This is a genomic window from Methylobacterium radiodurans (assembly GCF_003173735.1).
Taxonomy (GTDB): domain Bacteria; phylum Pseudomonadota; class Alphaproteobacteria; order Rhizobiales; family Beijerinckiaceae; genus Methylobacterium; species Methylobacterium radiodurans.
In genome coordinates this window covers 229,195-342,085 of sequence record NZ_CP029551.1, presented here as the reverse complement: position 1 = coordinate 342,085, position 112,891 = coordinate 229,195, and the positions used below count along the sequence as shown (strand labels likewise).

At 72.0% G+C, this 112,891-nt stretch carries 103 protein-coding genes, 1 other RNA gene and 1 riboswitch (2 of these 105 running past the window's edge); of the genes, 41 read left to right on the top strand and 63 right to left on the bottom strand.

Annotation, left to right across the window (positions count from 1 at the left end; genetic code table 11):
• From DK427_RS01475 to DK427_RS01440, 8 genes are all read right to left on the bottom strand, one after another.
• Positions 1-308 carry the 5' end (the start) of an ABC transporter permease gene (locus DK427_RS01475; protein ID WP_109949713.1) on the bottom strand. Its footprint begins 823 nt before the window's first position, so only the first 308 of its 1,131 coding nucleotides appear in the window; the start codon lies at positions 306-308; the stop codon falls past the left edge of the window.
• The gene (locus DK427_RS01470) at positions 308-1,324 is read right to left on the bottom strand and encodes an ABC transporter permease (protein WP_109949712.1); all 1,017 of its coding nucleotides are present in this window, start codon (positions 1,322-1,324) and stop codon (positions 308-310) included. Before DK427_RS01470 ends, DK427_RS01475 begins: the two co-directional genes overlap by 1 nt.
• 277 nt (positions 1,325-1,601) lie before the next feature.
• Complete coding sequence (locus DK427_RS01465) at positions 1,602-3,518, bottom strand: ABC transporter substrate-binding protein (protein WP_425452588.1); 1,917 nt, start codon at positions 3,516-3,518, stop codon at positions 1,602-1,604.
• Between the two features lie 191 nt (positions 3,519-3,709).
• Positions 3,710-4,579, bottom strand: coding sequence for a hypothetical protein (locus DK427_RS01460; protein WP_109949710.1), 870 nt, complete (start codon positions 4,577-4,579; stop codon positions 3,710-3,712).
• Positions 4,579-6,408 (bottom strand): ABC transporter ATP-binding protein, encoded by a 1,830-nt coding sequence (locus DK427_RS01455; RefSeq protein WP_204165247.1) that lies wholly within the window; start codon positions 6,406-6,408, stop codon positions 4,579-4,581. Before DK427_RS01455 ends, DK427_RS01460 begins: the two co-directional genes overlap by 1 nt.
• Entirely contained in the window at positions 6,405-8,519 is a 2,115-nt protein-coding gene (locus DK427_RS01450) for a glycosyltransferase (RefSeq protein WP_109949709.1), read from the bottom strand. Before DK427_RS01450 ends, DK427_RS01455 begins: the two co-directional genes overlap by 4 nt.
• Positions 8,507-9,844, bottom strand: coding sequence for a glycosyltransferase family 4 protein (locus tag DK427_RS01445; RefSeq protein ID WP_109949708.1), 1,338 nt, complete (start codon positions 9,842-9,844; stop codon positions 8,507-8,509). Before DK427_RS01445 ends, DK427_RS01450 begins: the two co-directional genes overlap by 13 nt.
• Positions 9,841-11,079, bottom strand: coding sequence for a glycosyltransferase family protein (locus tag DK427_RS01440; RefSeq protein ID WP_245930754.1), 1,239 nt, complete (start codon positions 11,077-11,079; stop codon positions 9,841-9,843). Before DK427_RS01440 ends, DK427_RS01445 begins: the two co-directional genes overlap by 4 nt.
• Positions 11,080-11,199: 120 nt before the next feature.
• On the opposite strand from DK427_RS01440, the gene DK427_RS01435 reads away from it, so the two are divergent.
• From DK427_RS01435 to ruvB, 3 genes are all read left to right on the top strand, one after another.
• A complete protein-coding gene (locus DK427_RS01435; protein ID WP_109949707.1) occupies positions 11,200-13,863 on the top strand; it encodes an ABC transporter ATP-binding protein in 2,664 nt (887 codons plus the stop codon).
• 162 nt (positions 13,864-14,025) lie between these two features.
• Positions 14,026-14,268, top strand: a complete 243-nt coding sequence (locus DK427_RS01430; RefSeq protein WP_109949706.1) for a DUF6894 family protein — start codon at positions 14,026-14,028, stop codon at positions 14,266-14,268.
• Positions 14,258-15,313, top strand: coding sequence for a Holliday junction branch migration DNA helicase RuvB (ruvB, locus tag DK427_RS01425; RefSeq protein WP_425452523.1), 1,056 nt, complete (start codon positions 14,258-14,260; stop codon positions 15,311-15,313). Before DK427_RS01430 ends, ruvB begins: the two co-directional genes overlap by 11 nt.
• A 15-nt stretch (positions 15,314-15,328) precedes the next feature.
• Here the strand turns inward: ruvB and DK427_RS01420 are convergent, their stop codons facing one another.
• The 4 genes from DK427_RS01420 to DK427_RS01405 form a co-directional block, all read right to left on the bottom strand.
• Positions 15,329-15,583 carry a hypothetical protein gene (locus DK427_RS01420; protein WP_109949705.1) on the bottom strand — a complete coding sequence of 85 codons (255 nt, stop codon included), beginning with the start codon at positions 15,581-15,583 and terminating at the stop codon, positions 15,329-15,331.
• Between the two features lie 65 nt (positions 15,584-15,648).
• The gene (locus DK427_RS01415; protein WP_204165246.1) at positions 15,649-15,882 is read right to left on the bottom strand and encodes a hypothetical protein; all 234 of its coding nucleotides are present in this window, start codon (positions 15,880-15,882) and stop codon (positions 15,649-15,651) included.
• 70 nt (positions 15,883-15,952) lie between these two features.
• Positions 15,953-16,402 (bottom strand): GNAT family N-acetyltransferase, encoded by a 450-nt coding sequence (locus DK427_RS01410; protein WP_109949704.1) that lies wholly within the window; start codon positions 16,400-16,402, stop codon positions 15,953-15,955.
• Between the two features lie 111 nt (positions 16,403-16,513).
• Positions 16,514-18,136 carry an ABC transporter substrate-binding protein gene (locus tag DK427_RS01405; protein WP_425452522.1) on the bottom strand — a complete coding sequence of 541 codons (1,623 nt, stop codon included), beginning with the start codon at positions 18,134-18,136 and terminating at the stop codon, positions 16,514-16,516.
• Positions 18,137-18,567: 431 nt separating this feature from the next.
• Between DK427_RS01405 and DK427_RS01400 the strand changes: the two genes are divergently transcribed.
• Positions 18,568-18,876, top strand: coding sequence for a DUF6894 family protein (locus DK427_RS01400; protein ID WP_109949702.1), 309 nt, complete (start codon positions 18,568-18,570; stop codon positions 18,874-18,876).
• A 143-nt stretch (positions 18,877-19,019) separates the two neighbouring features.
• Positions 19,020-21,017, top strand: a complete 1,998-nt coding sequence (locus DK427_RS01395; RefSeq protein ID WP_109949701.1) for a putative bifunctional diguanylate cyclase/phosphodiesterase — start codon at positions 19,020-19,022, stop codon at positions 21,015-21,017.
• A gap of 23 nt (positions 21,018-21,040) precedes the next feature.
• On the opposite strand, the gene DK427_RS01390 is transcribed toward DK427_RS01395, so the two are convergent.
• Positions 21,041-21,988 carry a class I SAM-dependent methyltransferase gene (locus DK427_RS01390; RefSeq protein ID WP_109949700.1) on the bottom strand — a complete coding sequence of 316 codons (948 nt, stop codon included), beginning with the start codon at positions 21,986-21,988 and terminating at the stop codon, positions 21,041-21,043.
• Positions 21,989-22,505: 517 nt separating this feature from the next.
• On the opposite strand from DK427_RS01390, the gene DK427_RS01385 reads away from it, so the two are divergent.
• The gene (locus DK427_RS01385; RefSeq protein WP_109949699.1) at positions 22,506-23,816 is read left to right on the top strand and encodes a sensor domain-containing phosphodiesterase; all 1,311 of its coding nucleotides are present in this window, start codon (positions 22,506-22,508) and stop codon (positions 23,814-23,816) included.
• A gap of 153 nt (positions 23,817-23,969) precedes the next feature.
• Here the strand turns inward: DK427_RS01385 and DK427_RS01380 are convergent, their stop codons facing one another.
• Positions 23,970-26,141 carry a malate synthase G gene (locus tag DK427_RS01380; RefSeq protein WP_109949698.1) on the bottom strand — a complete coding sequence of 724 codons (2,172 nt, stop codon included), beginning with the start codon at positions 26,139-26,141 and terminating at the stop codon, positions 23,970-23,972.
• Between the two features lie 259 nt (positions 26,142-26,400).
• Between DK427_RS01380 and DK427_RS01375 the strand changes: the two genes are divergently transcribed.
• From DK427_RS01375 to DK427_RS01355, 5 genes are all read left to right on the top strand, one after another.
• Positions 26,401-27,387, top strand: coding sequence for a Bug family tripartite tricarboxylate transporter substrate binding protein (locus tag DK427_RS01375; protein WP_109949697.1), 987 nt, complete (start codon positions 26,401-26,403; stop codon positions 27,385-27,387).
• A 119-nt stretch (positions 27,388-27,506) separates the two neighbouring features.
• Positions 27,507-28,169, top strand: coding sequence for a tripartite tricarboxylate transporter TctB family protein (locus DK427_RS01370; RefSeq protein ID WP_109949696.1), 663 nt, complete (start codon positions 27,507-27,509; stop codon positions 28,167-28,169).
• A gap of 13 nt (positions 28,170-28,182) precedes the next feature.
• Positions 28,183-29,688: a tripartite tricarboxylate transporter permease gene (locus DK427_RS01365; RefSeq protein WP_109949695.1), complete on the top strand. Its 1,506-nt coding sequence runs from the start codon at positions 28,183-28,185 to the stop codon at positions 29,686-29,688.
• Positions 29,689-29,729: 41 nt separating this feature from the next.
• Complete coding sequence (locus DK427_RS01360) at positions 29,730-30,701, top strand: tripartite tricarboxylate transporter substrate-binding protein (RefSeq protein ID WP_109949694.1); 972 nt, start codon at positions 29,730-29,732, stop codon at positions 30,699-30,701.
• 151 nt (positions 30,702-30,852) lie between these two features.
• Positions 30,853-31,605 carry a TerC family protein gene (locus tag DK427_RS01355; protein WP_109949693.1) on the top strand — a complete coding sequence of 251 codons (753 nt, stop codon included), beginning with the start codon at positions 30,853-30,855 and terminating at the stop codon, positions 31,603-31,605.
• Between the two features lie 83 nt (positions 31,606-31,688).
• Here DK427_RS01355 and DK427_RS01350 read toward each other — a convergent pair whose 3' ends face one another.
• The 4 genes from DK427_RS01350 to DK427_RS01335 all read right to left on the bottom strand — a co-directional run bounded on the left by DK427_RS01350 (position 31,689) and on the right by DK427_RS01335 (position 35,221).
• A complete protein-coding gene (locus DK427_RS01350) occupies positions 31,689-32,939 on the bottom strand; it encodes an oxalate decarboxylase family bicupin (RefSeq protein ID WP_109949692.1) in 1,251 nt (416 codons plus the stop codon).
• A gap of 147 nt (positions 32,940-33,086) precedes the next feature.
• On the bottom strand, positions 33,087-34,349 hold the full coding sequence (locus DK427_RS01345; RefSeq protein WP_109949691.1) for an L-dopachrome tautomerase-related protein: 1,263 nt from the start codon (positions 34,347-34,349) through the stop codon (positions 33,087-33,089).
• A 192-nt stretch (positions 34,350-34,541) separates the two neighbouring features.
• Positions 34,542-34,883 (bottom strand): cell division protein ZapA, encoded by a 342-nt coding sequence (locus DK427_RS01340; protein WP_109949690.1) that lies wholly within the window; start codon positions 34,881-34,883, stop codon positions 34,542-34,544.
• The gene (locus DK427_RS01335; protein WP_109949689.1) at positions 34,883-35,221 is read right to left on the bottom strand and encodes a DUF4164 family protein; all 339 of its coding nucleotides are present in this window, start codon (positions 35,219-35,221) and stop codon (positions 34,883-34,885) included. The genes DK427_RS01340 and DK427_RS01335 overlap by 1 nt, the downstream gene beginning before the upstream one ends.
• A 503-nt stretch (positions 35,222-35,724) precedes the next feature.
• On the opposite strand from DK427_RS01335, the gene gap reads away from it, so the two are divergent.
• The 6 genes from gap to DK427_RS01305 all read left to right on the top strand — a co-directional run bounded on the left by gap (position 35,725) and on the right by DK427_RS01305 (position 41,508).
• Positions 35,725-36,732 (top strand): type I glyceraldehyde-3-phosphate dehydrogenase, encoded by a 1,008-nt coding sequence (gap, locus tag DK427_RS01330; protein ID WP_109949688.1) that lies wholly within the window; start codon positions 35,725-35,727, stop codon positions 36,730-36,732.
• Positions 36,733-36,849: 117 nt separating this feature from the next.
• On the top strand, positions 36,850-37,341 hold the full coding sequence (locus DK427_RS01325) for a hypothetical protein (protein ID WP_109949687.1): 492 nt from the start codon (positions 36,850-36,852) through the stop codon (positions 37,339-37,341).
• Between the two features lie 23 nt (positions 37,342-37,364).
• Positions 37,365-38,567 (top strand): phosphoglycerate kinase, encoded by a 1,203-nt coding sequence (locus tag DK427_RS01320; RefSeq protein WP_109949686.1) that lies wholly within the window; start codon positions 37,365-37,367, stop codon positions 38,565-38,567.
• Between the two features lie 165 nt (positions 38,568-38,732).
• Complete coding sequence (gene fba / locus DK427_RS01315; RefSeq protein ID WP_109949685.1) at positions 38,733-39,806, top strand: class II fructose-bisphosphate aldolase; 1,074 nt, start codon at positions 38,733-38,735, stop codon at positions 39,804-39,806.
• 5 nt (positions 39,807-39,811) lie between these two features.
• On the top strand, positions 39,812-40,468 hold the full coding sequence (locus DK427_RS01310; RefSeq protein ID WP_109949684.1) for a thiamine phosphate synthase: 657 nt from the start codon (positions 39,812-39,814) through the stop codon (positions 40,466-40,468).
• Positions 40,465-41,508 (top strand): tetratricopeptide repeat protein, encoded by a 1,044-nt coding sequence (locus DK427_RS01305; RefSeq protein WP_109949683.1) that lies wholly within the window; start codon positions 40,465-40,467, stop codon positions 41,506-41,508. Before DK427_RS01310 ends, DK427_RS01305 begins: the two co-directional genes overlap by 4 nt.
• 138 nt (positions 41,509-41,646) lie before the next feature.
• Here the strand turns inward: DK427_RS01305 and DK427_RS01300 are convergent, their stop codons facing one another.
• The 4 genes from DK427_RS01300 to DK427_RS01285 form a co-directional block, all read right to left on the bottom strand.
• Positions 41,647-42,072 (bottom strand): DUF779 domain-containing protein, encoded by a 426-nt coding sequence (locus tag DK427_RS01300; protein ID WP_109949682.1) that lies wholly within the window; start codon positions 42,070-42,072, stop codon positions 41,647-41,649.
• Between the two features lie 86 nt (positions 42,073-42,158).
• Complete coding sequence (adh, locus tag DK427_RS01295; protein ID WP_109949681.1) at positions 42,159-43,682, bottom strand: aldehyde dehydrogenase; 1,524 nt, start codon at positions 43,680-43,682, stop codon at positions 42,159-42,161.
• A 234-nt stretch (positions 43,683-43,916) separates the two neighbouring features.
• Entirely contained in the window at positions 43,917-44,756 is an 840-nt protein-coding gene (locus DK427_RS01290; RefSeq protein ID WP_109949680.1) for a class I SAM-dependent methyltransferase, read from the bottom strand.
• A 192-nt stretch (positions 44,757-44,948) separates the two neighbouring features.
• Positions 44,949-46,547 carry a gamma-glutamyltransferase family protein gene (locus DK427_RS01285; RefSeq protein ID WP_109949679.1) on the bottom strand — a complete coding sequence of 533 codons (1,599 nt, stop codon included), beginning with the start codon at positions 46,545-46,547 and terminating at the stop codon, positions 44,949-44,951.
• 149 nt (positions 46,548-46,696) lie between these two features.
• Between DK427_RS01285 and DK427_RS01280 the strand changes: the two genes are divergently transcribed.
• Positions 46,697-48,229, top strand: a complete 1,533-nt coding sequence (locus DK427_RS01280; RefSeq protein WP_109949678.1) for a Na+/H+ antiporter — start codon at positions 46,697-46,699, stop codon at positions 48,227-48,229.
• Here the strand turns inward: DK427_RS01280 and DK427_RS01275 are convergent.
• A complete protein-coding gene (locus DK427_RS01275; protein WP_342772540.1) occupies positions 48,201-48,848 on the bottom strand; it encodes a Crp/Fnr family transcriptional regulator in 648 nt (215 codons plus the stop codon). The genes DK427_RS01280 and DK427_RS01275 overlap by 29 nt on opposite strands.
• A gap of 539 nt (positions 48,849-49,387) precedes the next feature.
• Between DK427_RS01275 and DK427_RS01270 the strand changes: the two genes are divergently transcribed.
• Both DK427_RS01270 and DK427_RS01265 read left to right on the top strand, forming a co-directional pair.
• Positions 49,388-50,182: a Crp/Fnr family transcriptional regulator gene (locus tag DK427_RS01270; RefSeq protein WP_245930753.1), complete on the top strand. Its 795-nt coding sequence runs from the start codon at positions 49,388-49,390 to the stop codon at positions 50,180-50,182.
• Positions 50,182-50,436, top strand: a complete 255-nt coding sequence (locus DK427_RS01265; protein WP_109949677.1) for a DUF6894 family protein — start codon at positions 50,182-50,184, stop codon at positions 50,434-50,436. The genes DK427_RS01270 and DK427_RS01265 overlap by 1 nt, the downstream gene beginning before the upstream one ends.
• A gap of 10 nt (positions 50,437-50,446) precedes the next feature.
• On the opposite strand, the gene gshB is transcribed toward DK427_RS01265, so the two are convergent.
• Together gshB and DK427_RS01255 are read right to left on the bottom strand one after the other, a co-directional pair.
• Positions 50,447-51,397: a glutathione synthase gene (gshB, locus tag DK427_RS01260; protein ID WP_109949676.1), complete on the bottom strand. Its 951-nt coding sequence runs from the start codon at positions 51,395-51,397 to the stop codon at positions 50,447-50,449.
• A 109-nt stretch (positions 51,398-51,506) separates the two neighbouring features.
• Positions 51,507-51,812, bottom strand: a complete 306-nt coding sequence (locus DK427_RS01255) for a hypothetical protein (protein WP_204165245.1) — start codon at positions 51,810-51,812, stop codon at positions 51,507-51,509.
• A 506-nt stretch (positions 51,813-52,318) separates the two neighbouring features.
• Between DK427_RS01255 and DK427_RS01250 the strand changes: the two genes are divergently transcribed.
• Together DK427_RS01250 and DK427_RS01245 are read left to right on the top strand one after the other, a co-directional pair.
• Positions 52,319-52,528 carry a hypothetical protein gene (locus DK427_RS01250; protein ID WP_109949675.1) on the top strand — a complete coding sequence of 70 codons (210 nt, stop codon included), beginning with the start codon at positions 52,319-52,321 and terminating at the stop codon, positions 52,526-52,528.
• Between the two features lie 22 nt (positions 52,529-52,550).
• Complete coding sequence (locus DK427_RS01245) at positions 52,551-53,363, top strand: hypothetical protein (protein ID WP_245930752.1); 813 nt, start codon at positions 52,551-52,553, stop codon at positions 53,361-53,363.
• A 46-nt stretch (positions 53,364-53,409) separates the two neighbouring features.
• Here DK427_RS01245 and DK427_RS01240 read toward each other — a convergent pair whose 3' ends face one another.
• The 3 genes from DK427_RS01240 to DK427_RS01230 all read right to left on the bottom strand — a co-directional run bounded on the left by DK427_RS01240 (position 53,410) and on the right by DK427_RS01230 (position 55,281).
• Complete coding sequence (locus tag DK427_RS01240; protein ID WP_109949673.1) at positions 53,410-53,688, bottom strand: 3',5'-cyclic-nucleotide phosphodiesterase; 279 nt, start codon at positions 53,686-53,688, stop codon at positions 53,410-53,412.
• Positions 53,689-53,833: 145 nt separating this feature from the next.
• Positions 53,834-54,529, bottom strand: a complete 696-nt coding sequence (locus tag DK427_RS01235) for a hypothetical protein (RefSeq protein ID WP_109949672.1) — start codon at positions 54,527-54,529, stop codon at positions 53,834-53,836.
• Between the two features lie 122 nt (positions 54,530-54,651).
• The gene (locus DK427_RS01230) at positions 54,652-55,281 is read right to left on the bottom strand and encodes a DUF1134 domain-containing protein (protein ID WP_425452521.1); all 630 of its coding nucleotides are present in this window, start codon (positions 55,279-55,281) and stop codon (positions 54,652-54,654) included.
• A gap of 116 nt (positions 55,282-55,397) precedes the next feature.
• Between DK427_RS01230 and DK427_RS01225 the strand changes: the two genes are divergently transcribed.
• Entirely contained in the window at positions 55,398-55,904 is a 507-nt protein-coding gene (locus DK427_RS01225; RefSeq protein WP_245930751.1) for a YHS domain-containing (seleno)protein, read from the top strand.
• Here DK427_RS01225 and DK427_RS01220 read toward each other — a convergent pair.
• Positions 55,885-56,715, bottom strand: coding sequence for a 3'(2'),5'-bisphosphate nucleotidase CysQ family protein (locus DK427_RS01220; RefSeq protein WP_109949671.1), 831 nt, complete (start codon positions 56,713-56,715; stop codon positions 55,885-55,887). The two genes, DK427_RS01225 and DK427_RS01220, sit on opposite strands and share 20 nt — an antisense overlap.
• 201 nt (positions 56,716-56,916) lie before the next feature.
• Here DK427_RS01220 and chpT point away from each other — a divergent pair, with 201 nt between their 5' ends.
• From chpT to DK427_RS01185, 7 genes are all read left to right on the top strand, one after another.
• A complete protein-coding gene (chpT, locus tag DK427_RS01215; protein WP_109949670.1) occupies positions 56,917-57,639 on the top strand; it encodes a histidine phosphotransferase ChpT in 723 nt (240 codons plus the stop codon).
• A 547-nt stretch (positions 57,640-58,186) separates the two neighbouring features.
• On the top strand, positions 58,187-60,898 hold the full coding sequence (locus tag DK427_RS01210; protein ID WP_109949669.1) for a hybrid sensor histidine kinase/response regulator: 2,712 nt from the start codon (positions 58,187-58,189) through the stop codon (positions 60,896-60,898).
• A gap of 94 nt (positions 60,899-60,992) precedes the next feature.
• Positions 60,993-61,493 carry a chemotaxis protein CheW gene (locus DK427_RS01205; RefSeq protein ID WP_204165310.1) on the top strand — a complete coding sequence of 167 codons (501 nt, stop codon included), beginning with the start codon at positions 60,993-60,995 and terminating at the stop codon, positions 61,491-61,493.
• A gap of 76 nt (positions 61,494-61,569) precedes the next feature.
• Positions 61,570-61,950, top strand: a complete 381-nt coding sequence (locus tag DK427_RS01200; protein WP_109953920.1) for a response regulator — start codon at positions 61,570-61,572, stop codon at positions 61,948-61,950.
• 149 nt (positions 61,951-62,099) lie between these two features.
• Positions 62,100-63,332, top strand: coding sequence for a protein-glutamate methylesterase/protein-glutamine glutaminase (locus tag DK427_RS01195; protein ID WP_109949667.1), 1,233 nt, complete (start codon positions 62,100-62,102; stop codon positions 63,330-63,332).
• Complete coding sequence (locus DK427_RS01190; RefSeq protein WP_109949666.1) at positions 63,329-64,276, top strand: CheR family methyltransferase; 948 nt, start codon at positions 63,329-63,331, stop codon at positions 64,274-64,276. The genes DK427_RS01195 and DK427_RS01190 overlap by 4 nt, the downstream gene beginning before the upstream one ends.
• A gap of 62 nt (positions 64,277-64,338) precedes the next feature.
• Entirely contained in the window at positions 64,339-65,628 is a 1,290-nt protein-coding gene (locus tag DK427_RS01185) for a hypothetical protein (RefSeq protein ID WP_109949665.1), read from the top strand.
• 155 nt (positions 65,629-65,783) lie between these two features.
• Here the strand turns inward: DK427_RS01185 and DK427_RS25945 are convergent, their stop codons facing one another.
• The 8 genes from DK427_RS25945 to DK427_RS01145 form a co-directional block, all read right to left on the bottom strand.
• Positions 65,784-66,011 (bottom strand): hypothetical protein, encoded by a 228-nt coding sequence (locus tag DK427_RS25945; protein ID WP_162559635.1) that lies wholly within the window; start codon positions 66,009-66,011, stop codon positions 65,784-65,786.
• A gap of 87 nt (positions 66,012-66,098) precedes the next feature.
• A complete protein-coding gene (gene deoA / locus DK427_RS01175; protein ID WP_109949664.1) occupies positions 66,099-67,391 on the bottom strand; it encodes a thymidine phosphorylase in 1,293 nt (430 codons plus the stop codon).
• Positions 67,388-68,125, bottom strand: coding sequence for a deoxyribose-phosphate aldolase (gene deoC / locus DK427_RS01170; protein WP_109949663.1), 738 nt, complete (start codon positions 68,123-68,125; stop codon positions 67,388-67,390). The genes deoA and deoC overlap by 4 nt, the downstream gene beginning before the upstream one ends.
• The gene (locus tag DK427_RS01165) at positions 68,122-68,943 is read right to left on the bottom strand and encodes a purine-nucleoside phosphorylase (RefSeq protein WP_109949662.1); all 822 of its coding nucleotides are present in this window, start codon (positions 68,941-68,943) and stop codon (positions 68,122-68,124) included. The genes deoC and DK427_RS01165 overlap by 4 nt, the downstream gene beginning before the upstream one ends.
• Entirely contained in the window at positions 68,936-69,373 is a 438-nt protein-coding gene (locus tag DK427_RS01160; RefSeq protein ID WP_109949661.1) for a cytidine deaminase, read from the bottom strand. Before DK427_RS01160 ends, DK427_RS01165 begins: the two co-directional genes overlap by 8 nt.
• A gap of 126 nt (positions 69,374-69,499) precedes the next feature.
• The gene (locus DK427_RS01155; RefSeq protein WP_109949660.1) at positions 69,500-70,261 is read right to left on the bottom strand and encodes an anti-sigma factor family protein; all 762 of its coding nucleotides are present in this window, start codon (positions 70,259-70,261) and stop codon (positions 69,500-69,502) included.
• An 81-nt stretch (positions 70,262-70,342) separates the two neighbouring features.
• Complete coding sequence (locus tag DK427_RS01150) at positions 70,343-70,996, bottom strand: sigma-70 family RNA polymerase sigma factor (RefSeq protein WP_109949659.1); 654 nt, start codon at positions 70,994-70,996, stop codon at positions 70,343-70,345.
• A gap of 85 nt (positions 70,997-71,081) precedes the next feature.
• Positions 71,082-72,215: a patatin-like phospholipase family protein gene (locus DK427_RS01145; protein WP_109953918.1), complete on the bottom strand. Its 1,134-nt coding sequence runs from the start codon at positions 72,213-72,215 to the stop codon at positions 71,082-71,084.
• A gap of 430 nt (positions 72,216-72,645) precedes the next feature.
• Here DK427_RS01145 and ispG point away from each other — a divergent pair, with 430 nt between their 5' ends.
• A complete protein-coding gene (gene ispG, locus DK427_RS01140; protein ID WP_109949658.1) occupies positions 72,646-73,959 on the top strand; it encodes a flavodoxin-dependent (E)-4-hydroxy-3-methylbut-2-enyl-diphosphate synthase in 1,314 nt (437 codons plus the stop codon).
• 72 nt (positions 73,960-74,031) lie between these two features.
• On the opposite strand, the gene DK427_RS01135 is transcribed toward ispG, so the two are convergent.
• Positions 74,032-75,039, bottom strand: a complete 1,008-nt coding sequence (locus DK427_RS01135) for a tyrosine recombinase XerC (protein ID WP_109949657.1) — start codon at positions 75,037-75,039, stop codon at positions 74,032-74,034.
• 173 nt (positions 75,040-75,212) lie between these two features.
• On the opposite strand from DK427_RS01135, the gene DK427_RS01130 reads away from it, so the two are divergent.
• Complete coding sequence (locus DK427_RS01130; RefSeq protein ID WP_109949656.1) at positions 75,213-75,395, top strand: hypothetical protein; 183 nt, start codon at positions 75,213-75,215, stop codon at positions 75,393-75,395.
• A gap of 68 nt (positions 75,396-75,463) precedes the next feature.
• On the opposite strand, the gene DK427_RS01125 is transcribed toward DK427_RS01130, so the two are convergent.
• The 9 genes from DK427_RS01125 to DK427_RS01080 all read right to left on the bottom strand — a co-directional run bounded on the left by DK427_RS01125 (position 75,464) and on the right by DK427_RS01080 (position 85,409).
• Entirely contained in the window at positions 75,464-76,525 is a 1,062-nt protein-coding gene (locus DK427_RS01125; protein WP_109949655.1) for a glycosyltransferase, read from the bottom strand.
• A gap of 117 nt (positions 76,526-76,642) precedes the next feature.
• On the bottom strand, positions 76,643-77,797 hold the full coding sequence (locus DK427_RS01120) for a glycosyltransferase family 2 protein (RefSeq protein ID WP_109949654.1): 1,155 nt from the start codon (positions 77,795-77,797) through the stop codon (positions 76,643-76,645).
• Positions 77,727-78,818, bottom strand: a complete 1,092-nt coding sequence (locus DK427_RS01115) for a glycosyltransferase family 4 protein (protein ID WP_109949653.1) — start codon at positions 78,816-78,818, stop codon at positions 77,727-77,729. The genes DK427_RS01120 and DK427_RS01115 overlap by 71 nt, the downstream gene beginning before the upstream one ends.
• 221 nt (positions 78,819-79,039) lie before the next feature.
• A complete protein-coding gene (locus DK427_RS01110; protein WP_109949652.1) occupies positions 79,040-80,554 on the bottom strand; it encodes a DegQ family serine endoprotease in 1,515 nt (504 codons plus the stop codon).
• A 180-nt stretch (positions 80,555-80,734) separates the two neighbouring features.
• Positions 80,735-81,697 (bottom strand): protease modulator HflC, encoded by a 963-nt coding sequence (gene hflC, locus DK427_RS01100; protein WP_109949650.1) that lies wholly within the window; start codon positions 81,695-81,697, stop codon positions 80,735-80,737.
• A complete protein-coding gene (gene hflK, locus DK427_RS01095; protein ID WP_109949649.1) occupies positions 81,694-82,881 on the bottom strand; it encodes an FtsH protease activity modulator HflK in 1,188 nt (395 codons plus the stop codon). Before hflK ends, hflC begins: the two co-directional genes overlap by 4 nt.
• A gap of 281 nt (positions 82,882-83,162) precedes the next feature.
• Positions 83,163-83,660 (bottom strand): dihydrofolate reductase, encoded by a 498-nt coding sequence (locus tag DK427_RS01090; protein WP_109949648.1) that lies wholly within the window; start codon positions 83,658-83,660, stop codon positions 83,163-83,165.
• A gap of 9 nt (positions 83,661-83,669) precedes the next feature.
• On the bottom strand, positions 83,670-84,464 hold the full coding sequence (locus DK427_RS01085; RefSeq protein WP_109949647.1) for a thymidylate synthase: 795 nt from the start codon (positions 84,462-84,464) through the stop codon (positions 83,670-83,672).
• A 96-nt stretch (positions 84,465-84,560) separates the two neighbouring features.
• Entirely contained in the window at positions 84,561-85,409 is an 849-nt protein-coding gene (locus tag DK427_RS01080; protein WP_109953917.1) for a CPBP family intramembrane glutamic endopeptidase, read from the bottom strand.
• A gap of 15 nt (positions 85,410-85,424) precedes the next feature.
• Between DK427_RS01080 and ssrA the strand changes: the two genes are divergently transcribed.
• From ssrA to DK427_RS01065, 3 genes are all read left to right on the top strand, one after another.
• Positions 85,425-85,807: a transfer-messenger RNA gene (gene ssrA, locus DK427_RS01075) on the top strand.
• Between the two features lie 79 nt (positions 85,808-85,886).
• Positions 85,887-86,513 carry an SspB family protein gene (locus tag DK427_RS01070; RefSeq protein WP_109949646.1) on the top strand — a complete coding sequence of 209 codons (627 nt, stop codon included), beginning with the start codon at positions 85,887-85,889 and terminating at the stop codon, positions 86,511-86,513.
• A 128-nt stretch (positions 86,514-86,641) separates the two neighbouring features.
• Entirely contained in the window at positions 86,642-87,151 is a 510-nt protein-coding gene (locus DK427_RS01065) for an OsmC family protein (RefSeq protein ID WP_109949645.1), read from the top strand.
• 22 nt (positions 87,152-87,173) lie between these two features.
• Here DK427_RS01065 and DK427_RS01060 read toward each other — a convergent pair whose 3' ends face one another.
• The 4 genes from DK427_RS01060 to gcvT all read right to left on the bottom strand — a co-directional run bounded on the left by DK427_RS01060 (position 87,174) and on the right by gcvT (position 92,614).
• Entirely contained in the window at positions 87,174-88,103 is a 930-nt protein-coding gene (locus DK427_RS01060; RefSeq protein ID WP_109949644.1) for a dihydrodipicolinate synthase family protein, read from the bottom strand.
• A gap of 102 nt (positions 88,104-88,205) precedes the next feature.
• A complete protein-coding gene (gcvP, locus tag DK427_RS01055) occupies positions 88,206-91,046 on the bottom strand; it encodes an aminomethyl-transferring glycine dehydrogenase (RefSeq protein WP_109949643.1) in 2,841 nt (946 codons plus the stop codon).
• Positions 91,047-91,069: 23 nt separating this feature from the next.
• A complete protein-coding gene (gene gcvH / locus DK427_RS01050; protein WP_109949642.1) occupies positions 91,070-91,432 on the bottom strand; it encodes a glycine cleavage system protein GcvH in 363 nt (120 codons plus the stop codon).
• Between the two features lie 39 nt (positions 91,433-91,471).
• Entirely contained in the window at positions 91,472-92,614 is a 1,143-nt protein-coding gene (gcvT, locus tag DK427_RS01045; protein ID WP_109949641.1) for a glycine cleavage system aminomethyltransferase GcvT, read from the bottom strand.
• 54 nt (positions 92,615-92,668) lie between these two features.
• Positions 92,669-92,772, bottom strand: a riboswitch (glycine riboswitch).
• Between the two features lie 304 nt (positions 92,773-93,076).
• Between gcvT and DK427_RS01040 the strand changes: the two genes are divergently transcribed.
• The gene (locus tag DK427_RS01040) at positions 93,077-93,478 is read left to right on the top strand and encodes a hypothetical protein (RefSeq protein WP_109949640.1); all 402 of its coding nucleotides are present in this window, start codon (positions 93,077-93,079) and stop codon (positions 93,476-93,478) included.
• 143 nt (positions 93,479-93,621) lie between these two features.
• On the opposite strand, the gene DK427_RS01035 is transcribed toward DK427_RS01040, so the two are convergent.
• The gene (locus DK427_RS01035; protein ID WP_109949639.1) at positions 93,622-94,791 is read right to left on the bottom strand and encodes a PepSY-associated TM helix domain-containing protein; all 1,170 of its coding nucleotides are present in this window, start codon (positions 94,789-94,791) and stop codon (positions 93,622-93,624) included.
• A 286-nt stretch (positions 94,792-95,077) separates the two neighbouring features.
• Positions 95,078-96,265 (bottom strand): YihY/virulence factor BrkB family protein, encoded by a 1,188-nt coding sequence (locus DK427_RS01030; RefSeq protein ID WP_109949638.1) that lies wholly within the window; start codon positions 96,263-96,265, stop codon positions 95,078-95,080.
• 283 nt (positions 96,266-96,548) lie between these two features.
• On the opposite strand from DK427_RS01030, the gene DK427_RS01025 reads away from it, so the two are divergent.
• Complete coding sequence (locus tag DK427_RS01025) at positions 96,549-98,417, top strand: cation:proton antiporter domain-containing protein (RefSeq protein ID WP_109949637.1); 1,869 nt, start codon at positions 96,549-96,551, stop codon at positions 98,415-98,417.
• Between the two features lie 128 nt (positions 98,418-98,545).
• On the opposite strand, the gene DK427_RS01020 is transcribed toward DK427_RS01025, so the two are convergent.
• The 6 genes from DK427_RS01020 to DK427_RS00995 form a co-directional block, all read right to left on the bottom strand.
• Positions 98,546-98,782, bottom strand: coding sequence for a HepT-like ribonuclease domain-containing protein (locus DK427_RS01020; protein ID WP_109949636.1), 237 nt, complete (start codon positions 98,780-98,782; stop codon positions 98,546-98,548).
• 39 nt (positions 98,783-98,821) lie between these two features.
• On the bottom strand, positions 98,822-99,067 hold the full coding sequence (locus tag DK427_RS01015) for a nucleotidyltransferase family protein (protein WP_245930747.1): 246 nt from the start codon (positions 99,065-99,067) through the stop codon (positions 98,822-98,824).
• Positions 99,068-99,109: 42 nt separating this feature from the next.
• Positions 99,110-100,540 (bottom strand): UdgX family uracil-DNA binding protein, encoded by a 1,431-nt coding sequence (locus tag DK427_RS01010; RefSeq protein ID WP_109949635.1) that lies wholly within the window; start codon positions 100,538-100,540, stop codon positions 99,110-99,112.
• A gap of 1 nt (position 100,541) precedes the next feature.
• Entirely contained in the window at positions 100,542-101,753 is a 1,212-nt protein-coding gene (locus DK427_RS01005; RefSeq protein WP_109949634.1) for a putative DNA modification/repair radical SAM protein, read from the bottom strand.
• 95 nt (positions 101,754-101,848) lie between these two features.
• The gene (locus tag DK427_RS01000; protein WP_109949633.1) at positions 101,849-102,280 is read right to left on the bottom strand and encodes an OsmC family protein; all 432 of its coding nucleotides are present in this window, start codon (positions 102,278-102,280) and stop codon (positions 101,849-101,851) included.
• Between the two features lie 96 nt (positions 102,281-102,376).
• Entirely contained in the window at positions 102,377-102,961 is a 585-nt protein-coding gene (locus DK427_RS00995) for a RecX family transcriptional regulator (protein ID WP_342772554.1), read from the bottom strand.
• Positions 102,962-103,110: 149 nt separating this feature from the next.
• Between DK427_RS00995 and DK427_RS00990 the strand changes: the two genes are divergently transcribed.
• Positions 103,111-104,517, top strand: a complete 1,407-nt coding sequence (locus DK427_RS00990; protein ID WP_204165309.1) for a TAXI family TRAP transporter solute-binding subunit — start codon at positions 103,111-103,113, stop codon at positions 104,515-104,517.
• A 12-nt stretch (positions 104,518-104,529) separates the two neighbouring features.
• Here the strand turns inward: DK427_RS00990 and DK427_RS00985 are convergent, their stop codons facing one another.
• Positions 104,530-107,388 (bottom strand): PAS domain-containing protein, encoded by a 2,859-nt coding sequence (locus tag DK427_RS00985; protein WP_245930745.1) that lies wholly within the window; start codon positions 107,386-107,388, stop codon positions 104,530-104,532.
• Between the two features lie 138 nt (positions 107,389-107,526).
• Positions 107,527-108,960, bottom strand: a complete 1,434-nt coding sequence (locus DK427_RS00980; RefSeq protein WP_109949631.1) for an FAD-linked oxidase C-terminal domain-containing protein — start codon at positions 108,958-108,960, stop codon at positions 107,527-107,529.
• A gap of 257 nt (positions 108,961-109,217) precedes the next feature.
• Between DK427_RS00980 and DK427_RS00975 the strand changes: the two genes are divergently transcribed.
• A complete protein-coding gene (locus tag DK427_RS00975) occupies positions 109,218-109,577 on the top strand; it encodes a c-type cytochrome (RefSeq protein ID WP_109949630.1) in 360 nt (119 codons plus the stop codon).
• A gap of 98 nt (positions 109,578-109,675) precedes the next feature.
• On the opposite strand, the gene DK427_RS00970 is transcribed toward DK427_RS00975, so the two are convergent.
• Positions 109,676-110,197: a MarR family winged helix-turn-helix transcriptional regulator gene (locus DK427_RS00970; protein ID WP_109949629.1), complete on the bottom strand. Its 522-nt coding sequence runs from the start codon at positions 110,195-110,197 to the stop codon at positions 109,676-109,678.
• Positions 110,198-110,432: 235 nt separating this feature from the next.
• Here DK427_RS00970 and DK427_RS00965 point away from each other — a divergent pair, with 235 nt between their 5' ends.
• Positions 110,433-110,855, top strand: coding sequence for an organic hydroperoxide resistance protein (locus DK427_RS00965; RefSeq protein ID WP_109949628.1), 423 nt, complete (start codon positions 110,433-110,435; stop codon positions 110,853-110,855).
• A 312-nt stretch (positions 110,856-111,167) separates the two neighbouring features.
• Here the strand turns inward: DK427_RS00965 and ctrA are convergent, their stop codons facing one another.
• Positions 111,168-111,869: a response regulator transcription factor CtrA gene (ctrA, locus tag DK427_RS00960; RefSeq protein ID WP_066927780.1), complete on the bottom strand. Its 702-nt coding sequence runs from the start codon at positions 111,867-111,869 to the stop codon at positions 111,168-111,170.
• A 421-nt stretch (positions 111,870-112,290) separates the two neighbouring features.
• Between ctrA and fliI the strand changes: the two genes are divergently transcribed.
• A protein-coding gene (gene fliI, locus DK427_RS00955) for a flagellar protein export ATPase FliI (protein ID WP_109953914.1) crosses the window boundary here: on the top strand, positions 112,291-112,891 show its start. Its footprint extends 752 nt past the window's final position; only the first 601 of its 1,353 coding nucleotides appear in the window; the start codon lies at positions 112,291-112,293; its stop codon lies off the right edge, out of view.

Sequence of the window (112,891 nt, the reverse complement as noted above, 5' to 3'; positions counted from 1 at the left end):
TCGAGGTCGAGCTCGGCCCGGTACGGGTAGGTGAAGGGCCCGACGAACCGGCCCTCGTGGAACAGGTGCAGCCCCTGCGGCGGCGCGTGCAGGAAGTCGCCGTTGCGCGTGGCCTGCCCGTAGGGGGCGAGCCACTCGACGAAGGGCACGCTGGCGTAGAGGGCGAGCAGGATCAGCCCGGAGACCACGGCGAGCCGGTGGCGCAGGAACTTGCGCACGAACAGGCGGCGCGCCGAGGGCGCGTCGCGGTCGCCCTCGCGGCCGGCATCCGGGTCGAACGGGGCCGGATCGACGTAGTGGGCCGCCATCAGCGCGCGCCGAGGCGGATGCGCGGGTCGAGCCAGACCAGCACGAGGTCGGAGATCAGCATGCCGACCAGCGTCAGCGCCGCCACGAACATCAGGATGAAGCCCGCCATGAACTGGTCCTGGGTGCGCAGCGCGTCCAGCAGCAGCGGGCCGACCGTCGGCAGGCTCATCACCAGCGAGACCAGCACCGAGCCCGAGACGAGGTGGGGCAGCAGGTTGCCGATATCGGCCACGAACGGGTTCAGCGACATCCGGAACGGGTACTTGAGGAGCGCCCGCATCGGCGGCAGGCCCTTGGCCCGCGCCGTGACCGTGTAGGGCTTGGCGAGCTCGTCCAAGAGGTTGGCGCGCATCCGCCGGATCATCGCGGCGGTGCCGCCGAGGCCGATGACCAGCGTCGGCACCACGAGATGGGCCAGCAGCGAGCGGATCTTGGCCCCCTCCCAGGGCCTGCCGGTGAAGCCCGCGTCGTAGAGCCCGCCGATCGACAGGCCGAACCAGCGGTTGGCGTAGAACAAGAGGATCAGCGCGAGCAGGAAGCCCGGTACGGCGAGACCGACATAGCCAAGCACGGTCACCACCGCGTCGCCCAGCGAGTGCCGGTGCGTCGCCGAGTAGATCGCGATCGGGATCGAGACCGCGTGGACGAAGACGAGGGCGGCGAGGTTCACGACGAGCGTGAGCCAGAGCGCGTCCCCGACGACCTGGGCCACCGGCCGATCGTACTCGAAGGACCAGCCCCAGTCGCCCTGGAGCAGGCCCGAGAACCCGGCGGGCCCGGGCATCAGCCCGACCCACATCAGGTATTGCTGCCAGACCGGCTTATCGAGCCCGTACTGGCGGATCAGCAGCTCGGCCTTGGCGATCGAGGCTGCCTCGCCGCCCGCGCGGAGTTCCGCGATGCGGTTCGAGAGGTAGTCGCCTGGCGGCAGCTTGATCACGAAGAAGACGAGCGCCGAGATCAGCAGGAGCGTCAGCGCCATCGTGACGAGGCGGCGGAGGACGAGGCCGGTCACGGGGTGCTCCGGGGGGCACTGTGATCGGTGCAGATCCCCTCTCTCCGCGCGCGGGGAGAGGGCTCAGCCGACCCTGTCGTCGGCTGAGCGAGCCGGCAGGCGGTGGTGAGGGGGCTTGTCCGAAGAAGCCTCGTCCGGAAAAGCCCCCTCATCCCCGCGTCGATCCCTGCGGGATCGATCGCTCGGCTCACCCCCGACAGGGGGGGCTCGCCCCTCTCCCCACGCGCGGGGAGAGGGGATGCGGACCGGCAGCGTCGGAGAACATGGCTCACCGCCATCATCCCCGCCCCCCGCCGACCGCCGCGTTCCGCTCCGCCGCCTTGTCCCAAAAAACCTCGTCCAGCCGCTGCACGCCGATCAGCGCGGTCGGCTCCCAGGAATACAGCGCCCGGTCCGGCAGGTTGGCGAGGCGGGTGGACGCCACCACCGGCTGGAGCGCCCCCGCCACTGTGCCGATCACCCACTGGTTCTCCGCGTGGTTCATCAGCATCTCGCGCCAGATCGTGCCCTGCCGCGCGGGGTCGGTGGTCATCCGCCAGTCCCGATCCAGCGCGATCAGGCGCTCGACCTCGGGGACGTCGCAGGGCTCGCCGCTGGCGCCCCGGCTCTCCAGGTTCAGGCTCCAGCGCGGCCAGGCATAGTGGTCGGGTTGCGCGGGGCTCAGGCCCGTCGGCGGCATGATCGCGGTCGGCACCGCGAGGTCGAGCCCTTGGGCCGCCACCATCACGGTCATTCCCGCCATGGAGCGACGGCGCAGGTTCGTCCGCTCCTGCGGCTTCACCACGAGCCGGATGCCCACTTCTCGCCAGAACTCGCCGATCAGCATCAGCCCGTCGAGGATCAGGCCGGCCTCGCCGTCGCTCTCGACCACGATCTCGAGCGGGCGCCCGTCCGGCATCAGGCGGATGCCGGAGCCGTCCCGCCCCGTCAGCCCGATCGCGTCGAGGAGGCGCGTGGCCTCCGCCGGGTCGTAGGCCGCGTTGAGGGTCCGCATCTCGGGCCGGAACAGCGGGCTCTCCGGCACCACCGTGTCGTTGCCCTCGGTGCCCAGCCCGAACAGCAGGGTGTTGTTGAGCGTGCGCCGGTCGATCGCGTGCGACAGGGCGCGGCGGTAGCGCAGGTCGCGGTTGAGCCGGCGCCAGACCGGATCGAGGGTGGTGAGGTTCGGGTAGAGCGCGATCTCGGAGCCGCGCGCCACCGGCCAGAGATGGGTGCGGTAGCCGTGCGCCCGCTCGCCCTCGCGCAGGCTCGGGATGTCGTTCATCGCGAGCCCGCGGAACATCAGGTCCGCCTCGCCCGCGTTGGTCTTGGCGACGAGCAGCCCGGTCGAGGCCACGTCCATCAGGATCGTGTCGAGGTAGGGCAGCCGCGTGCCGGCCGTGTCCACCCGGTGGTAGTGCGGGTTGCGCTCGAACACGAAGCGGGTGGCCGGCGCCCGGGTGCGGGGCCGCCAGCCCTGCAGCGTCGGGCAGTCCGGGTTGTTCAGCTCGAAATTGTCGTCGAGCCGGTTGTGGAGCGCCGCCCAGCCGCGCAGCTTCTCGGCCTTCGCGGCGGCCTCCGCCGCCTCGCGGCCGGCGTAGCGCGGGTGGAACGGCTTCAGGTAGTGGGCCGGCCGGTAGATCAGCGGGTCGCGCGGGGCGGCGAGCGCGGGCAGGAAGCGCGGGTTCGGCCGCTCCCAGGCGTAGACCACCGTGCGGTCGTCGGGGAAGCTCACCGCGGGGGGCTTGCCCTCGACGATCAGGAAGTCGGGCGGCCCGCCGGGGCTGAGATCGCGGTTGTTGGCCACATCCTCCCAGTAGTAGCGGAAGTCCTCGGCGGTGAAGGGATGGCCGTCCGACCAGCGGTGGCCCGCGCGCAACCGCAGGGTGAAGCGGCCCTCCTCGACGGTGACGCTCTCCAGCACGTCGGGTTGCAGGTTCAGGTCGGAATCGTAGCCGACGAGGCGGGTGTAGCCGTAGACCGAGAGGTAGCGCACGTCGCGCGCCTTCGCGATCAGCGTGCGGATCGCGCCGCCGGCCTGGCCGACGCGCCGGCCGCGGGCGGCGAGGTCCACGACGAGGGGGGCTTCGAGTGGCTCCTCGGCGCGGGCGGGGCGCGGGGCGAGGAACAGCGCGCCGAGACCCACCAGGAGGGCGCGGCGAGAGACGCCTGATCTCCCTCCCCCCTCTGCGGGGGAGGGTACCCTGCGAAGCAGGGGGGACCGGGACGAAGTCCCGCAAGAGGGGAGCGACGGTGCAGAAGAGGGCCGTGCCCTGCATGAAGGCCGCGCCTTCTCCAGGAGCTGGGTTCCCCTCTCTGCGGGACTTCGTCCCGACCGACCCCTGGTCACGCAGGGGCCACCCTCCCCGGCAGAGGCGGGTGGGAGAGCGCCCGTGGTCGATTCGCTCATCCGCCCACCTCCGGATGCAGCTGCACGTAGGTCAGCCGCGCGGGCGAGTACCCCGTCGCCGCGTGCAAGTCGTCGAAGGCGTGGGCGCGGGCGATCAGGCGGGCGGCCTTGCGCACCAAGGGATCGTCGGCCGGCTGCTCGAAGACGCGGCCGTTGCGCTGCCAGCGGATCGGCTCGGAGCGGCTCTCGGTCTCGTGCAGTGCCCGCACCATCGCGATGGTCGGGTGCGCGGGTCCGCCATGGGTGTGGATCCGGTGGCCGGCCGCGTCGTCGTCGAAGACGAGGCGGGTGAGGCCGCGCCCGCGCGCCTCGACCACCCGGCGCGCCTGGGCGACGTGGTCGTCGAAGAACGCCACCGTGCGGGCTGGGTCGAGCGCCGACCAATCGGCCGTCGACCAGTCCTGCGTGCAGTAGGTCGCCCCCGGGTCGCGGTACTGCAGACCGGAGAGATCGGGGTCGCGGCAGAAGATCCGCGCCTCGGGCCGCGCCTGCCGGATCACCCAGGTGGTCAGCCCGCGGAACACGCCCGATTCGATCACGCAATCGGGCTCCAGCGCCCGCATCAGCACGAAGAGCTGGAGCGCCCCGTTGAAGCCGGAGCCGCCCCGCCGCTGCCGCACGGGCGCGCGCGGGATCAGGTCCCAGAACTCTTGGACGAGCGCCCGCACGTCGTGCCGGCAGGGAATGCCGGCCGCCGCCAGATCCTGGACGAGCTGCGCGGCGGCGTTGTCGAGGAGCTGCGCGACCTCGTGGGGCGAGACCGGGCGGTGGGTCCAGTCGGGCGTCGCCGGCACGAGGTCGTAGCCGAGCCGGTCGAAGAGCGGGCCGATCCAGCGCCGGCGCAGGCGTTCCATAAGGCGCGCCATCACGCGGCCCGCCTTGCGGATGCGGCGCTGCGGCGAACGCGGTGGCCGGGCTCGACCTCGACCATCGCGCCGGCCTCGTCGGGGCCGAGGCGGTAGGGCTCGGGCCAGCGGGCGGGGTCGGAATGGTCGCCCGTCACCGCCGCGAAATCAAGCGGGTGATCGAGGCTCGGGTCCGGCACCGCGGCGAGCAGCGCCCGGGTGTAGGGATGGGCAGGGTTGCGGAACAGGACGGCGCGCGGCGCCTCCTCGACGATGCGCCCGCGGGCCATCACGCTGATCGTGTCGGCCATGTAGTCGATCACCGCGAGATTGTGGGAGACGATGAGGTAGCTCAGGCCCAGCGCCCCTTGGAGGTCCTTCAGGAGGTTGAGCACCTGCGCCTGGACCGAGACGTCGAGGGCCGAGACCGGCTCGTCGAGGACGAGGAGCCGCGGCTCCAGCGCCAGCGCCCGGGCGATGCCGATGCGCTGGCGCTGGCCGCCCGAGAAGGCGTGCGGGAAGCGCGAGAGCGCATCAGCCTCCAGCCCGACCATCGCCAGGAGCTCGCGGGCGCGCGCCCGGCGCCGTGGGGCCGGCACGCCGTGGATCTCCATCGGCTCGGAGAGGATCTGGCGCACGCTGAGCCGCGGGTCGAGCGAGGCATAGGGGTCCTGGAACACGAACTGCACCTGCCGCCGGTAGGCGAAGAGCGCCGCGTCCCGGAGCGCCTGCACGTCCCGGGGGCCGGTGCCGTCGTCGAACAGGACGCGGCCGGCATCTGGCTTCAGCGCCCGCATGATCATCTTCGAGACGGTGGTCTTGCCGGAGCCCGACTCGCCCACGAGCCCGAGCGTCCGGCCCGGCTCCAGGGCGAGCGACACGTCCGCGACGGCGCGCACCTGCCGGGGCTTGTCCCAGAACCGGCCGGCCCGAAGAGTGAAGGTCTTCGAGACGCCCTCGACCCGCAGGATCGGGCCGGCGGCGCGCGCCGGCGGGCGGGCCGGGGGAATCGCCGCGCGAGCCGGGCGTATCGGCGTGAGGCGCTCGCCCGGGGCCATGTCGAAGCGCGGCACCGCGTGGAGGAGCGCCCGCAGGTAGGCGTGGCCGGGCGCCCGCATCACCGCCTCGCGCGGGCCGGATTCGACCAGACGCCCGCGATAGAGCACCGCCACGTCGTGGGCCATGTTGGCGACCACGCCGAGATCGTGGGTGATCAGCAGGATCCCCATGCCGTCCTCCTCCTGGAGGCGGGCGAGCAGCGCCAGGATCTGGGCCTGGGTGGTGACGTCGAGCGCGGTGGTCGGCTCGTCGGCGATGAGGAGCGCCGGCTTCAGGATGATCGCCATCGCGATCATCGCGCGCTGGCGCAGGCCCCCCGACAATTCGAACGGGTAGGTGCGAAGCGCCCGTTCGGGATCGGGGAAGCCCACATGGGCCAGCGCCTCCCGGGTGCGGGCGGCGGCCTCGCGGGCGGAGGCGCCGGTATGGACGCGCAGGGCCTCGCCGATCTGGTCGCCGACCGTGTGGAGCGGCGACAGGCAGGTCATCGGCTCCTGGAAGATCATGGCGATGCGCTTGCCCCGCACCGCCCGCATCTGCGGCCCGTCGGGCGGGAGCGCCGCGAGGTCCTGCCCCTCGAACAGGATCCGGCCGCCCGCGATCGCGGCGGCGCGGGGGAGAATGCGCAAGACAGCCTGCGCCGTCACCGACTTGCCGGAGCCCGACTCCCCCACGAGGGCGAGGGTGCGCCCGCGCATCACGTCCAGCGAGAGGCCGTGCAGCGCCTCGAACGGCCCGGATTCGGTGCGGAAGGCGACCTTCAGGTCGCGGATCGAGAGAAGCGGCGTCACGATGCCCTCGCGCCCCGACGAGACCACGGCGCGGCGCCCGCGTCCACGGGCGCGCGGGCGAACAGGTGTCGTGGATCCAGAACCGTCACGGCCGGGTGGCGGACGAGGAGCGGCAGCAGCGCTTCGAGGAAGGCCCAGAGCGACCCGTCGTGGGCGAGGTGGTGGGTGAGGATGCCGACCGGGCCGCCGGTATCGAGCCGGGCGACGAGGTCGTCCACGAGGCGCTCCGGGTCGGTGAGCGAGCGGGTGCCGCGCCAGTCGATCGGGTCGATGTGGATGTCGGCGCGGACGAGATCGGCCTGTTCGGGCGGTGCCTGCCGCGGCGTGGCGGCGGAGAGGCCGGCGTAGCCGAGATCCGGCAGCGCGGCGGCGAGGTCGGGCGCGATCCGGTTCCAGGGTGGCACGAAGACCGGCAGCAGGGCGGTCGCCGGGAGATGCTCCCCGGCGCGGCGCAGGCCCTCGCGGGCATCGGAGATCAGCGCGGCCAGCGGGCGGTGCGGGCCGAACTCGGCGGGCTTCTCGCCGGCCGGCGCGTGGTTCGCGTGGGCGAGGCCGTGGACGGCGAGGCGCACCCCCGGCACGCCGTCGAGGCGGCGACCGAGCGAGGGCGCGAGGTGCGCCGGGATCGCCGCCAGGAGGATCGGGGCGGCGCAGGCTTGACCCAGAGCGAGCAGCCGGTCGAGCGCGGGCGTGGCCGCGACCGCGTCGTCGTCCCGCCACCAGACGGGCACGGGCGGGTGGGTCTCTGCGTGACGGTCGAGGGCGGCGCGCAGACGGTCGAGCGCGGCTCTCCCTCCCCCCTCTGCGGGGGAGGGTACCCTGCGAAGCAGGGGGGGAGAGGGGAACCCAGCCTCAGGTTCAGGCTGTGCCCTGTATGAAGGCCGCGCCTTCTCCGGGAGCCGGGGTTCCCACTCCCGACCCCTGCTGACGCAGGGGCCACCCTCCCCCGCCGAGGGGGGAGGGAGGATCTGGGAAGGCGCCGCGCTCGCTCGATCCCGCACCATCGCCTCTACCAGCGCGACCGTCCGCCCCGCCCCGTCGAGCGCCAGTCCGTGCGGCGGCAGAGGTGCGCGGGGTGCCTCCGCGATCGTCCGCAGCAGCGCGTCGGCGTCGAGACCGGCCTCGGCCAGCACCCGGGCCAGCCCGCGCTCCGCGAAGCGCTCCGCGCGCAGGCGCTGCTCGGTCTCGCGGCCGGCCTCGAAGGGGACGAGCACCGCGGGCGTGCCCGTGGCCAGGAGATCGACCGCGGTGTTGTAGCCGCACTGGCTCACCGCCAGCGCCGCCCTGGCCAGCAGCGCCCGGTAATCGGGCCGCGCCCGCTCCACAGTGCCGGGAGGAAGCCCGGCCCCGAGCGCGGAGAAATCCGCCTCCGGCACACCGTGCCCGACGAGGATGCGCCAGCCGAGATCCGGCCGGCGCCGGGCCGCTTCGGCCGCGGCGGCGAGCATCCCGAGCCCCGCCGCGCTCGACCCGGCTGAGACCAGGATGCCGGCGCGCTCGGCAGCCTCGGGGACCGCGCCGCCCTCGTCCACGTAGCCGGTGTAGCGCAGGCGCGGCGCCAGCCCGGTATCGACCGGCCAGGAGGCGTCGAGGGGCGCGAGAGCCGGGTCGGCATGGACCAGCACCGCGTCGTAGAGGGCAGCGACCCGGGCATGCGTCTCGGCGACCCGCCCGGGCTTCTCCGGCGCCACCAGGATGTCGCGGATCGAGGCGAGGACCAGCGGGCGCGCGGCCCTGGCGCGGGCCGCCTCGACCAGCGCCAGGAACTCGCCCGCCAGCGCCCGCCGGCCGAAGGGGAACAGCTCGGTGATCAGCACGTCGGGCGCGCTCTCCGCCAGCGCGCCCAGGAGCATCGACCGGCGCCGGTCGAGGAGCGCGGCGTCGGCCGGCTGCCCGTCCGCGTCGCGCAGGTCTGAGAAGGCGGTTCCGCGCACGTGGAGCGGCGGCAACTGGACGAGGCGCACGCCCGCGAGCCGCACCAGCGGCGCGGGCGCGCCCCCGCTCGCCAGGACCACGTCGTGCCCGGCCGCCGCGAAGGCGCGGGCGAGCGCCGCCGCCCGGGTGAGATGCCCGGCGCCGAGAAGGTGCGTGACGGCGATCAGGACGCGCATGCGCAGGCCCCGGCGGGGTGGGGAGCGGCCGCCGGCAGGGCTCCGAGTCCCGCGCTGGCGGCGAGCCGCGCCGCGATCAGGTCGATGCCGGGGTCGAGGGCGAAGTCGGCGACAAGGCGCGTCCGCGCGGCCCCGGCGAGGCGGCGGCGCAGCGCCGGGTCGCGGGCGAGCCGCGCCAGCGCCTCGGCCAGAGCCGCTGGGTCGCCGGGGGGGACGAGGAGCCCGTGCGTGCCGGAGGCGATGAATTCCGGCGTGCCGGCAAACGCCGTCGCGAGGATCGGCAGGTCCTGGCTCGCCGCCTCCATCAGCACGTTCGGCAGCCCGTCCCGGTCGCCGCCGGGAGCGGGCTTGGTCGGCAGTACGAAGAGATCGGCCTCGCGCATCGCCGCGATCACCGCGGGCTGGGCCCGCGCCCCTCGGAACGCGACCCGCTGGCCGAGGCCGAGTGCCGCCGCCCGCGCCTCGGTCGCGGCCCGCATCTCGCCGCCGCCGATCAAGGTCAGATGCCAGTGCAGGCCGGCGGGCAGCGCCGCCAGGGCATCGAGGAGGTCGTCGTGGCCCTTCTTGGCGACCAGGCGGCCGACGCATAGCAGGCGCAGCGGATCGGCCGGATCGGAGCCGTCGCGCGGCGGGCGGGCGGGGGGCGGGCCGGGGAAGCGGCCGAGGTCGAGGCCGTGATAGGCGAGCGCGAGGCGCGACGCTCTCCCTTCATCTTCTCCCGCAGCGAGGGGAGGCAGAGCGCGGGAGGAGGATGCCAGTTCCTCCAGCCGCCGCAGCCCGTCCCGCGTGCAGGTCACCCCCCAGGCGGCATCGCCGAGCTTCTCCCGCAACTCCCAGTCCGGCGTGGTCCAGATGTCCTTGGCATGCGCCGAGAAGCTCCAGCCCCGGCCGGTCAGCCGGGCGGCGTAGCGGGCGACGCTGGCCGGCGTGTGCAGGAAGTGGACGTGGATATGCGTCACGCTCTCCGGCAGCTCGCGGGCCAGCACCAGGGCCTGCCCCAGCCGGCGCAGGCGCGAGGCGCTGGGATCGCGCGCGAGGTCGCGCAGGAACAGGGCGAGCAGGGCGGGAAAGCGCGGCCGGCGGAGCGCCCGGCCAAGGCCGGCGAGCACCCGGAGCGGCGCGTCGCGCAGGTACTCGGGCAGGTAGGCGACCGGCGCGGCGATGCGTGCGTGCATCGGGTGGCGGTCCCGGTCGGTCGGGCGGCGCAGCGACCAGATCGCGAGCGGCAGGCCGCGCGCCTCCAGCGCCAGCAATTCCTGCGCGATGAAGGTCTCCGACAGGCGCGGGTAGCCCTTCACCACCACGGCGATGCGCGGCGCGCTCACAGGGCCTCCGCGACGGAGAGCGGCCGGCCGGCGGAGAGCGCCCGCACCCGGTCTGCCACGACGCCGAGCCCGTCGAGCAGACCCGGGAGCACGACCCGCGAGGGGGGCGGCTGGTCCGGCAGGGTGCGGAGCGCCGCGGCCATCCGCTCCGGCGTCCGGCCCCCGGCCTGCGCGAGCACCCGCACCAGCCCGAGCGTCTCGGCCGAGCGCGCCCGGATCTCCTGCTCGCGCCGGGGCTCGGTGCGCGGCACCAGAAGCGCCGGCCGGTCGAAGGAGAGGATCTCGCAGAACGTGTTGTAGCCGCCCATCGCCACCACGCCCGCGGCCTTGCCGATCAGGAACTCGATCTGCGCGTCGAAGGTGATCGCCGCGAGCCGCCCGGGCAGCCGGCCGATCCGCGCCAGGAAGTCCGCCCGCACGGACGCGTCGAGGAAGGGGCCGAAGGCGACGAGCGCCGGCAGCGGGATGCCGGGATCGGTTTCGTAGGCGGCGATCACCCAGTCGATCAGAGCCGCGCCGTCGCCGCCCCCGCCCGGGGTGACGAGCAGGAACGGTCCGTCCGCGAGCGCCGGCTCGCGCCGGGCGGGGTCCGGCCGCGGCAGGGCGCGGCGCAGGTAGCCGGTATAGATCAGGCGTTCCTCGACCTCGGGCACGAGGCCGAGCCCCGCCAGCGGCCGGTGCAGGCGCGGCACCCCGTAGACCCAGACCTCGTCGTAGAAGCGCTCCAAGACCGCGCCCGCGCCCTTGCGCGCCCATTCGGCCGCGAGCCACGCGGGATCGTCGAGCACGTCGCGCAGGCCGAGCACCGGACGGCAGCCGCGCTCCGCGGCGCGCTCCAGCACCGGCAGCATCTCGCCGTGGAAGCCGGCCGGCTCCTTGTCTACGAGGACGAGGTGCGGCCGGAACGCGTCGAAGGTCCGGAGGATGATCGCCCGGCGCGCCGCGACCGTCTCCTCCAGCGGGATCGCCGGGTCGAGGCTGGCATAGGCGCCGTCCGGCCGTTTCGTCACCGGTGGCACTGCCACCGTCGAGACGCCCGGCGTCGGGGCGAAGCGGTCGAGAACGGGCGAGCCCGAGACGATGACGGCCTGCGCTACGCCGCCCTGCACGATCGCCGCCGCGATGGTGCGCGCGCGGCGCAGGTGGCCGAGGCCGAAGGTGTCGTGGCTGTAGATCAGCACCCGGCACGGGCGCTCGGGGGTGAGTCCTACCGGTGATGGACGCGACGCGATCAACGGGTGTCTCCCCAGCCGGAGCGCGCGAGCCTGTTCGCACACCCTGTGCCGATGTGCCAAATGCAACCGCGTCGGTGCGTCCGCGCCGCGCGAGATGGGACCCGGTCCGGACAGGTGGCGATGCGCGCGTTGGAGCCGAAGCTGTTCGGGTACATCTGGCGCTACTCGCGGCGCGACCAGCTCGCGATCTGCATCGTCGTCCTCGCCTCGCTGCCGTTCTACTTCGCCTCGCTCGATCTGCCCCGGCGCATCGTCAACGACGCCATCACGGGCAAGGCGTTCGAGCGGGGCAACAGCACCGCCCCCTTCCTCGACCTCACCGTGCACTGGCCGCGCTGGCTCGGCGGCGGGGAGAGCCAGCTCTTCTCCGGCTTCGCGCTCGGGCGGACCGAGCTGCTGCTGGGCCTCTCCGGCCTGTTCCTCACTCTCGTGCTGATCAACGGCGCGTTCAAGTTCTGGATCAATCTGCAGAAGGGCGTGCTCGGCGAGCGCATGCTGCGGCGGCTGCGCTTCCAGCTCTTCTCGCTGATGCTGCGCTTCAACCCCGAGGCGCAAGGGGAGGTGAAGGCCTCCGAGACCGCGACCATCATCCGCGACGAGGTCGAACCGATCGGCTCCTTCATCGGCGACGCGATCGTGGTGCCGGTCTTCCTCGGCACCCAGGCCGCGACCGCGCTGGCCTTCATCCTGATGCAGAACGTCTGGCTCGGGCTGGTCGCGGGCGGGATGGTGGGCGTGCAGATGGTGGTGATCCCGCGGCTGCGGCGCGAGATCATCCGGTTGAGCCGGCGCCGCCAGCTCGCCTCGCGCAACTTCGCGGGCCGGGTCGGCGAGGTGCTGGAGGGTCTGGAGACGGTGACCGCCAACGGCGCCGGCCGCTGGGAGCGGGCCGAGATCGGCGGCCGGCTCCACGGCCTCTACGACCTGCGCCTGCGGATCTACCGGCGGAAATTCGCGGTCAAGTACCTGAACAACCTGCTGGCCCAGGTCACGCCGTTCCTGTTCTACGCGATCGGCGGCCTGTTCGCGCTCAAGGGCGAGCTCGACATCGGGCAGCTCGTCGCGGTGCTCGCGGCCTACCGCGACCTGCCGCCGCCCTTGAAGGAGCTGATCGACTGGGACCAGCAGCGCCTCGACGTCGAGGTGAAGTACGAGACCGTGGCGGCCCATTTCGCGCCCCACCGCCTGCGCCCGGCCGAGCCGTCGATGGAGGGGGAGCCGCCCCGCCTCGCCGGCCCGCTCACCGTCGAAGGTCTGTCCCTGCGCGATCCCCAGGGAGGGCGGGGCATCGAGGTGGCGGATCTCACGCTGCCCCTGCCGGCGCGGGTCGCGCTGGTCTCGCCCGGCAGCGGGCTCGCGCGCCAGCTCGCCCAGGCGATCGCCGGCCTCGTCCCGCCCCAGTCGGGCATCCTGCGGGTGGGTGGCCAGGATCTCCTGGCGCTGCCGGCCGAGGCGCGCGCCCGGCGGATCGCCTATTGCGGCCCGGTGCCGGTGCTGTTCCCGGGCTCGCTGCGCGACAACCTGCTCTACGGTCTGCGCTGGCGGGCGCGGCCGGGCGTGCTCCAGCGGCGGCTCGGCCGCCGGGACCGCTCCCTCGCCGAGGCCCTGCGCACCGGCAACCCGGTCGAGACGGTGGACGATCCCTGGATCGACTGCGCGGCGCTCGGCTTGGCCGACGCCGCCGCCCTCGACGCGCGCCTGCTCGACCTGCTCGGGCGGCTCGGCATGGAGGACGACCTCTACCGCTTCGGCCTGCAGGCGCTGAGTTCCGTCACCCACGAGACCCCGGCGGGCGAGCGTCTGATCCAGGCCCGCGCCTATCTGCGCCGGCACTTCGCGGAGGCGGGCATGGCCGGGCTCGTGATCCCGTTCTCCCGGGGCAGCTACAACCCGCAGGCGACGGTGGCCGAGAACCTGCTGTTCGGCGTGCCGCGCGACCCCCGCCTGAAGGGCCCGGCGCTCGCCGCCGATCCGCGCTTCCGCGCCGCGCTCGCCCGCGCCGGGCTCCTCGACGACCTCGCGGCGGCCGGCGTGCGCCTCGCCCGCAACCTGATCGAGATCTTCCGCGACCTTCCGCCCGGCCACTCCCTATTCCGGCGCTTCTCGCTGATCGACCCCGACGAGCTGCCCGATCTCACGCGCCGGCTCGCCGGCATCCGGAGCGACGGGCGCCTCACCCAGGCGGACAACGAGACCTTCCTGGCGCTCACGCTTCCCTATATCGAGCCGCGCCAGCGCCTTGGCCTGCTCACGTCGGCGCTGCAGACCCGCATCGTCGCGGCCCGCGTCTTCGTGCAGGACGCCCTGCAGGGGCCCGACGGGCACGGGATCGAGCCCTACGACCCCGCCCGGATCAACCCGCTCGCCTCCGTGCTCGACAACCTGCTGTTCGGCCGCATCGACGTGGCGCGCATGCACGGCGAGGTCGAGATCCAGCAGCAGGTGCGCGCTGCCGTCCAGGCCTTCGACCTGGAGGCCGGCATCCGCCGCCGCGGCCTTGAATTCGCTGTGGGCAACCGCGGCCGCCACCTCACGGCCCGGCAGCAGGCCGCGGTCGACCTCGTGCGCGCCCTGCTGCGCCGGCCCGACATCCTGCTGGTGGACGGCGCGGCCGCCCCGCTCGACGGCGGGCTGGGGCGGCTCGTCGCGGCGCTCGAGCCCGATTTCGCGGAGACGAGTCTCCTGGCCGTCGCGGGGCCCGGCGAGGCGGCGTGCCTGCCCGAAAGCGTCACCGTCGCCCGCGCCGGGGAGGCCCGGCAGGCGCGTCCTGCGACCGTGACGTGAAAGGAGGCCGGCTCCGCGTCCGCGCCGACCGAGCGCGACCCCGATGAGCCCCGGACAACGCGCCGCGCCGCACGCCCCTGGCCCTGGACAGGGGTAAGAACATATGGTGAACATACATCCGGAGGCTGCTCCGGAACGGCACGGATCGAGAGAGGATGCGCGATGGCCCGCTACCGCTTTCACTGCACCAACGGCTACGAGTGCGTGTTCGACGCCAAGGGCGCGGAGGTCCGGGCGCCGGGCCGCCTGGTCGACCGGGCGCGGCGCGTGGCCCGGGACGTGATGCGCGATCTCGACGCCCGCACCGACTGGTCGGAGTGGCGGGTCACGGTGCACGACCTCAAGGGCCGCCGCGTCCTGCTCCAGCCCTTCCCGGGCGGCGAGGAGCGGGCGCTTGCAGCCTGACCACGCCGTGACGCCGAAGCATCTGACGCGGTCGCTGCTGACGCCGGAGGCGCGGGCGGGCGACCCGGAGCAGAGCATCCGTCCTCTGTCGCTGGCGGAGTTCGTCGGCCAGCGGGCGGCGCGGGCCAACATGCAGATCTTCATCGAGGCCGCCCGCAAGACCGGCCAGGCCCTCGACCACGTGCTCTTCGTCGGGCCCCCCGGCCTCGGCAAGACAACCCTCGCCCAGATCGTCGCCCGCGAGCTCGGCGTGAACTTCCGCTCCACCTCCGGCCCCGTCATCGCCAAGGCCGGCGATCTGGCCGCACAGCTCACCAACCTCGACGAGCGCGACGTCCTGTTCATCGACGAGATCCACCGCCTCAACCCGGCGGTGGAGGAGATCCTCTACCCGGCCATGGAGGACTACCAGCTCGACCTGATCATCGGCGAGGGGCCGGCCGCCCGCTCGGTCAAGATCGACCTGCCGAAGTTCACGCTTGTCGGCGCCACCACCCGGGCGGGCCTGCTCACCACGCCGTTGCGCGACCGCTTCGGCATCCCGATCCGGCTGGCCTTCTACGATGTGGACGAGCTGCAGCTGATCGTGGAGCGGGGCGCGCGGGTCCTGGGGCTCGGCATGTCGGCGGAGGGCGCCAACGAGATCGCCCGGCGGGCACGCGGCACGCCGCGGATCGCGGGCCGGCTGCTGCGGCGGGTGCGCGACTTCGCGGTGGTGGCCGAGGAGCCGGTGGTGACGCGCGCCCTCGCCGACCGGGCGCTGCAACTCCTCGACGTGGACGCGATCGGCCTCGACGTGATGGACCGCAAGTACCTGAGCCTGATCGCGGGCTCGTTCGGGGGCGGGCCGGTGGGCATCGAGACGATCGCCGCCGCGCTCTCCGAGCCGCGCGACGCGATCGAGGACATCATCGAGCCCTACCTGATCCAGCAGGGCTTCGTGCAGCGCACCCCTCGCGGCCGCGTCCTCACCGCCCGGGCCTTCCAGCACATGGGGCTGCCGGTGCCGCGCGCCGAGATGGATCTGGAGCCGGCGGAGGCCTGATCCGGCGCGAGGCGCCTACCCGCCCACGAGGCTGTCGGCGAAATCGTCGGGCACCGCGCCGAAGCTCTCCAGGATCGCGATGCTCTCGACCTCGCCGGTCTCGTCGTCGGCGACCACCCGCAGGGCCGCGGTGCCGGGCAGACGCCCGGCCATGGCCTGCGCTTTCTTGAGCGCTCCGCTCTCCGTGCCCGTGACCTCGCGATCGCCCGGGCTCAGGCGATTGCGCTTCATCACGAAGGTCTGCACGACGAAGGTCGTCTTGAGGGCCATGGGGGCGATCCATGAGGGAGATCCCGGACGCGAGTGCCCGCTCTACGCGATCGAGCCTACCCGCCTCAACGCTCGCGCCGCAGGCTGCGGATGAAGCGTTGGGCGACCCCGCGCACCGCCGCGTCGTCGCGGCTCGCGTCGTCGGCCTTGTCCCAGAGGTGGTCGAGGCTGCCCTCCAGCGCGTCGAGGAGGGCGGGATCGCGCTCGGCGAGGTGGCGGATCGTGCCGAAGAGCAGGTGCTCGACGGCCAACTCGCGGTGGCGGGCCTCGACGATCGGATCGGGATTGGGCTCGGACATGGTGCGAGAACGGCCGGGCGGCCCGCCGGTTCGGCCCCGGGCCGCGATGCCGCAGCCTGACAGCAACCCGTCAGTTCCGCTTGCGCAGCGGGCGCTCGTAGCGGGCGGCCGTCTCCGCGAAGCCCGTCGCCGCGCAGAAGCCGCGCAGACTCGCGGCCTCCGGCCCGGCATCGAGATGCAGCACGCCGCAGCCGGCGGCGCGCGCCGCCTGCGCGCCGGCCTTGAGCAGCAGGCGCCCGATGCCCTGGCGGCGTTCCTCGGGCGCGACCGCCAGGGTGCTGACCGCCGCGACCGGGTGCGCGTCCACCAGCGTCGCGTGCCAGTGCAGAACGATGAGCCCGCTCGGAGGCCCCCAGGCGAGGGCCAGGAGCGCGCTGCCACGGTCCTGCCGCAGCGCCTCGATCCGCTCGGCGAGCGCGCGCGGCGCGATCGCGAGGCCGCAGGCGCCCAGCAGATCGGATAGCCCGGCCGCGTCGGCCGGGCCGGCCGAGCGGATCTCCAGGCCGTAGCGGTTGCTCACATCGGCGCTCCGGGGGCGGGGCGCCCTCGTTGGGCGGAAAGGCCCGGCCGGGTCAAGCGGCGGGGCTCCCGAGGCTCCCCCGAAGGCCGCGCGGCCTTCGGGGACGCACCGTCAGGCCAGCGTCGTGAGGTCCTGGAACCAGTGCTGGGCCTGGGTGTAGCCCTTCACCCGCGGCGAGAGGGCGTGCGGGTTGGTGTCGTGCACCACCCAGACCTGCACCGCGTCGTCCACCACGCGCTCGTGCATCCGGGCGAGCAGCCGGTCCTGCTCGGCGGTGTCGAGGCTGTTGCGGACCTGATCGCAGAGCGCATCAACCTCGGCGTTGCGGTAGTGGCTCCAGTTCACCCCGTTCGGCGCGATCTGGCGGGAATCGTAGAAGCGCAGCATCGCGTAGAACGGGTCGGAGGTGACGTAGGCGATGTTGCTCGCGCTGACGTCCTTGAGGCTCGGGTCGGCCGCGCCCTGGCGCCAGCCCGTATAGGCCACCTCCAGCTCGACGGTGCGGAACGCCACCTGGATGCCGACCTCCGCCCAGCTCTGCTGGATGAACTCGTTGATGGGCAGGCTCAGCATCTGGCCGGTGCCGCCGGTCGGGATCACGAGGGTGGTCTTGAGCGGGTTCGAGACCGAGTAGCCGGCCTCCTTCACGAGCTTGCGGGCCTCGTCCATGTCGGTCCGGATCTTGAAGCCCGGGTTCCCGAACCACGGGCTCGACGGCTGCACCTGGCCGACCGCCGGGGTGGCGAGGCCGCCCATCAGCTGCACCACGCCCTCGCGGTCCACCGCGAGGTTGGCGGCGCGCCGCAGGCGCAGGTCCCGCCAGGGCGAGCCCTCGACCATCGAGAGGTGGTAGTTCCAGACATGGGGCGTGTCGTTGCCCACCACCCGCATGCCGGCGGCCTTGAGGCGCGGCACCGCGTCGGGTGCCGGCAGCTCGATCAGGTCGACGTTGCCGGAGAGCAGCGCGTTCACCCGGGCGAGATCCTCCGGCACGCAGGCGAGCGTGAGCTTGGCGAGCTTCGGCGCGCGCTTCGGATTCCAGTAGCGCTCGTTCGGCACGAACTCGGCCCGGACCCGGGGCGTGAGGTTTGCCAGCTTGTAGGGACCGGTGCCGGAGGGCTGGAAGGCGAACTTGGCCCAGTCGCGCCCGACCCGCTCGTACTGCGCGGGCGAGGAGATCAGGAACCAGAGCATCTGGTAGGGGAACAGGCTGTCGACGCTCTTCGTCGTCACCTGCACGGTCATCGGGTCGAGCTTGCGGTAGCTCGCCACGCCCGGCAGGCGGGGGCGCACCTGGGCGGCCTGGCGCTGGTCGAAATGCGGTGCCTCCTTGTTGAGCACCTTGTCGAAGTTCCAGATCACCGCGTCGGCGTCGAAGGCCGAGCCGTCGTGGAAGACGACCCCGTCGCGCAGGCGGAAGATCCAGTTCTTGCGATCGGCCGGATCGCTCTCCCAGGACGTCGCCAGCCCCGGCACCATCTTGCCCGGCCGGTCGGCGACGTCGAGTTCCCAGGCGACCAGCGGGTCGTAGAGGGTGAGCCCCGTGAACTGGTAGCCGCCCGCGCCCCGGTCCGGCTGGCCGGTGGTGAGCGGCAGGTCGGTCATCGAGATGCCGTAGGTCAGGCTGCCCGAGGGCCCGCCGGAGGGACCATTCTGCGCCAGGGCCCGGCCGGTCGGCCCCAGGGCGGCGAGGGCGGCGCCCCCGGCCAGGACCGATCGGCGTGTCAGCGGCATGCGGTGCATCGGGATCTCTCGTTCGGGGACTGTACGGGACGGGCCGGCGGCCGGGAGCGGCCGGGGCAAGCCCGTCGCGCATCAACAGAAAACGGGAGCAAGAAACAGGCCATTACGGCCCAGCTCTCGCGGCTCGCCGGGCCGGGGGCGCAGGCAGAGCCGCAGATCAGCGCGTGGGCGCACGTGCATTCGCGCCGCGGCGCCGGCCGGCAAGGCTGACGAGAACGGGCGGCCGCAGCGGCGGGACGGGCGAGAGCCGACAAAGATCTGCGGCGTTGCTTGGTCTCCACCTCGGCGAACCGCGGGGTGTCGCTCGCCCGGGGGCCCGCCGCGCTGCGGCGTGACAGACGTCCGGGATCCGGGCACAGTGTCGGTCCGCGAGAGCCGGCAGCAGAATCCGGACCGCCCCGGGGGCCAGGAGGGAGAGCGCCATGCCACGGTACTTCTTCGACGTCCGGTCCGGATCCGGCCTCGTCTGCCTCGATTACCAGGGCCTCGACTGCGCCGACGACGCGGCGGCCCTCGACGCCGCCCGCCACGGCGCCGGCTTCACCTCGCACGCGGACTGCGCCCGCAACCCGCAGCTCACCCGTTACCGCTTCAGCGTGCAGGACGCCGAGCACCGGCCGCTTTTCACCGTCCCGTTCACCGAGCTGGAGCCCGACGCGCCGCCCGCCCGCAAACGGCCCCGCGGAACCGGGCGCGGCCGGGCCGCCCGGAGCCGGCAGGCCGTGCACTGAGGCCCTGCGGCGGCACGCCGCATCTCCGTCGCGCCGCCGCATCATCTGGGGGCAGGTCCGGAGTCGTCTGCAACTTTCGGTATCGGTTTCACCCTTCCGAAAGCAGCGCCCTCTTCAATCAGGGCGTGCAGACGGACCCCAGTATGCAGCCAAGCCTCGCAGCCCAGATCGACGGCGAGCTCACGAAGAGCTGGCACGAACCGCGTTCGGCCACCCTGCGCGCGCTCTACGTCGCGCGCCAGGACGCGACGCAGCGCCAGGACGTGCGGGGCGCCGTCTGGATCGTCGGCATCCTCTACATGCTGTTCACAGTCACCGACGCGGTGCTGATCGGCGACGTCCTGCCCTACACGGCGGCCGCGCGCCTCGCGATCGGCCTCGGCTTCATCCTCAGCATCGAGATCCAGATCCGGCGCAAGGTCTCGCTGCCTTTGATCGACCGGCAATGCGCGGCGGGCGTGGTCGTCGGCTACGGAGCGTGGCTCTGGCTCTCCAGCTACAGCCACCATCACGTGAGCGCGTCGTACTACATGACCTTCGGGATCATCTTCATGATGGTCTCGAACCTGTTCTGCAATTTCGGCTTCCGGTTGGCGCTGATCGCCTCCGGCGTGATCGCGGGCAGCTTCCTCGTCGCCCTCGCGACCATCTTCTCGGTCAGCTACGAGTACGCGGTGGCGGTCGGCACGCTCTATCTCTCGACCTTCGTGCTGACGCTCTACGTCAACTGGAAGCTCAACCGGGAGCGCTATCGCGTCTTCCTGAACGCGGTGAGGGCCGAGCAGCAGCAGGCGGAGGTGGTGCAGCGCGGCGCCGCGCTGCTGCGCCTCTCCACCACCGACGCGATGACGGGGCTGGCCAACCGCCGGGCCATAGACGATGCCCTGCGCACCCACTGGGAGGCGTGGCAGGGGCGGGGCGAGGGCTTCGGCGTCGTCCTGATCGACATCGACTACTTCAAACTCTTCAACGACCATTACGGCCACCAGGAGGGCGACCGCTGCCTCGTCGAGGTCGCCGCCGCGCTACAGCGCGTCGCCGCGGCGCGGGGCTGCACCGTCGGCCGCTTCGGGGGCGAGGAGTTCATCCTGCTGGCCCGCTCCGAGAGCCGCCGGCAGATGACCCGGATCGCCGAGGAGGTCCGCTGCGCGATCGAGGCGCTGGCCCTCCCGCACTGCCAGCGGCCGGACCGGTCCGAGACCATCACGGTCAGCGTCGGCGCCGCCTTCAGCGCGGATGTCGGCGGCAACAAGGTCGAGCGCCTCGTGACGGAGGCCGACCGCGCCCTCTACGCCGCCAAGGCGAGCGACCGGAACTGCGTGCGGGTGTTCGACCGGGACGATCCGGAGCAACTCGGCCTCTACGAGAGCGTGGCCGACCTCGTCCGCACCGCGCTGGCGCAGGACAGGGTCTCGCTCGTCTACCAGCCGATCCTCGACGCGCGCACCGGCGCCGTGGTGGCGGCCGAGGCGCTGATGCGGCTGACCGCCCCTGGCGGCGAGCCGGTCTCGCCCGCCGTCTTCATCCCGGTGGCCGAGCGGACCGGCGCGATCGTCGAGCTCGGCAAGTGGGCGGTCCGCACCGCCTGCCGCGAGGCCCTGATCGGCGCCGGCCTGCCGCGGGTCAGCGTCAACGTCTCGGCGGCGCAGTTCCGCGTGCCGGGCTTCGCACTCGCGGTGGCCGGCATCCTCGCCGAGACCGGCATCCCCGCGAGCCGCCTCGCCGTGGAGGTGACCGAGGGCCACGAGATCGAGACGCAGGCCGCGGTGATGCAGGGGCTCGCCGAGATGCGCGAGCTCGGCGTGAAGCTCTGGCTCGACGATTTCGGCACGGGCTTCGCCGGACTCTCCTGCCTGCGCAGCCTGCCCTTCGACCTCGTCAAGATCGACCGCTCCTTTCTGGAGGCGGCCGCGGCACCGCAGGGCCTGCGGATGCTGGAGGACATCATCGGCCTCGTGCGCAACGCCGGCCCCGCCACCCTGGTGGAGGGCGTCGAGACCGAGGAGCAGCGCGCGATGCTGGCGGCCCGGCGGGTCGACAAGCTTCAGGGCTTCCGCCTCGGCCGGCCGATGCCGATCGCGGCGCTCAAGGGCTTCCTGCGCGGGCGGGAGGTGGCGCCCGCCCGCTCGCGCTCGGCTTGAGGCGGCGCGCCGTCGTCTCCGGGTCAGGCGTGCTCCAACTCCAGGTAGCCGACGCAGGCCGCCGAATCCGCCCAGTAGTTGGCGCCTGCGAGATCCACTTCAGAGATCTCCGCCGCGAAGGCCCGGATCTGCGCCTGCGTGCGATAGATGAGCTGCCAGTCCATCACCGCGTCCATATAGGCTTCCTCACGCAGCCCGGTGAGGAAGTTGCCGACGAGGAGCCGCCCGCCCGGCCGCAGCAGCCCGAACAGCTTGCGGGTCAGCCGCGCCGCGATCCGGTCGTCGAGATAGTCGTAGAGGCCGGCCGCGTAGACGAGGTCGAAGCGCCCGATCTCCGCCTCCGCCGTGGCCTTCGCGGCGATGAAGTCGCGCACGCTGAGCCGGCGCGTCGCGACCGCCGGCGCGTCGGCCCGGTCCGCCACCCGCGCGAGGCTCTCCCGATCCTGGTCGGTCGCGAGCAGGCGCCCGACACGGCCATCCCGCAACCCTGCGCTGATCTCGGCCTCGCGCAGGTGCCCGCAGGCGACCGCCAGCACCGCGGCGCCCGGCCGCTCCGCCGCGGCCCGATCAATCGCGCCGGCCAGGATCCGGCGGCGCTCACGCACAGCCGCGCAGGGCGCCGTCCCGGAGGTGACCGCGTAGGCGGCCCGGCCGGCCGCGCTCGCCTCCGCCAGCGCTCCGTCCGCGTCGGGATGCCGGTAGATCAGGTCGAGGAGGCCGGCATCGCCCGGATATCCGCGCGGGCGGGCGAAGGCGTAGCGGGTCAGCGGGCAGACCTGCATCAGTGCCCCGACCGCGTGGGCGCGCACGGCGGGCACGGCGGCGGCCGTCCAGTCCGCCGCCCCCGCCTCGTCGCGCAGCGCCCGCAGGGCCTCGATCGTCCGGTCCGCCAGGGCCGCATGAGCCTCGGGCCCCTCCTGCTCCGCGAGGCCTGCCGCGACCGCGTCGAGCCGCTCCGCGACACGGACCATGAGTTGTCGATGGGCCTCGGACAGGGGCGGCGGAGACGTATCGGCTTGGTCGGGTTTCGTAATGTGCCGGCCGACATCGATCGTTCCGGAATGTTTCGGCCATATCCGCGAGGATGTGGCCGCACGCGCTTGCCTGGAGCGCAGAAGTCTTGCCTGTTCGCTACGCATTACATCGCATCCAAGCGGCGATCCGGCTGCATCGAGGCGATCGGATACGCTGGTTCCTGGCCCCCCGGAGCGAGATAATCTGAGCTTTGATCCGAAGCGTAGCGTTGCGGCGGTTTCGGAAAGGTGTTGTCCACCAAAACCTATAGTTGTGCACATCATCAATGCGCGGCCTGCGCGAGACGGGCTCCCGGCGGTCGTGGCGGCTGTGCCGCCAGGTGGGCCGGCAGGTGGATCGACGATCCGCATAGGCCAATTTGTCGCAGGTTCAGGATGAGCGAGGTCGCGTCCGACCGGCGGGGGGTTGATTCCTTGCAGAGGATACGTTCTGTCGCAGACGAGATGGTTTGGGATGCCGGGACTGATTTGGGGTCTTCCTGCATTCCATTTGTCGATCTCGTATCAGGTCGCAAGGCGCGCGATGCCGGCCAGTGCAATATTTGATGCCGGACCGAACGGAGTCGGTGAGCAGGTTCAGGCTGTCCTTCGTTCAGTTCGCCGACATCTTTCGATGGATGTTGGGTTTATTTCCGAGTTTATCGAGAACGAGCGAGTTTTTCGCTTCACCGACGGCGAGATCTCGCGCGGGCCCATCATGGTCGGCGGCTCCGATCCACTCCGGCAGAGCTTCTGCCATTACGTGGCGAGCGGGTTGATGCCGGGCCTCCTGCACGATGCCCGGGAGGACCCCATCGCCCAAGGCCTTCCGGTGACGAACGAACTGCCGGTGGGAGCCCATCTCAGCGTGCCGCTCCGCCACGCCGACGGGACCGCCTACGGCACCCTGTGCTGCTTCAGCTTCACGCCCGACCGCACGCTCACCGGGCGCGACCTCAACGTGCTGCGTCTCTGCGCCGACGTCGTCTCGGCCGTCCTGCAGAAGGACCGCCGCGCGATCCTCGACATGGAGGCGCGGCGCGCCCGCATCGCCGACATCGTGGAGAACCAGGCCATCGATGTGGTCTACCAGCCTGTCTACGCCACGAGCGACGGGCGGCTCACGGCCTTCGAGGCCCTGTCGCGCTTCCGCGCGCGGCCGGAGCGCGGGCCGGACCACTGGTTCGCCGAGGCTGCCGAGGTCGGGCTGCTCGAGGAGCTGGAATTTCTGGCCGTCGCGGTGGCGCTGCGGGGGTTCGAGCGGATCGACCCCTCGGTCAGGCTCACCCTCAACCTCTCGCCGTCGAGCGTGCTGAGCCCGGCCTTCCCGCACGTCCTGGAGGGTGCGCCGCTGGATCGCGTCGTGGTCGAGTTGACGGAGCACGTCGAGGTGCCCTGCTACGCGGCCTTGCGTGCGGCCCTGGCTCCTCTGCGGGCTCGGGGCCTGCGGCTCGCCATCGACGATGTCGGGGCGGGCCACGCCACCTTCCGCCACGTGCTCGACCTCTCGCCGGAGCTGATCAAGCTCGACCGCAGCCTCATCGCGGGGATCGACGGCGATTCCGCCCGCCGGGCTCTCGCCGACGCGCTGACGATCTACGGCCGGCGCATCGGGTCCGAGGTCGTGGCCGAGGGCGTGGAGACGTGGGCCGAGTACGCGGTGCTGAAGGAGATCGGCGTCACCCGCGCGCAGGGCTATCTCCTGGGGCGGCCCCAGCCGCTCGACGAGGCCTGCCGCCTACCTCTGACGATGGCCGCGCTGGGCGGGGCCGGATCGGCAGCCTGACTCGGAGCGCGCGGCATGCCGGGGTCTGCGCCGCTGTGGCCGCGGTTTCCCGCCAACCGGGTCGCGACGCTGGCTAGCCACGCGGGGGGCGCTCCGTCGGCGCCCGTGGGGACGGGGCGGCGCCGCAACCGTAGCGGCGTCGCCCGCCTCGGTTCAGGCCGGCGCACCCGCGGCCTTCGCCTCGCGGCGGCGGGCGGTGAGGATCCACTCGGTGTAGCCGTTGGGCTGCGCGCGGCCCTTGAGGACGAGGTCGCAGGCGGCGCGGAAGGCCGGCCCGTCGAAATCCGGCGCCATCGGGCGGTAGAGCGGGTCGCCCGCGTTCTGGCGGTCGACCACCTTGGCCATTCGCCGCAGCGTCTCCATCACCTGCGCCTCGTCCACCACGCCGTGGTGCAGCCAGTTGGCGATGTGCTGGGACGAGATGCGGAGCGTCGCCCGGTCCTCCATCAGGCCGACATCGTGGATGTCCGGCACCTTGGAGCAGCCGACCCCCTGGTCGATCCAGCGCACCACGTAGCCGAGGATGCCCTGCGCGTTGTTGTCGAGCTCCTGCTGCACGTCGTCGGGCGCGAAGTTCGAGCGGGCGAGTGGGATCTCCAGGATCTCGGCCAGCGCCGAGCGCGGCCGGCGCGCGAGTTCGAGCTGGCGGGCCCGCACGTCGGTCTCGTGGTAGTGCAGCGCGTGCAGCGTCGCGGCGGTGGGGGAGGGGACCCAGGCGGTCGACGCGCCGGCCTTCGGGTGCGCGCCCTTCTGCATCAGCATGTCGGCCATGGCGTCGGGCGCGGCCCACATGCCCTTGCCGATCTGCGCCCGGCCGAGCAGGCCGCAGGCGAGGCCGACATCGACGTTGTTCTCCTCGTAGCCTTTGATCCAGGCAGTCGCCTTCATGTCGTTCTTGCGGATGACGGGTCCCGCCTCCATCGACGTGTGGATCTCGTCGCCGGTGCGGTCGAGGAAGCCGGTGTTGATGAAGACCACGCGGGTCGCCGCCGCCTTGATGCAGGCGGCGAGGTTCACCGTGGTGCGGCGCTCCTCGTCCATGATCCCCATCTTCAGCGTGTCGGGCTCCAGGCCCAGCATGGCCTCCACCCGGCCGAACAGCTCGACCGCGAAGGCGACCTCCTCGGGGCCGTGCATCTTCGGCTTCACGATGTAGACCGAGCCGGCGCGGCTGTTGGGATAACCGGAATCGCCCTTGAGGTCGTGGATCGCGATCATCGCGGTGACGGCCGCGTCGAGCATGCCCTCGGGGATCTCGTTGCCGTCCGCGTCCAGCACCGCGTCGGTGTCCATGTGGTGGCCGACGTTGCGCACCAGCATCAGGGAGCGGCCGGGCACAACCACCTCGCCGCCGCCGGGCGCGATGTAGTGCCGGTCGGGGTTGAGGCGGCGCTCCTGGGTGCGGCCGTCCTTCTGGAAGGCCGCCGCGAGCGTGCCCTTCATCAGGCCGAGCCAGTTGCGGTAGACCACGACCTTGTCGTCGGCATCCACCGTCGCGACCGAGTCCTCCAGATCCATGATCGTGGAGATCGCGGATTCGAGCAGGATGTCGGCGACCCCCGAGGCGTCGAACCGACCGATCCGGTGGGTGCGGTCGAGTACGACCTCGATGTGCAGGTTGTTGTGGCTCAGGAGCAGGGCCGAGGGCATGCTGGCCCGGCCGCGATAGCCCGCGAAGGTCTCGGGGCGCGCCAGCGGCACGGTCTCGCCGGTGTTCAGGTTGCCGACGAGCGCCCCGTTCTCCACCGCGTAGGTGACGACGTCGGCGTGGCGGCCGCCGGCCAGCGGCACGAGGCGGTCGAGATAGGCGCGGGCGCGGGTGACGACACGCGCGCCGCGGGTGCGATTGTAGCCGCCGCTCCGGACGGCGCCGCCCTCCTCGGAGACCGCATCCGTGCCGTAGAGCGCGTCGTAGAGCGAGCCCCAGCGGGCGTTGGCGGCGTTGAGCGCGTAGCGGGCGTTCGAGACCGGCACGACGAGCTGCGGCCCGGCAATCTCTGCGATCTCGGCATCGACGTTGCGGGTATCGACCTGCACCGGGCCGGGATCGGGCAGCAGGTAGCCGATCTCGCGCAGGAAGGCCTCGTAGGCGGCGGGATCCGCGGGCTGTCCGACGCGCGCGCGATGCCAGTCGTCGATGCGCGCCTGGAGCGCGTCGCGCCGGGCCAGCAGGGCGCGGTTCTTCGGCGTCAGGTCGCGCACGATGGCGCCGAGGCCGCCCCAGAACACCTCGGGCGAGATCCCGGTCCCGGGCAGCGCCTCCGCCACCACGAAATCGTGGAGAACCCGCGCCACGGCGAGACCGCCGACATTCACTCGATCCATACCCGTCCTCACAGCGGCCTCGTCCGAGACCATGTCCGCAACGGGAGCCGTGGATAGCAGGCGAGTCGGCGGCGAGGTAGGCGCTGCTCTCGCGAAGGAGCGACAGAATACGGAATACCTCACGCCACCGACCAGGGCGGAGCGTGACAAGATTCCTCGGCCGTAAATCGCCGCCCACATGCAAGGACGGTCGCGCCGCTTGCCGAGATTCTACCGCTTCGATACCAGCTTCGCCACCAACGATTTCGGGAGGTCTCGAATGCCCCACCTGCAACCCTCGCGCCGCGTGATCCTGGCCGGGGGACTTGCCGCCGCCGCGCTTCCCTTCTCCGCGCGGGCGCAGGGCGCCTATCCGACCCGGCCGATCACCCTGATCGTGCCCTTCGCGGCAGGCGGCTCGACCGACGTGGTCGGGCGCCTCGTCGCGCAGAAGCTGTCGGAGGTGCTGGGCCAGCAGGTCGTCGTCGAGAACGTGGTCGGCGCGGGCGGCAATGTCGGGGCCGCGCGCGTCGCCAAGGCGGAGCCGGACGGCTACACCATCCTGATGGGCACGGTCGCGACGCACGCGCTGAACCCGCTCATCCTCAAGCGCAAGCCCTACGACCCGGTCACCGACTTCGCCCCCGTGGCGCTGCTCGCGGTCGTACCGAACGTGCTGATCGTCAACCCGAACCTGCCGGCCAAGAACGTGCAGGAGCTGATCGCCCTGCTGAAGGCCGACCCCAAGAAGTACAACTACGCCTCCTCGGGCATCGGCACGCCGCTGCACCTCTCGGGCGAGCTGTTCAAGAGCATGGCGGGCGTGCAGATGCAGCACATCCCCTACCGAGGCTCGGGCCCGGCCCTCAACGACGTCGTGGCCGGTCAGGTGCCGATCCAGTTCGACAACCTGCCCTCGGCCTCGGAATTCATCCGCTCCGGCACCCTCCGCGCGCTCGCGGTGACGACGAAGGAGCGGGCGCCCTCCTTCCCCGACGTCCCGACCATGGCCGAGGCGGGTCTGCCGAACTACGAGACCTACACCTGGAATGCTCTGTTCGCGCCGCCCGGCACGCCGAAGCCGATCGTGGACGCCCTCAACGCGGCCGCCCGCAAGGCGCTCGCCGATCCGGCCCTGGTCGAGCGCCTGAAGACCTTCAGCGCCAAGGTCCAGCTCTCCACCCCCGAGGAACTGGGCCAGCACGTGAAGACCGAGACCGCGAAGTGGACCCCGGTCGTGCGCGAGGCCGGCATTCAGGCCGACTGATCCATGACCCTGTCCGCGGCGCCGTCATCGGATGCGCCGCGGACGGACGAGCAACCGACACGATCAACCAACAACAAGAAGCGCCGGTCAAGGCGAGGACTGGATTCCGGGAGAGATGCATGAGTGACCCAGTGGGTGGCTCGGGAGGGCGCGGGCTGGTGCGCGGACCCCAGAGCTTCGTGGCCGGACTTGGCCTGATCGGCCTCGGGCTGTTCGCGATCTGGGCGGGCAGCGACCTGTCGCGCGGCACGCTCGGCGCGATCGGTCCCGGTCTGATGCCCTACTGGCTGGCCATCGGGGTCATGGCCTGCGGGGCAGCGCTCTGCGCGGCGGGCTTCCTGCAGGACGGCGCGCCGCTCCAATCCATGCCGCTGCGCGGACCGGTGGTCATCATCCTGGCGATCCTGATCTTCGCGGTGACGATCCGGCCGTTCGCCTTCGGCAGCGTCACGACGCCGGGCCTCGGCCTCGCCGTAGCCGGCCCGCTCGCCGTGCTCGTCGCGGGCTACGCCAGCCACGAGGCTCGCTTCACCGAACTCCTCATCCTCGGGCTGCTTCTGACCGCCGGCTGCATGCTGCTCTTCGGCGACCTCCTCAACCTGCCGATCCCGATGCTGCCGACCGCCCTGATCCAGGCGCTCGCCGGCACGCTCCCGTCGCGCACGCTGCTGCGGATCGCGGCTGGCTTCCTGGCGCTCGTGGGCCTCGTCCTGCTCCTCCTGAACCGACGCTCGGCCAAGCGGGAGCCGATCGACGTCGCACAGCACTCCCTGACGACCTGAGCGAGCCCCAGCCATGACGGACCTCCTGTCCAATCTGGGCCTCGGCTTCGCCGTCGCGCTCAGCCTCCAGAACGTCGCGCTCTGCTTCCTCGGCTGCCTCGTCGGCACGCTGATCGGCGTCCTCCCGGGCGTCGGGCCGATCGCCACCATCGCGATGCTCCTGCCGATCACCTTCGGGCTCGACCCAGTGGGCGCGCTCATCATGCTCGCCGGCATCTATTACGGCGCGCAGTACGGCGGCTCCACCACCGCGATCCTGGTCAACATCCCGGGCGAGGCGACCTCCGTCGTCACCACGCTCGACGGCCATCAGATGGCCCGCCAGGGACGGGGCGGCATCGCGCTCGGCACCGCGGCCATCGCCTCGTTCTTCGCCGGTACGGTGGCGACCATCCTCATCGCCGCACTCGGCGCGCCGCTGACCAAGCTCGCGCTGATCTTCGGGCCGGCCGAGTACTTCGCCCTGATGGTTATGGGTCTGGCCTTCGCGGTCGTGCTGGCGCACGGCTCGGTGCTCAAGGCCGTGGCGATGATCCTCGTCGGCATCCTGCTCTCGACGGTCGGCACCGATCTCGAGACGGGCCAGGAGCGCATGACCTTCGGCTTCGCCTTCCTGACGGACGGCGTGGACTTCTCGGTGCTCGCGATGGGCCTGTTCGGCATCGCCGAGATCCTGCGCAACCTCGACCAGAGCGAGACTCGCGACGTGGTGCGGGCCCAGATCGGGCGCCTCCTGCCCGGGCTGGCGGAGCTGAAGCAGGCGACGCCCTCTACCCTACGCGGCACGGCTATCGGCGCGATCCTCGGCATCCTGCCGGGCAACGGAGCCGTGCTCGGGCCCTTCGCCTCCTACACGATCGAGAAGAAGATCGCGCGCGATCCCTCGCGCTTCGGCCGCGGCGCCATCGAGGGCGTGGCGGGCCCGGAGAGCGCCAACAACGCGGGCGCGCAGACCGCCTTCATCCCGCTGCTGACGCTCGGCATCCCGCCGAACGCCGTGATGGCGCTTATGGTGGGCGCGATGACCATCCACGGCATCGTGCCGGGGCCTGGTGTGATGACCAAGAACCCGAACCTGTTCTGGGGCATGATCGCCTCGATGTGGATCGGCAACCTGATGCTCCTCATCATCAACCTGCCGCTCGTCGGCCTCTGGGTGCGCCTGCTGAAGGTGCCCTACCGGCTGATGTTCCCGGCGATCTTGATGTTCTGCTCGGTCGGCATCTACTCGATCGGCTCGCAGCCCACCGACGTGATGCTGATCGGCGTGTTCGGGCTGATGGGCTACCTGTTGATCAAGTTCGGCTTCGAGCCCGCTCCCCTGCTCCTCGGCTTCGTGCTCGGCAAGCTGATGGAAGAGTACCTGCGGCGCTCGCTGACGCTCTCGCGCGGCGACATGATGATCTTCCTGGAGCGTCCGGTCAGCGCTGTGCTGTTCGTGATCGCCTTCGCGATCATCGCCGCCGCCCTGCTGCCCTCGATGCGCAAGAGCCGCGACGAGGTGTTCACAGAAGCCTGAGGCCACCCGCCATCGGGCCTATACGAGGGGAAACGAGAAGCATGAAACGGGCAATCGCGATCGGCGTCCTGGCGGCGCTCACGAGCTTCGGTGCCGCCGCCGACACCTATCCGCAGCGGCCGATCACCATGATCGTGCCCTTCGCGGCGGGCGGACCGACCGACGTGGTGGCGCGCATCGTCGCCGAGCCGATGTCGCGCGCCCTCGGCCAGCAGGTGGTCGTCGAGAACGTCACCGGCGCGGGCGGCACCACGGGCATCACCCGCGGCGCGCAGGCCGCGCCGGACGGCTACACCATCATGGTGGGCCATATGGGCACGCACGGCGCCGCCCCCGCCCTGTTCAAGGGGCTCAAGTACGACCCGGCCACGAGCTTCGACCCGATCGGCTTCCTGGGTGGCGTGCCGATCCTGATCGTCGCCAAGAAGGACTTTCCGGCCAAGGACTTCAAGGGCTTCATCGAGGCCGTGAAGGCGGGTGGCCCGAAGATCAACCAGGCGCATGCGGGCGTCGGGTCGGTCTCGCACTCGACCGGCGTGCTGTTCGACTCCCAGGTCGGGGTCAAGCCGACGCTGGTGACGTACCGCGGCACCGGCCCGGCGATGAACGACCTGATGGCCGGCCAGGTCGATTTCATGGCCGACCAGATCGTCAATGTCGGGCCGCAGATCGCGGGCGGCACGATCAAGGCCTACGCCATCGCGACCCCTGAGCGCGCCCCGAGCCTGCCCGACGTGCCGACCACGAAGGAGGCGGGGCTGCCAGGCTACGAGGTGAGCGCCTGGAACGCGGTCTTCGCACCGAAGGGCCTGCCCGCCGACGTGAAGGCGAAGCTCGTGGCTGCCGTGGAGGCGGCCCTGAACGACCCGATCGCGACGAAGCGCCTGACCGAGCTCGGCAGCAACATCCCGAAGGCCGACGAGCGCGGCCCGGCCGCCCTCCAGAAGCTCGTGGAGAGCGAGGTCGCCCGCTGGACGCCGGTCCTGCGCTCGGCCGTCGAGAGCAACCAGTAAGGCCAGACCTCGGGACCGCCCGCCACCCGGCGGGCGGTGCATCCGGCAGGCTTTGACCGGCGAGGCGTCCTGGGGGGACGCGTCCGCCCGCGTCCGCGATGCGCCCGCAGCGGCGCTCGCGGCCGCGAGCACGCAGAGAAGGAAGTCATCCGTGGAACAATACCTGACCTCAACGTTCCTGCTGTCGCTCCTGCAGATCATCTGGATCGACATCATCCTGTCGGGCGACAACGCGGTGGTCATCGCCATGGCCTGCCGCGGCCTGCCGGAGCGGCAGCGGCGCATCGGCGTGTTCCTGGGCGCCTTCGCGGCGGCGGGCCTTCGCATCCTGTTCGCGGTGATCATCTCGCAGCTGCTCGCGGTGCCGCTCCTGAAGGTGCTGGGCGGCCTCATCCTGCTGCACATCGCGGTCAAGCTCGTGCGCGGCGAGGACGAGGGCGAGGAGCACGTCCAGACGAGTGCGAGCCTGCCGAAGGTGGTCTGGACCATCGTGGTGGCCGACGCGGTGATGAGCTTCGACAACGTCGTCGCGGTCGCGGGCGCGGCCAAGGGCCACGACGAGCTCTTCATCATCGGCCTGGCGCTCTCGGTGCCGCTCCTCATCGTCGGCGCCAGCCTGATCACCCGGGCGATCGACCGGTTCCCGGTGCTGATCTGGTTCGGCGGCGCGCTGCTCGGCTGGGTGGCGGGCGAGATGATCGCGACCGACCGCCTTGTGGTCCAGCACGTGGCCGAGGCCCTGCCGGCCGGAATCCAGGGCCTCTTCCACTACGGCGTCGCCGCCCTCGGCGCCGCGATCGTGATCGCCATCGGCATGCTGCTGCGTCGCCGCAGCGACCGGGCGGTCGCCCGCGAGCAGGCCACGGCCGTCGGGCGGGCCGAGGCGGACGTGCTCGGCGGCTGAGGCGCGCGTCGCCCCCTCTGCCCGTGCGGGGAGAGGGGGCGACGCATCGCAGTGCCCGGCCCGGGCAGGGATTGGCTCCCGGTTCAGCCCGGCAGGACCGGCTTCTTCTCCGGGCTCAGGCCGGTGATCAGGGCCGGGTCCACGTCGAGATGGGCGGCCACCAGCGCCGGCGGCGTCAGCCGCATCCACTGGTTCAGCGAGACGTCGGCGTAGGTCGGGCTGCGGAACATCTCCAGGAAGACGAGCTTATCGCGGCCCGTGTTCTCGATGTAGTGACCCATCGCGAAGGGCACGTAGCCCACATCGCCCGCCCGATAGTCGAAGGTGCGGGCCTTTGATTCCGAGCCGAACACCGTCATCCGACCCTCGCCCGCGATGTAGTACTGCCACTCGTCGCCGTTCGGGTGCCAGTGCAGCTCGCGCAGGGCCCCCGGCTCCAACTCGACCAGCGCGGCCGCGATGGTCTTCGAGGCCGGGAAGATCGCGGAATCGGTGATCCGCACGCTGCCTCCCTTCGTCCGGACCGGCTCCTGCGCCAGCATGCGGTGGCTGAAGCTCTGCGGCACGGGGCCGGCCCCGCCGGTCCGGTCACCGGCGAGGGGACCGGGCTTCGGGGCGGGAAAGATGTAGCGCTCCTTCTCGGGCAGATTCCGCAGCGCGTCCTCGGAGACGCCGAAGTTCTTGGCGAGCACGTCCCGCGGCGTGTGCGCCAGCCAGTCGGTGATCAGGAAGGTCGAGTCCTCGGAGAAGCTGCCGTCGTCGAAGACGAGCAGGAACTCGCAGCCGTCGACATCGCCCTCAAGGCCCTGGATCGCGTGCGGGATGCCGGAGGGGAAGTACCAGAGGTCGCCCTCGCCGACATCGTCCACGAAGGTGCGTCCCGCCTGGTCGACCGCCGAGATCCGGGCGCGGCCCTTCAGCATGTAGGCCCACTCGGCTTCCTTGTGCCAGTGCATCTCCCGGGCGACGTTGGCCCGGAGCCGCATGTTGACCCCGGCCATGGCCTTGGAGACTGGCAATTCGCGGGTGGTGGTCTGGCGCGCCCAGCCGCCCTCCTCGAGGCGCATGTGGCTGTCGCTGAACGACCATTTCAGGTTCGGCATGGTGCCGTGGTCGGTCCGCGGCGGCCGCGTGGTGAAGGGATCCTGCGCCTGCCGGGCCGGGTTCTGCGGTCCCAGTATGTCGGCTCCGTCCCGTCCGCGGACGGGGGTGAGGGGCTGTCCGACTCCCGTCCCGGCGGGTCCTGTCTGGGAGGAGCCCGGCTGGGCCTGGGCGGCGCTACCCGCGAGCGCTCCTGCCGCGGCGATGAGGCTCCGACGCGAGATCTCGGTCATGCTGTCCCGGGTGCTTGCTGTGGGGAGAGGTATCGTCCCGCTCCCCCCAAGCTTGCGCGCGGTGCCCGGGATCCCGGGCGCCCGATCAGGAAACGGTGAGCGCTTAGCCCACCTCGTCCCGTCGGCCTCGCCCGGGCGTGCCTGTCCTCAGCGCGGCGGGTTCACGGTCGAGCCAGTCGCGTCGACGCCCGCGGGCTTCAGGGCCCAGAGCTCGGTCGGAAGGCTGATCGGGGCGCCCGGCTTGTAGTCGGCCGAGTCCTGGATGTGCGAGGTGGTCACGTAGATTGTGCCGTCAGGGCCCTCGCTGAACGTGTCGGGCCAGCGCAGGCGCTCGTCCTGCACCAGCACGGTCAGGCCCGCATTCGTGCCGGAGAGGTCGCGCACCTTCACGGCGTTGTCCTGGGGCGAGGTCACGTACATCCGCCCGTCCTTGCGGGCGATCAGCAGGCCGTCCGCCGGGCCGTTCTCGCCGACCGTGGCGACCTTGGCCCCGATCGTCCGGTCGGTGAGCAGCTCGGGCACCACCGAGGCGGTGGCCCAGCCGGTCAGCGCGTCGGTCGGCAGGCTGTAGAGCGTCTTTCCCTTGATCGCCTGCCAGTAGAGCGTCTTCCCGTCGTTCGAGAGCGCGATGCCGTCGGCGGCGAACTCCACGCCGCGCCCGTCCGGACGGCGCAGCGGCTGGCCGTCGTAGCTCACCGTCACGCTCTTGTCCGGCATGGTCGCGGCGTGGCCCGAGAGCACGCGCTTGGCCGAGCCGCTGTCGAGGTCGACCACGATCAGCGCGCCCTCGGCACCGGAATCGGTGAGATAGGCGGTCTTGCCGTCCGGCGCGATGCGCACGTCGTTGAGGTAGGAGGCCTGCATCACGGTCGTGGGGTCGAATGGGATCGTCTTCACAACCTGGTTGGTCTTCAGGTCGATGCCGACGAGCTTCGGCCCGTCCTTGACCACGGCGCCCATCGCAGGGGCCGCCGCATCGACAACCCAGAGCCGGTCCTGGCCGTCCGCCACCACGCTCTGTACGCAGACGAAGTGGTTTTTCGGGTCGATCCCGTCCTTCTTGGCGTTGCGCCAGGAATTCCACTCCGCGTCCGGGAAGGGCACGGGCTTGCCGTCCTTCAATTCGGCCACCGAGACCGGCGCGTCCTCGCTCCAGCGCGGGAAGTTCACGAAGATGCGCCCGTCCTTCGCCACAGTGACGCCGGTGACCTGATGCTCGAAACGGGCGACCGGGGTGAGCTGCACGGGCGCGGCCTGCGCCGCCCCGGCGGGCTTGGCCGGTTGGGCCGTGTCCCGGGCTGCCTCCTGGGCGGCTACAGGGCCGGTCAGCAGCGTGCAGGTGAGGAGGACGGCGGGGAGGCCCGTGGAGGCAGCCGGCAACGGGCCGGCACGGTTCGTCGTGAGTGCCATGGTCGTTCGGTCTCGCGCGGAGGATCTGCCCCGCCAACGCACGAGAGGGCTCAGCGCTTCAGGGTGCGACCGAAAGTGCCCGAGAGGCCTGCCGGTTCGCCCATGCGTTGCGAGCAGGCGCGATGCATCTCCCGCCCCCCAGCGGGGGAAGTGAGCGGATGTCGCGCGTTGGTGCCGCGATGGCCCTCGCCCTCAACCCTCCCGCGGCTCCGAGCCCGCGAGTGATTGGGCCATGCGCTCGATCCGCTCGGCCGCCTCCGTCAGGCCGGCGGCGAGCTGCCCGGTCTCGGCGCGTAGCGCCGCCGTCTCGGCCTCCGCCGCTGCGAGCCGGCGCCGGGCCTCGGCCAGCTCGTCCGCGATGGTGATCGCGGTCATCACCTGCAGGCGCATGTCGCCGATCTCGCCGAAGGCCTTGCGCATCTCGGCCACGCGCCGGCCCAGTTCCTCGGCGAGCGCCGTGAGGTGCGGCTCCTCGCCGGGCCCGCAGGCCATGCGGTAGCTCTTTCCATCGATGGTGACCTGAACCTGGGGCATCAGCGCCGCGCCTCCTCGGGCTCCCGGCCCCGCCCCTGTTCCTGCCCCAGCACGCCCTCGACCGCGTCGATCGCCCGGTCGACGCGCTGCCCGAGCGCCTCGGCCGCGGATCCGAACGCGGCGAGACGTGCGGTCGCGGCGTCCAGGGCGGCGGCGAGCCGGGCCCGGTCCTGCTCCATCAGGGCGAGTTCGGTGTCGCGGTCGTCGGGCGCGGCATCCGCCTCGACGCGGCGGGCCACCACGGCCTCCAGCCGGCCGAGGGCGGCGCCGAGCCGGGCGAGCGCCTCGGCGGCGGTGGGGGCGGCCGGATCGGCCGGCGGGGAGGGCGCAGACTTCATGGATAGGGCGAGCTTCCGATGCCGGCCGCGCCGGCCGGTGGCCGAGGATGCGGGCTGGGCTTGGGTTTTCCCCAAACCCGGGGCGGATTTCCAGTCCGGTACCCGCGGGTTGCGCCGCTATCCCAGGGGGAACCTGCCGGGAGCGGGGGTAACCCGGGATTGTCACGCAGGTGCGTTTGACAGGTGGGGGACCCATGTTAGACAGCCGCCGCGTGCCCCGCCGGGCTCGCGGCCGCGGGCCGCAACGTGCCGGAATCTCGACCTGTGACAGTCCTTTGGCCCACGCGCGCATCGTTCGCGGATCGGTTGATCCCGGGCTGCCCGGTGCGGTCGGACACCTCCAGAGCGCCGCACGTCCAGGCCACGGCCACGGTTCATCCCCGGTTCAGCCGTGACGCTTCCAAAGCGGTCCGGCGCATGGACGGCCGGCAGGGCCACCGCCAGCTCAACGCAGTAGTCGGACGCCCGAGGCGCGGCGCCCCCCATCAGGAAGGAGTCACGCCGTGACGGTGAAGGTTGCCATCAACGGGTTCGGCCGCATCGGCCGCAACGTGCTGCGCGCGATCCACGAGGCCGGCCGCCAGGACATCGAGGTCGTGGCGATCAACGATCTCGGCCCCGTCGAGACCAACGCGCACCTGCTGCGCTACGACTCGGTGCACGGCCGCTATCCGGGCGAGGTCGCGGTGGACGGCGACTTCCTCGTCGTCGACGGCAAGCGCATCAAGGTCACGGCCGTGCGCAACCCGGCCGAGCTGCCGCACCGGGATCTCGGCGTCGACATCGCGCTGGAATGCACCGGCATCTTCACCTCGAAGGACAAGGCCAAGGCCCATCTCGACGCGGGCGCCAAGCGCGTCATCGTCTCCGCTCCGGCCGACGGCGCCGACCTCACGGTCGTCTACGGCGTGAACCACGACAAGCTGACCTCGGATCACCTCGTGATCTCGAACGCCTCCTGCACCACGAACTGCCTCGCGCCGGTCGCCAAGGTGCTCAACGAGACGGTCGGCATCGAGCGCGGCTTCATGACGACGATCCACTCCTACACGAACGACCAGCCCTCGCTCGACCAGATGCACAAGGATCTGTACCGGGCACGCGCCGCCGCTCTGTCCATGATCCCGACCTCGACGGGCGCCGCCAAGGCGGTGGGCCTCGTCCTGCCGGAGCTGAAGGGCAAGCTCGACGGCACCGCGATCCGCGTGCCGACCCCGAACGTCTCGGCCGTCGACCTCGTCTTCACGGCCAAGCGCGCGACGACCGTCGAGGAGATCAACGAGGCGATCAAGGCCGCCGCCGCCGGCCCGCTCAAGGGCGTGCTCGGCGTCACCGACCGGCCGAACGTCTCGATCGACTTCAACCACGACCCACACTCTTCGACCTTCCACCTCGACCAGACCAAGGTCATGGACGGCACCTTCGTGCGCATCCTGTCGTGGTACGACAACGAGTGGGGCTTCTCGAACCGCATGGCCGACACGGCCGTCGCGCTCGCCAAGCTGATCTGACGTCCCCGCCGCCCGCGCCCCATGGCGCGGGCGGACGCTCTTCCCGGCCCTCCGCGGGATCAGCGCGGGCGGCCGACGGCCCTCGTTCTCGCCTTCCGATCACGCAGGATGCCCCCGATGACCGACGCCGCGCCGACCAAGTCGCCCGAATCGGGCTTCATCCCGCCGACGAGCCCTGCTGCCCCGCAAGGCGCGCCGCCGAAGCCGGCGCCCGTCCCGGCGACCGTGTCGCCCACCCCGTCTTCCTCCGCGACACCCACGGGCCAAGTGACGGGTCAGGTCTACGACCAGCTTGCACGGATCGAGGACAAGTGCTCGCGCATCGAGGACAAGTATGCCCGCTCCGAGGCGCTGCTCTCGCGCGTCGAGGACAAGATGGAGAACGCCGCGACCCGGATGAACGAGGCCGCGCGCCAGTCCGACCTCGCGGCGCTCCGCAACGAGGTGCGGGGGCTCACCGATCGCACCCGACGCCTGCCCGGCACCGGCGCGCTCGTGCTCACCGCCATTATCACCGCGGTGCTGACCGTCGTGCTGATGGTCGCGGTGCAGCGCCTCAACCTCGATTCCCTGCTGCCGCCGCGCGCCGCTCCGACCACCGCGCAGTAATTTCCTTCCAGACGCGAGCCCGCATGACCGCCTTCCGCACCCTCGACGACGCCGGATCCCTCGCGGGCAAGCGCGTCCTCCTGCGCGTCGACGTGAACGTGCCGATGGAGAACGGGCGCGTCACCGACGCGACCCGTATCGAGCGGGTGGTGCCGACCATCCGGGAGATCGCCGATCAGGGCGGGCGCGTGATCCTGCTGGCGCATTTCGGCCGCCCGAAGGGCAAGCGCGAGCCGAAGGATTCGCTGGAGCCGGTGGTGCCGGCGCTCACCGCGGCGCTCGGCCGCCCGGTCGCCTTCGCGGACGACTGCGTGGGCGATGCGCCCAAGGCGGCCGTTGCGGCGCTCAAGGACGGCGACGTGCTGCTTCTCGAGAACACCCGCTACCACGCGGGCGAGGAGAAGAACGACCCGGCCTTCGTGGCGGCGCTCGCCGAGAACGGCGACGTCTACGTCAACGAGGCCTTCTCGGCGGCTCACCGGGCCCACGCCTCGACGGAAGGTCTGGCGCACAAGCTTCCGGCCTTCGCCGGCCGCCTGATGCAGGCCGAGCTCGACGCGCTCACCAAGGGGCTGGAGGCGCCCAAGCGCCCGGTCATCGCGATCGTGGGCGGCGCCAAGGTCTCCTCGAAGATCGACCTGCTGCAGAACCTCGTCGCCAAGGTCGACATGCTGGTGATCGGCGGCGGCATGGCCAACACCTTCCTGCACGCGCAGGGCAAGGCCGTCGGCAAGTCGCTCTGCGAGAAGGACCTGGCCGAAACCGCGACCCGGATCCTCGGGGCGGCCGAGGCCGCGAAGTGCCGGGTGATCCTGCCGGTCGATGCCGTCATCGCGCGCGAGTTCAAGGCCAACGCCGCCAGCGAAACGGTCTCCGTCGATGCGGTGCCGGAGGACGCGATGATCCTCGATGCCGGGCCGGCCTCGGTCGCCGAGATCGATGCGGCGATCGACCAGGCGGCGACCCTCGTCTGGAACGGCCCTCTCGGTGCCTTCGAGCTGGCGCCCTTCGACGCCGCGACCGTCGCGGCGGCGCGCCACGCGGCCGAGCGCACGGAGGCGGGGCAGCTCGTCTCGGTGGCCGGCGGCGGCGACACGGTCGCGGCCCTCAACCACGCGGGCGCGGGCGAGGCCTTCTCCTACGTCTCGACGGCGGGCGGCGCCTTCCTCGAATGGCTGGAGGGCAAGGAGCTGCCGGGCGTCGAGGCGCTGCGGGCGAAGGGCTGAGTGCGTCATTTCCCGCCCCCCGCAGAGGGGGGAGGGAGAGCTGCGCTGGCTGACAGATACGCCTAAGTTTCTCACGCCCCCGCGCGGGCTCGCGGCGCGGGCGCACCTATATAAGCCCCGCAAGGGGCAGGCCCGGCTCAGGCCGCATCGGACGAGGATCGAACCATGGCACGCATCACCCTCCGGCAACTCCTCGACCACGCCGCCGAGCACGAGTACGGCGTGCCCGCGTTCAACCTGAACAACATGGAGCAGGGGCTCGCCATCATGGCGGCGGCGGATGCGACCGACTCGCCGGTCATCCTGCAGGCGAGCCGCGGCGCGCGCGCCTACGCCAACGACGTGGTGCTGGCCAAGCTGATCGACGGTCTCGTCGAGATCTACCCGCACATCCCCGTGTGCATGCATCTCGACCACGGCAACAACGAAGCCACCTGCGCCACCGCGATCCAGTACGGCTTCACCTCGGTGATGATGGACGGTTCACTGAAGGCCGACGGCAAGACCCCGGCCGACTACAACTACAACGTCGAGATCACCCGCAACGTCACGAAGATGGCCCACTGGGCCGGCGTCTCGGTCGAGGGCGAGCTCGGCGTGCTGGGCTCACTGGAGAGCGGCCAGGGCGAGGCCGAGGACGGCCACGGCGCCGAGGGCGTGCTCTCCCACGACCAGCTCCTGACCGACCCGGACGAGGCCGTGAAGTTCGTCTCCGCCACCAAGGTCGATGCGCTCGCGGTGGCGATGGGCACCAGCCACGGCGCCTACAAGTTCACCCGCAAGCCCGACGGCGACGTGCTCGCCATGAACGTGATCGAGGAGATCCACCGCCGCCTGCCGACGACCCACCTCGTGATGCACGGCTCCTCCTCGGTGCCGCAGGACCTGCAGGACATCATCAACCAGTACGGCGGCCAGATGAAGCCGACCTGGGGCGTTCCGGTCGAGGAGATCCAGCGCGGCATCAAGCACGGCGTGCGCAAGATCAACATCGACACCGACAACCGCATGGCGATGACCGGCCAGATCCGGAAGGTGCTGACCGAGAACCCGTCCGAGTTCGACCCGCGCAAGTACCTGAAGCCCGCCATGGAGGCGATGACGAAGCTCTGCCGCCAGCGCTTCGAGGAGTTCAACACCGCCGGCCAGGGCTCGAAGATCCGCCCGATCTCGGTCGCCGAGATGGCCAAGCGCTACGCCAGCGGCTCGCTCGATCCGAAGATCGCGGCGAACGCCTGAACCGCATGAGCGCGCCCGCCCAACGTCTCGCCCTGCTCACGCCGCACGGCGTCGCGGCCGGCGACCTCGACGCGCTCGTGCCCGCCATCGAGGCAGCCTGCGCGGCGGGCGACGTGGCCGCGGTGATCCTGCGTCTGGCGCCCGCCGACGAGCGGGCGCTGACCGGCCTCGTCAAGCGCGTGGCCCCCGTCGTGCAGGAGCGGGAGGCGGCGCTCGTCGTCGCCTGCCCGGGCTTCCCGGGCGATCTCGTCAGCGTGGCCACCCGTGGCGGCGCGGACGGGGTCCACGTCGACAAGGCGGCGGCTCTCCCGACGGGCCTGAAGGACCTGCGCGAGCGCCTGCGCGAGGGCCGCATCCTCGGCGCCGGCGGGTTCGAGACACGCCACGCCGCGATGGATGCGGGCGAGGCAGGCGTCGATTACCTGATGTTCGGCGGGCTCTACCCGGACGGGCAGGCGCCCGACCCCGAGGACGTGCGCGCGCGCGCCGCGTGGTGGGCCGAGATCTTCGAGACGCCCTGCATCGCGGTCGCGTGCGCGGCGGACGAGGTCCCGGGCCACGCCGCCACGGGCGCCGAGTTCGTCGGCCTGGAGAGCGCGCTCTGGCTCTCCGACCCGGCGGCGGTCGCCCGCGCGCAGGAGGCGCTGGGAGGCTCGGCATGAGGCGGCTACCCGCGCTCGTCCTCCTCGCCGCGCTCGCCTGGGGCGGGCAGGCCCTGGCGGCCCAGACACAGGCCGCGAGCCCGGCCATGACCCCGAAGGCGACGGAGCTGCCGGCCGGGGACCAGGCTGGCAAGCCGCCGATGCGCGAGCTGCCGAGCCCCTACACGCCGAACTACACGGGCGGCGCCCTGCCACGCTCCGGCGGACAGCCGGACTTCGCCTACGGCGCCTACCAGAAGGGCCAGTACGTCACAGCCTTCCGCGAGGCGACGAAGCGCATCGAGGCCGACCGTAAGGACGCGGCCGCGATGACGCTGCTCGGCGAACTCTACAACCAGGGCCTCGGCGTGCGGCAGGATCCCGTGAAGGCGGCCGAGTGGTATCGGCTGGCCGCCGCCCTGAACGATTCCGCCGCCATGTCGTCGCTCGGGCTGATGTCCCTCGACGGGCGGGGCGTGCCGAAGGACCCGAAGGCCGGGCGGCGCTGGCTGGAGAGCGCGGCCGAGAAGGGCTCGCCCACGGCGGCCTACAACCTCGCGCTGATCCTGATCGGCACCGGCAAGCCCGAGGACGAGACCCGCGCCGCGAGCCTGCTGCGCAAGGCCGCCGAGAGCGAGGTCGGCTCGGCCCAGCACGCGCTCGGGGTGCTCTACCTGCAGGGCCGCGGCGTTCAGAAGGATCCCGCCCAGGCGGCCGAGTGGTTCCGCCGCGCGGCCGATAACGGGGATCTAGCCGGCGAGGTCGAGTTCGCGATCCTGCTGTTCAACGGCAACGGCGTGCCGAAGGACGAGGCCCGCGCCGCCCGCTACTTCCTGCACGCGGCCCAGCGCGGCAACGCGATCGCCCAGAACCGCGTCGCCCGCATCTACGCGGTCGGCCGCGGGTTCCAGAAGAACCTCCTAGAGGCCGCGACCTGGAACCTGATGGCAGCGCAGCAGGGCCTGTCGGATGCGTGGCTCGACCAGACGCTCGCGGGCCTCACCAACGACGAGAAGAAGCGCGCCGAGGCCCAGGCGAGCGCGCGCAACGAGGCGCGGTAGGGCGACCTGTCGTGTCCCCTCCGTCGGCTATCGCATCCACACGAGGCGTGCGGCCCCCGCGCGTTCTCCCTCCCCCGCAGAGGGGGGAGGGGGGATCGCGGCGGATGGTCTTGGGAATTCGGAAGCCCTGCGGCCTCCTCAGAGACGGCAGGCCCCCTCCAGCGCCCGGTTCTCCGCCTCCGTGAACAGGCGCGAGCGGATGTGGAAGCGCTTCTCGCGGCCGTTCTCCAGGGAGAACATGCCGCCGCGGCCCGGCACCACGTCGAGGATGATGTGGGTGTGCTTCCAGACCGCGAATTGCGAGCGCGAGATGTAGAAATCCGCGCCGCCGACCTGCCCGAGATGCACATCCCCGTCGCCGGTGATGAAGTCGCCGACCGGGTAGCACATCGGCGACGACCCATCGCAGCAGCCGCCCGACTGGTGGAACATGACCGGGCCGTGGTCGGCCCGCAATTCCTCGATCAGCGCGAGCGCCGCCGGTGTCGCCGTCACCCGCAGCGGCGTGCCGGCCGCGTCGGCCTGCTCGGCCGCCTCGGTCCCGCCTCTCGTCATCTCGCTCATGCGTCCACCTCCCCGCGCCGGCCGGATGAAAAAAAGACCCCGGCCTCTCGGCCGGGGCAAGGTTCCTCTCGGAAGAAGGCTCGTTCTCAGAAGAAGCCGAGCTTCTTCGCCGAGTAGCTGACCAGCATGTTCTTGGTCTGCTGGTAGTGGTCGAGCATCATCTTGTGCGTCTCGCGGCCGATGCCGGACTGCTTGTAGCCGCCGAAGGCCGCGTGGGCCGGGTAGGCGTGGTAGCAGTTCGTCCAGACGCGGCCAGCCTGGATCGCGCGGCCGAAGCGGTAGGCGCGGGTCCCGTCCCGGGTCCAGACGCCGGCGCCGAGGCCGTAGAGGGTGTCGTTGGCAATGGAGAGCGCCTCGGCGTCGTCCTTGAAGGTCGTGACCGAAAGGACCGGGCCGAAGATCTCCTCCTGGAAGATGCGCATCTTGTTGTGGCCGCGGAATACGGTCGGCTTCATGTAGTAGCCGCCCGCGAACTCGCCCTCCTTCACGTTGCGCTCGCCGCCCGTGAGGCACTCGGCGCCTTCCTGCTTGCCGATGTCGACGTAGCTGAGGATCTTCTCCAGCTGCTCCGAGGAGGCCTGGGCGCCGATCATGGTGGCGGGGTCGAGGGGACTCCCCTGCGTGATCGCCTCGACGCGCTTGACCGCGCGCTCCATGAAGCGGTCGTAGATCGACTCGTGCACCAGCGCGCGGCTGGGGCAGGTGCAGACCTCGCCCTGGTTGAGGGCGAACATGGTGAAGCCCTCGAGCGCCTTGTCGAGGAAGTCGTCGTCCTCGTTGGCCACGTCCGCGAAGAAGATGTTCGGCGACTTGCCACCGAGTTCCAGCGTCACCGGGATCAGGTTCTGCGAGGCGTACTGCATGATGAGGCGGCCGGTGGTCGTCTCACCCGTGAAGGCGATCTTGGCGATGCGGGGCGAGGAGGCCAGCGGCTTGCCCGCCTCCAGGCCGAAGCCGTTGACCACGTTCACCACGCCCGGCGGCAGCAGGTCGCCGATCAGCTCCATGAGCACCAGGAGCGAGGCCGGGGTCTGCTCGGCGGGCTTGATCACCACGCAGTTGCCGGCCGCGAGCGCGGGCGCCAGCTTCCACACGGCCATCAGGATCGGGAAGTTCCACGGGATGATCTGGCCGACGACGCCGAGCGGCTCGTGGAAGTGGTAGGCGACCGTGTCGTGGTCGATCTCGGAGATCGAACCCTCCTGCGCCCGCACGCAGCCGGCGAAGTAGCGCCAGTGGTCGATGGCGAGCGGGATGTCGGCGTGGGTCGTCTCGCGGATCGGCTTGCCGTTGTCCCAGGTCTCGGCGAGGGCGATCAGGTCGAGGTTCTCCTCCATCCGGTCGGCGATCTTGAGGAGGATGCGGGCGCGCTCGGCGGGCGCCGTGCGGCCCCAGGCCTCCTTAGCGGCGTGCGCCGCGTCGAGGGCGCGCTCGATGTCCTGCGCGTCGGAGCGGGCGACCTCGCAGACGACCTTGCCGGTGATGGGCGAGGTGTTCTCGAAGTAGCGGCCGGCGGCGGGCGCGACCCACTGCCCGCCGATGAAGTTGTCGTAGCGCGCCGAGAACGGCGCCTTCGTCTTGGCGTCGGCCAGGAATTCCGGCTTGTTCATCTGAGGTCTCCTCCGTGCGGCGGCCCGGCCGTTCTAGCGGCCTGTGGCGCGTCGGCTTCTATTCGGTTCCCACCTACAACCAACGGCAGTGGGGCATCCAAATCAAGTTGGACTTTTGGTCAGAGGCGTCGCGGGCCGACCGCATCGGCAGAAGCTAGCGCGGATCGGACGGCCTGGCGAGGCGGGTGCGAGACAGCACGACGCCACCCCGCGCGCGAACCTGCGGCGGCGAGGCTAACCTGCGGCAACCAGCCAGCAGGCGGCCTCGAGCTGCACGCCGCCGTCGGTCGCGTGGGGGCGCAGCGCCTCGGCGACCGACGCCAGTGCCCGCGCCCGCAGCTCGGGCTCCGCCTCGCGCAGCAGGTGCGACGGCGGTCCAAGCTCGCAGGCGACCCGGGCGGCGGTCTCCGGGTCGCGACCGAGCGTCACCGGCACTCTGAGACCGGTACGGACGATGTCCCGGAACCCGGCCGCGCGCAGCCGTGCCTCAAGCGCCGCCCCGTCGGCGAAACGGAAAGGGCCCGGCTGGTCGGGCGGGGGCGGCGGCCCGGGAGCGGGCACGAGGGGCAGGATCGCCGCCCGCGGCACGCTCACCCAGGGGTTCGCCGCCATCGCCTGCCAGCACAGCAGGGTGAGCTGCCCGCCGGGCTTCAGGGCGGCGCGGATGTTGGCGAAGGCCGCTTGCGTGTCGGCGAAGAACATCGTGCCGAAGCGCGACAGGGCCGCATCGAGGGAGGCCGGCGGGAAAGGGTAGGTCTCGACGTCCGCCTCGACCCAGGCGACCGGGGCTGCACCTGCCGGCATCGGCCGCTCCCGGGCCGCTGCGAGCAGCGGCGCCGAGACGTCGGCGCCCGCGACCGCGCCCTCCGGCCCGACCGCGGCGGCCGCGCGCAGGGTGGTCTCGCCGGCCCCGCAGCCGATGTCGAGGACGCTCGTGCCAGCCCTCAGGCCGGCGGCCTCGAACAGGGCGTCGGTCAGCGGCGAGAAGACCGCATCCAGCACGGCCTGGTTGCGGGCCCAGCGCTGGCCGACCTCGCCGTTCCAGTACGCGGCCTGGGTGATGCCGTCGGCCATCGTGGGTTCCCGCCAGGGCTCGGAGGATGATCCTCGGCCCGATCGCGCGGGGCCGCAAGGGCCGCAAGGGCCGCAAGGGATAACATTGGGCTTCGCGACTCCCGGATCCTGCCGCGACGTTCTTCCTCCCGCCGAGAGGACAAGCGAGAGCCCAGAGGACCGTGCCGCGTGAGCGGAACGCGGCGCGGCCCGCTACAGCCCCAGCGCACCCCCGTCCGAGCGGGGATCGTGCGCGGCCTCGATGCGGCCGTCGCGGGGTGCGCGCACCAGCATGCCGGCATGGCCCAGCGAGTCGGTATAGGGGAAGCCCAGTTCCTCGATCTCGTGGCCGAGCCGGCGGAGCGCCGCGATGCAGCCGGGATCGATGCGGTTCTCCACCTTCACGCTGAGGGAGGGCGCGCCCCAGGTGCGCCCGTAGAGGAGGCGCGGAGCATCGACGGCGTCGGCCACCGGCATCCCGTAATCGGCGTAGCGCGAGAAGATCTGGGCCTGGAATTGCGGCTGCCCGTCGCCGCCCATGCTGCCGTAGCTCATCACCCGGCCGTCGTCGAAGGCGGCCAGCGCCGGGATCAGGGTGTGGAACGGGCGCCGGCCCGGCTCCAGCGGGTTCACGGCGGACGGGTCGAGGGAGAAGGACATGCCGCGGTTCTGCCAGCAGATGCCGGTGGCGGGCAGCACCGTGCCGGAGCCGTACTCCCAGTAGACCGACTGGATGTAGGAGACGGCCAAGCCCTCGCCGTCGATCGCCCCCATCCAGACCGTGTCGCCGTGGCCGGGCTGGGGCAAGGGCACGGAGGCCGCGCGGCGCATGTCGATCTGCGCGGCTTCCCGGGCGAGGCGCTCGGGCGCGAGGAAGAGCGACGGGTCGTGGCGGAGCCGGTCGAAATCGGTCACCACCCGGTCGCGGACCGCGAAGGCCCGCTTCGTCGCCTCGATCAGCCCGTGATAGTGGGCGGGCGTCTCGGGCTCCCGGATGGCGAGCCGGTCGAAGATGCCGAGGATCATCAGCGCGGCGAGCCCCTGGGTCGGGGGCGGGAAGTTGTAGAGCGTCGCGTCGCGCCGCCGGATCGACAGGGGCGCCCGCTCGACCGGAGCGAACCGCTCGAGGTCGCCCCGCGTGACCGGCGCGCCGAGCCTCTCGAGGTCGGCGGCGATCTCGCGGCCGATATCGCCCCGGTAGAAGTCCTGGAGGCCCGCATGGGCGAGCTGCTCCAGGGTCGCGGCGAGCTTCGAGAGCGCGCGGGTCTCGCCGGCCGGGTAGGGCTTGCCAGCCTTCAGGAAGGCCGCGGCGAAGTTCGGCGCGTCGTGGAGCGTGTCGAGCTCCTGGGGCACGTAGCGCGCCTCCGAGGGGGAGACCGGCACGCCGTTCCGCGCCTGCGCGATCGCGTCGGCGAGGAGCGTCGCGAGGGGCAGGCGCCCGCCGAGCGCCCGGGCGAGGTCGAGCGCGATGCGCCAGCCCCCGACCGCGCCCGCCACCGTCACCATCGCGTCCGGGCCGCGGGCCGGGATCGCGTCGTGGCCCTGCTCCCGGTAGCGCCCGATCGTCGCGAGGCTGCCCGCCGGGCCGCAGGCCTCGAAGCCGCGCACCCGCCCGCCGGGCTCGCGCACCAGCCAGAAGCCGTCGCCGCCGATCCCGTTCATGTGCGGGTAGACGACGGCGATCGAGGCCGCCATCGCCACCATCGCCTCGATCGCGTTGCCGCCCTGCGCCAGCACGCTCTGCCCGGCCCGGGCGGCGAGGTCGTGGGGGGCGGCGACGGCGCCGTGGGCGAAGACGGGCGTCTCGGGCATCGTGGCTCCTGCTGTTCGCGTCGCACCGCTTAGCCGCGGCGCCGCTCCCTGCAAAGCCTGCGCCGGATTCGGGGCGCTTTAGCAACCTGCGATTGTGATACGCGGCGCCGCAGGCGGAACGCTTGGCGCCCCCTGCCTCTTTCCCGCGCATGTTGATCTTCGAATGGGTCGTCGCCGTGCTGTTCGGCGCGGTCCTGCTCGCCGCGCTGGCCCGGCGCCTCGGCGCGCCCTATCCGGCCTTCCTGGCGCTCGGCGGCGCGGCGCTCGCCTTCATGCCCGGCGTGCCCGACCTCGCCCTCGATCCGGAACTCGCGCTCGCGCTGTTCCTGGCGCCCGTGCTGCTGGATGCCGGCTACGACACCTCGCTGCGCGACCTGAAGGCGAACTGGCGGCCGATCGGCGGCCTCGCGCTCGGCGCCGTGGCGGCCACCACCGCGGCGGTCGCCCTGGTGACCCACCTGATGATCCCGGGGATGCCGCTCGCCGCCTGCATCGTGCTCGGCGCGGTCGTGGCGCCGCCCGACGCGGTCGCGGCACTCTCGGTGCTGCGCCACGTCTCCCTGCCGCACCGGCTCACCACCATCCTGCGCGGCGAGAGCCTGCTGAACGACGCCGGCTCGCTCCTGATCTACCGGCTCGGCGTCGCCGCGGCGGTCGCGGGCAGCTTCGACCCCGCCAAGGTCGCGCCGACCTTCCTGCTCGGCGTTGTGGGCAGCCTGATTGCCGGCCCGGTCCTCGCCCGCCTCTTCGTGATGGTGGCTCCCCGCTTTCCCGATGCGGCGAGCGCCATCGTGATGCAGTTCGTGGCCGCCTTCGGCATCTGGCTCGTCGCCGAGCGGCTCGAATTGTCGGGCGTGCTCACCGTGGTCAGCTTCGCCATCACGGTGGCGCGCTACAGCCCCGGCATCACCGCCCCGCGCACCCGGATCGTCTCCTACGCGGTCTGGGAGACCGCGGTGTTCGTGCTCAACGTGCTGGCGTTCGTGCTGGTCGGCCTGCAGATCGGTCCGATCCTCGACCGGCTGGACGGGGGCGAGCAGTCCCGCGCGGTGGCTCTCGCGGCGGCGGTCTTCGCCACCGTGGTCGTGGTGCGCCTCCTCTGGGTCCTGCTGGCCAACGGGCTGCGGGGACGGATCCGGGGGCGGGACAGCTCGACAGGCTTCAGGCCGGCGCTCGCGATCTCCTGGGCGGGGATGCGCGGCATCGTCACGGTCGCGACCGCGCTCGCCCTGCCGCAGGACTTTCCCGAGCGTGACCTCATCGTGTTCACGGCCTTCTGCACCGTGCTCGGCACGCTCACCGTGCAGGGGCTGACCCTCAACCCGCTGCTCCGGCGGCTCGGCCTCGAGGACGACGATCCCGTCGGCCTGGAGACCGGCCGGGCGCGGGCCGAGGCCTACGCGGCGGCCCTCGACAGCCTCGGGCAGGCGGGCGAGGACGGCGCGGCCGATGCCCTCCGGGCCGAGTTCGCGGCGGCCCTCCAGGAGGCCGAGAGCCACGAGGAGGGGGTCGCCCCGGAATCGCTGCCGGCGGACGCCGCGCGACGGCGCGCCATCGCGGCGGCCCGCGACACGGTGTTGCGCCTGCGCCGGGAGGGCCGGATCGGGGACGACGCCTACTACCGGCTGGAGGAGGAGTTCGATTGGGCCGAACTCAACGCGACGCCGCGGGCCGAGGCGTGAGGGGCTGCGCGATCAGGCGGGCATAGGCTGCCTCCGGCGCGCCGTAGCTGCCGTGCGTCAGCGCCTCGAGGCCCCGGCGGTCACGGATCAGCACGCGCTTGCGCCGGTTGCGGATGAGGCCAGAGCCCTCCAGGCTCTGCAGCGCCAGGGTGACGCCCGCCCGTTGCACGCCGAGCATCATCGACAGGAACTCGTGCGTGAGGGCGAGCTCGTCGCCCTCGATCCGGTCGAGACACATCAGCAGCCAGCGCGCGAGCCGGCTCTCGAGGTTCAGCGCCGCGTGTGCGTAGACGGTCTCGCCGAGCTGGAGCACCTGTGTGTGGACATAGGCAAGGAGTGTCGCGCGCAGGCTCGCGCGCTCGGCCGCCGCCGCGGCGAGCGCCTGGGCAGCAATCGCGAAGCCGGACCCTGCCATCTGCACCATGTGGGACTGTGGGGTCACCGCGTCGGCCAGGAGAACGGGCGCGGCGCCGACGAGCCCTTCCCGGCCGACCAGACCGATCTCGACGTGTTGCTGACCATGCCCGGTGGCCACCGAAACGAAGCCGCACTCGGGGAAGACGCAGGTCTCGATCGGGGCGTTGGGCGCGATCAGCTCAAGCCCGAGCGGCAGGTCCACGGGGAGCAGGTGTGGTGCGAGCCGCGCGAAATCGGACGCATCGAGCGCCCGCAGCAGACGGTTGCCGACCTCGGATTGACGTGGCTCTGCGATCTCAGACGCACCTCGTGCGGACCGGATTACTGGCATCGCGTTTCGATAAGCTTGCCCTGGTGTGATCGATCCTGCCGCTGTGGGCCTGACCAAGCCTCGAAGTGACTAGCAGAGCAGCATCGGCATGAATTGATCCAGGTTAAGACTTGCGAGACAGCCTGCGCGGTTTCGACACCCATTATTGTGCGATATCGAACCGAGCGCCCCGGGGCCCTGGCCCGGGCCGATCGCTCTTCCTACAACCGCTAGATGAAAGTGAGCGGGTGCAGAGACGGATATCCAGGGCCGCGGAGCCGGACGGACCGCGGGCGCGGACCGGGCATCGCCGCGCCGTGCCGCGCGCGCTGAGACCCCGGACGCATGAGCCATCATTGCGACGCAGGACGCGCCTGCCGGCCACCTCTCGTCTCGGGCCCGTCCCCGCGCGGCGCGGCGGGAGCCGCCCTGTGAGCGACGCCTCACCCGGCGACCCGCCGTCCCACCGCTTCGCCCTCGACGCCGACGGCACCGAGATGCTCGCGCGCAAGCTCGGCGGATTCGTCGGCCTCGATGCGGCCGACCGGGCGGCGCTGGAGCGGATCTGCACCCGAGCCCGCCGCTTCGCTGGACAGACCGACCTCCTGCGCCAAGGCGAGGTGCCCGACGCGGCGATCGTGGTGCTGCGGGGCTTCGTCTGCCGTGCCCGCCACCGGCCGAACGGGTCCTGCCAGATCCTCGCCTATCTGCTGCCGGGCGACATCTGCGATCCCGACTTCGCGGTCCCGCGGCCGATGGATCACGTGCTCGCCACACTCACGGCCAGTCTCGTCGCCCGCGTCCCGCGCGAGGCTTTCCTAAGCCTGATCGATCGGCATCCCAACGTCGCGCGGGCGCTGCGCATCGCGCGCGTCGTCGACGAGGCGGTCGCGCGGGAATGGCTTGTCAGCATCGGGCGCCGCTCCGCCCGCGAGCGACTCGCCCACCTGTTCTGTGAGCTGGCGGAGCGGCTCGGCGCGGTCGGCCTCTCGGACGGCGATGGCTACGAGCTGCCGCTGACCCAGGTGGCGCTCTCCGACACCCTGGCGCTCACCAGCGTGCACGTGAACCGCACCCTGCGGGAGATGCGGCGCGAGGGGCTGATCGAGCTGAGGGGTCGGCGTCTCGAAATCCTCGACGCCGAGCGGCTGAAGGGGATCGCCGAGTTCGACGCCGCCTATCTGCGGGCGCCGGAACCCACCGTCCGCTGGGACGAGGGGGGCTGATGCCGCGCTTCTTCATCGACACCGACGACGGGGACCAGTTCGATCGCGACGAGGACGGCTACGAACTTCCCGATCGCGACGCCGCGCGGGTCGAGGCGATCGGCGCCCTGCCGGATCTCGCGCGCTCGCAGATCCCGGACGGTGACCGGCGCACTTTCAGGGTGCGGGTGCGCGACGCGGACGGCAAGCCGGTCTACGAGGCGAGCCTGACCCTGGACGGGCGCTGGCTCGAACCGGAAGCCGAAGAGGGCTGAGGCCGGCGCCTCAGCCCCGTCCGGCGCGCCGCGCCTCGATCGCGTCCCAGACCGCGACCGCCAGATCCGGGCCGCCCAGGCGCTTGATCGCCCGGATGCCGGTCGGCGAGGTCACGTTGATCTCGGTGAGATGCCCGTCGATCACGTCGATGCCGACGAGGATCAGGCCGCGCCGCCGCAGCTCCGGACCGATCGTCGCGCAGATCTCGCGCTCCCGCTCGGTCAGCTCCGAGGCCGCGGCCGCCCCGCCCCGCACCATGTTGGAGCGGATGTCGTTGGCGGCCGGCACCCGGTTGATCGCGCCCATCGGCTCGCCGTCGACCAGGATGATGCGCTTGTCGCCCTCGGTGATCCGCTCCAAGAAGCGCTGCACCACCCAGGCCTCCCGGAAGGTCGCGGCGAACAGGTCGTACATCGAGCCGAAATTCGGGTCCGTCTCCGAGACGCGGAACACGGCCGCGCCCCCGTGCCCGTGCAGCGGCTTCATGGCAATCGTGCCGTGCTCGCGCCGGAACGCCTCGATCTCCGCCTTGTCGCGGGTGATCAGGGTCGGCGGCATCAGCTCGGGGAAGTCGAGGACGAAGAGCTTCTCCGGGGCGTTTCGCACCTCGAACGGGTTGTTGACCACCAGCGTCTCGGGGTGGATCCGCTCCAGCATGTGGGTGGCCGTGACGTAGGCCATGTCGAAGGGCGGGTCCTGGCGCATCAGCACCACGTCGGCCTCGGCGAGGTCGATGCGCTGGATCTCGCCCAGCGTCGCGTGCGCGCCCTCCACGTCCCGCACGGTGAGCGGCTCGACCCGGGCGGTGACGCGCCGGCCCTGCAGCGAGAGCCGGTCGGGCGTGTAGTAGAGCAGGCGGTGGCCGCGGGCCTGCGCCTCTAGCAGCAGGGCGAAGGTGGTGTCCCCGGCGATCCGGATCGCCTGGATCGGGTCCATCTGGACCGCCACTGTGAGCGCCATATCGGGGGCCTTGTCGGGTTCGTCCGCCGGGTCGGCGGGGCTGTGCGGAGGCCGCCTGCATACGCCCTCCCCCGTCATCGGGGGAGGGGAGAAGGAGAAGGGAGGACGCTCAATCCTCGGGCATCGACTTGCCGCCGCTGCGGCGATCGTAGTCGCCGATCGCCGCGCGGCACTCCGCGGAGAGGCGCTTGCGGTTGCGCGTCATGCAGCGCTCGGCATCCGGGCTGTTCGGATCGACGCCGACGCAGAGGCGGAAATAGTCGTTGGCGCAGCCGAGCTGGAGCCCCTGATCCTCGCGCTGGGCCGCCGCCGGACCCACCGTCAGGGCGGTGAGGGCGAGACCGAGGGACAGGATCGCGAGGGAAGCGGGCCGGCGCCGTGCCGTGCGTGTGAGGGGTGCCGTGTCCAGTCGCATCCAGCCGTGTCCTTGTCTGTCCATCCCGAAGCGTCGGTCGCGCGTGGCCCGCCATATCGGGCCGCGCCGCCGGTAGGCAAGCGTCGGGACCTGTGAGGGTTCCGTCCCGACTGTGCGGGCCGGGCCGCCCTGCGGCGGGGGTGCCGTCCGCTCGGGCCGGCTCGGACTTCCGTCAAGAATTCCGGCAAGAAAATGACCGGCCGGGCGGCCGGGGCGGGCGGCCGAAAAGCGGCCCTGCCCGTCGCTGGGCAGGGCCGAGTCAGGGAGGAAACGCCCGCCATGGGCGCACTTCTCGCAGCAAGCCGCGTGCCAGGGGCAGCCGGCGGCAGCCTCGAGGGCGCGTCAGGTCGGCGCAGGTGCCGGGCCGCGGAACGGCCCGGAGACGGCAAGGCTCCGTTAACCATCGCGTGCTGATCTGCCCCTCGACGAACGTTCAGGCTCGACCCCTTGCCGATGCCCTTTCCGGAGGACCCGGGCGGACAGCCTCGAAGCCGACAGGTGCCCCTATGCAGCTCTCGACCTATCTCGCCCCGCCCCCGACGCCGCTCCGCGCCGCCAACGACGCCGTGCCCCTGCCGGAGCCGATGCGCCATCGCCGGGCCGCCGCCATCGTGCCGTTCCGGCCTGCCGCGCGCCGCCGCCGGTCCGCCGAGGCGCACGAGCGCCGCGGCGAGATCCTGCTCTTCCTCGGCGTGCGCTACAGCCGCGCCTCCTGAGACGCGCGAGCGGGGCCGCACCATGCCCGGGGTGCACCGGATCCGTGACCGCCTGCGCCGCTGCGCCGCAGGGATGCTCGCGCTGCTGCCCGCGCTGTTCGTGGCGGCCTGCGCGCAGGAGGGCGATTTCGGCCGTCCGAAGGCCGGCGCCTGGAACAGTCTCGTCGAGACCACCGGGACCCTGGCCGCCCGGGAGCGAGGCGAGAGCGCCGCGCTGCTGCCTCTGACCGACGACGAGCGCCTGCTGCGCGATCGGGCCTGGCGCTTCCTGATGCCGGCCGCGCCCGAGCAGGCCTTTCGCGATGTCCTGGGAAACCTGAGCCGAACACGGGTGCTGCCGCCCGGCCTCTTCGTCCGGGACGTGTCGGCCTACCATGACGGGCTCGCGGACGTGCCCGCGCGCTCGCCCGTACCGCTCTACCGGCGGCTCGCGGAGGATGCGGGCGCCGACGCGCGGCTGATCCCGATGCTCGCCGCCACCGCCGCGCTCGTGATCGCGGCGGACGGACGCCGTCTCGCCGGCCTGCCCTTCGCCCGCACCCTCGACGACTGGACCGTGCGGCAGGCCGCCATGCGGGTCGCCGAGAACCGCTGCCTGATCGCCTGGCTGCGCCTTGAGACGGGGGCCCGCGTCGGGCGCTACCGCTACGCCCTGGAGCACCTCTTCGCCGCCCTGCCGAGCGCCGAGGGCGTCCACGCTGAGCGGATGATCGCGCTGCTCGCGGAGCGGCGCGCGCTGCTCGAACCGCTCCTGCCGCCGGACGCGGCGGCCCGCTGCGGGCTCGCGCCGGGCGAGGCGGTCGCCGCCGCCTCACCGCTCGTGGTGAAGGATTGAGGCCGGACGCGGCGCCGGGCCGGATGCCCGGCGCTCCGGCGCGTCCTCAGCCGCGCTTTCCGCCCTTCGGGTTCTGGGTCGCCTGATAGGCGTCGATCGCCCGGCGGCAATTCTCCGACAGCGACTTCCAGTTCTTCTCGAAGCAGACGTCCAGAGCCGGGTCCTCGGGTGCGAGGTTGCCGCAATAGTTCAGGTAGTCCCCGGTGCAGTACTTCTTCAGCGTCTCGTTGCCGCGCCGCGTCTGCTGAGCCTGCTCCGCCGCGGCGGGCAGGCTCATGGCGGCGACGCCGAGCGCGAGGACGAAGGTCGTCAGCTTCAGGGCCATGTTGGCTCGTTCCATCTCGATTCCGGGGAATGTCGCTGCGATGATGCCTTTGCGTGGTCGAAACAAGGCATCCCGTACGTGTTTGCGCACGCGAAACGCGCGCGGACGGTCCTAGCGTTCCGGATCTCCCCGGAGCCGGCGTCCGTCAACCGCGGGCGGCGGCCGGAAAGGCTCCGGCCACGGGCAGGCGCTCGCGCGACGGGGCGAGGCTGTCGGCGAGGTCCGCGATGCGCGCGCGCAGGTCCGCGTTCTCGCGCTCGACCGCGCTCTCGCGTGCCGACAGCGCCTGCGCCAGGGCGTCCTCCGCGGCGGAGAGCCGTGCCTGGAGGACCTCTCGCTCCTCGTCCGCCTCCGCGGAGTCCGTGCCTGCGGAGGGCCGGGCGCGGCGGGCGGCGAGCAGGCTGTCGAGAAGGTCGGCATGCGCCTCCTCCAGGGCCTGCAGGGTGGCGAGGCTGGCCGCGCCCGCGTCGCGCGCGGTCTCCAACTCGCCCTCCAGCCGGGCCTTGTGCGCCAGCCCCTCGGCGACCTCCCCCTCGCGCCGGGCGAGGTCGCGGGCGAGGCGCGCCGCCTCCACGGTGCGCGCGCCGATGGCCGCCATGTCGGCCTGGCGCCGGGCCCGCACCGTCTCGACCGTGCGTTCCATCCGCCGCTGCTGGACCGCGAAACGCGCGCGCAGGAAGTCGCGCTCGGCCGCGATCTCGGCGGGCGCGAGCGGCACCAGCGCCTCTGCCCGGCGCCGGGCGAGGCGGGCTGCGCGGGCGTTCAGCACCGGCAGGAGCAGGAGGCCGCCGAGGCTCGCGGCCAGGAAGCCGAGAGCGAAGATCATCAGGGTTTCGATCACGCGCGGAACCGCTCGCCGACCGGGCCCCGCCGGACCCGCCACATACGTCCCCCCATCTTAGTCAAGGGTGCGGCCCCGGGCCAGCCCACCGGAACCGGCATGCTCAGCGAACCGGACTGTGATCAGAACGGGTTCCAGGTCGGCTGCTCGGTGAACTTGAGGTAGCCGATGTTGATGCCGAGCCGAGCGCCGACGCCGCTGCGGATCGGCACCACCACGACGTTGTCGTTGACGACGGCCGTCATGCCGAAGCCGCCGATGAAGTAGGCCGAGCCGTCCACGCCCCCGTAGCGCCGGTAGAGGCTGCGCACGGAAGGCAGGTTGTAGACGAGCATCATGGTGCGCGCGCCGTCGCCGCCCACGTCGAAGCCGAGCGACGGACCCTGCCAGTACACGCGCCGCTGGCCGGCGTTGCGGGTGTAGAGCGTGCCCTCGCCGTAGCGCACGCCGCCCACGATGGCGCCGGAGGCTTCCTGGCCCAGGATGTAGCCGTTCGGCTGGCCCCAGCGCCGGGTCGCCTCCTCGACGGTGAGCGCGAGGCCGCGCGAGACCGAGCCGAAGAAGCGATGGCCGTTGTCGATGATCTCGCCGGGGCGGAAGGATTCGGGCATGCCGTCCTCGCCCCCGCGGCCCTGCGCTGCGGCCGCGCCCGTGCCGGCGAGCACGAGGCCCGCGGCGAGCGCCGCCATCCGGGCGAGGGTCCGGCGCCGGGCCGGGCTGTGGGGGAGGCTGTTGGGGTCGCGTGCCGTCATGGTTCCTCCTCCGCCGATCGTTGCGGCTCCTCGTGGCGTGATTCGGCACCGCGAATGCGGCAAACCGGGGATACGCGGGCGCCTGCCAGCGCCCGGCACCGTGCGGCATAAGAGCGATGATGTGGTTAACGCGCCGTGATCTCTGGCTCCTCGCCGCCCTCACCTGTGGGGGAGCTCGCGCCGAGGACGTTTCCCGCGATCCTGCCCGCGCCTCTCCCGGGGACCCTCCCCGGGAGGCTTCGCAGGACCTCGCCGCAATCCTGGCGCTGCGGGGCTACGACGCGGTGAGCTACTTCCTGCCCGGCGGCCCGCGGCCCGGCTCCGCGCGCTTCGAGCTGTCCTGGGCCGGACGGGCGTGGCGATTCGCGAGCGCCGGCAACCGCGCCGCCTTCGCGGCGGCCCCCGAGACCTACGCGCCGCGGCTCGACGGTCACGATCCGGTGGGCGTGCTCGACGGGCGCCTGGTCGATGCCGACCCGCTCGTCTTCGCGCTGATCGCGGGCCGGCTCTACCTGTTCCGCGACGAGGGGCGGCGCGCACGTCTCGTCGCCGACCCTGGCCTCGCCGAGCGGGCCGAGGCGCGCTGGCCCGGCCTCGCCCCGCTCATCGAGCCGCTTCCCTGAGGCCGGGGGCGATGCGCTGGACGACCGACCCGGCGAGTCGCGGATCGCCGAGCGCCGCGAAGGCGCCGTTGCGGTAGCCCGCCGCATGGCGCCCATAGGCGAGGGGGCCGCCTCCCGGCGTCACCACGCAGCCGCCCGCCACCGTGACGAGGTGGTCGCCCGCGGCCGTGTCCCACTCCATGGTCGGGCCGCAGCGCACGTAGAGGTCGGCCTCGCCGGAGGCGACGAGCCCGAACTTCACCGCCGATCCGACGCCGCGTTGCGAGGCCACCGGCAGGGCGGCGAGGCAGGCCTCGGTCTCCGGGTCGCCGTGGCGCCGGCTGCCGAGGGCGACGAGCCCGCTCTCCGGGGCGGCGCGCGCCCGAACCGGGCGGGGCGCGCCCGGGCGCCCGCTCGCGATCTCCGCCTCGAAGGCCACGGCGCCCGCGTACCAGATCCGGCCGAGGCCCGGTGCGGCGAGCGCCGCCGCGATCGGCCGCGTCCCGGCGACCAGCCCGATACAGACGGCGTACTCGGGCGTGCCCGCCAGGAACTCCCGCGTGCCGTCGAGGGGATCGACCAGGAAGAAGCGTGCGGCGGGCGGCCTGTCATGGCAGGTCTCCTCGGCGATGGCCGGGATGTCCGGGAAGCTCTCGGCCAGCGATGCCAGGATCTGTGCCTCGGCCTCGACGTCGGCGACGCTCGCGGGCGAACCGTCCGCCTTCAGGCTGTGGCTGCAGCCGCGGGCCTGGTGGTAACGCAGGATCTCGCCCGCCGCGCAGGCGACCTCGGCAAGCCGCCGGGCGATTCCGTCGCGCTCCGTCCCGTCCATCCCGTTCCAGCCCGTCCGCGCCACTCCGTTGTCGTCGGACCGTCATGCCCGAGCCCCGCGCACCTGTCGACCGGACGGCGCAGGCGACCCCGTGGCCCGGGGCCGTAACGCTTTCCAAAGCCCTCGTCGGCATCTATCCCGGGCGGTTCACGGCCCGCGAGCCGAACCCGCCGGAACTCCCGAGAACGCCCGGAGCGTGCCATGACCACCGTGAACCTCGAAGCGCTCGACCTCTCCGCTCTGCTCTGCTCCCGCGTCTGCCACGACGTGATCAGCCCGGTCGGCGCGATCGTGAACGGCCTCGAGGTTCTGGAGGACGACCAGGACGAGTCGATGCGCGAGTTCGCCCTCGACCTGATCCGCAAGAGCGCCCGGCAGGCCTCGGCCCGGCTCCAGTTCGCCCGCATCGCCTTCGGTGCGGCGGGCTCGGCCGGCGCCTCGATCGATCTCGCCGATGCCGAGAAGGTCTCGCGTGGCATGTTCGGCGACGACAAGACCCAGCTGACCTGGAGCGCGCCGCAGGCCCTGTTCCCGAAGAACAAGGTCAAGCTCCTGCTCAACCTCGTGATGATCGCGACCGGCGCGATCCCGCGCGGCGGCCACATCGACGTCGCGGTGACGGGCGACGGCGAGGCGCCCTCGATCGTGCTCAAGGCCAAGGGCTCGCACGCCCGCATCCCGCCCCATGTCGAAGGGCTGATGGCCGGCACCTCGGAGACCGGCACCGTCGACGCGCACGGGATCCTCGCCTTCTACGCGGGCCTCGTGGCGCGCGCCGCCGGCATGGGCGTCGCCTTCTCGATCGACGGCGACACGGTGACGATCCGCGCCGAGCCCGCCGCCGCCGCGGCGCCGCCCGCGACCGAGGCGACACCCGAGGAGGACCGCCCCTCCGACAGCCCGTCCGACACGGCTCTCGCTTGAGGGGCTGACCCCTCTCTCCGCCTACATACGGGTTCCCGCATCCGGCCGCGCGCTCGTCGCGGGGCCGGCCTCGCGTCGTACCCGGACCGCGCCGCCTCTCCCGGGCGCGAGAGGGTCGGGGCGAGGGATGAGAATGTTCCGGACAAGGCGCGCGCCTGCCGCGAAATCGCTGCGGCTTATCCAACGGGCTCCGAGCCCGTCACCCCGCGCTCACCGGCGCGGGAGTGCGGTGCTCCGCCTCGTCCGGACGATGTGTGAATGCGTCGGCTCGCGCGGGCATACCTGTATTCCGGCTTCTGCATTCCGAAGATCCCAGACGAGACCCTGTTGGGCGGTCGGGTTCGGCGCCGATTTTCCGGATCATTAACCAAGGTTTGCAGATTCCTGGCCGCGAAAGCAGTCTGGGCCCGTTCCGGATCTCGGCTTGAGCCGGATCAATCTTTCTCGATCACTCTCGAAGGCTGCTCAAGGAAACCATTTTCTAACCGGGCGCGCTCAGAGTTGGTTCAGCACCGGCCCATGTCCGGGCACAAGTCGAGTATCGCCGATGGACGATCTGCTGCGTGAATTCCTGACCGAGAGCAGTGAGCATCTCGATACGGTCGATACCGAATTGGTCCGGTTCGAGCAGGATCCGAACAACGAGACCATCCTGCGCAACATCTTCCGGCTGGTGCACACCATCAAGGGCACCTGCGGGTTCCTGGGCCTGCCCCGGCTCGAGGCGCTGGCGCACGCTGCCGAGACCCTGATGGGTCGGTTCCGCGACGGCATGCCGGCCACCGGCGCCTCCGTCACCCTGATCCTCGCGACCCTCGACCGGCTGAAGGCGATCCTGGCCGACCTCGAGATCGCCGGCACCGAGCCCGCCGGCTCCGACGACGACCTGATCGAGGCGCTCGACCGCATGTCCGCGGGCGAGATCCCGGCTGCCCAGGCCGCGCCGGTCGCCGCGCCTCCGCCCGAGCCCGTCCTGCCGCCGCCGGTCGAGCGCGAGCTGAAGCCCGGCGAAGTCAGCCTGGACGAGCTGGAGGCCGCCTTCCTGGCCGCACCCGGTCCCGACGAAGTGCCCGCGGCGCCCCTCCCGGTCACCGCCGCGCCGGTCGCGGCCGCCGCTCCCGAGCCCAGGCCCGCTCCCGAGCCCAAGCCCGCTCCCCAGCCCGCGCCTCAGAAGGCCGAGACCGCCGCGCCGGCCGCCGCCGAGGGCGAGGTCCCGGGCAAGGTCCAGACCATCCGGGTGAACGTCGACACGCTCGAGCACCTGATGACCATGGTCTCGGAGCTGGTGCTGACCCGCAACCAGCTCCTCGAGATCGCCCGGCGCCACGAGGACTCGAGCTACAAGGTGCCGCTGCAGCGGCTCAGCCACGTCACCGCCGAGCTGCAGGAAGGCGTGATGAAGACGCGCATGCAGCCGATCGGCAACGCTTGGCAGAAGCTGCCGCGCGTGGTGCGCGACCTCTCGGCCGAACTCGGCAAGCAGATCGAGCTCGTGATGCTCGGCGCCGAGACCGAGCTCGACCGGCAGGTCCTCGACGTGATCAAGGATCCGCTCACCCACATGGTGCGCAACTCCGCCGACCACGGCCTGGAATCGACCGCCGCGCGCGTCGCCGCCGGCAAGCCCGCCCGCGGCACCATCCGGCTGGCCGCCTACCACGAGGGCGGCACGATCACGATCGAGATCGCCGACGACGGCAAGGGCCTGGATCTGGCCGCCATCCGCCGCAAGGCGGTGGAGCGGGGGCTCGCCTCCCAGGCCGACGTCGAGAAGATGACCGACGCCCAGGTCGCCAAGTTCATCTTCCACGCCGGCTTCTCGACGGCGGCGGCCGTCACCTCGGTCTCGGGCCGCGGCGTCGGCATGGACGTGGTCAAGACCAACATCGAGACCATCGGCGGCGTCATCGACATCAACACGCAGGCGGGCCGCGGCACCACCTTCACCATCAAGATCCCGCTGACGCTGGCGATCGTGGCGGCGCTGATCGTGCGGGCCGGCGAGAGCCGCTTCGCGGTGCCGCAGGTCGCGGTGCTGGAGCTGGTGCGGGTGGACCCGACCGCCGCCCAGAAGATCGAGCGCATCAACGGCGCGCCGGTCCTGCGCCTGCGCGAGCGCCTTCTGCCGATCGTGACGCTCGCGGGCCTGCTCGGGCAGGAAGCCGGCGAGGCCGAGGTGCAGTCGGGCTTCGTGGTGGTGGCCCAGGTCGGGCGCCAGCGCTTCGGCATCCTCGTGGACGAGGTCTTCCACACGGAGGAGATCGTCGTGAAGCCGATGTCCTCCAAGCTGCGGCACCTGTCGCTGTTTGCCGGCAACACCATCCTGGGCGACGGCGCCGTCGTGCTCATCGTCGACCCGAACGGTGTCGCCCGGCAGGTCAGCCAGAGCGCCCAGGCCGGCTCGATCCCGGCCGAGATGGAGGCCGAGGAGGTCGAGGCCGGCGAGGCCAAGACGACGCTGCTCGTCTTCAAGGGCGGCAACAGTGCCTTCAAGGCGGTTCCGCTCTCGCTCGTCACCCGGCTTGAGGAGATCGACGCCCAGAAGGTCGAGTGGCTCGGCGGGCGTCCGCTGATCCAGTATCGCGGCCGCCTGATGCCGCTGGTCGTCGCCGACGAGGCGATCCAGATCCGTACCGAGGGCACCCAGGCGCTCGTGGTGTTCTCGGACGGCGAGCGGGCGATGGGCCTCGTGGTCGATCAGATCGTCGACATCGTCGAGGAGCGCCTCGACATCGAGATCGCGGCTGAGCGCTCCGACCTCATCGGGTCGGCGGTGCTCCGGGGCCGGGCCACCGACATCATCAACATCGCCCACTTCCTGCCGCTCGCCTACGACGACTGGGCGCGCGGCCCGCGCCGGCCGACGAAGCAGGCCAAGACCCTGCTGCTGGTCGACGACTCGGCCTTCTTCCGCGACATGCTGACCCCGGTGCTCAAGGCCGCGGGCTACGGCGTGATCACGGCCGATGGCACCGAGCGGGCGCTCGCCATCCTCGGCGGCGAGACCCGGGTCGATGTCGTGGTGACGGACCTGGAGATGCCGGGCCGCAGCGGCTTCGACCTCGTCGCCGCGATCCGCGCGGGCGGCCATCCGATGGCCGGACTGCCGGTGATCGGACTCTCGGCCGCGGTCGGGGCCGAGACCGTCGAGCGTGCCCGCCGGCTCGCGATCAGCGACCTCGTGGCCAAGTTCGACCGCAGCGGCCTGATCGCGGCGCTCGCCGAGATCGAGGGCCCCGCTCTGGCCCAGGCCGCCTGAAGGCCGGCCCGAGATACTGCCTGAGACCCGGCCGCGCGGCCGGGTCCACCGGCCCCAACCCCGTCACGCCCGTTCGGAACGGACCTCCGCCATGATGAAGCCCGCCAACAGCAACGCAGCGGCCTCCGCCGCGGCCAAGGACGGCGCAACCCACGAATACGTCACGGTGTTCGTCGGCGAGACCATGTTCGGCCTCGCCATCAACCGGGTGCACGACGTGTTCATTCCCACCGGCATCACCCCGGTGCCGCTCGCGCCCCCGGAGATCGTCGGCCTCCTGAACCTGCGCGGGCGCGTCGTCACGGCGATCTGCCTGCGCCGCCGGCTCGGCATGCCGAAGGCGGAGACGCAAGGGGCCGGCATGGCGATCGGCCTAGAGCAGGCCGGCGAGACCTTCGGCCTCGTGGTCGACGGCGTCGGCGAGGTGCTCAAGCTCGGGCCCGACACGCACGAGGCAGTTCCGATCAACCTCGACGCGCGCTGGCGCAACCTCGCCCTCGGCGTGCACCGCCTCGACGGCAAGCTCCTCGTCATCCTCGACGTGGACGGCCTCCTCAGCTTCGGCGCCGAGCGCGCCGAGGCGAGTGCGGCCTGAACTCCGGGAGGCCCTCATGGGAACCGTCATGGGCACTGCCTCGGGCACCACCCCGGGCACCGCTTCGGGCGCAGCGATGCAGACCTGCCTCATCGTCGACGATTCCGCCGTGATCCGGAAAGTCGCGCGCCGCATCGTGGAGACCCTAGGTTTGACGGCCGCAGAGGCCGAGGACGGGGCCGAGGGCCTCGAAGCCTGCCGGCAGGCGATGCCGGAGGCGATCCTGCTCGACTGGAACATGCCGAACGTGGACGGCTACGCCTTCCTGCAGGAGATCCGGCGCATGCCGGACGGCGACCGGCCCAAGATCCTGTTCTGCACCACCGAGAACGATGTCGGGGCGATCGCCCGCGCGCTCCGCGCGGGGGCCGACGAGTACATCATGAAGCCCTTCGACCGCGACATCCTGACGGCCAAGCTGGAGCAGGTCGGCGTGCTCCAGGCCGCGGCCGCCTGAGGTCGGCTGCGCCGATCCGCGACGCGATGATCCGAGACCGGGCCGCCCGCGCGGGCGGCACGAGAGAACGAACGGCGCCCGGACGCGCGCCCCGTCGGGAGGGGGCGACCGGCCCCCACTCCGCGACCCCGTGACCGAGGCGTGAATCGATGCTGGCTGCCCCACTCAACCTCGCGCCCCGCGTGCCGCTCAAGGGGCCGGCCGGCGCACCTGCCCCAACAGGGCCGCAGCCCGCGCCGGGCCAGATCCGCGTGCTGATCGCCGACGATTCCGCCGTGGTGCGCGGGCTCGTCGCCCGCTGGATCGGCGAGGCCGGCTTCAACGTCGTGGGCACCGCCTCGAACGGCCGCATCGCGCTGGAGATGATGGCCCGGCACGACCCCGACGTGGTGCTGCTCGACATCGACATGCCGGAACTCGACGGTACCGAGGCGCTGCCCCGGATGCTCGCCGCGAGCCCAACCCTGCAGGTCGTCATGATGTCGACCCTGACGACCCGCAACGCCGACATCTCGCTGAAGTGCCTGGCTTTGGGCGCGGTGGACTATCTCGCCAAGCCCGAGAGCAATCGCGGCGTCACCACCTCGGACGCCTTCCGGGCCGAGCTCGTCGAGCGGGTGCGCCTGTTCGGCGCTGTGCGCGCCCGCGGCCGCCGGCCCGCCCCGGTCGCGGCCCCGGCGCCCTCCGTCCACGAGCCCGCCGCGCCGGCTCCGGCCCCGGCCTCGCCGGCGTCCGCCCCCGTCTCGCGCCTCTCCGCCCCCTTCACCCTGCGGCCGAAGGCGCGGCCGACCACCCCGCGCGTCCTGTTGATCGGCTCCTCGACGGGCGGTCCGCGCGCGGTCAACGAGGTGCTGGAGAAGATCGGGGCCGCGACGCTGCGGCGCCTGCCGACCCTGATCGTGCAGCACATGCCGCCGATCTTCACCGCGGTCTTCGCCGAGCACATCGCCGCCCGCGTCGGCCTCCCGGCCGCCGAGGGCAAGGCCGACGAGCCGCTCCAGCCTGGCCGCATCTACGTGGCGCCGGGCGGGCGCCACATGGGCCTCGTGGCCGCCGGCGGCCGCGACCCGGTGATCCGCCTCGACGACGGTCCCCCGGTGAACTTCTGCCGCCCGGCGGTCGACGTGCTGTTCAAGGACGCCGCTCAGATCTTCGGGGCCGCCACCGTCTCGGTGATCCTCACCGGCATGGGCTCGGACGGCACCCACGGCGCGCGCGCGCTGGTCGATGCGGGCGGCCCGGTGCTGGCCCAGGACGAGGCGACCAGCACCGTCTGGGGCATGCCCGGCAGCGTCGCCAAGGCCGGGCTCGCCCAGGCCGTCCTCCCGCTGGCCGAGATCGGCCCGGCGCTCCGCAACCTGATCACGGGGCAGCCGGCATGACCGAGAGCGATTTCGAGTTCCTGCGCAGCTTCCTCAAGCAGCGCTCCGGCCTCGCGATGACGGCGGAGAAGCGCTACCTCGTCGAGAGCCGGCTCAGCCCCGTCTGCCGACGGCTCAACCTCGCCGACCTGCACGACCTCGTGGCCTTGCTGAAGCTCGGCCGCGACGGTGCCGCCGAGCGCGCCGTGGTCGAGGCGATGACCACGAACGAGACCTTCTTCTTCCGCGACCGGACGCCCTTCGACCTGTTCCGCGACGTGCTGCTGCCCCAGGCGATTGCCCGGAACGCGGGCCGGCGCCGGCTGCGGATCTGGTGCGCGGCCGCCTCGACCGGGCAGGAGCCCTACTCGCTGGCGATGCTGCTGCAGGAGGCCGCGCCCCGGCTCGCCGGCTGGCAGGTCGAGATCGTGGCCACCGACCTCTCGACCGAAGTGATCGAGCGGGCGAAGGCCGGGATCTACAGCCATTTCGAGGTGCAGCGCGGGCTGCCCGTGCAGTGGCTGATCAAGCACTTCGCCCAGGTCGGCGAGAACTGGCAGATCTCCCAGAGCCTGCGGGCGATGGTCGATTACCGGCAGCTCAACCTGCTGAACGCCTTCGACGGATTGGGTCAGTTCGACGTGGTCTACTGCCGCAACGTGCTGATCTACTTCGACGCGCCGACCAAGGCCGATATCCTCAACCGGATCGCGGCCTGCCTCGCGCCCGAGGGTGCCCTGGTGCTGGGCGCCGCCGAGACGGTGATCGGCCTGACCGACCGGCTCCAGCCAAACCCGGACAACCGCGGCGTCTACGGCCACGCCGCGCCCGGCTCGCGGACGGCCCCGATCCCTGTGGCACCGGCCGGTCCATTGTCCGCGGCGCCTCCGAGCCGGCCCGCGGCGGCCTCCGCCCTCGCTCCCGCCTCGGCCCTCGCGCCGCTGCGCGCCTCGGCCGGGCGATAGCCGCAACGCCGCCGCGGTCCGGGCCGGACCGCGGCAGGGGAGGGGGGAGTTCGGACGACCGCATGGCGCCCCACGACCGAGCCGTCTCGGAGCCCGTCGCGGGCCGCGGCCTCCTGCTGCTCCTCGTCGTCCTGCTCGCCCTCGGCGGGGTGGCGAACGCCCTGCGCAAGGACATCGCCAAGGGCTTCGACGAGGTCGCCCACGTGTCCTACGTGGCGCAGATCCAGCGGGAAGGCGCGCTCTGGCCGGATCTCCGGGCCTTGCGCATGCTCGATCCCGCGAGCCTCGTGCCCACCGCGCTGCCGAACTACCTCAATCACCCGCCGCCCTACTACGCGGCGCTGGCCCGGATCGGACCCGCGATCGGTTCGGACCCGGGGGCGCTGCTCGCGCTCCGGCTGATCAATGTGGGGCTCGCGACCGCCGCGATGGCGGCCTTGCTGCTGCTCGCCGCCGGCCTCGCCCGGAGCCGGTTCGAGTTCTGGGCCTACGCGATCCCGCTGGTCACCATCCCGACCACGCTCGCCCTGAACGGCGCGGTCAACAACGACAACCTCGCGATCCTGGGTGGCGCGCTGGCCCTGCTCGGCCTGCAGCGCCTGCTCTGCGGCGCAAGCCGGGCCTGGCTCGCCGCGGTGCTGGCGGGCCTCGTTGCGGCGGGGCTCGCGAAGTTCACCGCGCTCCTGCTCGTGGGCGGATGCGCCGGGCCGGTCCTCCTCCGGCTGGTCGCCCGCGGCCGGCTGCCCGCCGCCGCGCTCGTTCCCGCCGCCGTCGCCCTCGCGCTCTCGGCCGCGCCCTACGCGGTGCTCCTCGTGCAGTACGGCAGCCCCGTGCCAGAGGTGCCGGGCCATCTCGCGATGATGCAGGAGGGCGCGCAGGCCGCCGGATGGGACGGTGCGCGCCTCGGCTTTCCCGCCTACCTCTTGAACTTCGCCGCCCTGTTCGCCGTCCAGTTCATGCCGGTCCTGACGGAGCCGGGCCCGGTCGGGACCGTGGCCCTCGTCCTGCCGCTCGCGCTGATGGGCCTCAGCCTCGCGGGCGGCGGGGCGGCGCTTGCCCGCCTCGGCGCCGGGCGCCCGCATCCGCTCGATCCGCTGGCGGTCGCGGGTTGGGCGGCGATCGGCCTCGTGCTCGCCGCCCATGTGCGGTTCGGCTACCTGAACCACCTCGACACCGGCTGGCGGCTCGACGCCTATCCCCGGTACTACCTGCCACTCGCCGGAATCACGGTTGTGGCCTGCGCCTGCCTCCTCGCCGGCCTGCCCGAGGGCTGGGCGCGGCGCGCAATCCTGACCGTTCTCGCGGGTGGGCCAATCGCTTTCAGCCTGCTCGGGGCGCCGCTCGGCGGATGAAGCTGCCGCGGATCCTGTACGAGCGCATCAGCCGATGTTCAGGTAGGCGGGGCCAATCTCCTGCTCAGACCGGCGGCATCGCGCCGCCGGCCCCGGACACGATCAGGAGAGAGCCCGTGCACATCACGCAGCCCGAATCCCGTTCCTCCAACCGTTCATTCGGCCGCCGCGCGCTGGCGGCTCTCGCGCTCGCAGGCGGACTTCTCGCGGCGGCGCCAGCCGCCCAGGCCGCGCCGCTCGCCGCCGCACCGATCGAGGCCGCGGACGGCCTCACCCAGGTGCAGTACGGCTGGGGCCACCGCCACCACCATCACCATCGGCACTGGGGCCACCGCCATCGTCACGGCTGGGGGCACCGTCACCATGGCTGGGGGCACAGACATCACGGCTGGGGCCATCGCCACCACGGCTGGGGTCACCGGCGCCACTACGGTCACTGGTAGGGCGCCCGGCGGCGGACCGGCCCGGGCTCAGCCGATCCGCTCCAGCACGGCGGCGCCCTCGGGCGCCGCCTCGCCCAATCGGTAGGCTGCCCGCAGGGCCTCCTCCGCCCGGTCCGCCGCGCCCGCATCCGCGGCGTGGACGATGCCGAGCAACGCGCCGGTCTCGCCGGGCCGGGCGAGGTCCGTGAAGCCGACCCGCGGGTCGATCCCATCCTCGGGCCGGGTCCGCCCGCCGCCGAGGCCAATCACCGCCAATCCGATCTCCCGCGTCGCGATCCCCGCCACCGGCCCGTCCCGGCGCACCGCCCGCACCACCGGCGCCGCCGGTAGGTGCTGCTCCGGCCGCTCCAGAAGGTCCGCCGGACCGCCGAGCGCGGTGACCATCCGGCCGAACGTCTCCGCCGCCCGCCCCGAGACGAGAGCCGCCTCGAGCCGGCCCGAGGCCTCCGCAACGTCCGCGGCGAGGCCGCCCGCCACCAGCATCTCGGCGCCGAGCGCTACGGTCACCGCGTGGAAGCGCGCCTCGCGCCGCCGCCCGGCGAGGTAGTCGAGGGCGTAGGCGACCTCGACCGCGTTGCCGGCCGCCGAGGCCAGCGGCGCGTCCATGTCGGTGACGAGCGCGACCGTGCGCAGGCCCGCCCCCGTCGCCACCGCGACGATGCTCTGGCCGAGCGCCCGCGCCTCCGGCAGCCCCGTCATGAAGGCCCCCGAGCCGACTTTCACGTCCATCACCAGACCGTCGAGCCCGGCCGCGAGCTTCTTCGAGAGGATCGAGGCGGTGATCAGGTCGAGGGATTCGACCGTGCCGGTGACGTCGCGGATCGCGTAGAGGCGCCGGTCGGCGGGCGCCAGCTCGGCCGTCTGGCCGATGATGGCGCAGCCCACCGTCCGCACCACCGCCTGGAAGCGCGCGAGTCCCGGCACCGCGTCGTAGCCCGGGATGCTGGCGAGCTTGTCGAGCGTGCCGCCCGTGTGGCCGAGACCGCGCCCCGAGATCATCGGCACGTAGCCGCCGCAGGCCGCCACCATCGCGGCGAGCGGCAGGCTCACCGTGTCGCCGATGCCGCCGGTCGAGTGCTTGTCGAGCACGGGGCCGGGCAGGTCCCAGGCGAGCACCGTGCCGGACTCCGTCATCGCCCGGGTCAGGGCGACGCGCTCGGGCAGCGTCAGCCCGCGGAAGAACACCGCCATGCAGAGGGCGGCGGCCTGTCCCTCGGTCACGCGGCCATCCGTCAGGCCCGCGACGAACGCCGCGATCTCGGCCTCGTCGAGCGTCTGCCCGTCGCGCTTGCGCCGGATCGTCTCCTGCGGGAGCCTCACGCCGCCACCGCCTGGGCCGCCTTCAGCGCGCCGTAGAGGCTGCTCGCCCCGAGCCGCATCGTGGCGGGGGAGGCCCAATCCGGTCCCATCAGGCGGTCGGCGAGCGCCAGATAGGTCGCCGCGTCCGCGACCCGGCGCAGGCCGCCCGAGACCTTGAGACCGGCGGGCTGGCCGGAGTCGCGGATTGCCGCCAGCATGATCGCGGCGGCCTCGGGCGTCGCCGAGACCGGGCTCTTGCCGGTGGAGGTCTTGATGAAGTCGGCGCCTGAATCCAGCGCCAGCCGGCTCGCGGCGGCGATCATCGCCGGCTCGGCGAGGGTGCCTGTCTCCAGGATCACCTTGAGGCAGGCCGGGCCGCAGGCCGCGCGCACCGCCTCGATCATTGCGCGCGCCGTCGCCTCCTCGCCGCGCATCAGCGCGTGGTAGGGCAGGACGAGGTCGACCTCCTCCGCGCCGTCCCGCAGCGCTGCGCGGGTCTCGGCGACGGTGGCCTCCACGTCCTCGCCGCCATCCGGAAAGTTCACCACCGTGGCGATCCGCACCGCGCTCCCTCCGAGCGCCTGCCGGCAGGCCGGGACGAAGCGCGGCCAGACGCAGACAGCCGCGACAGGGCCCCCCAGCGCGTCCCGGCAGAGCGCCGCCACGGCCGCCTCGGTGGAGGCCTCGCCGAGATCCGTGAGGTCGAGGAGCGGCAGCGCGCGCGCGGCCACGGTGGCGTCGGTGGTGGCAGTCACGGGGCGGTCTCCGGCAGGTCCGCGACGAAGGCCTGGATCAGGCCGGCGAGGTCGTCGGCGGCGGCCCGGGCCGCCGCTTTGGTCTCGGCATGGTGGGGCGCGCCGCCCGCGATGCCGGCGGCCCAGTTGGTGACGACCGAGACCGCCGCCACGGGCAGGCCGAGGAAGCGGGCCAGGATCACCTCGGGCACCGTCGACATGCCGACGAGATCCGCCCCGAGCCGGCCGGCCATCCGGACCTCCGCCGGGGTCTCGAAGCTCGGGCCGGAGAACCACGCATAGACGCCCTCGCGCAGGGGCAGGCCGCGTGCGGCGGCGGCCCGGGCGAGACGGGCGCGCAGGTCCGGGTCGTAGGCCGCGTTCATCGGCACGAAGCGAGCGTCGTCGTCCTCGCCGATCAGCGGGTTCATCCCCGAGAGGTTGATGTGGTCGGCGAGCGCGACGAGGCTGCCGGGACCGGCTTCGGGCAGCAGCGAGCCGGAGGCGTTGGTGAGAAGCAGCCGCTCGACTCCCAGATTCCGCAGAACCGTGAGCGGCAGGCGCATCGCAGCGGCCTCGCCCCGCTCGTAGGCGTGGGCGCGGCCCTCCATGACGAGGACGGGACGGCCAGCGATCCGGCCGCGGTGCAGCCGGCCGCCATGCCCCGTCACCCCCGGTCGCGGAAATCCCGGAATCTCGCCGTAGGACAGGGAAGTCGGCGCCTCCAGAGCCTCAGCGACGCGTCCGAGCCCCGTGCCGGTGACGATGGCGCAGGCATAGGGACCCGCGAAGCCGGCGGCGCGCAGACGGTTCGCCGCGGCCCCGGCGGGATCAACCACCGAGGAGCTCCGGGCCGAAGGAGGCGGGCAGCAGAGCCTCCAGGGTGAAGCTTGCCAGGACGCCGTCCGGCCCGGCGGCGTGGACCGGCGTGCCGGCCTCGGCGAATTCGCGGATGCGCTGGCGGCAGGCGCCGCAGGGGGTGACCGGGCCGCTCCCGTCGCCGAGCACCAGGATCGCGCGGATCCGCGTGCCGCCCGCCGCCACCATCGCGGCGATGGCCCCCGCCTCGGCGCAGGTGCCGACCGGGTAGGACGCGTTCTCGACGTTGCAGCCGGCATGGATCCGGCCCCGCTCGTCGCTCAGCGCCGCGCCGACCCGGAAGCGGGAATAGGGCGCGTGGGCCCGCTCGCGCACGGCCCGTGCCGCCGCGAAGAGGGCATCGAGGGGTGCCTCGCCCGGCCGCTCGGGATCTCGGTCTTCAGCCTGCATCAGGGCTGTTTCGCACCCGCCCTCCGGGCTGTCGAGGGCCGGATGGGAGTAGGTCCGGAATTCCAAAGGTCGAGACCATTGGCGGATGCAGGGCAGAGCCCTGCATCCGGGATCGCTGCCCCGATCTCAGAGCGATGCGGCGGCGATCCGGGCGGCCGCGGCCCGCAGGCTCGCATCGTCGCTGTTTCCGCTGAGCGCGTAAGCGGAATTGCCGGCGTTCCAGTAGACCGTCGTGCCGTCACCAGCCTTGGCGATCTCGTTCAGCGGCCCGTTGCCGCGCCGGTGCGTCGCGAACAGCGAGAGCTCGCCGAGGGTGCCCGCATCCGCGACGATCTCGACGCCCGTGCCGTGGCGGGCCGGGAAGATCTGCACGTCGCGCACCGACCAGGTCTCCGGCAGGCTCGGCAGGCGGATGCCGGTGGCGGCCTCGATCGCCGCGCGGTCGTAGGTGGTGCCGCCGCGCTGCGAGGCGAGCCGGGCGCGCATCTGCGCCACCTGCCGGGCCTGCTGCGCGTCCTCGATCAGGGTGGGATCGACGGGCGCCGCGATCGTGTCGGGCACCCCGAAGCGGCCCACCTCGTCGTGGGCGAGCCAGCCGGCGCCGACCATCACGGCGATCGCCGCCGCCCGCTTCAGGCGCGCGCCGACGCGGCGCCAGCGCAGGGAGCGGTCCATGCGGCGCGCTGCGAGGCGGTTGCGCTCCGGACCGGGGCCGGGCAGCTGCGCGAAGGCGGCGCGCAGGGCGTCGCGGTCGTGCAGCTCGGCCATCACGCGGGCGGCGGTCGCCGGGTTCTCGGCGAGGTGCGCCTCGACCTCGAGGCGGCGCATCACGTCGAGCTGGCCATCGACATAGGCGGTGAGATCGCCGTCTGTGATCGGGTCGATCATCGGGGTGGTCCTGTCGTCTTGGGATGCTTTCGTCGCGGCCTCCGTGGGTCGCGGGCGGTGTCGATCGAAAGATAGTGCCCTTTACCAGCCGCGCAGGGCGCGCCGGGAGAAAGGATCCGGGGGCGGGTCGGCCTCGGGCTCGGCCCGGCCGCCGCTGGCGACGAGGCGCAGCGGCGTGCGCTCCACCGGCCGCGGTCGCGTGCTCGCGCCGCCGCTCTCCTGGCCCCTGCTCTCCTGGCCCTTGCGGACGCCCTCCTCGAAGGCCCGGAGGGCCGCGCGCCCGCGGCCGAGCCGCGACATCAGCGTGCCGATCGGGATGCCGAGGATCGCGGCGGCGTCCGCGTAGGCCATGCCCTCGATGGTCACGAGGTGGAGCGCGGCGCGCTGCTCCTCCGGCAGGGTGAGGAAGGCCTCGCGGATCTGGGCGAGGCGCACCTGACCCTCCTGGGCCGGGGGCGCCATCTCGTCGCTCATCTGCACCAGGGCGTCGGCGTGGCGCAACTCGACCTGCTTGCGGCGCTGGTCGTCGATGAAGACGTTGTGCAGCACCGTCATCATCCAGGTGCGCAGGTTCGTGTTCGGCCGCAGGCCGTTCTGCGACTCGAGGGCGCGCACGAGGGTGTCGTGCACGAGATCGTCCGCCCGAAGGGTATCGCGGGTCAGCGACCGTGCGTAGCGCCGCAGGGGCACCAGTAGGTCGACGATGTCGGGGCGCTTCGTCTTGTCGAGGCTCATAAGGGCTGAACGTCGGCGGCCGCGCGCTTAATCCCGCGCGACTGCCAAACCGTTACCGCGTCGCGCCGAGGCACGCCCGCACCGGTCACTGGTAGGCCGATTCGAGGTTGAGGCTGCAGGTCCGCCCGATCTTGTCGTAGTGTTCGCCGAGCCAAGTTTCGGCCGCCTTGCGCCCCTTGTCGCGCAGGCGCTGGAACACCCGCCAGCGAGCGTCGAGCTTCGACGCGGCGTTGTAGTCCTCCAGCGCGTCGGTGCCGTCGATGCGGTGCACCAGCACCCTCTGGTACTGGCCCTGGCCGAGCACGCCTTCCTCGATCAGCCCGTCCACGAAGTCGATCGCGCGCAGTTCGCGCATCAGGTTGGCGTTGAAGGTGATCTCGTTGAGACGATCCTGGATCTCGCGCTCGGTGCGGGGCGTCTCGCGGCGCTCGACCGGATTGATCTGCACCAGCAGGATGTCGCGGGTCTGGGCACCGCGATGGAGCGGGTAGAGCGCCGGGTTGCCGAGATAGCCGCCGTCCCAGTAGGGCACGCCGTCGATCTCCACCGCCTGGAACACGGTCGGCAGGCAGGCCGAGGCCATCAGGTGGTCCACGGTCAGCCGCTCGCGCTCGAACACCGCGAGCTTGCCGGTCCAGACATTCGTGGCCGAGACGTAGATGCCCGCGGTCTCGGCCTCGCGCAGGCGCTCGAAATCGACCTGGGCGGCGAGCGCCTTGCGCAGCGGGTTGATGTTGAGCGGGTTCGAGACGTAGGGGCTCGGCGTCAGCGCCTTGGTCCAGAACTCGGCGACCGGGTTGCCTTTCCACAGGCTCAGGAAGCTGCTGACGAGGCTGCGGGTGGCGGGGCCGAGATCGCCGTCGAGGCTGACCTCGCGCCAGAACCGCTCCAGCCCCTCGCGGGCGCCGTCCGGGCCGCCCTTGAGCCAGCCGTCCACCAGCACGACCCCGTTCATCGCGCCCGCGCTCGCGCCCGTCACCGCCTCGAAGCCGAGGCGCCCGTCCTCGATCAGATAGTCGAGCACGCCCCAGGTGAAGGCCCCGTGCGCGCCGCCGCCCTGGAGCGCCAGTGCGACGTTCTTCTCCGCCCGCGGACCAGCCAGGATCTGCCGGGGCGGTTGGGTGTGCTCGACCGCGTCCCCGACCGGCATCACGACATCGGTGCTGGGTACGGCAGTTGCCGGATTGTCGGGTTCGGACCCGTGCGGATGCTCGCTCATCATGTCCTCGAACATGGGATGCTGCGCTGCAGTTACAAATGTTGCGTCGCGATAGGCGGCGGCAAGGCCGCGCATGGCGGGCGAGCGAGAACTGCGGATCGGGAGCCGAGGATCCGCTCCACGCTCGCGCGATGTGCGCGGGCGCATGGCTGCATAGGATGGCCGCGTAGGGTTGCGCATGGCACCGCAGCGCGGCGCGAACTCGACATCCGTGCGCGGATGCGACATGACACGCGCGAAAAGGGCCCGTTCCGCACTCCGCACGGCGGTGTGGCTTGACGTTGCGGTCGATCGATCGCAGCTAAACCGCTCCGCGCGCGGTCCGCGCGCGACCCGAATCGTACCGAAGACAGACGCGACGGCAGCGGGCGGCCCGGATCCGCGAGGATCCGCCCCGACGCGCCCGAGGCCTTGGAGCGAAGGTCCCCCGATGGAAGCCATGGACGCCGAGACCCGCCCCGCCAACCCGCTGGCCGGCACAGGGCCGGAGATCGCCGGGCCTGCCCCTCGCCACCGCACCGCCGGCGTCAAGGTCGGCCAGGGCGAGGGCGCGGTCACCGTCGGCGGCGGCGCGCCGATCGTCGTCCAGTCGATGACCAACACCGACACGGCGGACATTGACGCCACCGTCGCGCAGGTCGCCCAACTCGCGCGGGCCGGCTCGGAACTCGTTCGCATCACCGTCGACCGCGACGAGGCGGCCGCCGCCGTGCCGAAGATCCGCGAGCGGCTCGACCGCATCGGCGTGCACGTGCCGCTGGTCGGCGACTTCCACTATATCGGCCACAAGCTCCTGTCCGACCATCCAGCCTGCGCCGAGGCGCTTGCCAAGTACCGGATCAACCCGGGCAATGTCGGCTTCAAGGAGAAGAAGGACACCCAGTTCTCGACCATCATCGAGCAGGCGATCAAGTACGGGAAGACCGTGCGCATCGGCGCCAACTGGGGCTCGCTCGACGGCGAACTCCTCACCCACCTGATGGACGAGAACGCCCGGTCGCCCCGGCCGATCGACGCGCGCGCGGTGATGCGCGAGGCGATGGTGCAGTCGGCGCTCTCCTCCGCGCAGCGGGCCGAGGATCTGGGCCTGCCGAAGGACCGGATCATCCTCTCGGCCAAGGTCTCGGCGGTGCAGGACCTGATCGCGGTCTACCGCGAGGTGGCGCGCCGCTCGGACTACGCGATCCATCTCGGCCTCACCGAGGCGGGCATGGGTACGAAGGGCGTCGTGGCGGCGTCGGCCGCGATCGGCGTGCTCCTGCAGGAGGGCATCGGCGACACGATCCGCTACTCGCTGACGCCGGAGCCAGGCGGCGACCGCACGGTCGAGGTCAAGGTCGCGCAGGAACTGCTGCAGACCATGGGCTTCCGCACCTTCGTGCCGCTGGTGGCCGCCTGCCCGGGCTGCGGGCGCACCACCTCGACCACCTTCCAGGAACTCGCCCGCGACATCCAGAACTGGATCGCGCGCTCGATGCCGGAGTGGAAGAAGACCTATCCGGGCGTCGAGGGCCTCAACGTCGCGGTGATGGGCTGCATCGTGAACGGCCCGGGCGAGTCGAAGCACGCCGATATCGGCATCTCGCTGCCCGGGACCGGCGAGAGCCCGAGCGCCCCGGTCTTCATCGACGGCAAGAAGGCGACGACGCTGCGCGGCGCCAACCTCGCCAAGGATTTCGAGACCCTCGTCACCGATTATATCGAGCGCCGCTTCGGCCAGGGCGCCCGCAACGCGGCCGAGTAAGACGACCGGGTTTCCGAAGGGCCGGAGGTCCTTCGGCGGGGTCCCGGGGCAGCGCCCCGGGCTCGGTTTACCCTACGCGGCGCCCACCCGCGGGCGCGGCACCGGCATCCGCCCCGCCCGGGGATGAGCCGCCTCGAAGGCACTCATCAGCCGGGCGGCATCGACCTTCGTGTAGAGCTGCGTCGTCGAGAGCGAGGCGTGGCCGAGCAGCTCCTGGATCGCGCGCAGCTCGCCCTGCCGGGCCAGCAGGTGCGTGGCGAAGGAGTGCCGGAGCGCGTGGGGCGTGGCGCTCTCCGGCAGGCCGAGGGCCCCGCGGGCGCTGGCCACCGCGTACTGGATGATCCGGGCCGAGAGCGGCCCGCCGCGGGCGCCGACGAAGAGTGGCCCGTCCGGCGGCAGCGGGTGCGGGCAGGCGGCGAGGTAGTCCGCCACCGCCTCGGCCACCACCGGCAGCACCGGCACCATGCGCGGCTTGCCGCCCTTGCCGACGACGGTCAGGGCATCGCTTCCGGGCAGCGGCGCGTCCGCGCGCCGGATGCCGAGCGCCTCCGAGATGCGCAGGCCCGCCCCGTAGAGCAGCGCCAGCACGGCGGCGTCGCGGGCGAGGATCCAGGGCTCGCGGTCCTCGCCCGCGCGCAGGTCCGGATCGGTCAGTGCCCTGGCAGCGGCGACCGGGAGCGGGCGCGGCAGGCGGCGCTCCACCTTCGGTGAGCGCACGGCGCCCAGGGCCGCCACCACGCCGTGCCCCTCGCGCTCCAGGTGGCGGGCGAAGGAGCGCAGCCCCGCGAGCATGCGCATCAGCGAGCGTCCGCCGACCTCGTCGGCCCGGCGCGCAGCCATGAAGCCGCGGATGTCGCGCGGCTTCAGGGCGACGATCGCCGCGATGCCCGGGGTGCCGCCCCGCCGCTCCAGATATCCCAGGAACTGGCGCAGGTCGCGCGCGTAGGCCTCGACGGTGTTGCCCGCCAGCCGGCGCTCCTGGGCGAGCGCGACGCTCCAGCCGCGGATCACGTCACGCAGGGCAAGATCGGCCGGGAGCAGCGCGAGCTCGGCCTTGGTCAGGGGAGCGGCAGGGGGCATCGGGATCTCGACGGGACCGCGGGCGTGGCGTGTCCACGGATCGAGGCCCAACGCCGTTGAGGCCGGGTTAACGCGGCGCGGACTCGGCGGAGACCGCCTACAAGGACTTGCAACCCATCGTCGGCCGGTACGTTGACACGGCACAGCGTGAGCACTCTTCCCGAAGGCGTGCAATGAGCATCTTCCAGATCAAGCAGAAGTCGAACGGCGCCGTGCTTTGGACGGGCTCGGCCGACGACGAGCAGACCGCCCTCGACGCCATGGCGCGCGAGGCCGGGTACCGGGATTTCTCCGCCCTGCCGGACACGTTCCGCGCCGCCGGCATCGAGGCGGCGAAGCTCGACCTGATCTCCTGACGGGATCCACCCGGAAGCCCGCCGCATCACCCGCGGCAGGCTTCCGCACGCGTCGATCCGAGAATGCCTTAGGCCTGCGCCGCGTCCCCGCGCCTGTCCCACCAGGCTGCCCGCTCCGCGATGAATGCCGCCGTCCGGGCGAGCGCACCGGGCTCGGCGAGGCTGCCGATGCGCGCCGGTTCGAGGGCTAACCCCTCCATGACGAGCGTGCGCCAGCGACTGGCATCCGGCCAGCCCTCGTGCATGACGGCCGCGCCGAGCCGTGCTAACCCACGCGCCTTCTCGATCTGCTCGCCGTAGCCCCGCTCCTCCGGCAGGCAGACGAAGCGCTTGCTTCGCGCGGCCACCGTCGCGACGACACCGTCGCCCGCTCCTCCCACGACCAGCGCCGCCCGCGCGATCCAGGGCTCCACGTCCGGCACCCAGCCGTGCAGGTGCAGGTTCGGCGGCGTCACGGCCTCGCCCGTGACGGGGCCGAGCACGTGCCAGTCCCTGTCCGGCACCGCGCGCGCCGCCGCGGCGAGGTCGGCGAGCGCGCCCCCCGCGCCGCCACGGCCGAACACCACGGCGATCGAACCGTCGCCGCCGTCCCGAACTGGGGCTCCGGGGCCGAGGAAACCCGCGTAGTGGGTCTTGGCCCGGACCCAGTCGGAGGTCGTCTCGCTCTCAAGGATCTCGGGAAAAGGGGCAATCAGCCGGTCGGCGCTGCGGAAGGCCTCCAGATGCGGCGGGTCGGTGCGCGTTCCGGCGAGCCGCACCACCAGGGTCGGAAGCGACAGGAGGCGGGCGAACAGGGCGACCTCGCAGGAGACGTCCACCACGAGCAGCGCCGGGTCGGCTTCGGCCGCCCAGGCGGCGATGCGGGCCATCCTGGCGCGCAGGCCCGAATGGCCTAACGGCGCGTAGTGGAAGCTCAGCGGGCGGTCGGCCTCGCCGTCTTGGCCGTCGAAGCCATCAGCCAGCCGGTCGTCCGGCAGGTCGATGACGGTGCCTGGCGCCCCCGCGGTGTCGAGCCCCGCGAAGGTGCCGAGGAATGCGCAGGGGCGGTCCAGCGCTCCCGCGACCGCGCAGGCTCGGTGCCAGTGCCCGGCGCCCTGGTGGTGCACGTAGTAGCCGATGGGGCGCGTCATGATGGGTCCGAGGCGCTAGAGCGCTCGCCGCCGAAGCGTATGCCGGTTCGGCGAAAGAGAGCGCGTCAAAACAAGGACTTAGAACCACTTCCGAGTGCAACGCGAATGGGAGCAGTTCTAAGCCGCCGCCCGCAGCGTGCGGGCGATCCGTTCCAGATCGGCCACGGCCGCGTCGAGGGGAACGAAACGGGCAGGCTCGGCCGCGGCTTCCAGCAGCGCGTGGACGCGCTCGACATAGGCGATGTCGTTCAGGCAGGTGCCGCCCGCGACCGCGGCCTCGATCTCGGCCACCGCCTCTGCGGGCAGGCCGAAGCCGAGGCAGGCGGCGCGGCGGGCGGCCTCGCCGCGGCGCCAGACTTGACGCAGGGCAGCGCGGCGCTCGATGAGAGCGAGCCAGTGCGCGGCCTCGGGCAGCTCGTAGGAGCCGCCGCTCGCCACCGCGTCCGCGCGGCGCGCCATCTCGGTCGCCATGCCGCCGCTGACCCGCCCCTCGCGGCGGGCCGAGACGTGGACCGCGACGGCCGGGCAGTGGCGCAGGCGCGCGCCCTGCCGGGTGAGGCGGGCGACCAGCGCGTTGTCCTCCCCGCAGGGCAGGGCGGGCAGGCCGCCGACCGCCCGGTAGAGATCGGCCCAGAGCGCGAGGCTCGCGGCGGTGTGGTCGCCGTGGCGCGGCGCCGGATCGTGCGGTGGCGGATCGATCAGGTCTTCGAGGGCCCGCACACCCGACCAGTAGCGCTCGATCCGGGCGTGGAGGTCGGCCAGCGCCGGCGGCACCGCGTCCTCGGCGTCGATGACGAGCCGGCCGCCGACCACGTCCGCCGCCCGCAGGGCGGCGCGGTTGGCGGCGAGCCAGTTCGGCGGCACCCAGGCATCGGCGTCGGTGGTGAGCAGGATGCCGTCGGCGTGACCGTCGGCCGCCAGCCAGTCGGCGCCGGCCTCCAGCGCCATCCGGCGGGCGGTACCGACATGAGCATCGGGCGCCGGGATCGCGGCCTCGATCGTGCGCAGCGCCAGGGTCGGCAGCGCGCCCGCAAGGCCGCGCACGATCGCCGGCGTACCGTCGTCGCAGTTGTTGGCGAGCATCACGACGCGCAGCGGCGCGGCCTCGGAGATCCCTTCCTGCGCGGCGAGCGAGCGGAGCAGGCGCGGCAGCCGCTCCGCCTCGTTGCGGGCGGGGATGCAGACGACGGCGCTCACCGGGTCACTCCGCGGCGCTGAGGAGCAGCCGGGGCGCGACCTGCTCGGCAGAGAAGTCCGCTTGCATCTCGACATAGACCGCCTCGTAGCGCGCGGTCATCGCGGCGGCGTCGAAATGCGCCTCGACCCGGTCGCGGCAGGCGCGGCGGCTCAGGGTCGCCGCGCCCAGGATCGCCCGGGCGAGGTCGCTCGGGTCGTCCGCCTCGGCGAGCCGTCCGCAGGAGGCGTCGAGGATCTCCGGCATGGCGCCCCGGCGGAAGGCGGCGACCGGTGTGCCGCAGGCGATCGCCTCGGCCACCACGAGGCCGAAGGGCTCCTCCCAGCGCGGCGTCACCACCGCCACCCGGGCACGGCCGAGATGGGCGGCGAGTTCGCGGTGCGAGAGGTGGCCGAGATGCTGCAGGTCGGGCCCGAGCCGCGGCGCGATCTCACTTTCCCAGTAGGCGGGGTTGAGCTTCGGTCCGGCGAAGACGAGGCGGAGGCCCGCCTCGCGGGCGGCGTCGATCGCGAGGTGCAGGCCCTTCTCCGGCACGATGCGGCCGAACCAGAAGGCGTGCGGCTCGGGGTCGGGCTCGGCGCTGTAGGGGAAGGTGGCGAGATCGATGCCGTTCGGCACGACGTCGAGGGCGGGGATGAGGTCGGTCCACTCGCGGGCCAGGGTCTGCGAGACCGCGAGGTAGCGCATGTCCGGCCGCGCCGCCTCGATCCCGCCGACGAGGGACTCGAAGGGCGGCGTGTGCAGCACCGTCACCCAGGGGATGTCGAAGAGGCCGCTCTCGCGCAGGGGCAGCGCGTGCAGGGAATTGTTGTGCACGAGGTCGAAGCCGCCCGCCGCCACCGCGTCGAGGATCCGGCGATAGGCCGCGTGCTCGGCCGCCTCGATCGCGGCCCAGCGCTCCGGATCGCCCAGATCCTCGCCGGTCGGCGGGCAGACGAAGGTGGCGAGTTCCGGGTCGGAGCCCTCGGAGGCGAAGAGCGTAACGTCGTGCCCGCGGCGCCGAAGCTCCCGCGTCATCAGATGGGTGTGCATCTCGAGGCCGCCCGCGTAGGGCTGGCCGATCGGATACTTGAGATGGGCGATGACAGCGATCTTCACGCGGCGAACCGTGGTTTGAGGTTGCAGCAGTTCGGGAGAATGCTGGACCGGGGCGCGCGGGGAGCTCCGGTGACTGAGCCGTATGGAACGGCATCGGCCATGAAGGTTCGCTGAACCGCGGAGTGGGCTGGGATTAAAAATACGAAGGGGCGGGCGGCGGATGTCATCCGCCGCCCGCCCCTTCGTCGTCCGAGTTTCGGAGCTGCCGGTCCGGCGATGCCCTATTCGAGGCCGAGCGCGACGAAGCGCACGTCGCCCTTGGCGTCCGCGACCTGGAGCAGGACCGACTTGCGGCCCTCCTTCTTGAGCGCGTCGATGCGCTTGGTCACCTCGGCGGGGGTGGTCACGCTCTCCTGGCCGACCTCGACGATGACCTCGCCCGGCTGGATGCGCTTGTCGGCGGCGGTGGAGTTCGGGTCGACGCGGGTGACGACCACGCCCTTGACGTTCTCCTTGATGGAGAAGCGGCGGCGCAGCTCGTCCGTCATCCCCGAGAGGTTGAGGCCGAGCGCTTGGCGCACGGCGTTCTCGGGCTCGGGCTGGCGGGCGTTGGCGAGCTGGGGCCGCTCGTTGTCCTCCAGGCGGCCCAAGGTCACCGACTTGGTCTGCTCGTCGCCCTTGCGCACCACGACCACGTCGACCTTCTGGCCTACCGGGGTCGAGGCGACGATGCGGGGCAGGTCGCTCGAGGCCTTCACCGGGTTGCCGTTGAAGCGGGTGATGACGTCGCCAACCTCGAGGCCCGCCGTCTTGGCCGGGCCCTTCTCGTCCACGCCCGCGACGAGCGCGCCGCGCGCGCCCCCCTTCAGGCCGAGCGCCTCGGCGGTCGCGTCGTCCACGTTCTGGATGCGCACGCCGAGCCAGCCGCGGCGGACCTCGCCGAACTCGCGCAGCTGGTCGATCACGGGCTTGGCCGAGGCGGAGGGCACCGCGAAGCCGATGCCGACCGAGCCGCCGGTCGGCGAGAGAATCGCGGTGTTGATGCCGATGACCTCGCCGTTCATGTTGAACAGGGGACCGCCGGAATTGCCCTTGTTGATGGCCGCGTCCGTCTGGATGTAGTTGTCGTAAGGCCCAGACTCGATGTTGCGCCCGCGCGCCGAGACGATGCCGGCGGAGACCGAGCCGCCGAGCCCGAACGGGTTGCCGATCGCCATCACCCAGTCGCCGGGGCGCAGCTTCTCGGAATCGCCGAAGGGCACGGCCTTGAGCGGGCGCTCCGCGGTGGGCTTCACCCGCAGCACCGCGAGGTCGATCTTCGAGTCCTTGCCGATGATCTCGGCCTTCAGCTTCGTGCCGTCGTGCAGGATGACCTGGATGTCGTTGGCGTCGCCGATGACGTGGTTGTTCGTCACCACGATGCCGGAGGCGTCGATGATGAAGCCGGAGCCGAGCGAGTTGGACTTGCGCTGGGTGCGCGGCTGCTCGCTCTCACCGCCTCCGCCGCCGCGTCCGCCACGGCGGTTGAAGAACTCCTCGAACAGGTCCTCGAAGGGCGTGCCGGGGGGCAGCTGGGGTCCGCTGCGGGTGGAGCGGGACTCGACGGTGGTCGAGGCCGCGATGTTGACCACCGCGTCGGTGACCTGCTCGGCGAGGTCGGCGAGCGATTCCGGGCCGCGCGCGAAGGCCGGAACCGGAAGAACGGCGCCCGCGACGGAGGCGCCGATCAGGGTGGCGGCGAGCAGGCCGCGCGCGCGGGCGAGGACGGGGCGGCCTGAGGCCGGGGCGGGGTTCATGGTCGACCTCTTCAAGGGCGCGTTTCCTCGCGTGGGTGCGGCCGGCGCCTGGGGCGGCGGCCTGTCCGCACCCGCCGGGGCGGGTGCGGAGCGAAGCCATAGATTCGGCGATGCGGGGCCGTCTTCAAGTGCGAAGGGCCCCCGCGATGTCGCAGGGGCCCTTCGGCAGAGGCGTCGGGATCAGCGCGCCGCAGGTTGAGGCGGGTTGGTCGAGCCGGTCGCCCCCGGCTCGGCGCGCGTGGCGGCCCCCTGCGGCGCGCGGCCCTGCGGGTCGCTGAAGTAGCGGAAGAAGTCCGAGTTCGGGCTGATCACCAGCCGTGTCTCGGGGCCCTTCAGCCCGGTCTCGTAGGCCTGCATCGAGCGGTAGAAGGCGAAGAAGTCGGCGTCCTTGCCGAAGGCCTCGGCGAGGATCCGGTTCTTGTCGGCGTCGCCCTGGCCGCGCAGCTTCTCGGCGGTCTGCTGGGCCTCGGCGAGCAGCACCGTGACATCGCGGTCAGCCTTGGCCCGGATGGTCGCGGCGATCTGGTCGCCGTTCGCCCGGATGTCGGCGGCCTCGCGCTCGCGCTCGGTCTTCATCCGCTTGTAGACGGCCGAGGAGTTCGCCGCCGGCAGGTCCACGCGGGTCATGCGCAGATCGACGATCTGGATGCCGAGCGCCTGGGCCTGGCGGTTCACGTCCTCCTGGATCTCGTTCATTAGCCGCGTGCGCTCGGTCTTGACGATGGCGTCGCGGGTCGAGCGGGCCAGCACGTTGCGCAGCGCAGAGTTGGTGAAGCTCGCCAGACGCTGGTTGGCCAGCGCGATGTTGTTCACCGACTGGTAGAAGCGCAGCGGATCCGTGATCCGGTAGCGGGCGAAGGCGTCGACCTCCAGGTTCTGGCGGTCGGCGGTAAGCAGGGTCTGGACCGGCAGGTCGAGGTCCAGAACCCGTTTGTCGAAGAGGACCACGTTCTCCATGAACGGGATCTTGAAGTAGAGGCCCGGCCGGTCCTCGCCGGTCTGGTTCAGCACGGCGCGCACGCGGCCGAACTGGAGCACCAGGGCCTGCTGCATCTGCCCGACGGTGAAGACCGAGGCGTAGAGGGCGACGGCGATCGCGGCCGCGATCACCGCGAGCCCGGTGCGGAGCGTCTGGCCGTTCATCGGGCGGCTCCGGTCTGGGCGGCACCCGGGGCACGGGCTCCGAACTCGGCGAGCGGCAGCACGGGCAGCACGCCGGCGCTGGCGGCGCCGGACGGGCCCTGCCCGTTCTGGTCGATGATCACCTTGTTCACAGACCCCAGCACCTTCTCCATGGTCTCCAGGAACAGCCGCTCGCGGCTCACCGCGGGCGCCAGCTTGTAGGAGGCGTAGACCTCGTCGAATCGGGCGGCCTGGCCGGTGGCGTCGGCCGTCGCCTTGGTCTTGTAGGCCTCGGCGGCCTGCACGATCTGAGCGGCGCGGCCGCGGGCCTGAGGCACCTCGCGGCTGGCGTAGGTCTTGGCCTCGTTCTGGACGGTGTCGGCGTCCTGCTGGGCCGCGTTCACGTCGATGAAGGCGGGCCGGACCTCCGGCGGCGGGTTGACCGAGACGAGCTGCACCACCTCGATGCGCACGCCCGCGCCGTACTCGTCGAGCGCGCTCTGGAGGATCTCCTTGACCTCCTGGGCCACGCTCGACTGCTCGTTGGTGAGGATCGCCTGGATGTTGCGCCGGCCCACCACCTCGCGCATCGCGCTCTCGGCGATGGCCTTGATGGTCCCCTCGGGATTCTGGAGGTTGAACACGAAGTCCGAGGCCTTCAGCGGGTTGACGCGCCACTGCACCTCGAAGTCGAGATCGACGATGTTCTCGTCGCCCGTGAGCATCAGGCTCTCGTCGGGCACGTCCCGCATGGAGGTGCGCCCGCCGCCGGCCGAGCGGAAGCCGATCTGGATCGAGTTGACCTGGCCGACATTCGGCTTGGTCACAGCGCCGACCGGGTAGGGGAAGTTGTAGCGCAGGCCCTCGCCCTTGGAGCCGACGTAGCGGCCGAAGATGGTCTCGATGCCGACCTGGTTCGGGGCGACCGTGTAGAAGCCGGTGAGCAGCCAGACCGCGACGGCGAGCGCGCCGACCGCCGCGATGCCCTTGCCGCTGCCGAGAAGGCTGCCGCCCCCTCCGCCTCCTCCGCCGCCGCCCGGCATCACCCCGCGCAGGCGGTCCTGGCCGCGCCGGAGCAGATCCTCCAGGTTCGGCGGCTGCTTGCCGCCCCCGCCGTTGCCCCAGGGTCCTCCGCCGCCGTTGCCGCCGCGGTTGCCCCACGGCCCACCGCCGCCCCCACCGCCGCTCTGGTTACTCCAAGGCATGCCAGCCGATATCTCCTGCCCGCGGCGAAACGCCATCCGCGCCTCATGCACAGACGGGCGCCGCACCCGCACTCATCCCTGCCCGGAGGCCCCGAAACGCCGTTCCGGAGTTGTCCCAAGCACCTGCCCCAAGCATCTGCCCCAAGCACCTGCGGGGCCGGCGTCGCTGCTGTCAAGGCTCGGAGGTGGGCATCGGGTCGCGCCTTGGCAACCGCTCGCGGCCGCGACCCGGTGACCTTGGCTAACGCGGCGGCTAACGCCGCTCGGCCGGGGGCGGCGCCTCAGCGGACCCGGTCGAGGGTGACGAAGGCGAAGGCGCACTCGTCGTGCGGGCCGGCCTCGTGGGCCTCGCGGGCGGTCTCGCGGAAGGCGCCCGGTTCGAGGGCCGGGAAGTGGGTGTCGCCTGCGTAGTCGCCCGCGACCTCGGTGAGATGGATGCGGTCGGCGTGCGGCAGGGCGAGGCGGTAGATCTCGGCGCCGCCCACCACCATCAGCTCGTCCGTGCCGGCCACCGCCGAGAGCGCGCCCGCCCAATCGTGCACCACCTCGACGCCCTCGGCCGCGAAAGCGGGGTCGCGGGTGAGCACCAGGGTGCGGCGGCCCGGCAGCGGCCGGCCGATCGACTGGTGGGTCTTGCGGCCCATCAGCATGGGCCTGCCCATGGTCAGCGCCTTGAAGCGCTTGAGGTCGCTGCGCAGGTGCCAGGCGAGCCCGTTGTCGCGGCCGATGACGCCGTTGCGCGCGACCGCGACGACGAGGGTGATCAGGGGCGCGGACATCGGATCTCCTCAGACAGCGACCGGCGCGGAGATCGCCGGGTGCGGATCGTAGCCCTCGATCGCGATGTCCTCGAAGCGGAAGGCGAAGAGGTCGCGCACCTCGGGGTTCAGCCGCAGGCGCGGCAGCGGCCGGGGCTCGCGCGCCAGCAGGGCCCGCGTCTGCTCCAGGTGGTTCCGGTAGAGGTGCGCGTCGCCGAAGCTGTGCACGAAGTCGCCCGGCGCGAGGCCGGTCGCCTGCGCCATCATGTGGGTGAGGAGCGCGTAGCTCGCGATGTTGAAGGGGACCCCCAGGAAGACATCGGCCGAGCGCTGGTAGAGCTGGCACGAGAGCCGCCCGTCAGCGACGTAGAACTGGAACAGGCAGTGGCAGGGCGCCAGCGCCATCCGATCGAGGTCGGCCGGGTTCCAGGCCGAGACGACGAGGCGGCGCGAATCCGGGTTGCGGCGGATCTCGTCCACCACCCAGGCGATCTGATCGACGGTGCCGCCCGCGGGCTTCTCCCAGGAGCGCCACTGCCGGCCGTAGACGGGGCCGAGGTCGCCGTTCTCGTCGGCCCACTCGTCCCAGATGGTGACGCCGTTCTCCCGCAGCGCCCGCACGTTGGTGTCGCCGGCGAGGAACCAGAGCAGCTCGTGGATGATCGAGCGCAGGTGCAGCCGCTTGGTGGTCACCAGCGGGAAGCCCTCGCGCAGGTCGAAGCGCATCTGATGGCCGAACACCGACAGGGTGCCGGTGCCGGTCCGGTCCTCCTTCGGGACGCCCTCGTCGAGGATGCGGCGCAGCAGGTCGTGATAGGCTTCCATCCTGGATCTCCTGCCGGATGGTTGCGGGCGTTGCGATCACCAAGCGGTGTCGGCGGCGGGTTATCCCCTGTCCCGAAGCTGTACGCCCGGGCTCGCTTACTCCGGCCAGAGCACGTAGGCGACGAGCGCGAGGTTGCTCCAGCCGTGCAGCGCGATGCAGGGCCAGAGCCGGCCGGTGCGCCAGCGCAGGATCCCGAGGGCGAGCGCCAGCGGCAGCAGCGAGACCGGCCGGGCGAGGCCCCAGCCCGAAGGGCTCGGGAGCGAGACGTGGGCGAGCGCGAAGATCGCCGCCGTGAGCCCGATCGTGGCGGCGGGTCCCAGCACCGCGCGGGCGCGGCGGAAGATCTCGCCGCGCATCAGCAACTCCTCGGCGAAGGGCGCCAGCACCACCACGTAGGCGAGCCAGGCCGCGACCGCCGCGGGCGTCAGCATGGGCGACAGCCGCGTACCCTGGCCGAAGCTCGTGCCGAAATACGCCGCGGTGGCGCTCACCCAGGCGATGTGCACGAGCGGCCACAGGAGCAGGATGAGAAGGAGGTTGCGCGCGCGCATGCCGTTCGGCCGCTCGCGGTCGAGGGCGAGCCGCGCCCGCCAGCCGGCGCCGTCCCGCCACAGGGCCGTGCCGAGCACGAGCCCGGCCAGGAAGATCTGGCGCAGGATGTCGACCGCGAGCGCGCGCCGGGCCAGCGCCATCGCGCCGACGAAGGGGCGGCGCGATGGCGGCAGGAACGGGTCGATCCCGGCCAGGAGGTCGGCGCCGACCCGCACGCAGGCGAGTGCCATCAGGCTCGCGGCCCCGAGATAGAGCGGGACCAGGGCCAGCGTCCCGAGGAGACGCAGCCCGGCGCGCCAACCGGAGGGGCGCGGCGCCGGGGCGAAGACCCCCGAAGCCGGTTCGGAGGCCCGCAACTGGGCGCTTCCGGCAACAGGCGCAGGATCCGGCATCGAGGTGGCAGGATCGGGCTTCAAAACCGGGGCGATCCCCTCTATATTCCCCTTGCCGGTCGCGAGGCCGGCTATGGCGATAAACGTTCTTCGGAATAAACCTATCGGACCCGGGGGCGGTACCCGGCGCCTCCACCCGAGCCCAGGACATGCTGCCGCAAGGCGCGCGTGGACCGGCCTGTGCTTCGGCGGGGGCGAAATAGGATCGACGAGGGCGTAAAGGTAGAGCTTTCGCTCGGCATGGTTCCGCCGTTATCGGGCCTTTGCAATAGTTGCCAACGACAACTTTGCTCCGGTGGCGGTGGCCGCGTAAGCGGTCCCCAATACCGACCTAAAGTCCTAGCGGGTAGCACCGCATAGGCGGGGTTCGGAGGCACCTGGCAACAGAAGCCTCCACTTTCAGTTTTTCCGAACGGCATCGTCCGCGCCTCGCGGTCCGGGTCGTCGGGCCGAGGACGCCGGGCAGCACGACCGCAGATGGCAGACGATCTGATCCGCTACGACCTCCTCGTCCAGGAAGCCCTCAGGGGCGTCGTGCGCAAGGTGCTGACCGATGCCGCCCGGGACGGGCTGATGGGCGAGCACCACTTCTACGTCTCCTTCCGGACAGAGGCTCCGGGCGTGCGCATGTCGCAGGCGCTTCGCGAGAAGTACCCGCAGGACATGACGATCGTGCTCCAGCACCAGTTCTGGGATCTCGGCGTCACCGAGCACGCCTTCGAGGTCGGCCTGTCCTTCTCGGGCGTGCCCGAGCGGCTGCTGGTGCCCTTCGACGCGCTCAGCGGCTTCTTCGATCCGTCCGTCCAGTTCGGCCTGAAGTTCGATCTCAACGAGAATGCCGAGGCGCCCGAGGGCGAGGACGAGCATCCGGCCGCCAAGGCGACGGGCCCGCGCGGCGCGGCCTCGGAGCCGAGCGAGCTGAAGCCGAAGGGCACGGGCCTCGCCACGGTCGGCGGCAGCAACGTGCCGAAGGTGCTGCCCGCCCCCGCCGCGCAGGGGGGGCAGGGCGAGGACAAGCCCGCCCGCCCGGCCCGCAAGGAGGGCGAGGGCGAGGAGAGCGGCGCCGAGGTGGTCAGCCTCGACGCGTTCCGCAAGAAGAGCTGAGCGGCCGATCCTCGGCCCGATCCCTCCGACGTTTCCAGGGGTCCGATGCGGAACGCCACGACGCGCCCGGTTGAGCCCGGTCGCGCCAGCGGCTAACCGCAGGGGGCCAACAACGAGGAAACGCCCCGATGGATGCCACCAGCCTGCGCGCGCTCCAGGCGCCGCTGAAGGACCAGTACCGCCAGAGCCCCGATTCCGCCGTCGTCACCCTGCGGGCGAAGGGTTCGCTCGACGATTCGGGCGTCGCCTGCAAGGTCGAGACCGGACGCGCGCTGGCGGTGGCGGGCCTGCACCCGGCGACCGGCGGCTCCGGCGCCGAACTCTGCTCCGGCGACATGCTGCTCGAGGCCCTCGTCGCCTGCGCGGGCGTGACCCTGAAGGCGGTCGCGACCGCGCTGGAGATCCCCCTGCGCGCGGGCCAGGTCAGCGCCGAGGGGGACCTCGATTTCCGCGGCACGCTCGGCGTCGACAAGGAGGCGCCGGTGGGCTTCCGCGCCATCCGCCTCAGCTTCGCCCTCGACACGGATGCGCCGCAGGAGAAGCTCGACCAGCTCATCAAGCTGACCGAGCGCTACTGCGTGGTGTTCCAGACCCTGAACCACCGGCCCGAGCTGGCGGTCACCGCCACCAAGGGCTGAGGGCGGATCCCGGCGCGGCGCGTCAGACCGCCGCGCGGGGATCGTGCCGGGCGAGGCGGGCGAGCAGGTACGCGACCTCGGCCCGCGCGGTCGCGCTCATCCCGCCCGCGGGCTTGCGCTGCGCGTCCGAGGCGATCAGGCCGCGCCGGGCCATCACGTATTTGCGGATCGCCAGGCCCACGCCCGGCTGCTGCTCGTAGCGCAGCAGGGGCAGGTGGGCGTCGAACAGGTCGTGGGCGGCATCGCGCTCGCCGGCCTGCGCGAGGCGCACCACGTCCACCAGCATGTCGGGGAAGGCGTAGCCGGTCATGGCGCCGTCGGCCCCGCGCTCGCACTCGAAGTCAAGGAACAGGCCGCCGTTGCCGCACAGGATCGAGATGTGGCGCATCGCACCCTCGGCCTCGAAGGCGCGCAACTGCGAGATCTTCTCCAGGCCCGGCCAGTCCTCGTGCTTGAGCATCACGCAGTTGGGGTTCTCCTGGACGATGCGGCGGATCACGCCGGGCGTCATCACCACCGAGAAGTTCAGCGGGTAGTCCTGGATCACGAAGGGTACGTCGGGGCCCACCGCCTCGGCGGCCTGTCGGTAATAGGTCGCGATCTGGTCGTCGGTGCGGAGGGTGCTGGGCGGCGCGATCATCACGCCCGCGGCCCCCGCCTCCATGCTGGCGCGGGCGAGCCCGGCCATCGCGGCAAATCCCGGCGCGGAGACGCCGACGATCACCGGCAGGCTGCCGGCGCGCCGGATGAAGCGGGTGGCGACCGCGATGCCCTCCGCGTGGTCGAGCTTGGGCGCCTCGCCCATCACGCCGAGCACGGTGAGGCCCGTGGCGCCGCAGCCGACATAGAAGTCGGTCAGCCGGTCGATCGAGTCGACGTCGATCCGCCCGTCTGGCTGGAACGGGGTCGGGGCGATCGGGTAGACGCCGCGCGCGGTCGCGTCGAGAGGCATGACGGTTCTCCCTAGGCGCCCGGAACGCGGCGCGGGGCCGGATCTACGCCGCGCAGCGGGCCCGCGCCAACCCTCCCCCGCTAGGGGAGGGAGCGCTTCGCCTCACTCGGCGGCCGCCTCGTAGCTCTCCGGCGGCGGGCAGGAGCAGACGAGGTTGCGGTCGCCGTAGGCGTTGTCGACGCGGTTGACCGGCGGCCAGTACTTGTCCGTCCTGAAGCTGCCCGCCGGGAAGCAGCCGGCCTCACGGGAATAGGGCCGCTCCCAGGCGCCCACGAGGTCCTGCACCGTGTGGGGCGCGTTCTTGAGCGGGTTGTCCGCCCGATCGACGCGGCCCTCCTCGATCGCCCGGATCTCCTCGCGGATCGCCAGCATGGCGTCGCAGAAGCGGTCGATCTCGCCCTTGGTCTCGGACTCGGTGGGCTCGATCATCAGCGTGCCGGCGACCGGCCAGCTCATGGTCGGCGGGTGGAAGCCGCTGTCGATCAGGCGCTTGGCGACGTCCTCGACGGTGATGCCGGCACTTTTCTGGAAGGGGCGCAGGTCCACGATGCACTCGTGCGCGACGCGTCCCCGCTCGCCCGCGTAGAGGATCGGGTAGGCCTGCCCGAGCCGCGCCGCGATGTAGTTGGCGCTGAGGATCGCGACCCGCGTCGCCTGGGCGAGGCCCTTGCCCCCCATCATCAGGCAGTAGCTCCACGAGATCGGCAGGATCGACGCGGAGCCGTAGGCCGACCCCGAGACCGCCCCTTCCTCGCCGGTGCGCGGGTCGGAGGGCAGGAACGGGATCAGGTGCGCCTTGACGCCGATCGGCCCCATGCCGGGCCCGCCGCCGCCGTGCGGGATGCAGAATGTCTTGTGCAGGTTGAGGTGGCTGACGTCGGCCCCGATATCGCCGGGCCGGGCGAGACCCACCAGCGCGTTGAGGTTCGCCCCGTCCAGATAGACCTGACCCCCGTGGAAATGCGTGATCGCGCAGATCTCCCTCACCCGCGTCTCGAACACGCCGTGGGTCGACGGGTAGGTGATCATGCAGGCCGCGAGTTTTTCGGAATGCAGCTCGGCCTTCCTCCGGAAATCCTCCACATCCACGTTGCCGTTCCGGTCGGCGCCGACCACCACCACGCTCATGCCGCACATCTGCGCCGAGGCGGGGTTGGTGCCGTGCGCCGAGGACGGGATCAGGCAGACTGTGCGGTGCGCGTCGCCCCGCGATAGGTGATAGCGGCGGATGGCGAGCAGCCCCGCATACTCGCCCTGCGCGCCCGAGTTCGGCTGCATCGAGATCGCGTCGTAGCCGGTGATCGCGCAGAGTTTTTCCGAGAGATCGCCGATGAGTTCATGATAGCCCGCGGCCTGATCCATCGGGACGTGCGGGTGAACTTCCGAGAATTCCGGCCACGAGATCGGCAGCATCTCGGCCGTGGCGTTGAGCTTCATCGTGCAGGAGCCGAGCGGGATCATCGCCCGGTCGAGCGCGAGGTCGCGGTCGCTGAGCCGGCGCATGTAGCGCGTCATCTCGCTCTCGGCCCGGTTCATGTGGAAGATCGGGTGCGTGAGGTAGGGCGAGGTGCGAACCAAGCCTTCCGGCAGGCGCTGCTCCGGCCAGGCCTCGTCGTGGGGCACGTCGTGGCCGCCGAAGGCGCGCCAGACCGCCTGCAGGATGTCGGGGCGGGTGCGCTCGTCCACCGTGATGCCGATGCGGTCCTCGCCCACTTTCCGCAGGTTCACCCCGTTCTCGACGGCGCTCTGCAGGATCACGCCCTGGAACGGCCCGACATCCACGGTGATCGTGTCGAAGAAGTGCGCCGGCTCGACCCGGAAGCCGAGATCGGTGAGGCCGTCGGCGAGCCGCACCGCGTCCCGGTGCACCCGCTGGGCGATGGCCTTCAGGCCCATCGGCCCGTGATAGACCGCGTACATCGAGGCGATGACCGCGAGCAGCACCTGGCTGGTGCAGATGTTCGAGGTCGCCTTCTCGCGGCGGATGTGCTGCTCGCGGGTCTGGAGGGCGAGGCGGTAGGCGCGGTTGCCGTGGGCGTCGACCGAGACGCCGACGATGCGGCCCGGGAGCGCGCGCTTGTGCGCGTCGCGCGTCGCCATGTAGGCGGCGTGCGGGCCGCCGAAGCCCATCGGTACGCCGTAGCGCTGCATCGAGCCGACCGCGATGTCGGCGCCCATCTCGCCCGGCGGCTTGAGGAGGGTCAGCGCCAGCGGGTCGGCCGCGACCGCCGCGATCGCGCCCGCCCCGTGGAGCGCCGCGATCGGTCCGGAGACGTCGTGGATGGCGCCGTTCACGCCCGGGTACTGGAACAGCGCGCCGAAGACCGAAGCGGGGTCGAGGTCCCTGAAGGGATCGCCCACCACGATGCGCCAGCCGAGCGGCGCGGCGCGCGTGCGCAGCACCGCGATGGTCTGGGGTAGGCAGTCCCGATCGACGAAGAAGGCGTCCTGCTTCGAGGCGGCGACGCGGCGGGCCATGCCCATGGCCTCGGCGGCCGCGGTCGCCTCGTCGAGGAGCGAGGCGTTCGCCACGTCGAGCCCCGTGAGGTCGCAGACGAGCGTCTGGAAATTCAGCAGCGCCTCGAGCCGCCCCTGGCTGATCTCCGGCTGGTAGGGCGAGTAGGCCGTGTACCAGGCCGGGTTCTCGAAGATGTTGCGCTGGATCGCGGGCGGCATGGTGGTGCCGTGGTAGCCCTGGCCGATCAGCGAGACGAGGAGCCGGTTCTTGTCGGCGGTCGCCCGCATCGTCTCGATCGCCCGGCGCTCGGTCAGCGGCTTGCCGAAGGCGAGCGGCGCCGTCTGGCGGATGTCCGGCGGCAGCGTCTCATCCACCAGCGCGTCGAGGCTCTCGGCGCCGCAGGCCTCCAGCATCTGGCCGATCTCGGCGACGGTGGGGCCGATATGGCGGCGGTTGGCGAAGTCGTAGGGATCGTAATGGGTCATCGCCGCCTCCTCACTTCGCGGAATCACTTGGGCAGGGCGGCGTAGGCCGCCTCGTCCAGCAGGGCGTCGAAGGCGGCCGTGTCGGCGAGGCGCATGCGGTAGAGCCAGCCCGCGCCCTGCGGATCGGAGCCGACCGTCTCGGGGGCGTCCACCACGGCGTCGTTGACCTCGGTGACCTCGCCGTCGAGCGGGGCGTATACGTCGGAAGCCGCCTTGACCGACTCGACCACGGCCGCGGAGGCGCCCTTGGTCAGCGCGGCGCCGACCTTCGGCAACTCGACGAAGACGAGGTCGCCGAGCTGCTCGGCCGCGTGCGCGGTGATGCCGACGGTCGCGACGTCGCCATCGAGCCGCAGCCACTCGTGCTCTTCGGTGAATCTCAGCATGGGTCTGCTCCTTGAGAGGCGAAGGGGGAGTGTGAGGGGTCAGCCGCGCTTGAAGCCGGCGGGGACGAAGGGGAGGGGGGCGACGGTGAGGGCGAGCCGCTGGCCGCGCACCTCCGCCAGGACGCGGGTGCCGGGCTCTGCCAGGGCGGCGGGCAGGTAGCCCATCGCGACGGGTGTCCCGAGGCTCGGGCCGAAGCCGCCGGATGTGACGTGGCCGACGGCCGTCTCGCCGCCCTCGGCGAAGAGCGCTGCGCCGGCCCGCACGGGCGCGCGGCCGTCAGCAAGCAGGCCGACGCGGCGGCGCTCCGTGCCGGCCTCCATCTCGGCGAGGATGCGTTCGGCCCCGGGGAAGCCGCCCGGGCGCGCGCCGCCCCGGCGGCGGGCGGGGGAGATCGCCCAGCCGAGCCCGGCCTCGACCGGGCTCGTGGTCGTGTCGATGTCGGCGCCGTGCAGGCACAGGCCCGCTTCGAGGCGCAGGGAATCGCGGGCGCCGAGCCCGACCGGCAGCACGGCCGGATCGGCGAGCAACGCCGCCGCGATCGGCTCGGCCGCGTCCTCCGGCAGCGAGATCTCGAACCCGTCCTCGCCGGTGTAGCCGGAGCGGGTGACGAGGCACTCGGCAGCGAGGATCGCAGCCGTCCGCGCGTCCATGAAGCGCATCGCGGCGACCTCCGGCGCCAGCCGGGCGAGCGCGGCCTCCGCGCCCGGCCCCTGCAGAGCGAGGAGCGCGCGGGGCAGCTCCTCGACGGCGATGGAATCCGGCAGGTTGGCCCGCAGATGCGCGAGGTCGGCGGCCTTGTTCGCCGCGTTGACCACCAGGACGAGGCGGTCGCCGAGATGGGCTACCATCAGGTCGTCCAGGATCCCGCCCGCCGCGTCGGTGAGCAGGCCGTAGCGCTGGCGCCCGGGCTTCAGCCCGAGGATGTCGGCCGGGACCAGCGCCTCCAGGGCGCGCGCGGCCTCGGCCACGTCGTCCGCACGCAGGGCGATCTGGCCCATATGCGAGACGTCGAACAGGCCCGCGGCGGCGCGGGTGTGCAGGTGCTCCTTGAGCAGGCCCGCCGGGTACTGCACCGGCATGGAATAGCCGGCGAACGGCACCATCCGGGCGCCCAGGCGCAGGTGCAGGTCGTTGAGCGGGGTCTTGCGAAGGGGGGCGATCTCGACGGCGTGTGCCGACATCCGGATTCTCCACGACAGCGTGCGTCCGGAAGGCGCCTCACGCGCGTTTCCGGCCTGCCCCCATCTGTCGCGGTTACCTGAGAGCTTCCCCCGGGCTCGCGGCTCGGGGTTTCTCCTTCGGTGGACGCCCTGCGGCGCCTCTCTCCAGATTGTCCAACGATACGGTGATTGTGCCTGAGAGTTTCCGGGGGTGGTTGCTCCGTCGGCGCCATGCCCGACCGTTGCCGGCCGGACTGGGCTCTCCCGTATCGCCCTTATCGGACGAGGCGATCAAAGCACGCCCGGGTGGCCCGGCGCAACAGCCGGCGGCGCTCGGATGTTTCAGACCCCGCGATCCGTATCGCGCCGGACCGACGATATCGGCCGAAGTGGCATTAACATGCGTGATTTTCGGGCGTTTCGGTTGTTGTGTAATAATCGTTCACTATCGTTTACTTGTAAGAACTTCCGCGGAGGTTCGCCATGAGAGCCGCCCCGAGAGCCGGTCTGAGCGCACCGGCCAGGACCGTCATCGCCCACGCCGCCTACCTCACCGTCGTCGGGCTCGCCTTCCTGCTCGCCCCCGAGCGCGTGGCGTGGCTGCTCGATGTGACGGGCGAGCCCTACCTCGTCCGTGTCATCGGGCTCCTGACGCTCTGCTTCGCCGCCTACTACGCGCAGTTCGCGCGGCACGAGGACCGGCCGCTGATCGGCGCGAGCGTCCCTGTCCGGTTCTGCCTCGCCGCCGCCTTCGTCCTGCTGGTGATGGCCGACCTCGCCCCGATGCCCCTCCTCGCCTTCGCGCTGGTGGACGTCGTCGGGGCGGCGGCGACGGCCCTGGCCCTACGAGGCCGCCCGACCGTGGGGCCACTCCCGGCCCATTGAGGGGCCGCCGCGCTCCTCAGGCTTATCACGTCGGCTGATCCACGCGGCCCGCCCCTCCCGTCCGGCAGAGCACCGGGCCACGCGGGCTCTGACCGCGGCCGGGCTGTCCGCCGAGATGCGGCGTCCGGGACGATTCCCCGCTCTCAGGCCCTGGCCGCGCGTCCGACCGCCGGAGCGGCCCGCCGCGTCCGGGCGGTGCGGCGACGCAGGAGGTAGAGCGTGATCCCGGTCGCCGCGAAGAGCGGCATGGCGAGCGAGGCGAGGCCGAAGATCAGGGTGAAGACCGGACCGAAGAAGCGCCCGCGATGCACCTCCAGCATGTTGTCGGCGATCTGCCGGCCGAGCGTCTTGTCGCCGGGCCGCACGGCCGCGAGGAAGCTGCCGCTCGCGGCGTCGTAGGTGAGGTCGGTGCGGCTGCTCGGGCCGTCGCCGGGCCGGGCGAGGTAGCGGATCCGGATGTTCGGCTCGCCGCGCTCGCCGGGCATCGAGAGCACGGCGAGCGCGGCGTTCGCGCCTTCCCCGGTCGTGAAGGTCTGCCACGCCGCGTCGAGGGCCGCCGGGCGGCGCTCGCCGCGGCCGCCGTCACGCCGGCCTGCGCCGGCCTGACGCTGCGGGCGCGCCTCGGGCCAGCTTCCGGTGAGCAGGTAGGTCGCGCCCGCCCGGTAGGCGTCGTAGGACCACCATAGGCCCGTCAGGGCGATGACGGCGTAGACCGGGATCACCCAGGTCCCGACGACCGCGTGGAGCGACCACCAGCGCGGACGGCCCGGCCGGGCCAGGGCCGGCCGCAGCCAGATCCGCCACCGGTGCAGCTTCGGCCAGCGCAGGTAGAGGCCCGTGGCGAGGAACACGAGGAGCGCGACCGCGCAGAGCCCCGTGACCGTGCGCCCCCAGCCGCGCCCGCCGCCGGGGATGAGCAGCCAGCGGTGCAGGGACCGGATCGTGTCGAAGGCCTCCTCGCCCGCGACCGCGCCGCGGTCGGCGCCGTCGTAGGGATCGACGTAGTGCGAGGCCGGGTGCTCGCCGGGCCCGGTTCCGGCGAAGCGCACGCGCACCGCCCGGCCCGGATCGCCGGGGATGCTCAGGGCGGTGACCCGCTGACCCGGCACCTGCGCCTCGATGCGGGCAACGAGCGCTTCCGGCCCGAGCCGCGCGCGGTCGCCGGCCTCAACCGCCGCGGTCCGCGCGTTGAGCGCCTCGACGATGGCCTCCTCGTAGCTCATCAGCGCGCCGGTGACGCCCATCAGCGCCAGGACGAGCCCGGCGGTGAGGCCGAGCGCCCAGTGGGTGCGGAACAGGATCGTGCGGAGCATCGGGCGCTGCGGCAAACGGTTGGTCTTCGGCGGATCTGCGCGCTGAGCCGGCGGTCGGGCTGTTCAGCGGACGGCCGACCTATTGGCCCGAGGATCGCGCGGTCAAGACCACATTCGCCGCGCCGAGCAGAATAAAGATCCGCGTTTTTATCGATTCCAATCTGGCCGATAGGGTCCCCGCTCTCCGATACCGTCCGGCAACATTGTGCGGATCTTGCGTCTTGCGGCCGCCGCGGGCGCGCGTGAGCCGCCCGCCGGCTCCTCCTGCCGCCCGTCCGCCAGAGGCTCAGCGCGCGCCCGCGGCCTCGCCGACGGTGTCGGCCATGCGGGCGTCGCGGTGCCCGAGCGGCTCGGGCCTTCCCCGCGTGGTGTCGTGGGCGGTCTGGTGCTCCATCTCGGCGTTCACCTCTGCGCCGATCAGCACAATGATGGTCGAGATCCAGATCCAAGTCATGAAGCCGATGGCTGCTCCCAGCGAGCCGTAGGTCTTGTTGTAGGAACCGAAATTCGAGACGTACCACGAGAACAGGAGCGAGCCGGCGAGCCAGAGGAAGCTCGCGAGCGCGCTGCCCCAGGTCACCCAGCGCCAGCGCGGCGCGTCGCGGCTCGGCCCGAAGCGGTAGAGCACCGCGAGCCCGAACAGCACCACCACGAACAGGGCCGGCCAGCGCAGGAGCGCCACGTACCACGCGTCCGTGGTCAGCCCGACCGTGTTGAACAGGATCGGCAGCACCACGATGCCGACGAGCGCCAGCACGATGAACAGCAGGGCGCCCGCGGTGAAGCAGAGCGAGACGAGATTGAGCTTCAGGAAGTTCCGCTTCTCGCGCTCCTCGTAGACGATGTTGAGCGCGTCGAAGACGCTCTTCATGCCCCCGTTCGCGCTCCAGAGCGAGAGCAGGATGCCGGTGAGCACGGTGAGCCCGAGCTTGCGGTCGCCGGCCTCGGTGAGCCGCTTCACCTGATCGCCGACGATCTCGACCGCGCCGGAGGGCAGCACCCCCTGCAGGCTCTCCAGATGGCGGCCGATCTCGGCCGGGTCGGCGAACAAGCCGTAGAGGGAGACCAGCGCCGCCACCGCCGGGAAGATCGCCAGCAGCACGTAGAAGGTCACGCCCGCCGCGACCGAGATCAGCCGGTTCTCCGAGACGTCGTGGAAGACCCGCAGGCCGATGTCCTTCCAGCCAGCCGCCGGAATGTCCGAGGGGGTGCGGGCCTGCCGCCCGCGATGCGCCTCGCGCTTCGAGACCCGCTCGGCCTCGGGGCCCGCATGCGAGCCCGACGGCTCCCGCGCCGGCTCGGAGGCGCCCGTGCGTGCGGGCGCCGCGGACGCGGAGGCCGCGCCCGCTCGGGTCCCGCGTCGCGGCAGCGCGACGAGGCCGATCAGCGCCGCCGAGAGGGCGATCGTCCAGAGCGCGCCGCCTCCATCGTTCCGGGCGGCGGGTTCGGCTGGCATCGGCGGTTCTCCTGGCATCCTGTCGGCATCCCATTCGTCGGGGCCACGCGGACAACCCAGCGTTGCGCGTTCCGGTTTCATTCCAGGGCCGGGGCGGGTTCCCGGTGCCGTCCGGCACGCCGCCGCGGTGCGGGATAAGCTAAGGCGTTCGGGGACGATGCGGATTTTCTTTTCCCGCGACCGTTCCAGCCGCCGCCGCGACGTTTAAGGAGGAGGGCCGGATGCAACCGGCTCAAGCCCGTCCACCCGGCAAGCCACGCATCCCGCCAGGCCCCGCGCCTCGAGAGGAGACCAGATCCCGGTGCCGCACGCGACCGAGCTCATCGCCATCATCGCCCTTGGGCTCGTCCTCGCCTTCCTGTGCGGGATGCTGGCCCAGCGCCTGCGGCTGCCGCCGCTGGTCGGCTACCTGCTGGCGGGCGTGCTGGTCGGGCCCTACACGCCGGGCTTCGTCGGCAACAGCGAGCTCGCGGGCCAACTCGCCGAGATCGGCGTGATCCTGCTGATGTTCGGCGTCGGCCTGCACTTCTCGATTGGCGACCTGATGGCGGTGCGCGCCATCGCGCTTCCGGGGGCGATCGTTCAGATCGCGGTGGCGACCGCGATGGGCGGTGGGCTGGCCCTCCTCTGGGGCTGGGGCCTCGGCGCCGGGCTCGTCTTCGGTCTCGCGCTCTCGGTGGCCTCGACCGTCGTGCTGCTGCGGGCCCTGGAGGAGCGCGGCCTCCTCGACAGCGACAAGGGCCGGATCGCGGTGGGCTGGCTCATCGTCGAAGATCTGGCGATGGTGCTGGCGCTGGTGCTGCTGCCCGCGCTCGCCCCCTCGCTCGGGGGCAAGGCCGAGGAGGCGGGGCACGGGGCCGCGCACGCGCTGGCGGAACTCGTCGGCGGCCTCATGGGACCGGGCTTGGCCGACAGCATCTGGCTGACCCTGGGCCTGACGCTCGCCAAGGTGGCGCTGTTCGTCGCACTGATGCTCGTGGTCGGGCGCCGTTTCGTGCCCTGGCTGCTGGATCAGGCGGCGCGCACCGGCTCGCGCGAGTTGTTCACGCTCTGCGTTCTGGCGCTCGCGCTCGGCCTCGCCTTCGGTTCGGCGGAGCTGTTCGGCGTGTCCTTCGCGCTCGGTGCCTTCTTCGCCGGCATGGTGCTGGCCGAATCCGACCTCAGCCATCAGGCCGCGGCCGATTCCCTGCCCCTGCAGGACGCCTTCGCGGTCTTGTTCTTCGTCTCGGTCGGCATGCTGTTCGACCCCTTCATCCTGATCCGCGAGCCGCTCTCCGTGCTCGCGGTGCTCGGGGTGATCATGCTGGGGAAATCGCTGGCCGCGGTCGCGATCGTCCTCGTCTTCAAGCACCCGGTCGGCACCGCGCTCACCATCGCGGCTAGCCTCGCGCAGATCGGCGAGTTCTCGTTCATCCTCGTCACGCTCGGGCTCTCGCTGAAGCTGCTGCCGCCAGAGGGGCGCGACCTGATCCTCGGCGGCGCGCTGCTCTCGATCACCTTGAACCCGCTGGCCTTCGCGCTCGCCGCCCGCGTCGAGGCTTGGCTCGCCGACCGGCCGGAACTCGCCCGCCGGTTCGAGCGGGGCGGAGCTGACAACGTGCCTGTGACGGGCGAGACGAAGGCACCGCGCCGCCACGCGGTCGTCGTCGGCTACGGCCGGGTGGGCAGCAGCATCGGCAAGGCCCTCCAGACCTGGGAACTGCCCTTCGTGGTGATCGACCGCGACCGGCGCCGAGTGCTGGAGCTGCGCGAGGCGGGGATCGAGGCGGTCTACGGCGACGCGCTGGCGCCGGGCATCCTGGAGGCGGCCGGCATCGGGCAGGCCCGGCTCCTCGTCAGCGCGACGCCGGATTCACACCAGGCCCGCCGTCTCGTGGAACTCGCCCGCGAGGCGAACCCGCGGATCGACACCCTGATCCGCACGCACAGCGACGCCGAGCGCCGCCGCCTGGAGGAGGAAAAGGTCGGCCTCGTTCTGATGGGCGAGCGCGAACTTGCCTTCGGCATGACCTTCTATGCCCTGCGCAGCCTCGGACTGAAGGACGGCGAGGCCCGCCTGTTCGTGGACGCCGCCCGTGCCGAGAGCCGCGCCGAGGCGCCGACCGAGACCGAGATCGAGCAGAGCACGCCGGAACTGCGCCCGCACAAGGCGGAGGTGGCGGACGGATAGAAGGCTCCATCCCGAAACGGTCAGGGCTCAGAGCCGAGTTCCGCGTCGCAGACCGCGATGATCTCCGACATGCGCTCGTGCACCGTGTGCCAGATCATGCGCGGCGAGACATTGTCGTAGGCGTGCCGTTAGACATTCCCGGCATCGGCGACCTGCCGCCACGGGATGTGCCTGTGCCGCTCGGCAATTCCGGGATCGAGCCTCCGGCTCGCTTCCGAAACGATCTCCAGGCAACGGATGCCTGCGTAGAGCGAGCCCCGGACGGTCTCGAACGCTGCCAACGACATGCCGTCCACGAAGGCGAGGGCCGTCGCGGCGTTCTCGCGGATGTCGACGAGGGCCCGCCGGCTCCGCTCAGAACGCATCGACCACGTCCCGCAGCGCGTTCGGTCGCACCTCGTCCTTCAGGGACGCGCGGTTGGCGACATCGACCGGCCCCGGATACAGGCCTTCGATGAACTGCACACGGCGACGTAGGCGTAGACGTCCCGAACCCTGTCCTCATCGATCTCGATCAGCAGATCGACGTCGCTGTCCGGTCCAGCCTCGCCGCGCGCCGTCGAGCCGAACAGCCCGGCATGCCGGACGCCGCGGCGACGCAGATCCGATTCGTGAGCGCACAAGATCTTCAGGGCATTGGCGCAATCCATGGGTGAAACCTAGCAGGCCCCCGCGAGCGCCGACGACGTGGCTCAGCCCGCCAGTTCTCGCTCCAGCTCCGCCACCCGCCGCAGGTCGCCGACGAACGCCCCATAGGCCTCCGCCTTCGCCTCGTCCGGCAGGCGCAGCAGGTAGGAGGGGTGAACCGTGATGAAGCCCACGAAGCGGTTGTGGTGGCGCTCGAACTGGAACGGCCCGCGGGCGCGAGTGATCGGCACCGCCTTGCCGGTCAGCGCCAGCACGGCGGTGGCCCCGAGCGCGACTACGAGGCGGGGCGCGACGAATTCCAGTTCCCGGTCGAGCCACCAGCGATAGTGGCTGACCTCGCCGGCGGTCGGCTTCTGGTGGATGCGGCGCTTGCCGCGCTCCTCGAACTTGAAGTGCTTGACGGCGTTCGTGAGATAGCTCGCCCCCCGGTCGATCCCGGCCTCTGCCATCGCGCGCGAGAGGAGCTGCCCGGCGGGACCGACGAAGGGACGCCCCTGCCGGTCCTCCTGGTCGCCCGGCTGCTCGCCCACAAACGCGATCGTCGCGCCGACCGGGCCCTCGCCGAGTACCGCTTGGGTCGCGCCGGGCACCAGCGGCTCGCTGCGCCTGATGATGGCGTTGAGTTCCTCGAGCGAGGTCGGGTCCTGGTCGGCCATCGCGGCGACGGCGCGGGCGGGGTCGCGTCTGGCGGGCACGCTCGGGCTCCTCTCAATCATGGCGCGCGTGCCGGCCTCGGCCCCCCGCACGAGGGCTGGAATCGCCAGGGTCTCCGGCATGTTCCGCCAGTACTTCTTCGGCATCTCGGCCCGCATCGCCTTCAGGTTGGTGCGGGCCGGGTTGAAGGTGCTCTCGTAATAGCCGCGCCAGCCGGCCTCGAACCCGTCGCCGGGGGGCAGGTCCTCGCGCCGGCCCGGTGGGCCGAGGCGGAGCGTCGCGCCGTCCCAGTGCGCGGAGGCGTCCGGCGTCAGGATGGTCCAGCGGAGCGCGCGGAAACGCTCCACGAAGAAGGGCGCTGCGGCCTCGAGGATGTGGTGGTCGGGCTCGAACCACGCGGTGAAGCGCTCGACACCCGCCTCTTCGCTCCGGCGGAAGCGCAGGAAGGCGTGCATCTTGTGCAGGTCGCGCCCGATCGCCTTCCGCATCAGGTTGAGCCGGTGGACCAGAGGATCGCTCGGCACCTCCGTGAGGTGGCGCTCGCCCGCGCGCACCCGCCAGATCAGCCGGTAGAGCAGGGCGTAGCGCTCAGGATCTCGGTGCGGCACCACCATCGGCACGAGGTCGGCGACCGCGCGGGGCAGGCGCAAAGGGGCTGATTCCGCAGGCGGCGCGCTGCCGAACAGGTCGCAGGCCGCGCCCTCGCTCCAGGCGACGCGCTCGGGCGTCACGTCTTCAGCTACGAGGGCGCGGACGGCGGCGCGGAAGCCGGTGAGGTCCGCGCCGGGCGCGAGGGCCACGGCGCGCGCCGTCTCCGCCATCTCAGAACAGGCTCAGCTGCCGCGCCGGCTCGGCGAGCCGTGCTCGCAGATCCAGCCGGTCCGTCAGCCCGCCCGGCGTGTGGTCCGCCGCGATCAGGAAGGGCCGCGCCCGGCGCAGTCCCGAAGTCAGGCGGGCGACGTCGTCGAGGCGCAAGCTGGTGTGGCGGCGTGCCTGGACGATGCGGTCGACCGCCCGCGCCCCGAGCCCCGGCACCCGCAGCAGCATCTCGCGCTCGGCCCGGTTCACGTCGACGGGGAAGCGCGCCCGGTTCTTCAGTGCCCAGGCGAGCTTCGGGTCGATGTCGAGGGCGAACATGCCGTCCTCGGCCGCGTCCGCCACGTCGTCGGGGGAGAAGTCGTAGTACCGGATCAGCCAGTCGGCCTGGTAGAGCCGGTGCTCGCGCTGGAGCGGGGGCGATTTCAGCGGCAGGATCGCGGCCCCGTCCGGGATCGGGCTGAAGGCCGAGTAGTACACCCGCTTGAGGCCGACGCTGCCGTAGAGATGCGCGCTCTTGCGGATCAGCGCCTCGTCGGTGGTCGCGTCCGCGCCCACGATCACCTGCGTCGACTGGCCGGCCGGCGCGAAGCGGCGCCGCTCGGCCTTCGCCTCGACGATGCGCTCGCCGATCTGGGTCATCGCGCCCTGGATCGAGGCGCCGTCCTTCTCCGGCGCCAGGCGCTCCAGGCTCGCCTCGGTCGGCAGCTCGACGTTGATCGAGAGGCGGTCGGCGTAGAGCCCCGCCTCCTCGATCAGCCAGGGGCTGGCCTCCGGGATCGTCTTCAGGTGGATGTAGCCCCGGAAGCCGTGATCGCGGCGCAGACTCTTCGCGACCCGGTTCATCTGCTCCATCGTGTGGTCGGGCGACTTGATGATGCCCGACGACAGGAACAGCCCCTCGATGTAGTTGCGCTTGTAGAACTCCACCGTGAGGCGCACGACCTCCTCGACGGTGAACTTCGCCCGGCGCACGTTCGAGGAGCGCCGGTTCACGCAGTAGGCGCAGTCGAACAGGCACCAGTTGGTCAGCAGGATCTTCAGGAGCGAGACGCAGCGCCCGTCCGGCGTGTAGGCGTGGCAGATGCCCGCGCCCGTAGTCGAGCCGAGGCCGTCCTTGTCGGCCGAGCGCTTCGGGGCGCCCGAGGAGGCGCAGGAGGCGTCGTACTTCGCTGCGTCCGCCAGGATGCGCAGCTTCTTCGCGAGAGTCTCGTCCATCGAACAAACAATGAACGGTCGCGTGGCGGAAACAAGGACGCGCGCGAGGAAATCCCCGCGCGCGATGCCGCACCGGTGGAATCAGCGCTGCGGGATCAGCCCTGGTTGAGCGTCGCCTTCAGGGTGATCTCGGCGTTGAGCACCTTGGAGATCGGGCAGTTCACCTCGGCGGCGTGCGCCAGCTCGTCGAACTTGGCCTGGTCGATGCCCGGAATCGTGGCGCTGAGCGTGAGCGCCGACTTGGAGACCTTGAAGCCGTCGCCCTCCTTCTCCAGGCTCACGACCGACTCGGTCTTCAGCTCGGTCGCGGTGAAGCCCGCGCCCTGGAGCTGGAAGGCCAGCGCCATGGTGAAGCAGCCGGCATGGGCCGCCGCGATCAACTCCTCGGGGTTGGTGCCGGGTTTGTCCTCGAAGCGGGTGTTGAAGCCGTAGGGCTGGTCGGAGAGCACGCCCGACTGGGTCGTGAGCTGGCCCTTGCCCTCCTTGCCGCTGCCCTGCCAGTGGGCGCTCGCCTTGCGGTTGATCATATCTGCCTCCGTTGCGGGCCCGGCGCGGGATGTGCCGCGGCCACCGTGCCGCGGAGGTGGCGCGGGCGGGCGGAATATCCAGTGGCCGCAAGGCCTTCAACCCGCCTCGCCGCTCCCTTCGTCCAGCGGCTCCGCATCGACGGTGTCGCGCGCGAGCGCGTAGGCGAAGCCGGCCCGCGCCAGCGCCGCGAGGTCGCGGTCCCGGTGGGCTGCGCGCAGGTCTGGCCGGCGGAAGGGGCCGAGGCGGCGGCGCCGGGCGTAGGCCAGGGCGGCCTCCGCCTCGATGGCGCGCGGGTCGGCCTGTGCCTCGGCCTGTTCGGCCTCCATCGCCGCCTCGACGACCGCGTGCGGCACACCCTTGGCGGCAAGCTTTGCCGAGACGCCGCGGGTGGAGGTGCCGCGCCGCCGCAGGGTGGCGAGGCGCGCACGGGCGAAGCGGGCATCGTCCACGAGCCCCGCCGAGAGGGCGCGGGTGACCGTCGCGTCGATCAGCTCAGCGAAAGCGGCCGGATCTTCCTCGCGGGCGCGGGCGCGCTTCTCGACGCGCCGCGCCAGCGTCCGGCGCAGCATCTCGGCCGAGGCGCTGTAGCGCTCGAGATAGTGCAGGGCCGCGCGCTCCAGCCAAGCGGCCGTGACGGGGCGCGGCGGCTTCGGCGCCGGTGGGGCCGGATCCTCGCGCAGAGGTGAGCTGGCAACGAATTTGCGGATCACGGGTTCTTCACGATCTGAACAGGATCTTGTTGCATGATGCCACGATGCAACGCACGCAAGGCGACAAGATCGGCGCGAGGGTCGAGCACCGGCTCCTCCGCGTCGCGTCGGCGATTTTCTTGAGACGCGAGTGGCTTCTCGTGCTGCTCGCACTCGGGCTCGCCATGACGGCGGCGCTCGTGTTCTACCTGTCCCGCCCGACCGTCCTCACCGTGGCGGTCGCCCCCCAGGACGGGCCCGAGACCGGGCTGATCGAGGCCTACGCGCAGGCCCTCAACCGGGCGCGTGAGGATGTGCGGCTGAAGCTCGTCCGCCACGGCGACGTGCGCGACAGCGGGGCGGCGCTCCAGGCCGGCCGCACCGATCTCGCCATCGTGCGGCCCGACGTATTCATGCCCGAGAACGGGCTGACGCTGGCCGTCCTGCACGACGAGGCGTTGCTGATCGCGGCGCCCGAGGCGGCCGGGATCGACGACTTCCCCGATCTGGCGCGCAAGCGCATCGGCGTCGTGGTGCGCCACGACGCGGACCTGCCGTTCCTGACCAACATGCTGGCCTTCTACGACCTCGCACAGGCGGCCGGCGACGTCCCGGAGGCGGAACTCGGGCCCGGCCATGTCGCGCTGGTGCCGCTCAAGCCCGCTGAGGTGACGGCGGCGGTGGCCGAGAAGCGGGTGGACGCGGTCGCGGTGATCGCGAGCCCCTCCTCGCGGCCGGCTCTCGCGACCGTGCGGGCGGTCGAGCTCGGCGTGCCGGACCGCAAGGTCGATCTGGTCTCGGTTCCCGATACCGACGCCATCCTGCAGCGCTACCCGGAGCTCCAGGCGGTGACGATCCCCGCCGGAACCTTCGGCGGGCGGCCGAAGCGGCCGGCCGAGGAGGTCAAGACGGTGGGCGCCTCCTACCGGCTGATGGCGCGCAGCGCCGTGAACCGCGTGGCCGTCGCCTCCGTGACGCAGCACCTGTTCGAGTGGCGCTCCCGGCTCGCCGCCGTCGCGCCGGTCGCCAAGCTGATGAAGGCGCCCGACTTCGACACCACGGTCGCGGCGACCTCGGCGCGCCTGCCGAACCATCCGGGCGCGGTGGACTACTTCGAGCGCGAGCAGCAGACCTTCCTGGAGCGCTACGAGGATTACATCTACCTCTTCGCCTTCTTCGGCGGCACCATCGGTTCGGGCGTCGCGTGGCTCGGCCAGCGGCTGGCGCGCAAGCGCCGCGAGCGGGTCGACATCGTGCTCGACCGCCTGCTCGACATCCTGCGCGAGGCCCGGGGCGCTGGTCGCGTCGAGACGCTCGACGCGCTCGCCCGCGAGACCGACGAGCTGGTGGCCGACGTGGTGCAGTACGCCCGCGAGCGCACCATCGATGCGCGCACCCTGAGCGCCCTGATCCTGGCGGTGGACGCGGTCCAGGCCGCGCTCGGCGACGCGCGGCGCCAACTCGGGGCCGGCCCGACCGAGAGCCGGGCGGAGGCGCGGGCGCGCACGGCCCGCCTGCTGGCCCACGGCCTGTCGGCGGCCGAGTAGGGATCTCCGCTCTCAGCCCTCGATGATCGCCCGGATGCTGGTGGCGAGCGCCTCCACCGCGAAGGGCTTGGTGATCATCTGCGCGCCGGCCTCTGCCGCCTCGCCGAAGGTCGCGTTCTCGGCGTAGCCCGTGATGAACAGCACCTTGATCCCAGGGCGCAGCGCCCGGGCGCGCTCGGCCAAGCGCCGCCCGTCGAGGCCCGGCAGCCCGACATCGGTGACGAGGAGGTCAATGCGGACCGCGGCCTCCAGCTGGGCGAGGCCGGCGAGGCCGTCCGCGGCCTCCAGCGCGCGGTAGCCGAGATCGTGCAACACCTCGACGATGAGGTCGCGCACCACCGCCTCGTCCTCCACGACCAGCACCGTCTCGCCGCGCCCGAACGGGACCTCCGCCTCGTCCTCCGGCGGCCGCGGGGCGGCCGAGGCGCCGCGATGGCGCGGCAGGTAGAGGCTGATCGACGTGCCCCGGCCGGGCTCGGAGGCGATCGCCACGTGCCCCTCCGATTGCTGCGCGAAGCCGTAGATCATGGAGAGGCCGAGGCCGGTGCCCTGGCCGAGCGGCTTCGTCGTGAAGAACGGGTCGAAGGCCTTGGCGATCACGTCCGGCGTCATGCCGGTGCCCGTATCGGTGACCTCGATGCGGACATACGCGCCCGCGGCGAGCCCCGCCGGGCGGCGCGCATCGGCGGTGCCGAACGTGGCGTTCCCGGCCGCGATGCTGAGCCGGCCGCCTTCCGGCATGGCGTCGCGGGCGTTGATCGCGAGGTTGAGGATCGCGTTCTCGAGCTGGTGCGGGTCGCAGAGCGTGGGCCAGAGGTCGTCGGCCGCCGCGATGTCCAGGGCGACGCGCTCGCTGAGCGTGCGCCGCAGGAGATCCTCCATCCCGGCGATCAGGGCATCGACCGCGACGGGGCGGGGCTCCAGCGGCTGGCGCCGGGCGAAAGCGAGCAGGCGGTGGGTGAGGGCGGCCGCGCGGTGGCCGGAGGCGAGCGCCGCCGTGATGTACTTCCCGATCTGGTCGCTCCGGCCCTGGCGGATGCGGGTCTGCATCAGGTCGAGGGAGCCGACGATGCCGGTGAGCAGGTTGTTGAAATCGTGCGCGATGCCGCCGGTAAGCTGGCCCACCGCCTCCATCTTCTGCGCTTGGCGCAGACCCTCCTCGGCCTGGCGCTGCTCGGTGATGTCGCGCCCGACAACATAGGCGAGCGCGCCCTCGGGCACCGCGTTCCACATCACGGTGCGGCGCTCGCCGTCCGCGCAGATCACGCGGTCGATGAACGCTGCCACGGGCTCGCCGGCCGCGAGCCGCGCCAGGATGCCGGACGCCGCCGCGTGGTCGGCGGGGTCGATGCGCTCGAGGAAGGGGCGGGCGAGCAGGGCCTCGACGCTCCAGCCGAGCATCCGCGTCCAGGCGGGATTGACGGATTTCAGGCACCCGTCGAGCCCGATCGTGCCCATCAGGTCCGAGGTGGTCTCCCAGAGCCGGTCGCGCTCGCGCGTGCGCGCCTCGACTTCCCGGGTCAGCGCCGCCTCGACGCTCCGGCGCTCGGTCACGTCCTGAACGAAGACATGGACGCCCTCCACGGCCCCGTCCGGCGCGAGCCTGGGACGGAGGCGCACCGCGCCGATCCGCTCGCGACCGTCGGCGTGCGGCAGGGCGGTCTCGAACTCGACCTCGGCGCCCGCCAGCGCCCGGTCGATCGGGGCCTGGATGGCCGCGAACGTCTCGGCACCCACGACCTCCGCGACCGTGCGCCCGATCATCCGGTCGGGATCGACCCCGTACCAGGCCCGGTAGGCGGCGTTGGCGAAGCCGTAGCGGTAGTCCGGCCCGATGAAGGCCACGAGGATCGGCAGGATGTCGGCGACGACGCGCAGCTCCGCCGCGGCGGTGCGCAGGCGCACCTCGCTCGCGGCCAGCGCCTCCGCGGCGATCCGGCGCTCGGTGATGTCGAAGGTCGCGCCGGGGAAGCGGGCCGGGCGCCCGTCGGCATCGAGGATGCAGTGTCCCTGCGCCAGCACCCAGCGGACCGCCTCGCCCGCCGGTGCATCCGCCCGCAGCAGGCGGTACTCGGCCACGAAGTCGCCCCCGCTCCCCATCGCCTCGGCGATCGCTGCCTGAACCCGGGCGGTGTCCTCCGGGTGGATCCCGGCGAAGAACTCGGCGATCGGGGCGCCCCGGGCGGCCTTCTCCGGACCGACGCCGTAGAGACGGGCGAAGCGCGCGTCGGCGGTGACGCGATCGTTCGGGATGTCCCAGTCCCAGGTGCCGATGCCGTCGCCGGCCGAGAGCGCGAGTTCGAGCCGCTCCTCGCTCGCGCGCCGCCGCCGGTCCGCCAGCACGTGCGCCGTGGTCTCGGCGGTGGTGCAGATCATCCCGGCGATCGCGCCCGAATCGTCGCGCACCGGCGAGTAGGTGAAGCTCCACCACGTCTCCTCCGCTGCGCCGTTCCGGTGCATGGTCAGGGGCAGGTCGGTCGCGGCGATCGGCCGGCCGGCGAGCGCGCTGGCACAGAGCGGGCCGACATCGGCCCAGACATCCGCCCACAATTCTGGGAAGCGCGTGCCGAGCGCCCGGCCGAGGCGGTCGCCGAGAATCGGCCGGTAGGCGTCGTTGTAGAAGCTGAGGAGGTCCGGGCCCCAGGCCAGGAACATCGCGCTGGGACAGGCCAGCATGGTGGCAAGTGTTGTACGAAGGGAGACCGGCCAGGACTCGATCGGGCCCAGCGCCGCGCGCGACCAGTCGCGCGCCAGGATCTCCCGGCCCATCACGCTGCCCTCGGCGAGGAAGCGCAGGGCCGGCGGCAGGCCGGCGGGATCCGGGGCCGGCTCCGGTGCGGGCCGCGCGTGCCCGCTCACGGCGACGCTCACGGGCGCCGTCCGGTCGCCGGGCCGTCCCCCGCCCGCTCCGGTCCGATGCCAACCCGTCCGATCCCGCTCATGCGCAACCGATGTGGGCAACGCGGGCCGCAGTCAACGCGCGCGTGCGATTTCGTTGCGCAGAGCCGCTCAGGCGGCGACGCGACCCTCCAGCGGGAACACCTTGGCGGGGTTCATCAACCAGAGCGGGTCGAAGACGTTGCGAACCCGCATCTGCTGCTCGAGGTCGGCCTGGCTGTACTGGAAGCGCATCAGCTCGCGCTTCTCGATGCCGACGCCGTGCTCGCCGGTCAGGCAGCCGCCGGCCTCGACGCAGAGCTTCAGGATCTCGTCGCCGGCGGCCTCCGCCTTCTGCAACTCGCCGGGGCGGTTGATGTCGAACAGGATCAGCGGGTGCAGGTTGCCGTCGCCAGCGTGGAAGACGTTGGCGACGCGCAGGCCCTTCTCGGCGCAGATCGCGCCGATGCGCTCCAGAACGGGGCCGAGCTGGCCGGTGGGGATGGTGCCGTCCATGCAGATGTAGTCGGAGATCCGGCCCGTAGCGCCGAAGGCGGACTTGCGACCCTTCCAGATCGCGGCGGATTCGGCTTCCGACTTCGAGACCCGGAGGCTCGTCGGGCGGAAATCCTGGGCGATCGCCTCGATGCGGGCGAGCATCGCCTCGCACTCGGCGTCCGAGCCCTCGACCTCGATGATCAGCATCGCCTCGGCGTCGCGCGGGTAACCGGCTTGCGCGAAATCCTCGGTGATCAGGATCGCCTCGCGGTCCATGTACTCGATCGCCACCGGGATGATGCCGGCCGCGATGATCGCCGCCACGCAGTCGCCCGCATCCTCCACCCGCGAGAAGCCGACGAGCGCGGGCCGCGCCCCTTCGGCCGCGCGCAGGATCCGCACCGTGGCCTCCGTGACGATGCCGAGCTGACCTTCCGAGCCGCAGACGAGGCCGAGCAGGTCGTAGCCGGCGGCGTCGAGGTGGTCACCGCCGATCTCCACGACGGTGCCGTCGTTCATCACGAGGGTCACGCCCATGAGGTTGTTGGTGGTGACCCCGTATTTGAGGCAGTGCGCCCCGCCGGAATTCATCGCGATGTTGCCCGCGATGGTGCAGGCGAGCTGGCTCGACGGGTCGGGGGCGTAGAAGAAGCCCTCGTGGCTGACCGCGCCGGAGATGGCGAGGTTGGTGATGCCGCTCTGCACCCGCGCCGTGCGGTTGGCGAAGTCGAGGTCGAGGACCCGGGTCATCTTCGCCACGCCCAGGATGATCGCGTCCTCCTGCGCGATGGCGCCGCCCGCGAGCGAGGTTCCGGCACCGCGGGGCACCACCCGGACGCCGCTGGCGTGGCAATAGGCCATCACCGCGGAGACCTCCTCGGTCGTCGAGGGCAGCACCACGGCGAGCGGCAGCTTGCGGTAGGCGGTGAGGCCGTCCGTCTCGAAGGCGCGGCGCTCGTCCTCGCTGGTGACCAGGGCCTCGGGCCCGACCAGCGGGCGCAGGCCCGCGAGAATGGCCTCGCGGCGGTCCAGGATCGCGGGATCCGGGTCCGGAAAGCGGATCGACATGGCGTTGGCGTCCTCTGGCGCCTCGTTCCGGCCCCGCGCGCCCCGGATCTCGATCCGGGTGGGCCGGCGGATTTGACGGGATGTTAGCCGATCCGAGCCCCCGCATCCAAGGGTGCCCCGGGCCGGCGCGGCGGTCCGGAGGCTTGTCCTGCGCGCAGGCGCCCTAGATGCGACTCGTTCCAGACTTGAGCTGTTCCGCGGTCTCAAGCTCTGCCATAATGCCGGCGGCGTTGACCCGCCCAACGGAGGAAAAACGAATGCGTCACATCATCCTTGGCGCCGCGCTCGCCCTGCTCCTGCCCGTCGCCGCTCAGGCCGAGGGCGATGCGGCGGCCGGCGAGAAGGCGTTTGCGCCCTGCAAGGCCTGCCACAACTTCGAGAAGAACGGCGTCGGACCGGACCTGAAGGGCGTCGTCGGCCGCAAGGCGGGCACCTATGAGGGCTACAACTACTCGGCCGCCCTGAAGAACTCGGGCCTGACCTGGGACGAGGCCAACCTGAAGGAGTGGCTGAAGGACCCGAAGGCCAAGGTGCCGGGCAACAAGATGGTCTATCCGGGCCTGAAGGACGACAAGAAGCTCGAGGACGTGATCGCCTACCTCAAGACCAAGAGCTGATTCGCCGACCCATCCGGGGGGGCGGGCTTGCGTTGTCCCAAGCCCGTCCGGTCAGGCCGCTCCCGCCAGCCGCGGGGGCGGCCTTCTCATATCCGGGCTCAGCTGGGCAGGCCCTCGTGCAGCCCGGCGCGCAGCGTCACGAGATGGTCGAGGAGCGCCCGGCGCCCCTCCATGTCGATGCCCGTCATCCCCCCGGCCCGATTGGGGATACAGGCGAGTTCCTCGCGCAGCGCCCGTCCCTCGGGCGTCAGGAAGATGCTGACCTGTCGCTCGTCCACCCGGTCGCGGGCGCGACGCACACGACCCGAGGTCTCGAGCCGCTTCAGCAGCGGCGTGAGCGTGCCCGAATCGAGGAACAGGCGGTTGCCGATCTCCTTCACGGTCAGGCCCTCCTCCTCCCAGAGGACCAGCAGGACCAAGTACTGCGGGTAGGTCAGGTCGTGCTGGCCCAGCAGGGCGCGGTAGGCCCGCCCGAAGGCGTGGGCCGCCGCGTAGACCGCGAAGCAGAGCTGGTTGTCGAGACGCTGCGGATCGGTCGGATCGATCGTGCGGGCCGGCGGGACCTCCGCAACCTCGGACTTGCGGGCCGCGCGGGCCGGAGTGCCTGGTCGGCTTGTCATGGTACTCAACTCCCGTTCGGTCGTCCGAGCGACGCCACACGCCGAGGTTGTTAAAGCAATATCGTAGCCAGAACACCCTTCGCGCACAATGAATTTGCCGCAACGCACCCATCGGTTGCGCGCAATTGATATCGGCAGCGGATTGGCAGATAAAGATTGTGCGCGATCGGTTTTGCCCGTGCGGGAGCGACACCGCGCTCCGGCGGGTGCAGCCCACAGACGCGAGGAGAAGACCATGCAGGCACTCTACACCGCCCATGCCCACGCCACCGGTGGCCGGGAGGGTTCCGCCGCCTCGAACGACGAGCGGCTGAGCGTTGGTCTGGCCACGCCGAAGGAGCTCGGCGGCAATGGCGGACCGGGCACGAATCCCGAGCAGCTCTTCGCTGCCGGCTACGCGGCCTGCTTTCTCGGCGCGATCAAGTTCGTGGCCGCCCAGGACAAGGTGAAGATCCCCGAGGACGCGAAGGTCGAGGCCGATGTCGGCATCGGCAAGCGCGACGACGGGACCGGCTTCGGCCTCACCGTCACCCTGAAGGCCACGCTGCCGGGCATCGAGCCGGCCCAGGCCGCGGACATCGTGAAGCGCGCCGACGTGGTCTGCCCCTACTCGCACGCCACCCGCGGCAACATCCGGGTCGACGTCTCGGCGGCCTGATCGCATCATCCCTCGCGTCGGCACGGCCGGCGCGGGCGGACGCTCCCGAGGGCGGGTCCGGTCTAGCGGCCGGACCCGCCTCTGCGCGTCGGGGGCATCTTCAGAGCAGGGCGCGGGTCTCCTCTCCCGCACGGGAGAAGGGGGCGCGGCGCGGGTCGGGCACTTTCGGAGAACCGCCGCCGGCCTTCCGGGGTGTGGCTGAGAGGGCGAAGGCAGGCACCCCCAAACGAAAGGCCTGCCGGCGCGAGGGGATCGCAACGGCAGGCCCTGTTCCGCGCCGGCGGGGCGCTCGGTTCGGCGATGGCGGGTCGCTCAGACCGCGATGCGCTCCTCGACCTCGTTCGGCTCGCGCAGCACGTAGCCTCGGCCCCAGACGGTCTCGATATAGTTGCGGCCCTGGCTGGCGTTGGCGAGCTTCTTGCGAAGCTTGCAGATGAACACGTCGATGATCTTCAGCTCGGGCTCGTCCATGCCCCCGTAGAGGTGGTTGAGGAACATCTCCTTGGTCAGCGTCGTGCCCTTCCGGAGCGAGAGGAGTTCCAGCATCTGGTACTCCTTGCCGGTGAGGTGCACGCGGGCGCCGCCGACCTCGACGGTCTTCTGGTCGAGGTTCACCACGAGGTCGCCCGTGGTGATCACCGACTGGGCGTGGCCCTTCGAGCGGCGCACGATCGCGTGGATGCGGGCGACGAGCTCGTCCTTGTGGAAGGGCTTGGTCAGGTAGTCGTCGGCGCCGAAGCCGAGGCCCTTCACCTTGTCCTCGATGCCCGCCATGCCAGACAGGATCAGGATCGGCGTCTTCACCTTGGCGACGCGAAGCGACCGGAGAACCTCGTAGCCCGACATGTCGGGCAGGTTCAGGTCGAGCAGGATGATGTCGTAATCGTAGAGCTTGCCGAGATCGACACCCTCCTCACCGAGATCGGTGGTGTAGGTGTTGAAGTTCTCGGACTTGAGCATCAGCTCGATGCTCTGCGCCGTGGCGCTGTCGTCCTCGATCAGAAGTACCCGCATCGTCGGTCCCCAGCCCCGCCGGCCGCATCATCGTACGGACACGTCCCCGCCGCGCTCCGCCACCGACCTGTGGACGAGCGTTGCCACGACATTGACCTACGACGCTATGCGTTAATCGTTAACAAAACCTGATTCCGGGTTGCAAGCGATCCGTTCGCATCTCACCCAGGGTCGCACCTGAGTCGTTGACGGTCTGTTCTCACAGGAGCCGCAACGCCACGCGTCCAGAACGCCCGATCCCCCGCCCAAGTGCCTCGCCCGCAACGAATCCGTGACCTCTGTTGCCCGCCGGTCACGCCGGCGGGGCTTGTCGGACGGAAGCCCCGGAGGCTCCTGCCAGGCATCGAGGGTACGGGTCGCTACAAGCCCGATGAGCGCAGTGTTAAGGAGGGAGGTAAACGAAGCGTTGAGAGGCGTGCGGGTGTCGCAGAATCCTCCGGCCGGGTCCTCTCCGCCCTCGCTCGCGGCCCTGCGGGCCTCGCTTGAGCGGGTCGAGGCGGTCGAGACCTACGGGCGAGTCGTGGCGATTCGGGGACTCCTCGTCGAGGTGGCGGGGCCGGTTTCGGCGATGCGCCTCGGCGGCCGGCTCGACGTCGAGGGTGCGGCGGGACTGATCCCCTGCGAGGTGATCGGCTTCCAGGGCGACCGGGCGCTCGCCATGCCGTTCGGCTCGCTCGAGGGCGTGCGCCGGGGCTGCCCGGCCTTCGTGCGCGACGAGGCGGCCGGCGCAGTACGCCCGTCCCAGGGCTGGCTCGGCCGAGTGATCGACGCGCTCGGGCGGCCCGTCGACGGGCTCGGTCCCCTGCCGCAGGGGCCCGAGATCTACCCGCTGCGGGCCGACCCGCCCCCGGCCCATGCGCGGCGCCGGGTGGGCACGCCCCTCGATCTCGGGGTCCGCTGCATCAACACCTTCCTGACCATGTGCGCCGGCCAGCGCATGGGCATCTTCGCGGGGAGCGGCGTCGGCAAGTCGGTGCTGCTCTCGATGCTCGCCCGCTACACCGCCGCGGACGTCGCGGTGA

Coding starts and splice junctions, on each gene's coding strand:
- DK427_RS01460 (WP_109949710.1), bottom strand. CDS start 4,579: ATGGCGCGCCTTATGGAACGCCTGCGCCGGCGCTGGATCGGCCCGCTC.
- DK427_RS01450 (WP_109949709.1), bottom strand. CDS start 8,519: ATGCGCGTCCTGATCGCCGTCACGCACCTTCTCGGCGCCGGGCATCTC.
- DK427_RS01435 (WP_109949707.1), top strand. CDS start 11,200: ATGCGCGCGTTGGAGCCGAAGCTGTTCGGGTACATCTGGCGCTACTCG.
- DK427_RS01430 (WP_109949706.1), top strand. CDS start 14,026: ATGGCCCGCTACCGCTTTCACTGCACCAACGGCTACGAGTGCGTGTTC.
- DK427_RS01420 (WP_109949705.1), bottom strand. CDS start 15,583: ATGGCCCTCAAGACGACCTTCGTCGTGCAGACCTTCGTGATGAAGCGC.
- DK427_RS01415 (WP_204165246.1), bottom strand. CDS start 15,882: ATGTCCGAGCCCAATCCCGATCCGATCGTCGAGGCCCGCCACCGCGAG.
- DK427_RS01405 (WP_425452522.1), bottom strand. CDS start 18,136: ATGCCGCTGACACGCCGATCGGTCCTGGCCGGGGGCGCCGCCCTCGCC.
- DK427_RS01400 (WP_109949702.1), top strand. CDS start 18,568: ATGCCACGGTACTTCTTCGACGTCCGGTCCGGATCCGGCCTCGTCTGC.
- DK427_RS01395 (WP_109949701.1), top strand. CDS start 19,020: ATGCAGCCAAGCCTCGCAGCCCAGATCGACGGCGAGCTCACGAAGAGC.
- DK427_RS01390 (WP_109949700.1), bottom strand. CDS start 21,988: ATGGTCCGTGTCGCGGAGCGGCTCGACGCGGTCGCGGCAGGCCTCGCG.
- DK427_RS01385 (WP_109949699.1), top strand. CDS start 22,506: ATGCCGGGACTGATTTGGGGTCTTCCTGCATTCCATTTGTCGATCTCG.
- DK427_RS01380 (WP_109949698.1), bottom strand. CDS start 26,141: ATGGATCGAGTGAATGTCGGCGGTCTCGCCGTGGCGCGGGTTCTCCAC.
- DK427_RS01375 (WP_109949697.1), top strand. CDS start 26,401: ATGCCCCACCTGCAACCCTCGCGCCGCGTGATCCTGGCCGGGGGACTT.
- DK427_RS01370 (WP_109949696.1), top strand. CDS start 27,507: ATGAGTGACCCAGTGGGTGGCTCGGGAGGGCGCGGGCTGGTGCGCGGA.
- DK427_RS01365 (WP_109949695.1), top strand. CDS start 28,183: ATGACGGACCTCCTGTCCAATCTGGGCCTCGGCTTCGCCGTCGCGCTC.
- DK427_RS01360 (WP_109949694.1), top strand. CDS start 29,730: ATGAAACGGGCAATCGCGATCGGCGTCCTGGCGGCGCTCACGAGCTTC.
- DK427_RS01350 (WP_109949692.1), bottom strand. CDS start 32,939: ATGACCGAGATCTCGCGTCGGAGCCTCATCGCCGCGGCAGGAGCGCTC.
- DK427_RS01345 (WP_109949691.1), bottom strand. CDS start 34,349: ATGGCACTCACGACGAACCGTGCCGGCCCGTTGCCGGCTGCCTCCACG.
- DK427_RS01340 (WP_109949690.1), bottom strand. CDS start 34,883: ATGCCCCAGGTTCAGGTCACCATCGATGGAAAGAGCTACCGCATGGCC.
- DK427_RS01335 (WP_109949689.1), bottom strand. CDS start 35,221: ATGAAGTCTGCGCCCTCCCCGCCGGCCGATCCGGCCGCCCCCACCGCC.
- DK427_RS01325 (WP_109949687.1), top strand. CDS start 36,850: ATGACCGACGCCGCGCCGACCAAGTCGCCCGAATCGGGCTTCATCCCG.
- DK427_RS01320 (WP_109949686.1), top strand. CDS start 37,365: ATGACCGCCTTCCGCACCCTCGACGACGCCGGATCCCTCGCGGGCAAG.
- fba (WP_109949685.1), top strand. CDS start 38,733: ATGGCACGCATCACCCTCCGGCAACTCCTCGACCACGCCGCCGAGCAC.
- DK427_RS01310 (WP_109949684.1), top strand. CDS start 39,812: ATGAGCGCGCCCGCCCAACGTCTCGCCCTGCTCACGCCGCACGGCGTC.
- DK427_RS01305 (WP_109949683.1), top strand. CDS start 40,465: ATGAGGCGGCTACCCGCGCTCGTCCTCCTCGCCGCGCTCGCCTGGGGC.
- DK427_RS01300 (WP_109949682.1), bottom strand. CDS start 42,072: ATGAGCGAGATGACGAGAGGCGGGACCGAGGCGGCCGAGCAGGCCGAC.
- adh (WP_109949681.1), bottom strand. CDS start 43,682: ATGAACAAGCCGGAATTCCTGGCCGACGCCAAGACGAAGGCGCCGTTC.
- DK427_RS01290 (WP_109949680.1), bottom strand. CDS start 44,756: ATGGCCGACGGCATCACCCAGGCCGCGTACTGGAACGGCGAGGTCGGC.
- DK427_RS01285 (WP_109949679.1), bottom strand. CDS start 46,547: ATGCCCGAGACGCCCGTCTTCGCCCACGGCGCCGTCGCCGCCCCCCAC.
- DK427_RS01280 (WP_109949678.1), top strand. CDS start 46,697: ATGTTGATCTTCGAATGGGTCGTCGCCGTGCTGTTCGGCGCGGTCCTG.
- DK427_RS01265 (WP_109949677.1), top strand. CDS start 50,182: ATGCCGCGCTTCTTCATCGACACCGACGACGGGGACCAGTTCGATCGC.
- gshB (WP_109949676.1), bottom strand. CDS start 51,397: ATGGCGCTCACAGTGGCGGTCCAGATGGACCCGATCCAGGCGATCCGG.
- DK427_RS01255 (WP_204165245.1), bottom strand. CDS start 51,812: ATGCGACTGGACACGGCACCCCTCACACGCACGGCACGGCGCCGGCCC.
- DK427_RS01250 (WP_109949675.1), top strand. CDS start 52,319: ATGCAGCTCTCGACCTATCTCGCCCCGCCCCCGACGCCGCTCCGCGCC.
- DK427_RS01245 (WP_245930752.1), top strand. CDS start 52,551: ATGCCCGGGGTGCACCGGATCCGTGACCGCCTGCGCCGCTGCGCCGCA.
- DK427_RS01240 (WP_109949673.1), bottom strand. CDS start 53,688: ATGGCCCTGAAGCTGACGACCTTCGTCCTCGCGCTCGGCGTCGCCGCC.
- DK427_RS01230 (WP_425452521.1), bottom strand. CDS start 55,281: ATGACGGCACGCGACCCCAACAGCCTCCCCCACAGCCCGGCCCGGCGC.
- DK427_RS01225 (WP_245930751.1), top strand. CDS start 55,398: ATGATGTGGTTAACGCGCCGTGATCTCTGGCTCCTCGCCGCCCTCACC.
- DK427_RS01220 (WP_109949671.1), bottom strand. CDS start 56,715: ATGGACGGGACGGAGCGCGACGGAATCGCCCGGCGGCTTGCCGAGGTC.
- chpT (WP_109949670.1), top strand. CDS start 56,917: ATGACCACCGTGAACCTCGAAGCGCTCGACCTCTCCGCTCTGCTCTGC.
- DK427_RS01210 (WP_109949669.1), top strand. CDS start 58,187: ATGGACGATCTGCTGCGTGAATTCCTGACCGAGAGCAGTGAGCATCTC.
- DK427_RS01205 (WP_204165310.1), top strand. CDS start 60,993: ATGAAGCCCGCCAACAGCAACGCAGCGGCCTCCGCCGCGGCCAAGGAC.
- DK427_RS01200 (WP_109953920.1), top strand. CDS start 61,570: ATGCAGACCTGCCTCATCGTCGACGATTCCGCCGTGATCCGGAAAGTC.
- DK427_RS01195 (WP_109949667.1), top strand. CDS start 62,100: ATGCTGGCTGCCCCACTCAACCTCGCGCCCCGCGTGCCGCTCAAGGGG.
- DK427_RS01190 (WP_109949666.1), top strand. CDS start 63,329: ATGACCGAGAGCGATTTCGAGTTCCTGCGCAGCTTCCTCAAGCAGCGC.
- DK427_RS01185 (WP_109949665.1), top strand. CDS start 64,339: ATGGCGCCCCACGACCGAGCCGTCTCGGAGCCCGTCGCGGGCCGCGGC.
- DK427_RS25945 (WP_162559635.1), bottom strand. CDS start 66,011: ATGTCTGTGCCCCCAGCCATGGTGACGGTGCCCCCAGCCGTGACGATG.
- DK427_RS01160 (WP_109949661.1), bottom strand. CDS start 69,373: ATGCAGGCTGAAGACCGAGATCCCGAGCGGCCGGGCGAGGCACCCCTC.
- DK427_RS01155 (WP_109949660.1), bottom strand. CDS start 70,261: ATGATCGACCCGATCACAGACGGCGATCTCACCGCCTATGTCGATGGC.
- DK427_RS01150 (WP_109949659.1), bottom strand. CDS start 70,996: ATGAGCCTCGACAAGACGAAGCGCCCCGACATCGTCGACCTACTGGTG.
- DK427_RS01145 (WP_109953918.1), bottom strand. CDS start 72,215: ATGAGCGAGCATCCGCACGGGTCCGAACCCGACAATCCGGCAACTGCC.
- ispG (WP_109949658.1), top strand. CDS start 72,646: ATGGAAGCCATGGACGCCGAGACCCGCCCCGCCAACCCGCTGGCCGGC.
- DK427_RS01135 (WP_109949657.1), bottom strand. CDS start 75,039: ATGCCCCCTGCCGCTCCCCTGACCAAGGCCGAGCTCGCGCTGCTCCCG.
- DK427_RS01130 (WP_109949656.1), top strand. CDS start 75,213: ATGAGCATCTTCCAGATCAAGCAGAAGTCGAACGGCGCCGTGCTTTGG.
- DK427_RS01125 (WP_109949655.1), bottom strand. CDS start 76,525: ATGACGCGCCCCATCGGCTACTACGTGCACCACCAGGGCGCCGGGCAC.
- DK427_RS01120 (WP_109949654.1), bottom strand. CDS start 77,797: ATGTCGAGATGCAAGCGGACTTCTCTGCCGAGCAGGTCGCGCCCCGGC.
- DK427_RS01110 (WP_109949652.1), bottom strand. CDS start 80,554: ATGAACCCCGCCCCGGCCTCAGGCCGCCCCGTCCTCGCCCGCGCGCGC.
- hflC (WP_109949650.1), bottom strand. CDS start 81,697: ATGAACGGCCAGACGCTCCGCACCGGGCTCGCGGTGATCGCGGCCGCG.
- hflK (WP_109949649.1), bottom strand. CDS start 82,881: ATGCCTTGGAGTAACCAGAGCGGCGGTGGGGGCGGCGGTGGGCCGTGG.
- DK427_RS01090 (WP_109949648.1), bottom strand. CDS start 83,660: ATGTCCGCGCCCCTGATCACCCTCGTCGTCGCGGTCGCGCGCAACGGC.
- DK427_RS01085 (WP_109949647.1), bottom strand. CDS start 84,464: ATGGAAGCCTATCACGACCTGCTGCGCCGCATCCTCGACGAGGGCGTC.
- DK427_RS01080 (WP_109953917.1), bottom strand. CDS start 85,409: ATGCCGGATCCTGCGCCTGTTGCCGGAAGCGCCCAGTTGCGGGCCTCC.
- DK427_RS01070 (WP_109949646.1), top strand. CDS start 85,887: ATGGCAGACGATCTGATCCGCTACGACCTCCTCGTCCAGGAAGCCCTC.
- DK427_RS01065 (WP_109949645.1), top strand. CDS start 86,642: ATGGATGCCACCAGCCTGCGCGCGCTCCAGGCGCCGCTGAAGGACCAG.
- DK427_RS01060 (WP_109949644.1), bottom strand. CDS start 88,103: ATGCCTCTCGACGCGACCGCGCGCGGCGTCTACCCGATCGCCCCGACC.
- gcvP (WP_109949643.1), bottom strand. CDS start 91,046: ATGACCCATTACGATCCCTACGACTTCGCCAACCGCCGCCATATCGGC.
- gcvH (WP_109949642.1), bottom strand. CDS start 91,432: ATGCTGAGATTCACCGAAGAGCACGAGTGGCTGCGGCTCGATGGCGAC.
- gcvT (WP_109949641.1), bottom strand. CDS start 92,614: ATGTCGGCACACGCCGTCGAGATCGCCCCCCTTCGCAAGACCCCGCTC.
- DK427_RS01040 (WP_109949640.1), top strand. CDS start 93,077: ATGAGAGCCGCCCCGAGAGCCGGTCTGAGCGCACCGGCCAGGACCGTC.
- DK427_RS01035 (WP_109949639.1), bottom strand. CDS start 94,791: ATGCTCCGCACGATCCTGTTCCGCACCCACTGGGCGCTCGGCCTCACC.
- DK427_RS01030 (WP_109949638.1), bottom strand. CDS start 96,265: ATGCCAGGAGAACCGCCGATGCCAGCCGAACCCGCCGCCCGGAACGAT.
- DK427_RS01020 (WP_109949636.1), bottom strand. CDS start 98,782: ATGCGTTCTGAGCGGAGCCGGCGGGCCCTCGTCGACATCCGCGAGAAC.
- DK427_RS01015 (WP_245930747.1), bottom strand. CDS start 99,067: ATGGATTGCGCCAATGCCCTGAAGATCTTGTGCGCTCACGAATCGGAT.
- DK427_RS01010 (WP_109949635.1), bottom strand. CDS start 100,540: ATGGCGGAGACGGCGCGCGCCGTGGCCCTCGCGCCCGGCGCGGACCTC.
- DK427_RS01005 (WP_109949634.1), bottom strand. CDS start 101,753: ATGGACGAGACTCTCGCGAAGAAGCTGCGCATCCTGGCGGACGCAGCG.
- DK427_RS01000 (WP_109949633.1), bottom strand. CDS start 102,280: ATGATCAACCGCAAGGCGAGCGCCCACTGGCAGGGCAGCGGCAAGGAG.
- DK427_RS00980 (WP_109949631.1), bottom strand. CDS start 108,960: ATGTCGATCCGCTTTCCGGACCCGGATCCCGCGATCCTGGACCGCCGC.
- DK427_RS00975 (WP_109949630.1), top strand. CDS start 109,218: ATGCGTCACATCATCCTTGGCGCCGCGCTCGCCCTGCTCCTGCCCGTC.
- DK427_RS00970 (WP_109949629.1), bottom strand. CDS start 110,197: ATGACAAGCCGACCAGGCACTCCGGCCCGCGCGGCCCGCAAGTCCGAG.
- DK427_RS00965 (WP_109949628.1), top strand. CDS start 110,433: ATGCAGGCACTCTACACCGCCCATGCCCACGCCACCGGTGGCCGGGAG.
- ctrA (WP_066927780.1), bottom strand. CDS start 111,869: ATGCGGGTACTTCTGATCGAGGACGACAGCGCCACGGCGCAGAGCATC.